The sequence below is a fragment of the Sporosarcina sp. YIM B06819 genome (genome assembly GCF_033485175.1).
Classification (GTDB): Bacteria; Bacillota; Bacilli; order Bacillales_A; family Planococcaceae; genus Sporosarcina.
Genome location: NZ_JAWLIQ010000006.1, coordinates 114,619 through 229,961, shown reverse-complemented (window position 1 = coordinate 229,961; position 115,343 = coordinate 114,619). Strand labels below are relative to the sequence as shown.

Genomic DNA, 115,343 nt, shown 5'->3' with positions numbered 1-115,343 from the left:
TCTCCGAGCTGGTCCATTCATACAGGAACTGCAACAAGTAACTACACTTTTATTTGGGGAATGTGTGGAGAAAATATTACTTACAGTGATATGGATCTCGTGAAAATGGAAGATTTACGCTAATTTAAACAGAACCGAAGTTAGCAAAGCTCGATGATGCTGAAACGGTTTGTTCACTTACATTAGTGTAATTAGAGAGGGAGATAATCAAAAATGACTACAAATCTACTTTCATTTTCGCTGGATTATTTCAGCCTTGAGGGGAAAACAGCTATTGTAACAGGAGCTAATAAAGGTTTAGGACAAGCATATGCGGTTGCCCTGGCCAAGGCGGGTGCCGATATTTTTGTAGTTTCCAGAAGTGGGGATTGCGAGGAAACTAAACAATTAATTGCGGAAACGGGTCGTAGGGTAGAAAGCTTTCAAGCGGATTTAGGTAATCGCGAGGAAGCAAAACAAGTAGTTGCTAAATGCGCTGAGGTGTATGGCAACATTGACGTTTTGGTCAACAATGCGGGTACAATCCTGCGCTCTCCGTTAGTAGAGTATAAGGAAGAAGACTGGGATACGGTCATGGAGGTTAATCTCAATTCGCTCTATCTAGTAAGCCAGGAAGCCGCCAAAGTAATGGTTAGACAAGGATCAGGAAAAATTATTAATATTGCCTCCATGCTGTCGTTCCAGGGTGGCAAGTTTGTTCCAGCGTACACGGCCAGTAAGCATGCTGTTGCCGGTCTGACAAAGGCATTTGCTAATGAATTAGCCGAACATAATATCCAAATTAATGCGATTGCTCCAGGGTATATCTCCACCGACAATACAGCGCAAATTCGCGCGGATGAAAAGCGTAACGCTGAAATACTATCGCGTATTCCGGCCGGACGCTGGGCAGATCCGTCTGATTTGATGGGGACGGTCGTATTTTTGGCAAGCAAAGCTTCAGACTATATGAACGGTCATATACTAGCAGTTGACGGAGGTTGGCTCGCTAGATAGCTAAAATAATTAATGGAGGGGACTGACCGGAATAACTGGAAAGCCCCCTCTTTTTATACTCTAAAAAAAAGTTAAATTATAGAGGTGAAGTCAAATGAAAAAGCCAAATATTTTATTAATCACGAGTGATCAGCAGCATTTTGATACAATAGGTGCTTTTAATTCGGAAGTTTCGACCCCTAATCTTGATCGTCTGGCGAAAGAAGGAACAACTTTTCAGCGCGCCTATTGTCCCAATCCGACGTGCACTCCGACAAGATCATCTATTATTACTGGTATGTACCCTAGTCAGCATGGCGCATGGACGTTAGGGACGAAGCTTAGCGAAGATAAAGGAACAGTTGGTGATGTATTCACGGATAATCATTACCGAACAGCCTTAGTCGGAAAAGCTCATTTTCAACCAACGATTTCAACAGAGGAATACCCGTCACTGGAATCGCTGCCACTGCTTCAGGATATCGAATTCTGGAAATCTTTCAATCAGCCATTCTACGGATTTGAAACAGTTGAATTACTGCGTAATCATACCAATGAATATTTAGTTGGGCAGCATTATGTAGCATGGCTCGAGGAAAAAGGATTCAGCGATTGGCAACAATATTATATGGCTCCAACTGGAACGATGGATCCCACTATTAAGTATCGCTGGGATATCCCGGAGGAGTATCATTACAATACATTTATCGCCGAAAAGACGAATGAATTACTAGAACAATATCAAGCGCAGGAAGAGAACTTCTTCCTTTGGGCAAGCTTTCCGGACCCTCACCCACCTTATTTAACACCTGAACCGTGGGCTTCCATGTATGATCCAGATCAATTGACCATTCCGGAAATGGTGCCGGGGGAGCATTTGCAAAATCCGCCGCATTTTCAAAAAACGCAGGAAATAAATCCTGACTTTTCCGAACTGATGGAAACGGGCTTTGCGATTCATGGCTATCATTCACATCTTTTACCCGAGGATGATCGGAAAAAACTGGTCGCCAATTATTATGGGATGATTAGTTTCATGGACAAGTATATTGGTCAAATTCTAGACAAACTTGAAGAGCTGGGATTAGCCGACAATACGCTTGTTGTGTTTACGACTGACCATGGTCATTTCTTCGGTCAGCACGGTCTGCAATATAAAGGTGGATTTCATTATGAAGATCTAATAAAACTTCCTTTTATCGTTCGGTATCCCGGTCATGTTCCAGCCCAGAAACAATCGCAAGCCATGCAATCACTCATTGATTTGGCTCCAACTTTTCTTTCATTTGCCGGCATCCCGATACCCGCTGTGATGTCTGGAGAAAATCAACAAGAGGTCTGGTGTGGTAACCAAGCAAATGTAAGGGATCATATCCTTTGTGAATTTCGACACGAACCTACCACGATTCATCAAAAAACCTATGTGGACGCGCGGTACAAAATAACGGTCTACTACCAGCAGACATATGGAGAATTGTTTGATTTACAAGAGGACCCGAAGGAGTTGAGTAATCTTTGGGATCAGCCTGATTATCAAGCGCTTAAAGCGGAATTGCTGTTAAAATATGCATGGGCGGAGCTACATAAGGAGCAGTTGCCAATGCCAAGAACTTCAAATGCGTAAAAAAGCATTCATATTTTACGAATAGACAACAACACCGACTAATCCAGAAAGTATAATCACGTAGGCGGGGTTCCAGCGCAATTTCAATAGGGCGAATAATGATAATACAAAAATGAGTAATAAGCTTACTGTTTTCCATGAAATGACTTGGCTTACCAAGTTATTTGACAAGGCAAAACGGATAGCAGCATAGATGACTAAACTAGTGACAATGGGTCTTATCCCATAAAATATAGATTGTACAACTTGATAATGATGCAATTTGATAAAGAACGCCCCTACAACGATGACGAGTACGATGGCTGGTAGTAAAATTCCGAGAGCAGATAGTATTGCTCCGATTACGCCAGCTGTCGAATAGCCAACAAGAACGGCACTATTCATAGCGATTGGACCAGGGGACATCCCGGCAATGGCGATGGCGTCGATAAATTGTTGTGTCGTCATCCACCCATTTTGGGAAACTTCAGCTTCAATTACAGGAATCATAGCATAGCCACCACCAAATGATACGAAGCCGATGACCATGAACGTGCTAAACAACTCCCATAGGACCATAAGTTTCACCTCGTTTTCTAGTTAAAGTTTCACTGCCTGCACTTCAAGATTGATTGGTCAATTATAGGGAAGTACTGTTCATTTTTCATGTATCTTATATACCTGCTCCCATGTAGTATTCAAACTCATTTACATCCGTCTTTTCTATTATCCTGTCCTTTTCAATTTTGTAGCCTAATTTCATTTTAATAAAGATCGTTATCATTCCCGACAAAGCACCTGCTACTATGACAACGACAGGATGAATAAAGAATAGGGATAGAATCCCTACAATCATGATGATAAATGTTGATTTGTCAATAATGGCAGTTTTGGCAATTTTAATTGCCGCATAAGTGATAATCGCCACAATGGAGACTCTAATCGATATGAAAGCGGCTTCTACCTTTGGATTATCCTGTACGAAAACATATAAAACACCTAGGACTAGAACAATTAAAAAAGTAGGCAACGCAACGCCTATCATTGCCGCAATGGCTCCCTTTACGCCTCCTATGCGCTGACCGATAAAAGTGGCAGAGTTAATCGCAACGGCTCCGGGGACGGATTGGGATAAAGCGAACACATCGGTAATATCTTCACTTTTTAACCATTTTCTTTTCTCAACTACTTCTTTTTCGATTAAAGGCATCATCGCAAATCCGCCGCCAAATGTGATCGGGCTAATTTTAAAAAAAGTCCAAAATAGTTGAAACAGAACTTTCCATTCACTCATTGTTTTTCCCTCTTTCAGTTTGTTCTAACGTCTAACTCCTACGTTAGCAAATAAATGATGAAAGGTAAAATGCAACAAAAGTATCGGGTATTACAAAATAGTATAGTTTTTTAACGCTCACCTACCTATTACAATCATGTATAATTGAAATGTGTGAAAATTCACGGAGGTTGTTTTCTTGAACATAGAAAATCTCAAGATATTTTGTTTAGTAGTGGATGAGGGAAGTATAAGCCAGGTAGCGAGGTTAAGCTTCGTTTCCCAGCCTGCTATCACAAGAAAAATTCATCAGTTAGAAGACTTTTACGGGACTTTGTTATTTGACCGTGCGGAAGGGAAATTGAAAGTTACCGAAACCGGCAGAATTTTATATCGCTTTGCAAAAGCAATTGTAAATGACTTCAACCATTCAATAGAAGTCATTCAGCAAGTAACAGGCGAGTCCAATATACACCTCACTGTAGGTGCATCATTGACCATTGGCGAGTATTTATTGCCAAGCTTGTTAGGGAGATTTAAAAAACGAAAACCTGAAATGAAAGTGACATTAACCATTAATAATACGCCTCGTGTTTTGGAAGACTTATCAAACGATGTGATTGATTTAGCCTTGGTTGAAGGAATGGTTGAAAACAAAGATTTTATTGTAGAGAAATTTGCTGAGGACGAATTAATACTTGTTTGTCCGTTTGACCATCCATGGAAAAACAGGAAAGAAATTAATATTGAAGAATTGGAAAATGAGAGGATGATCTGGCGTGAATCCATTTCAGGGACACGTCTTATCGTAGAAAATGCATTAAGGGAATATGAAGTCTTGGAGAAAATCGAAAGCTATATGGAGATTGGCAGTACGCAAGCCATAAAAAGCGCTGTTGAGGCAGGCCTTGGCATCAGCATACTACCAAAACTAACTGTGGCTAGGGAATTGGAGCAAGGTTTTTTACGGGAAGTAAGCATTTCTGGCATAAATATTACTAGAAATCTATGGATTGTTAAAAAGAACAGAAGGTTTCATAATGCTGGAGTGTCTTCTTTTGTGGAATTTATCCAATAGGGAATGAAGGATGTACTAGCACTTTAAGTGCATAAATGGAGGGAAAAAGGTGAGTCACGTACAACAGAAAACTTGCTGTGGAGTAAGTAGACAAGACGCGATACAAGAAGAGTTACTAAATAATAATGAATTCATTACAAGTAAAAGAGCCGTAAAATCAGTAGATAAAATGGTTTACATTCAAGGAAATGAATTTTCGATGGGTGCAAATGATAAGGATGGATTCCCTGCTGATGGTGAAGGCCCCATTCGAAAAGTAATAGTAGATTCATTTTATATGGATCTTACTACTGTAACAAATAAGGATTTCTCGCTGTTTATTGAAGCAACAGGATATAAGACAGATGCGGAAAAGTATGGATGGTCATTCGTTTTCTATCAGCTATTATCCAAACAAATGTCTAAGAAAGTGCAACAAAGGGCTCAAGCGACGCCATGGTGGTGTGTAGTGGAAGGTGCTTATTGGAGGCAGCCAGAGGGATCTGATTCAGATATTGCAGATAGGATGAATCACCCTGTTGTTCATGTTTCATGGAACGATGCCGAGGCATATTGCCAATGGGCTAATAAACGTCTTCCTACAGAAGCAGAATGGGAATTTGCGGCAAGGGGTGGTTTACACCAAAAAAGATATTCCTGGGGTGATGAGCTTACACCAGGGGGTGTTCATTACTGTAATATTTGGCAAGGAAATTTCCCTTATACAAATGATGAGGAAGATGGCTATCTAGGGACCGCGCCAGCCCAATCCTTTCCGGAAAATGGCTATGGTTTGTACAATATGACTGGAAACGTGTGGGAATGGTGCTCAGATTGGTTTACAAAAAGTATCCATAAACGGGGCGGCAGAGAAAATCCTAAAGGTCCAAATGAAGGTTCCAATCGGGTGATGCGTGGGGGTTCCTATTTATGTCACGATTCGTATTGTAATCGCTACCGAGTTGCGGCGCGGACATCAAACACGCCTGATAGTTCATCAGGAAACATTGGATTTCGTTGTGTAACAGATATTTAGAACATACTATATTCAAGTTTTCGGTAATCATATGGTGGTTGTGCATTGAGAAAAGGTCAGCTGAGGTCGCTCTTTTTTGCAAGTAGTGAAATTGCCGACAAGAAAACTACTTTATAAAAAATGAAAGAGGTTTCTACTTATGGGCACTTTAACAATTAAAGAACTTCAATCACACGATGAAATTATGGAAGCATTTCCCGTAATGAAGCAGTTGCGGACTCATCTGGATGAAAGTACTTATCTTGAATTAGTAAACGCTGCGCAAGAGAATGATAGATATAAAATGTTCGCTTTACTAGATGGTAACGAAATTGTTGCAGTTACTGGTTTTAAACCGATGATAACACTTTCTAGTGGTAGATTTGTTTGGATTTGTGACTTGGTGACGGATACGACTATACGTTCAAAAGGATACGGTGAAAAACTACTTACATATGTTCATGAATGGGCTAAAGAAAATAATTATGAAAGTGTTTCTTTATCTTCAGGATTACAGCGTACAGATGCGCACCGTTTTTATGAGGATAAAATGAGGTATGCTAAAGCTAGTTATGTGTTTAAGACAACTTTAAAATGAATAATATATTCCACTGACGTGGGTTAGAGTCCAATCCACTGGGAGATAAAATTCGATAGGAGTTGAAAAAATGGAAACTATGAAAGCATTCGCGATAACTACAAAAAGCCAGTCGAATGAATTATCATTACTAGATATTCCTGTCCCTGCAATCGAAAAAAATGAGGTCCTTGTCCGCGTAAAAGCTATCGGAGTGGGCATACATGACCGTTGGTTCACGCCAGCTGACCCTGTACTACCATATGTAATAGGTATTGAAGCGGCGGGCGAAATTGTGAAAATAGGGGAATCTGTCACTGACTTTGCGATTGGTGATCGTGTGATGTTTATTAGCGGTATGCAGTTAAAAGGGGGGACGTGGGCGGAGTTCGCTTCAGTTAATGAAGATGCGCTAATTAATATACCGGATAATCTTCAATTTGTTGATGCGGCTGCCATACCGGTAGCGGGAACAGCGGCGCTAGAAGGAATGAAGGCACTCAAGGCTACACCAGGGGATACAGTATTTATAGCGGGGGCTTCGGGTGCGATTGGAACGTTGGCGATTCAGTTAGCTGTTGCGCGAGGTTATCGTGTGGTAAGTTCTGCCTCGGCCCAAAATCATGCGTATATGCTGACGCTTGGGGCAGAGTGCGTAGTTGATTATCGTGATGCGGATTGGGCCAATCAAGTGAAGCAATGGATGCCGAGGGGTGTTGATGCTGCACTGGCTATTCAGCCTGGAACGGGCGTCACAAGTATGGGCATTGTAAAAGATGGTGGGAAAGTAGTGACCATTTCGGGCGATCAATTTTTGGCAGAAAGACAGATTATTGTCGAGCAAATTACGAATCACCCAGAAACGAAAAAGGAATTGTCCCAATTGGCATCAGAAGCAGCGTCGGGCCAACTGCGCATAGTAGTTGAACATGTCTATCCTTTTGAACAAGGAGTAGAAGCGCTGAAGAAAGTTGAATCTAGGCATGTACGGGGGAAAATTGTATTGTCTATGTAATGAATTTGGCCGTCTCCTCTTAACGATGAGAACGGTCATTTTGTATCGCTTGCCCACTTTGATTGGTATAGACAACTATACCGGCTGGGTATATAGTAAAAATAAAGTCTTCTATTAAAATAAAGGGGGCAAAATTACGGGTAAGAAGCTATTGATTTCAAACTTTAAAATTAATCAGATGAAGCGATTTCTGCGGCGTATTTAGAGGATTCACTACAAGTTGAAATCATTGTAGACGGCATTCATAGTCATCCAAAATCAGTAGAATTGACGTATCGTCAAAAAAGGGCGGTCGTATTATACTAGTTACAGATGCAATGCGTGCCAAAGGATTACCGCCTGGGATGTATGATCTGGGTGGCTAAGACGTTGAAGTGACGCATAAGGATCAGATCTTACAATCATCTACGAGGACTGGAATGTACAGTTGAAGGTTTGTAGGGGTAATCTCACATATTTAAAGGAGGAACTAAAATGAAGGTATTAGTATTTGATAATTATGAGGCGGCAAGCGAACATGCAGCACAATTGGTGGAAGCGCAAATTCTTGAAAACAATCAATCGGTACTTGGATTAGCAACAGGTTCAACACCAATTGGCTTATATAAAAACTTAATTGAAGGCGTTAAAGCACGAGGCATTTCCTATAAAAATGTAAGCACTATTAACTTGGATGAATATATCGGTTTACCGAGGGAACATTCAGAAAGTTATCATACATTTATGGCTGAGAATCTATTTAACCACATCGATATTTCAATTGATAATACGTATATTCCGGATGGCATGAGTCCATCACCAGAAGAGGAATGTGTACGTTATGAAGAAAACATGGATCGAGTAGGACCTATTGATCTACAAATATTAGGGATTGGCTCGAATGGCCATATCGCTTTCAATGAACCAGGAACAGATCCGGATAGCTTAACGCATGTCGTTGAACTTGTTGCATCTACCCGTGAAGATAACGCTCGTTTCTTCCCTTCGATTGACGATGTGCCAACGCATGCCATTACCACTGGCATCAAATCCATCTTAAGAAGCAAGAAAATCATTTTAATTGCATCCGGAAAAGGGAAAGCGGAAGCAGTGAAACAATTGTTGAGTAAGGAAATCAGTCAAGATTTCCCGGCATCTTACTTATGGAATCATAACGATGTGACGCTTATTGTCGATCAAGATGCATATGCGTTGGTACAAACAGAGGGGCAGTGAGTGCTCTGCTGGATAAACAGTATCCAGTTCCGATGTATGTCCAAATCGAAGAACATCTTAAACGCCGTATTGTGAGGGATTTGCAGTAGGTATGGCAATCCCTTCAGAACGTGAATAAACGAAAATTTTACGAATAATCTATGCCCTCGTCGTTCCGGCGAGTGGCTTTTTTTATTTTTTAATCATTCTAACGACAATCAATGTCAAAATGGAAATTGCCATGATATAGTATGAATGATGAAAGGTGTGAGCGTAGTGCGTAGGAAATACGGTAGGATTCGGAAAACGGACAAAGTAATTGTCTTCCCAGGTACATATGAAAAACTTGTTGAACAAGGGTTCGTTGCCGTTGAGCAGTCGAATTTTGACAAGGCAGTCGAAGTGTTTGATCAGGCTATTCTTTATGAGCCTGATTATCCGGAATTTCTAGGCCCTTACGCTGTCGCCCTATATGAAACAAAAGAATTTAAGCGGGCAAAAGATATTGCGGCAAGGCTTCTGCATAGCGGGACCGCGGATTACATTGATACAATGGAATTGTATTTAACTATCAGTATTCAATTGCAAGAATACGAGGAAGTTGAAATGACGATTGATGCCTTGATTGGCGAAGGGATTGTCCCGCAGGAAATGCTGCAAAAGTTTAATTATTTACGAGAATTGAATGGACGTCTATCCAATCGTTACGTTGTTGAAGAGCAGACTGCACCCGTGAAGCCCTTCACTTTGGAGGAATTCGATGCGATGGATACGATGCAGCAGCAGTATGCCCTCGCTTCTCTCGAGGGGATGGATTTGTCAGGGATGATTCCACAACTGGTAGAAATTGCGGAGCGAGACGATGTAGCACCGCTTGTGATTTCATTTGTGTTAGCCCTACTACTGCAAGCAGGCTATTCTAAGGAAATAACTGTGCGGAAATTTGGTTGGCAGCAGACAATTATACCTTCTACTATGACGCTACCAGGTCGCGATGATTTAACTGTTGAGGTGTTAGGGGAGATAGACCGGCTGTTACTCAAAGATCCGTCTCGATTAGAAATGGCGCATGGTCTTATTGAAAAATTCGCCATTACTGCATTTCCATTTGGGTGGAATCAATATTCCGCACAAGAAGTGGCGGCTGCTTATGTCAACTACATAGAAAGCCTATTTTCAGGAGAACAATTGCCTGAAACAGAATTGAACAGATTGATTCGGCAAATTGACAGTGACCAGGACCATTAAATCAGTTGAAAGATGCAAAGACTATGATATACTGTAATGGTTGTCAATGAGTATACAAGTACGAAAACATATTGGCCAAAATGATTCGGAGGTATTTAATTATGTCAGTTAAATGGGAAAAAAATGAAGGTAATACAGGAACACTAACAGTAGAAGTTCCTGCTGAAGTAGTAACAGCTGGTATTGACAAAGCGTTTAAGAAAGTTGTTAAACAAGTCCAAGCACCAGGATTCCGTAAAGGTAAAATGCCACGTCCGATGTTTGAAAAAATGTATGGCGTAGAAGCTCTATACAATGATGCACTTGATTTCATCCTTCCTGAAGCTTACGGGAAAGCAATCGAAGAAGCAGGCGTTGAACCAATTGACCGTCCTGAAATTGATATCGAACAAATGGAAAAAGGCCAAGCACTTATTTTTAAAGCAGTTGTTACACTTAAACCTGAAGTGAAACTTGGAGACTATAAAGGTCTTGAAGTAACACGTCAAGAAACAGCAGTAACAGACGAAGAGATCGAAGAGCAATTGAAAGATAGCCAAAAAGCATTCGCTGAGTTGGTTATCAAAGAAGACGGCGCGGTTGAAAACGGCGACACTGTGAAGCTTGATTTTGAAGGTTTTGCGAACGGCGAAGCATTTGAAGGCGGCAAAGCTGAGCAGTATGAGCTTGAAATTGGTTCTAACTCATTCATCCCAGGCTTTGAAGAGCAAATGGTAGGTATGAAGATTGGTGAAGAAAAAGACGTTGAATTGACGTTCCCAGAAGAATACCACGCAGCAGAGCTTGCTGGCCAACCAGCAATATTCAAAGTAAAAGTTCATGAAATTAAAACTAAAGAAATTCCTGCACTTGACGATGAATTGGCAAAAGAAATCGACGAAGAAGTCGAAAGCCTTGAAGCGTTGCGCGCGAAATTGAAAGAAAAAACAGTAGCTGAAAAGAAATCTGCTTCTGAAACAGCACTTCGCGACGATCTTGTTGAAGCGGCTGCAAGAAACGCAGAAATCGACATTCCTGAAGTGATGATCGCATCTGAAACAGATCGTATGATGGATGAGTTCGCACAACGCCTTCAAATGCAAGGTATGAACTTAGAGCTTTACTTCCAATTCTCAGGCCAAAACGAAGAAGCACTTCGCGGACAAATGAAAGACGACGCACTAAACCGCGTACGCGTTTCTTTGGTACTTGAAGCAATCGGTAAAGCGGAAGCAATCGAAGTAACAGAAGAAGACATCAACGTTGAACTTGGTAAAATGTCTGAGCAATTCGGTATGGAAATCGAGCAAATCAAGAAGACACTTGGTGGAACTAAAGTTCTTGAAAACGATCTTCGTTTCAACAAAACAGTTGAATTTCTTGTTGAAAACGCAAAAATTACTGAATAATACTGTAGAATAAGGACAAGGTACGGAAGACCGTACCTTGTTTTTCGTAGAAAAAACAAAACGAATTATTTTTTACATAGTGCAGCAAATTCTAATTAGTTGATTATAATCGGGGAATCTTGTAAGATTGTCACTTGAATAGGGGTGAGCATAATGTTCAAATTTAACGATGAAAAAGATAACTTCAACTGTTCTTTTTGCGGGAAATCCCAGGAGCAGGTTCGAAAGCTAGTCGCTGGTCAAGGCGTCTATATTTGTGATGAATGTGTTGAACTTTGTGCAGAAATCGTTGAAGAGGAAGTCGGTCTCGAAGAAGGTTTCGAATTGAAAGACGTTCCAAAACCGAAAGAAATACAAAGTATCCTCAATGATTACCTAATTGGACAGGATCGCGCGAAAAAATCTCTGGCAGTCGCTGTCTATAACCATTATAAGCGTGTGAATTCAAACAGTAAGATTGACGATGTTGAGTTATCGAAGTCCAATATCGTTCTAATTGGTCCTACTGGAAGCGGGAAAACGTTACTCGCTCAAACACTTGCAAGAATCCTTGACGTACCATTTGCCATTGCGGATGCTACATCATTGACGGAAGCAGGATATGTCGGTGAAGACGTTGAAAACATTCTGTTGAAACTAATTCAAGCGGCTGATTACGATGTGGAACGTGCAGAAAAAGGCATTATCTATATCGACGAAATCGATAAAGTAGCTCGGAAATCCGAAAATGCATCGATTACGCGCGATGTATCTGGGGAAGGTGTCCAACAGGCACTGCTTAAAATTCTTGAAGGAACTGTTGCGAGCGTGCCACCACAAGGCGGACGCAAGCATCCACATCAAGAATTTATCCAAATCGATACGACGAATATCCTCTTTATCGTAGGGGGAGCTTTCGACGGTATTGAAGATATTATCAAACGACGTATCGGGCAAAAAGTAATTGGTTTTGGAACAGAGAAGAAAGTTCTAAAAGAAGACCAATCTTTGCTTGCAAAATTGATTCCTGAAGATCTTCAACGCTTCGGTTTGATTCCAGAGTTTATTGGCCGTTTACCGGTTATTGCGACATTGGAGCAGCTGAGTGAAGAGACGCTTCGCCAAATCTTAACGATTCCCAAAAATGCAATTGTTAAGCAATATCAGAAGATGTTTGAACTTGACGATGTAGCCCTTCGATTTGAAGATGATGCATTAATCGAAATTGCAAAAGAAGCGATTGAACGGAAAACCGGTGCACGTGGCTTGCGTTCAATTATCGAAAACATTATGTTAGATGTTATGTACGAACTGCCTTCACTCGATGAAGTGACAGAATGTGTCATTACAAAAGGATCCGTCACTGGAGAATCAACACCTATCCTGTTAAGGGAAGATGGTTCTACTGTCGACTTGGATCACGTGAAAAATTCGGCGTAACGCCTGAAGGATGAGCTGACTCCGACGACGCGCGTGCATATGCGCTCGTCGGCGTCAGCTTTTTTTTTCCAATGAATAGTGCAATGAAAACAGCTATACATAATTCATGGAGGTGACTTCCACATGACGACGAATAAGAGGGAAAACATACCGGTACTTCCATTACGAGGGCTACTTGTCTATCCATCGTTGATTTTGCATATTGATGTGGGTAGAGAACGCTCTGTATTTGCAATTGAACATGCAATTGCCCAAGATAATCTTATTTTCCTCGCCACACAGCGAGATATGAGTATTGAAAATCCAGAGGCGGAAGATCTGTACGAAATCGGCACACTTGCATTGGTGAAATCATTGACGCAGCTACCCAATGGCACGTATCGTGTGCTCATTGAAGGGGTTGAACGTGCGGAATGGTCGAACTACGAAGAAGCAGATCTTTATCCAGTCGTTGAAGTGACGAGTTACCCGGATAATGAAGAGAAAGATGCAGAATCGGAAGCTCTGATGAGAACGTTACTTACATATTTCAAGAAATACTCGAAAATTTCGAAGAAAGTAACGAAAGAGACGTATGATTCTGTCGCTGCGATTGCGGAGCCGGGAAGACTTGCGGATATGGTTGCAACTAATTTGCCCCTTAAACTGATAGCGAAGCAGGAAGTACTTGAAACGATTGATGTCAAGGAACGTTTGGAATGGCTGATAACAAGGCTTTACAATGAACAAGAAGTACTGAATCTTGAAAGTAAAATTAATGAGCGTGTCAAGGAAGCGATGGAGAGAACGCAAAAAGAATTTTATCTACGTGAGCAGATGAAAGCTATTCAAACTGAACTTGGTGATAAAGACGGCAAAGGTCTTGAGGTTGCGGAGTTAACTGAACGGATTGAGGAAGCCGATATGCCAGAAGGGGTCAAGGAAGCGGCGTTACGTGAGCTTGACAGGTATGAAAAGATTCCATCAGCTGCGGCTGAAAGTGGTATTATCCGAAATTATATCGATTGGCTAGTTTCTTTGCCTTGGTCTGATGCATCAAAAGATCAGCTGGATATTAAACGTTCAGAAGAGATATTAAACCGTGATCATGATGGTTTGGAGTCAGTTAAAGAGCGGATACTGGAATATTTAGCGGTTCGTCAATTGACGAATTCGTTGCGTGGACCGATATTATGTTTGGGTGGTCCGCCGGGTGTCGGGAAAACGTCCCTTGCTCGTTCAATCGCGGAATCACTCGGCAGGAAATTCGTGCGTATCTCGCTTGGCGGCGTGCGCGATGAGTCTGAAATACGCGGTCATAGACGAACTTATGTAGGTGCTATGCCAGGTCGAATTATTCAAGGAATGAAAAAAGCGGGGACAATTAATCCTGTGTTCCTTCTTGATGAAATCGATAAGATGTCGAATGACTTCCGTGGGGATCCATCGTCTGCGATGCTTGAAGTACTTGACCCTGAACAAAATAATTCGTTTAGCGATCATTACATCGAAGAGCCGTATAGTTTATCGAATGTGTTATTCATTGCGACAGCTAATGATTTGAGTGCGATTCCAGGACCACTGCGAGATCGGATGGAAATTATTTCGATTGCGGGTTATACGGAAATCGAAAAATGTTCGATTGCGAAAAATCACTTGTTTCCAAAGCAGTTGAAAGAGCATGGCTTAACGAAGTCGCAAGTTCGTATTAGTGACTCGGCGATCCTAGATATTGTTAGATACTATACGCGTGAAGCGGGTGTGCGTGGTCTGGAACGTGAAATTGCTGGCATTTGCCGCAAAGCCGCGAAACAAATTGTGACGGGCGATAAGAAGAGTGTTACGGTGAGTCCGAAAACACTTGAGTCGTTAATCGGCAAAAAGAAGGTTCGCTACGGTCAGGCGGAAACGGTGAATCAAATCGGTGTGGCAACAGGACTTGCCTATACGCAAGTAGGTGGCGATACGTTGCAAATCGAAGTTTCTTTATCCCCAGGGAAAGGAAAACTAATCCTGACGGGGAAACTTGGCGATGTGATGAAAGAGTCCGCGCAGACGGCATTGTCGTATGTCCGTTCGAAAACAATGGAATTTGGGATTGACCCGAACTTCCATGAATCGTATGATATTCATATCCATGTGCCGGAGGGTGCGATTCCAAAAGACGGTCCATCGGCAGGTGTAACAATTGCCACTGCACTTGTTTCTGCCTTGACGAAGCGACCTGTGCGTCGTGAGGTTGGTATGACTGGTGAAATTACGCTACGTGGTAGAGTGTTACCAATTGGCGGAGTGAAAGAAAAAACATTAAGTGCTCATCGTGCTGGCTTGACGACAATTATCTTGCCAAGTGATAATGAGCGCGACATCGAAGATATTCCAGAAAGTGTTCGGAAAGAGTTGACCTTTAAACTCGTTTCAAACGCAGAAGAAGTCCTCGAAATTGCATTGGAGGCGTCTTCAAAATGAAAGTCCATAACGTAGAAATGATTATGAGTGCCGTGAGGCCAGAACAATATCCATCTGAAGGATACCCAGAATTTGCGCTTGCAGGACGATCGAATGTTGGGAAATCATCATTTATCAATAAGATGATTGGCAGAAAAAGTTTAGCCCGCACATCTTCGAAGCCTGGTAAGACGCAAACACTGAACTTTTATAAAATCGAAGAGCAATTGTTTTTCGTCGATGTTCCGGGATACGGCTATGCGAAAGTATCGAAGTCGTCCCGTGAAACATGGGGGAAATTTATTCAACAATATATGACAGAACGCGAGCATCTTCGTGCTGTCATTCAAATTGTCGATTTGCGTCATCCACCAAGTGCGGATGATTGCGCAATGTACGATTTTCTTGTGAATTATAATATCCCTGCGATTGTCATTGCGACAAAAGCCGATAAGATTCCAAAAGGCAAATGGGATAAGCATCTGAAAATCGTGCGAGATAAACTTGAGATGCGCAGCTTCGACAAATTAATCCTGTTTTCATCTGAAAAAGGGATTGGTATGGAAGAAGCCTGGCGGGAAATTGAAAGTAGAATGTGATCCATAAGGGAAATCCGGAAGATGATAATTCATCTCCGGATTTTTTGTGCATGTATGTATGTTGCTAAGATTGATGCGAGCGTTGTTAAGTTTGCTGGAAATGTTGTTAAGTTATCGGATTACGTTGTTTACTCGCTTGCCGATTGTATAAACCGAGTGATGTGTGCAAAAATATTGCAATCCTATTGGATAACTACTATTATTAGATTGTAATTATTATAAATAAAGTTAAACAATCAGCTTATAGTCATATGTTAGTCACAAATTATTGCTAAGAAATTATTGTCGTATGTTATACTAGAAGCGTGAAATAGAACGTGAAAGGTGTGGGCACCTGGTGTATACAATCGTGGTTGGTGTTAATCACCGGACGGCGCCTGTTGAAATACGAGAGAAATTGTCTTTCGTTGAAACGGAGTTGCCGCAAGCGATGCAAACATTGCAACAGCAAAAAAGCATATTAGAAAATATCATTATTTCGACATGTAACCGGACTGAAATTTACGCCGTTGTCGATCAATTGCATACAGGACGTTATTATGTAAAAAACTTTTTGGCTAAGTGGTTTGATTTACCATTGGAGTCTTTTTCGTCGCATTTAATTATCAAAGAAAATGACGGGGCGATTGAGCATTTGTTACGTGTGTCAGCAGGTATTGATTCCATGGTGCTTGGCGAAACGCAAATACTTGGTCAAGTGCGCGACAGTTTCCTTGAGGGTCAAGAAATTGGGACAACGGGAACTGTTTTCAATGAGCTCTTTAAACAAGCTGTTACGTTTGCGAAAAAAGCGCATACGGAAACGGCCATTGGTGAAAATGCGGTATCTGTGTCGTACGCTGCAGTGGAACTTGGTAAAAAAATATTCGGTTCATTGAACGATAAACATATAGCCATTCTTGGCGCGGGGAAAATGGGCGAGTTAGCCGTGAAAAACTTGCACGGCAGTGGTGTGGGAAAAGTGACGGTCATTAACCGCACACTATCGAAAGCGGAAGAACTGGCAGGGAAATTTGGTGGCGAAGCCAAATCGATGAAGGAATTGCAATGTGCACTTCTGGAAGCGGATGTCCTTATTAGTTCAACAGGTGCAACGGGTTTCGTTATCGACTATGAGCTCATGCAGTTTGCAGAGCGGTTACGTAAAGGGAAACCAATCTTCATGGTAGACATTGCGGTGCCACGTGATTTAGATCCGCGTATCGGTGATTTACCAAACGTTTTCCTATATGATATCGATGATTTGCAAGGCATTGTCGAAGCGAATCTTGCGGAACGAAAACATGCTGCTGAAGAAATTGGTCTGATGATTGAGCAGGAAATTGTCGTATTTAACGAATGGCTAGCAACACTTGGCGTTGTTCCCGTTATTTCAGCACTTCGTCAAAAAGCAAATCGTATTCAATCCGAAACGATGGCCAGCATTGAGAATAAAATGCCGAATCTGACGGACCGTGAAAAGAAATTATTGAGTAAACACACAAAATCGATTGTCAATCAATTATTGAAAGATCCAATATTACAGGCAAAAGAATTAGTGATGGACAAAAATGCGGCTGAAAAACTTGAGCTATTCCAGCAAATTTTTGGGATTGATGAAGAAGTCGTTAAAGAAAAAGAACTACTTGCGAAACAAGCGAAAGAGCGGTTGACAAATAAAGTACAAAGAACCGCGACAGTACAACCAGACGTCCAATTTTAAGGGTTGGCCTGTGGGAGTGTTTTGCATCTATCGCATTACAATAGGTGTTTAAAATACTCCCCTTTTATCTGCATCCAGATAAAGCCTACGGCGGATGTCACGGATTTTAGGGGAGCTTAAGAAGGCAGTCTAAGTGCGCGACGTCCGAAAGAGTGCCTTAATTTCCGCAAAGAACGCAGAAATACGGAAAATCGAACACTTCGCAGTTCGATTCGCAACGCCTGCATGACCTACAAGGAAGGATGCAGTTCAATCCTTCCCCTCTGTAGGCCTCAAGCTCGAAAAAATCCGGACGCAATCACACCGGGGCGTGATTGATTTAGAAAGGCAGAGAAGGCATCATGGTCGATATGACGATGGCGAGGCTGCATGAAGTAATAGTTGTCTTATACGCAGTGAGCCTCGTCTTTTATTTTATAGATTATTTGAATAAAGATAAGATTGCACACCGGAGTGCTTTTTGGATTTTGTCTGTGGTTTACGTTTTGCAAACGATTTTTTTGGTAGCGTTTATGATTGAAACAAAGCGATTTCCGATTTTATCCCTATTTGAGGGGATTTACTTTTATGCATGGTTGCTGATTACACTGTCAATTGTTTTGCATTTGTTTTACAAAATCGATCATGTTGTCTTTTTCTTAAATGTTATCGGCTTTTGTTTCATGACGATACATACATTCGCACCTATGCAAATCGCGCAGTCGCCAATCGGGGATACGCTTGTTTCGGAGCTGTTATTCATCCATATTACGTTTGCCATTTTGTCATATACGGCATTTTCAATGTCCTTTGTCTTTGCCATTCTCTATCTTCTCGTCTATAAAATTCTGAAGAAAAAGAAATGGTCGAAGCAATTTAATCGACTGCCGTCGCTTCATCAATCAATGACAGGCATGAAGGCTTCTGTCTACACAGGCATTCCTTTATTGTTAGTAAGCCTTATTTTAGGCATGCAGTGGGCACAGGTCGCGCTAGATGAATGGTCATTTTTTGATATGAAAATTGTCGGCTCATTTTTCCTTCTTGCCATTTATGGCTCTGTATTATTTTTGCAACGGAGTGGTAAGCTGACAGGAAACGATTTTGCATGGGCGAATATCTTCGCATTTCTTTTTGTTATTATTAATTTTTTCCTAGCAAGTAAGTTATCTGCGTTCCATTTTTGGATCTAACTGAATATAACCGAACCCAGGCTATATTCAGTTAGATCCTCCGGAGGATGCCACAGATTTTTTTTGCGTATTTGATTAAGATGAAGCGGAAAGAGTCGTCACTATGAAAGGTTGGATTGAAAGTATATGAGAAAAATTATCGTAGGTTCAAGAAGAAGTAAATTAGCATTGACGCAAACAAACTGGTTTATTGATCAACTGATAGCGGCGAGAGTGCCGTTTGAGTTTGAAGTGAAGGAAATTGTGACAAAAGGGGACCAAATTCTTGATGTTATGCTGTCCAAAGTAGGCGGTAAAGGGCTTTTCGTCAAAGAAATTGAGCAAGCACTTTATAATAAAGAAATTGATTTTGCTGTCCACAGTATGAAAGATATGCCGGCTGTCCTTCCTGAAGGCCTTGTCATCGGCTGTATTCCTCCACGTGAAGATGCGCGTGATGCCTTTATATCTAACGGTCATGTGAAGTTTATGGACTTGCCAGTAGGGGCTGTTGTGGGGACGTCGAGTTTACGCCGTAGTTCACAGTTACTACTTCTGCGTCCTGATCTTGAAATCAAATGGATTCGTGGCAATATCGATACTCGCTTGCAAAAGTTGCATGATGGTGAATACGATGCGATTCTCCTTGCCGCTGCGGGGATGAAACGTCTTGGCTGGAGTGAAGATGTCGCAACGGAATTGATGTCTGTGGAAGATTGTATTCCAGCAGTCGGTCAAGGTGCGCTAGCTATTGAATGTCGTGCAGATGATGCGGAATTGCTTGCGGAACTGGCGAAAATTTCCGATGATAAAACATGGAAAGAAGTTGAAGCAGAGCGCACATTCTTGTCGGAAATGGACGGTTCGTGCCAAGTGCCGATTGCGGGCTTTGCGGAATATGACGGTGAAAATCTTGAATTGACAGGCTACATCGCTTCTCCTGATGCAACTCAAATTTTCAAGCAGTCTTTCGTAGGTGCTGATCCTATCGAAGCGGGTAAGGAAGTTGCCAAGATTTTACGCGCACAAGGGGCTTCTGCAGTGATTGAGAAAGTGAAGGCGGAAATGGATGCGTAACGGTCAACCACTGCTAGGGGAGACGGTCATTTTTACAGGAACACCGAAGTCGCAAGATGTTTTTAAGCGAGTCGAGCAGTACGGCGGTGTGCCGGTTTCATTACCATTAATTCAAGTGGCAGAGGTACTGGAATCGACGGATGAACTACGTTTAAATGCTTGTCCAACGTACGACTGGCTCATTTTCACGAGTCAAAGCGCGGTGGCTGCATTTGGAGCAAAGTTAGCGCGTCACAATTTTTCAGCAGCATCCATTGCGTCAAAAATTGCAGCAGTCGGTACTCGAACGGCTGAGGCGCTAGAAAAGCTTGGCTTCACTGTTGATTTTATCCCCACTGTGTTTAGCGCAGATGTCTTTGTTAAGGAATTTAAACCGACTGAACTAGCTATTCGCCGTGTCTTATTCCTGCGTGGTTCCATTGCCGGCGCGACAATTAAAGAAGAATTGCCTTTTGAAGTGGATGAATGGACGGTTTATGCAACGGAACGGGTCTATGATTCAATTGGCTCACTTGTTAATTTATTGCAAAACAGCAAGCAATTGTCGGTCTTGTTCGCAAGTCCTTCGGCGGTGAATGTATTTGCGGAGGAAGTTGTCCCGCAGGTAGGTTGGGATGGGTATACGATAGCGGCGATTGGTCATGTAACGGAGCAAGCGCTTGTTGAACGAGGGGCTCCGGTGCATGTTAGGCCTGATACATATACATTGATGGATCTCGTCGAGAAATTGGCGGGACGGAAGGAAGGGTAATCATGGAAAACTTACAATTCAAACGTAACAGGCGTTTACGCAATTCGGCTACATTACGTGCCATGGTGAGAGAAACGGTCTTGCAGAAAGAAGATTTCATTTATCCGCTATTTGTTGTGGAAGGGGAAAATCAAAAAAATCCAGTGTCTTCGATGCCAGGGGTTTTTCAATTTTCGTTGGATCAACTAGCCATTGAAATCGATGAAGTTGTTGCACTCGGGATTCCTGCGGTTATTTTGTTCGGTGTTCCAGTAGACAAGGATGCGACGGGTACGGGCGCTTATCATGACCATGGTATCGTCCAACAGGCGACTCGTTTTGTCAAAGAACGTCATCCAGAATTGATTGTCATTGCGGATACTTGTCTTTGTGAATACACAGACCACGGACATTGTGGGGTTGTGGAAGGTGACAAAGTGCTGAATGACCCATCACTGGATTTATTGGCACGAACAGCAGTTAGCCAGGCGCAAGCAGGTGCGGATATTATTGCGCCGTCCAATATGATGGATGGCTTTGTCGTCGCGATTCGTCAAGCATTGGATGCCGCTGGATTTATAGATATTCCAATTATGTCTTATGCTGTGAAGTACGCTTCTGCTTATTATGGGCCGTTCCGTGAAGCGGCAGGATCTGCACCGCAGTTCGGCGATCGCAAAACGTATCAAATGGACCCGGCGAACCGTCTGGAAGCCATGCGCGAAGCGGAGTCTGATGTAGCAGAAGGTGCGGATTTCTTAATCGTCAAACCGGCACTGTCGTATTTGGATATCATTCGTGATGTAAAAAATAATTTTGTGTTACCGATTGTGGCTTATAATGTGAGTGGTGAGTATGCCATGGTGAAGGCAGCTGCTCAAAATGATTGGATTGACGAAAAGAAAGTCGTTCTTGAAACGTTGACAAGTATGAAGCGTGCAGGTGCGGATCTGATTCTGACGTACCATGCCAAAGACGCGGCACGCTGGCTGGGGGAGAACTAAATGGGAAGAAATTATGAGTTGTCGAAACAAGCATTTACAGAAGCGGTGGATTTATTGCCAGGCGGCGTGAACTCACCTGTTCGTGCGTTCAAATCGGTCAATATGGACCCGATTTTCATGGCAAGTGGCAAAGGCGCGATGATTACAGATATTGATGGCAATGAATACATTGACTACGTACTATCATGGGGGCCCCTAATTTTAGGACATACAGATCCAGATGTTGTTGCCGGCATCCAGCGTGTCGCGGAAACGGGCACAAGCTTTGGTGCACCAACGTTAGCGGAGAATGAACTAGCGAAGCTCGTGATTGACCGTGTGCCGTCGATTGAAATGGTACGTATGGTGTCATCGGGAACAGAAGCGACAATGAGCGCACTACGTTTAGCGCGTGGCTTTACCGGTCGCGATAAAATCTTGAAGTTCGAAGGTTGTTACCATGGACACGGCGACTCATTGCTCATTAAAGCAGGCTCTGGCGTTGCAACGCTTGGTTTACCAGATAGCCCAGGTGTACCGGAATCGGTTGCGAAAAACACCATTACAGTGGCTTATAATGATCTGGAGAGCGTCAAAGCTGTTTTTGATGAATTCGGTGATGACTTAGCAGCGATTATTGTGGAACCGGTGGCTGGTAATATGGGAGTTGTCCCACCAGAACCAGGTTTCCTAGAGGGTCTGCGTGAACTAACGGAGCAAAATGGCACGCTTCTTATTTTCGATGAAGTGATGACGGGCTTCCGCGTAGGATACAATTGTGCACAAGGCCATTTTGGTGTAACACCTGATTTGACATGTCTTGGCAAAGTAATTGGTGGTGGACTGCCTGTTGGTGCATACGGTGGGAAGCGCGAAATTATGGAAAATATCGCACCTGCGGGAACGGTTTATCAAGCAGGAACATTGTCGGGGAATCCACTGGCAATGACAGCGGGTATTGAAACATTGAAAAAGTTAACCCCTGCATCGTACGATTATTTCATGAAATTGGGCGATCAGCTTGAAGCTGGTTTCCGTGCAGCAGCAGAGAAGTACGATATTCCGCATACTGTGAACCGCGCGGGCTCAATGATTGGCTTCTTCTTTACGAATGATAAAGTAACGGATTATGATAAAGCGAAAACATCTGATCTTGGCATGTTTGCAGAGTATTATCGTTTGATGGCAGAAGAGGGTATCTTCTTACCACCATCCCAATTCGAAGGGATGTTCTTGTCAACTGCGCATACCGAAGAGCATATTGCTAAAACGGTGGAAGCGTTCCATACGGTGTTTGCAAAATTAAATAGTTGAACCACTATCCCTCGATTGTTACTGGTCGGGGGATATTTGTGATTTCGGGTTCAGCTTGGGCATCCTTGTATAATTTCTGCAAAGGACGCAGAAATTATACAAACCAGACTCTTCGTTGTCCGGTTTGCAATTAGAAATTCGGAGTTGCAATTAAAAGTGCGAAGTTGCAATTAGAATTAGAAAGTTGCAATTAAAAGTGCGAAGTTGCAATTAGAATCGGAAAGATGCAATTTCGGGTTCAGCTTTGGCATTTATTGTTTAATTTCCGTCCTTCTATCCCCCCCATTCCATGCATACAATTATTTGTGTAGGAATAGAGGAGGGAACGATAATGGAGAAGAAGCAGTGGACGATGCAAGAGGATTTTATTTTCCCGGTAGAAGCGGGTTTACCAGTTGGGGCAGCATTTTTGCAAGTGACGCCGGGGTATACGGAAGAGCGGACGGAGGATGCGGTTCGGTTAACAGGTATTTATCATATCGCGGCAAATGTCGTGTTTGATGAAGGACAGAGGGCTGAAGAACTTTTTGATTCAGCAATCTTTATTGACGATGTTGATATACAAGGGGAAGCTGGCTATTTTGAATATGCAGTGCCACTCCATATTGTTTTGCCGCCGGAAGTAGTTACTCCGCTCGAGGTTGTTACGACTGCCGCATCCATCGAATTAGACGGACAAGGCTCTTTTAGTGTTGTTTGGGATGTCGAGTGCTCGTACGCAGAGGGCGTTGCGCAACTGGACGAATATGACACTGTCGTGTTGGCAGAAGAGCTAGAGTATGTAGAAGAAGTGGATGATTCGTTAATGACGGCTATGGTAGATGGCGTCGAAATCGAGGATGCTGAAGCTGTTGTCGCAGTGGTTACCCCGATTGCAACACAAGCCAGCACTTCAAGCAACGAGATGGACGAAGCGCTGGCATTCATTGCAGGGCTGGAAGATGGGATTTCCACAACGACTTTCCGTTCAAATGATGTTTTTGTGAAAAATGAAAGCTAATCCGCAAAGTAAGCATAATAGTAGGAAATCGCCAGTCGTTGGGACGATTAACAGACGAATCAGTTGAAAAACACAGATTGGGATAATGATTCCTTTGCAATAAAAACGACACTTCCGTAGCCAAGGCGGCAGTAAATAGGGATTATAACCTTTTCTCATCACACAATCCTTTCATCTTTTATTCAGCAGTCATTTCTCACCTCTTTAGGGGAGAAATGACCGCAGTTTTATATCCTGTTTAGGAAGCGTTTAGACGCCGGCTGAACAAAGATGAAGCCTCCGGCGGATGTCACAGATTTTGTAGGGAGTTAAGAAGGCAACCTTAGTTCGCCGCATCCTGCGGCAATTGTTGCATGACCAGCATCGTGCTGGCCTCAAGCTCGATTCAAAATCTGGACGCAATTACGCCGAGGCGTAATTGATAATTTACTTGACGTGCAACTTACTATTCCGCTACAATATAAGCAACTATATATTGATGCAATGAACGGGATAGTAAGTGAATTTGATTGCTCCAGAGAGGGTGCCGGTGGTGAGAGGCCCTGTAATCGATTGACCGAATGTCACCCGTGAGCAGTTTCTGGGAACAGGTCGTTTTCGTTAGAAAATCGACGATCAGTAGCAGAAACCGGTTTGAAGCCGTTATCGAAGTGTGAGGTGCACAAGTTCTTTGGTGTGCACGAATAAAGGTGGTACCGCGAACAGCTCCTTCGTCCTTTAAGACGAATGGAGTTTTTTTGTTGTCCAAAAACAAAGGAGGAAATACTATGTCAAATGAAAACTTGTCGATGCCGACAAAATATGATCCACAGTCAATCGAATCAGGCCGTTATGAATGGTGGCTAAAAGGGAAATTTTTTGAAGCGCAACCCGAAAGCGATAAAAAACCGTATACAATCGTAATTCCACCGCCGAACGTAACAGGAAAACTTCACCTCGGCCATGCATGGGATACAACGCTACAAGATATCCTAACACGCATGAAGCGTATGCAAGGGTATGACGCATTATGGCTGCCGGGAATGGACCATGCAGGGATTGCCACGCAGGCACGTGTTGAAGCAAAATTGCGTGAAGAAGGTGTTACACGCTATGATCTAGGCCGTGAAAAATTTGTTGAAGAAACATGGAAATGGAAAGAAGAATATGCTGGCCATATCCGCGCACAATGGGGCAAATTGGGTCTAGGCCTTGATTATTCACGTGAACGTTTCACATTGGATGAAGGACTGTCAAAAGCTGTTCAGGAAGTATTCGTCAAACTGTACGAAAAAGACCTGATTTACCGTGGCGAATATATTATCAACTGGGACCCGGCGACGAAAACGGCTATTTCTGACATCGAAGTAATCCACAAAGATGTGCAGGGTGCCTTCTATCATATGCGCTATCCACTAACAGATGGCACGGGCAATATCGAAATTGCGACGACACGCCCAGAAACGATGTTAGGTGATACGGCGGTTGCGGTACACCCTGAAGATGAGCGCTACAAGCATTTAATCGGCAAAACAGTTCGACTACCAATCGTCGGCCGTGAAATTCCGATTGTTGGAGACGATTATGTCGACATGGAATTCGGAAGTGGGGCAGTGAAAATTACACCTGCGCATGACCCGAACGACTTTGAAATCGGTAACCGCCATAACCTAGCGCGTGTTTTGGTTATGAACGAAGACGGTTCTATGAACAAGTTAGCGGGTAAATACGAAGGAATGGACCGTTTCGAATGCCGTAAAGCAATTGTTAAAGACCTACAAGATATGGGTGTTTTATTCGAAATCGAAGATCATTTGCACTCCGTGGGTCACTCAGAGCGAAGTGGTGCTGTTGTTGAGCCGTATTTGTCGACACAATGGTTTGTCAGAATGCAGACGCTGTCCGATGAAGCGGTTAAACTGCAACAAACAGAAGGTAAAGTCAATTTCGTCCCTGAGCGTTTCGAGCACACGTATTTGCAATGGATGGAAAACGTGCATGACTGGTGTATTTCTCGCCAACTTTGGTGGGGCCATCGTATTCCAGCTTGGTATCATAACGAAACGGGCGAAGTACATGTCGGACACGAAGCGCCGGCGGACGTCGAAAACTGGACACAGGACAATGACGTACTCGATACATGGTTCTCCTCTGCGCTATGGCCATTCTCAACATTGGGCTGGCCGGATGTAGATAACGAGGAATTCAAACGCTACTACCCAACAGATGCGCTCGTTACGGGCTATGACATCATTTTCTTCTGGGTATCCCGGATGATTTTCCAAGGCATCGAATTTACAGAACAACGCCCATTTAAAGATGTCTTGATTCACGGCTTGGTACGTGCGGAAGATGGTCGCAAAATGTCCAAATCGCTTGGCAATGGTATTGACCCAATGGATGTCATTGACAAATACGGTGCGGATGCACTGCGTTATTTCTTATCAACGGGTTCATCACCAGGGCAGGATCTTCGCTACTCAACAGAAAAGGTAGAATCCATTTGGAACTTTGCCAATAAAATCTGGAATGCTTCTCGTTTCGCTTTGATGAATATGGATGGCATGACATATGAAGAGATTGATTTGTCAGGTGAAAAATCTGCTGCGGATGCATGGATTTTAACGCGTTTGAATGAAACCATTGATCAAGTAACGAAATTAGCGGAGCGCTACGAGTTCGGCGAAGTCGGCCGTGCCTTGTATAACTTCATCTGGGATGATTTCTGTGACTGGTATATTGAAATGGCGAAGCTGCCGTTGTATGGGGAAGATGAAACAGCGAAGAAAATGACACGCTCTGTTCTCGCTTATGTTCTCGACAATACAATGCGTTTATTACACCCATTCATGCCGTTCATCACAGAAGAAATCTGGCAGAACTTGCCGCATGAAGGGGAGTCTATTACAGTAGCAGCATGGCCAGTTGCCAATGCAGCACTGACAGACGAATCACGTGCAACAGATATGAAATTATTGATGGACATTATTCGTGCCGTGCGCAATATCCGTGCCGAAGTGAATACACCGATGAGTAAAAAAGTCCCGTTGTATATTGCGGCGAAAGATGACGCAACCGTTGCTGTACTAGAAGCTAACCGTGGCTACATCGAACGCTTCTGTAACCCGGAGACACTAACACTCGGCAATGGCATCGCAGCACCTGGCAAATCGATGTCAGCAGTCGTCACAGGGGCAGAATTATTCTTGCCACTTGAAGGACTATTGAATATCGATGAAGAACTTGCCCGTTTAACAAAAGAGTTAGCAAAATGGCAAGGAGAAGTCAAACGCGTCCAAGGCAAACTAGCCAACGAACGCTTCATGTCCAAAGCACCTGAAGCTGTCGTAGCTGAAGAACGTGCGAAAGAAAAGGACTATCTTGAAAAATACGCCGCAGTTGAGCGTCGTATGCAAGAATTGAAGGAAATTTGATACAAATAGAAAAAGACCCAATCATGGAAATAACGATTGGGTCTTTTTTATCCCGAAAACTGAATAATTATTATATTATTTTGATTATTAATGGGGGTTTGTGGTAGTATAGAATTATATGAGTCTATAAAAATTCGGTAATATGCTTTCTATATAGGATTAAAGGATTAGGGATAAATACTTTACCACTATGAATTTCAAGCGATTATTCAACAATCCAATAGCATGAATGAAAAGGATGATAGGGATGGAGAGAATTAAAATGGTGAGGTGTAAGGGGGAACGTGGGTTGACACTCGTTGAGGTGTTGGCGGCGTTGGTCATATTAGGTATCGTTTTTATTGGATTCATGACTGTTTTCCCACAAATGACATTGTTTAATGCGAAAACGGGAGAAAAGTTGGAGACGATGAATCTTGCGAAGAGGGAATTAATAGATCTAAAAAATACCCCATCAATGCTTGAAAGCTATGCTATTAATAAAGGGGATAAATATGAAAGACATCATAAGGTAAATGGTGACTACGAAATTGAGATAGATTGTTATAAAGCAGACAATAAGTATTGCAGTGATTCACATCAACTAAAAGTTTTGCATAAAATTCACATTAAAGTGATGAAACAAAAAAAAATGATAAGTGAAACTTTTGGTTATGTAGAATTTAAATAGAGGAGGAGGCAAATGGGAAAAAAAGAATATGGTATGACACTCGTAGAAGTGCTAGTTACCCTCATACTCCTTATGCTAATGACTGGCATTATTTGGACAACTATTTTAATCACTTCCAGATTTAATATAGCTGAGACGTCAACTTTACGTTTGCAACAAGAAGCAAATTATATTATTACCACTTTGCAACAAGTCCATCGTCAATGTTTTACATATAGTCTATTCATTACGAACTCTGAAATTAAAATTAAAAATTGTGTGAACGATCAAGGGGAAGAACAAAATACCTATAATGGCGTGATTAGTAAAGGTTTTACTTATCAACCTTTGATAGACGATGAGTTGATTCGATCCACCGAAAGGAATGTTGACCTTACATCTTTTAAAGTTACAGTTCCCGTAAGTAATAGATATATAGAGGTACCAACTGTAATTTCCCGATATAAAACGGAGAAAGGAGATAGACAGAATGGAGAAACAAAGTGAAAAGGGTTATGTGCTATTAATTGTGCTATTTGCTATCACATTCATCATGATTATTACTACTGTTTTTATGAGGGGGGCTCTCAGTAACGCTAAACAGGAGAGAACAGTAGATAAAAATAATTTAATTGTTGTTGCTGCGGAAGCAGGATTGGATTATTACACGTGGCAATTTAAAAAAGTTTATGACAGTGTACAATTGGAAGCTAAAGTTACACAGAAAATTGAAGAGGCAGTTCAAAATAAGGAGAATCCAATTGATTACAATCGCATACAAGGGGATATTATTGAGGACTTAAAACTCGATTTAGAAAACTTGATTAGTCAATTCAATTTAGATTCTATTGATTTGTTCAGCGATTACAGTCATAAGCTTACACAAGCTGAATTTCAAGAGAAAACGCTATCAAATAAAGATGTAGAATTAAGACTTGTGGGAGCTGTGGAAGGCCAACATGGAAGTGAAAATAAATTGATGAAGTTTGAATTGGCTTTTACTATACCTAGTATTCAAGCTGGAGAAGAGGGAAATAATCAAGGTGGAATAACAGATGGTGGCAATTCAAATGGCTTACCAATTCCTCTAATCCCTAAGGGACCGGAAAGACCGAGAGAACCAATACGAATCACAGGTATTAATAAACCAAGCAATCGCTGTGCTGACACAAAAGACGTTAGGGAAGTAGAGTGCTATTTAAACTCAGTAAGTAAAGATATGTTTACCATTTCCCGGTCGAAACTTTATGTAGAAGATAGTGTTAATTCTTGGGGTGCTATTGAAATCAATGGACCATCATTTATTAATATACAAAATAACTTAACCCCTGCGTCTATGAAAATGAATAATAGTGAACTAGTTGTTAATTCTCTGAGTTCTTACGGTTTAATAGAAATACATGATTCTAAGATTCAAATCAAAAATAATATGGGTAGTTCCAACCCTCCTCGTTTAATAATGACCAATGTCCAACTGGAGATTGTGAATAGTATGAAAACAAATAAAGCGTTGTTGCAAAACTCAAAAATAAAAATAGGAGGAGCATATGAAATTGGAGGAGGACTACTTGAGATAATAAAATCTGATGTAAATGTACTAAATGGAGATCTAGAGGCAAAAAACGGTTCTATGCTAAATGAAGTGAATCTGGCAGTAAGTGGATCTTATAAAAATTCGAGTAATATTTGGGATGTCAAAAAAGCTGAAATTTTGATTGGGAAAAATGTTGAGGCGAATAATGGATCTAATTTAACGGATGTTGTTTTAAAAATAATAGGGAACTATAATACTCCCGTTGTATTTAAATCTTTAGACAGTCAAATTGCAATAGGCGGTAATGTGACGGGTCATAATAGCTCAGATTTAACTAATGTAATTCTAAGCATTGGAGGAAACTACAATACTCCAGTTAATTTCGTAGCAAGGAATAATACTAATATTTTTGTGGGGGGGAATCTTGAAGCTGGTAATGGTTCCGCTTTAAATGATACAATTTTAAGTGTAAAAGGGAATTATAATACGCCTGTAAAATTTGAATTGCAAAATTCTAAAGTGAATGTTGGTGCAACAGTCACCGCCTTAAATAGTGGAAAATTTAGAAACTCAATTCTAAAGGCAATCACACTGAATGCTACAAACTTAGAGTTGGATGAACAAACTGCGGTGTATACAGATACTGTCACTTCAGATACCTTGAAACTCAAAAATTCAAAGTTGTGTGCAAAAGATGTGGAAATAAGATCTATTCAATCCGATAATAGCCCCATCTATTACCTAAACAATACGAACAATAATAGTGCAAATGTTATTAAACTATCTGCAGATGAATTTGAGAAAAAATGTAGTATATCCATAGGTGACGAACAACAGACTCCGCAAATACCAGGTAATATAAATTGGCAGGATCCCATCCTTGAAAAAGTATTTTACAATTAATAATTTCGGGTGCCAGTGGTCAAACAATTTTAGCAAGCCTCCAATTGAGTCAATCAGTCGGGGCTTTTTCAACTTGAAGAAACGCATACTGAAGAAAGCTATTCAAATTATCGTTACCAATTTTACAATGTCAACGCAACCAATAGTGCAGCCGTGTCTTAGCGATTAATTTACTAAGAAACGGCTGCACTATTATATGGTACTCTTTGAATAATTGTAATATTTAGAGAGTAGATGGATATGAGGAAATTGGAATTTTAAAAGTTCTTAATCGGAAATGTGGATATTATCAGCAAAGAAAAGGCTGTAAATTCACGTGTTTCTTAATTTGAGGTGTCAGTCACTCAAACTATCACGACAAACGTGTTAATTCAAACAAAAGAGTAAAAGGAGCCCAAGTCATTTACTGTGACGGGCTTAATTTCAGGTGCCTGTCACCGTGTGTTCTTTTTCTGGTTGTCCCTTGCAAAACGCTGTGTTGTACGGTCACCCAAACTTAAAAAGGATGTGTAAGTAGATGCAAAACACCAATCAATCACATAATAATAGCAGCGCTTTGTTTAAAAAGCTAGTCCATGTGTATCGTGACGAAGAGATAATCAGGATTGAAAGTGGGAGGAGTAAAAAATCTTCTCGAAGTGTTTCAGCGAGCTGCGGAGTTACCCTTCAGAAATTTTTCGCTAAACAGTTAAACATACCTGGGTTGATTATTGAAAGAAGTAAAAAAGGTGGTTTGTTTGCCTTTTCAATACATGGAAAAGTGTTTGCAACGCTGAAGTACATGACGGATATAGGTTATAGAAGGGGTGACTCGTTTTACGAGGTGATTGATGATGTTGTGAAGATGAGCAAGGAGCTATTTGATGTGGATGCTGATCAAGTTTTTATTGTTGTTTCATCTTTAAAGAATAGTACAAAGAAATCTTATGTGGAAACACTTCTTGAGCAAAAGGTTGCATCCAATCCAGACTTTCTGAGTAATCGCGGGCTTGTCCAGCAATTTATTGAAAAGTATTTGATTGGGATTAGTCATTTTTTAAATGGCCGTAACAATGTTTTATTTATGGCGGCAGAGATTCATCCAAATATTTTAGCGAATGATTTGTTGAATAAAGAAATGCCCCCATCGACTATTTATGAAATGATTGATAATTATGGGTGGTTGAGTTCGATAGATGAGTTGTTAGAAAGATTGAAGGTGCTTTCGAAGAATGCTTGTCTGAAGTAAACCGGAAATTTCGGGTGCCAGTCACTCATTCAATGTAAAAGCGATTATTGAATCGATTGCTGGTTGATAATAGTTGATTCATTATCGAACACAAATAACGAGCCATTCTTCGATTTTATGGGGAATGGCTCGTTATTTTTATGTTTCTTTTCCTGGGAATATCCGGGTCGCTTGTGTGACTAGTACCGGGGATTATTTATTGCTACTTAGCTCTTTGATAATGCGTTCCACTATTGCAGAATCTAAGGATGTAGCTTCTACAATTTGCTCTGCCGTTAGGGATAATTTGAATAGTCGCTTGACAGTTTCTTCTTTCTCTAACAGTTTACCTTTTTCAAGACCCTGTTCAAGACCTTGTTCAAGACCCTGTTCAAGTCCCTGTTCAAGCCCTTTTTCAAGACCTTCTTCAAGTCCCTTTTGGCGACCTTCTTTATCAGCCAAATACCTAGCGTCGTCTAGTTTGGCTTCTTCATCCAGGATATACTTCAATCGGGCCTCGTAGGCATATATTTCTTCCTTGGACCGGCTAAGATCTTGCCAGACCCCGAATGCATCCTGCAACTTTTCATCCTTCATCGCAAGCTCCTCCAATTCCTGAAAAATTTCGTTGTACACTTTCTTATTTCTGCCGTCCACCATCCCGAGCAATAGCAGCCATCTGGCGAGAATATCATTCCACGGGTTCAACTTTTTTGCATGCCACTGTTTAATAAATTTATTCATTTCAATGAAGTGGATTTCCAACACGTCATCCATTCTGAATTTTTCTTCCTGTTCATACAAGTGGAAAATGTTGTGAAATGCATCTGTTTGATCAAATAGATTGAAATTACAAATATTAATAGTTATTGTCGGCAATAATTTATTGTAGCCCATGCCTTTTTGTAACTGTGAATTATATACACGAGACCAATAGAATAATGTTCGTTTAACCATATCATATTGATTGGTCAATTGAACTTCTACGTTTATGAATTCGTTGTCTTGTGTTTTGACTAAAATATCTAATCTCGACTGCTTATCGTCTTGATATTCTCCGCCGATTTCTAAGTTGTCAAATGCGATTTCTTTAATGGCCTGACGACCTGAACGCTTCAGAATGGCATTCAAAAAAACGACTGTAATATCTTTGTTTTTCTCACTACCAAATAACTGTTTGAAGGCATAATCTACCTTTAGGTCGACGAATTTCTCCAGTGGAATTCTTCTTAATGCCGGCTCACTCATCGGATGTCACGTCATCTTGTATAGTTGAAGTATACCATGATTTAGATGTGCTTTCGTTTTTCTTAGCCATTATAAATCAATCCCTTCTTTCCTTTTTTACACCATATCTCAGTCGGAAATAAAAGAAAACTGTCATAAATGAATACACATTTCGATAACGCCATTTTGAAAAATCAATAACACCTCAAATTTGAAATTTGCCCCTTAAATACGAACCAAATTTCAGATTTGAAGTTGAGGGGTGGGGAAAAAATATTTTTTTCTCTCAAATTGTATGGGTGACTGGTATCAAAATGTGTATCGCTTGACTAGAATTTTTGTTCTGTAATGGGTTATTTGCTATACTCCGTGGTGTTGGACGCTATGTCTCATCCCTATTTACAATTTATAAAGCCACTCCACCGGCACATCATACTCCAAAAAAGCATTGCTAAACAAAGCTTTCTCAATGAGCTCCCTTAATACGCCTGAATAATAACCAGGCAGATTCCTCACCGTTTTCTGTTTCGTAGCCTGAACAGCAATATGAAGTGCTTGTAGCGCTAATTGTTCAAATAGCTCATCTTTATCCGCATGGATGCTGAAGGATAGCATCCTAGATGATTGCTGGCGATAGACGCTGAAAATTTTGCGTGCTATTGCCATTTCTCCGATTGTTGAAGAAAGAAGAGACTTCATTCTCCCGAAAAGTGTTGTTGATAACTGTTCCGTAGGAGACGTTGTATGAAGATCTTTAGTAGTTATTATAGATTTAGAAAATAATGCTTCGGCTTCTGAATTCACCGGCTGTGGCTCGATAGGTACAGGCTTTTCGGCGTCTTCTCGGCTGTTCATTTCCCCCTGCTCATTGAAAGGTTTGATGACGTAAATGTTGGCGCCTAGACCGCTCATTACTGGACGAATGTAATGGATACGCTTGATGATATTTTTATCTTCCAACTTGCGAATGGTGCGACGGATTGTGGCGTTGGATTTGTCTAAGGCCTTTTCCATCGTTTCGTGTTTCAAGTGGGCGGCGCCGTATTTCACGGAATAACGGCGGATCATATCGAGAACAGCCCGGTCAGTGCTGTTCAAAGTGTTCCGATTTGCCGAGAGGTGGAGATCCACTGCCTCATCCATATCATCCTTGTTTGTGAAGTGTGCGTAGTTTGCTAGGTAAGTCGTCATTGTGTTGTCCCCCTTTTAAACGTTATATAGAGAGGGGAGACGGAAAAGGATACAGATGTGTGAAAAAAGTTTTTGGTTTTTGCGATTGTTAGAAGAATTGCTTATGGATGTTATTATTATAGTAACTGATTTGGATAAGGAAGCCATTGAGATGTTACAAGAGTTGAATAGATGAAGTTGCCCGAGGCAGAATTCCCGATGTGAGTGTGATTTCGCTTCGGGTATTTTATTTGTATTTGGATAGGCAGAAAAGCTGGCAAGATTTATTGGCATCCCGAAATGATCTACCTACAATAAAACAAAAATGGAGCTGTCCAAAAAGTCAGTTTGCACTAACTTTTTAGCCAGCCCCATCTTTATAGATCATCGAAAGACTACTTTCCATCCTCAAAAAATCCCACTTGAAACTTATCGATCAATTGCCGGAGGTTATCGATCATTTCGAAGTCATTATCGATCAATTGCCCAGGGATATCGATCATTTCCGCAAAGTTATCGATCAATTTGGAGGAGTTATCGTCATTTTGTGACCTTCGACTCATCGAATTGACCACGTTCGCTACAAACCACTTTTTGCTAGCGATGGCTGTTTAATAAATCTTTCTAATGTCTTACAAGAAAGCCTTTCCTTGATAGCCCCCATCAATTTCCCTGCCACCGAAAAATCATGTGTCGTATACAGCGACCGCGCACCTACGGGGTCTTCGATTTCGTTGAACAGCCATCTGCCGTCGGGTAGTAAGATGAAATCGATGCCGATGTAGTCACTGTTCAGTGCCTTGGCAATGCGTTTAGCTTCTTGTTCTTGCCAGCTGGCAAGTGAATATTTTTCGACAGAGCCACCGAGTGTATAGTTTGATTTGAATGAGCCGTTGCCTGTTCGTTTGACAGCTCCAATAACTTCTTCGCCAATCATGAAAACGCGGATATCACGCGCTCCGGATTCGATGTACGGTTGGACAATGATGGTATGGTCGTGGAACTGTGTGAAGAAAGCTTCCACTTGCGCCGCGGATGTACAAAGGGTAACTTCTTGACCGCCATGCCCGTCCACCGTTTTCAAGACACAGGGATATGTATCAATCTGATTGATATGCTGCACTTTTTTTGTCGGCACTGCCGCAACACCGAGTAGGGTAGCGAGTTCAAATGATTTCAGTTTGTCATTGGCAATACGGTTGACTTCAGCACGGTTACACAATCGAAAACCTTCTCGCTCAAATTTTGTGGCAAGCGCAGGATTGCGATCTCGAAAAAGGATGAAATCTACATCTGCATCGGGTTGTTCATCTCCAACAATTAGGCGAAGGTCAATGTTAATCTGTTCCGCTTCTTTCATTAAATCATCGATAAACAACCGGTTGCGGACCGACTCGTTTTCCGAGTAGTAAATAGCACCTTTCATCCGAGTTTCCTCAAAATGTAAGCCATCATCGCATCCGCTACATTGACGCCAGTGACGTTGTAGATATTGCGGATATGTGCGGCTGCATTCACTTCGCAGACGAGTGGTTCTTCGTTTTCTCCAAATAGTAAATCGACCCCTGCAAACTCAGCGCTGACGGCTTCAGCGGCACGTATCGCCAATGCTTGTTGCGCCACGGTTAGTTCAACTTCAGATGCAACACCACCATTGGTAATGTTAGCCCGGAAATCCGTCTCGGAATAGCGATACATCGCCGCAACAATTTCACCGCCAACGATATTGACCCGAATATCACGTCCTCGACTTGTGGCAATAAACTTCTGGAACACATAGTCAACGCCACGCAACTCATCCGTCTTGTCATAAAACTGTTGTTCCGTTTCAATTAAATACACTTTCATGCCGAATGAACCATGACCTTCCTTGATGATCATGGGCAATCCAAGGCGCTCTAACACGCGTTCATAGTATCCAGAGTCACGAATGGTAAAAGCGGGGTAGACTTTCGGTGCAATGATTGTTTCCGGCATTGGAACACCAGAGGCGGCTAATTGTAAATATTGTTTCGCTTTGTTATCGCAAGTTTCAATGACGTCAGGGTCATTGAAGACAGCAATCCCGGCATTTTTCAAAAACTGTGCAAGTAAAATATCTTTATCTAAAAAAACAACGAAATGAGGACGCTGTTCAATCACTTTATCTAAATCTATTAGTACTTCGAAATTTTTCTTAAGTTTGGCTTGAACACCTGCGCGTTCTGCAGCTTCCTTTAATAATTGTGCCTGATCTTTAAACTTATCGCTTGTTAAGCTTCCATTATAAATTACCCAACAATTTAACATTGTGAACCTCCAGCCATGATATACTTTTCCTATGTAGATTCTATCATATGGAGGGGTACCTGTGATTCCAAAAATGGATGAATATAAAAAACGATGGGAAATCGACAGTGATGACGCTGTAAAACCGGGGCTAAAGGCAATACAACAAGCACTCGTAAAGATGGGGAATCCAGAAAAGGGTTTGCCGATTATTCATGTGGCGGGGAGCAATGGGAAGGGTTCGACGATTGCATTCATGGAAGGGATTCTTCGGCAACATGGTTTGTCAACGGCTGTTTTTTCCTCGCCGGCTTTACTTGATATCCATGATCAAATTCGTCTGAATGGACAACCAATCTTGCAAGAGGACTTAGATAACGCATTTAAGTTGATGAAAGAAGCGGGTTTAAGCGGCATGCTGACGGACTTCGAATTGCTGACAGTCGCAGCGTTGGTGTCGTTTAGACAGTTCGCGCCTGATTATGTCCTGCTTGAAACAGGGATGGGTGGAAAGTTGGACAGTACAAATGTCGTCACGCCACTTGTGTCGGTCATTACCTCGATTGCACTTGACCATACTGCCTTTCTTGGGGAAACGTTGGAAGAGGTTACAGAGCACAAAGCAGGGATTATTAAGAGTGGGATACCTGTTGTCTTAGGCTCAATTCCTGAAGAGGCGTCAGCAGTCGCCCAACGTGTTGCAGCTGCCAACAATAGTGAACGATTTACATACGACGAACATTTCACGATAGATTGTCAGGATGTGTTCAAAGGACGAAGCACTTTCCAGTTGAAGGGTAGGAAGATGAAAGGACCTCATCAAGGTATCAATGCGGCTGTTGCTATTGAAGGACTTCTTGTGGCGGGCGTTGAACTGAAGGAAGAGCAAGTAGCTACGGCCGTCGCAACGACACAGCTGTCATTTCGCTTTCAAGAAATCTCAGCGGGGGTATTTGTGGACGGTGCGCATAATCCGGCTGCAGCAAAAATGTTAAAAGAAACCATTCAAGAGGAGTTCCCAGGAGAGAAAGTGGATTTCGTGATAGGGATGTTAAAGGGCAAAGACATTGTGAAAACATTGGACGAACTTATACCCGTGGCTGCAAGCTTTACGTTCGTAACCTTCCCGCATCCCCTAGCTGAAACTGCGGATAGGTTGATGGAATATTGCAATTCCGGAGAGAAAAAGATGACAAATTACTCCAATGATACTATACTACTATTAAGAGATGTGAAAATAAGGAAAGTAGTAACCGGTTCTCTCTATATGATAACTGGACTTATGAACTACTGCGGTAAACTGGCGAATTAAAGCAATTTATCGTGACAGATGGATTGAGGTTTGTTAAGTTGTATATAGATTCCATCTTTTCTGATTCATTAGTCTTATTTAGTTAGGGGTGAGATAGTAAATGACAGCTATAGATAGGTCCACAATGAAGTATTTCCTATTGTGGTTATTGATCGTTCCACCAGGTATGTATGTTGTTTTTATCAATTATCCTCCTGTGCAAGTGGTCTGGTCTAATGTAGCCATCTTTATGATTCTCAGTTTTCTAACTATCTATTTCCCTTTCATCAGGAAAGGAACACCTGTATTTCTTGTGATGTGGCTAACTATACCAGCTTTTTTAATGTATGGTTTGTTTATAGAAATAATAGTGATGCAATTCGCCATTCTAGCAACTTTGTTTTCTTCTTCCGGCCCATTAACATTGCAAAAACGTTTTTTCTTTAACTCGACGCTCTTTTTTATCTTATCGGTTTTAGCATCATTTGCTTATTATGGGGTTGGTGGGGAACTTGGGTCAACTAAATTTTGGTTGATGTTTGTGAGCGTCTTGTCCTACCAGCTTGTTCATTCGATTGTTAATGATATTGTGTTACGGATCTATGTGCGTTATAAGAGAATAAGGTCACTGTATACCGCGAATGAAATTCTAGCAGACTATGCAATTGTATTGGTCATTATTCCGTTAGCATTATCACTCTATTATATGATTTATATAATCGGGTCAGGGGCGTTTCTATTGCTAGTCGTTCCATTTTTCTTTATCACGTTTATTGTTCGGCTTTATAATAATTCGGAGAAGATTAATAGGTACTTGAAACGAGCGGGGGATATCGGGCAAGAACTTTCCGCGATGATGACGGAACAAGAAGTGATTGATGCGTTTGTCAGTAAAGTATCGAACCTTTTCGAAGTCGATTTTGCTTATCTTTTTGATCATCAGGATGGTTGGTTAGAACTTATCAGCTCCTATGAGTATGGCAAGCCTAAAAACATTGAAATGGAGCGATTAGCTTCAGGGCAAGGGTTAGCAGGGCTCGTTCTTCAAAAAAATGAGCCAATGATCTATTCGGCAAGAGAAGAGTGGCTTATGACAATCCAAGGCTATACACCTAGCGAATTACAAAGTGTGCTATGTATACCCATTATGCGAAACCAAAAAATTGAAGGGGTCTTGTTGCTTGGCTCCAATAAGAAATCGGCTTTTGAAGTCTATCATCTCGAAATTTTAGATTTGCTTTGTTCGTACTTCACCATCTCTGTGGAAAAAGCACGCTATATGCAAGAGGCAGTTATGAAAAATGAGCGCTGTGCATTAACTGGCCTTTATAACTATAGGTATCTTGAAGAACGACTTGCTTATCAAATGGAGCAGTTTAACAGTGGCGTCTACGACAATTTGTCTGTGGTAATGCTCGATATTGATTATTTTAAAAAAGTAAATGACACGTATGGTCATCAAAGTGGCAATGACATTCTCTATATGCTGGCAAGGAAACTGGAAGCTGCACTCCCAGAGGAAGGGACCGTAGGGCGTTATGGCGGGGAGGAGTTTGTCTACATTTTGCCTGGGATGACCAAGGAAGCTGCCTATGATTTTGCTGAAAACCTGCGAACTGAAATTGGGGGATATGATTTTCTAATTGCTCCAGACCTTGATAAAGATAAATATTCGAAAACGATTCATATTACATGCTGTATGGGGATTTCGTCGGCCCCCGATGATACGGACGAGGCGATGACCTTGTTGCGCAATGCAGATCGGTCGTTGTATATCGGTGCAAAACAGGCTGGGCGAAATCGTGTAGCCACATATGTGAAATGAGAAAATAGAAAGGAGGGGGAAGGCATACAGTTTTCAGAAAAAACACGAATACTATTGTTATTAACCTGGATAGTCATTGTCCCTCCCTGTTTCTATTTCGCTTTTGACCACATGCCACCGGGGGACATCGATTGGCTACTCATCTCCCTTTACTTTATTATCCTTGTCATTACAATGCTGATGCCCATGCGTCTTTCAAATGTAACGATTTCGTTGGAACGTTGGATTACATTTACAGTCTTTTTTCAATTCGGCGTATTTGCCGAATTAGTATTTATGCAAATAGCTATGATTATTTTGTTGTTTAGTGGAAAAACCTCTACGCCGACATTGCAACGTTTTTTAATTAATTCATCTATGTTTGCATTAGTATCGATTAGCAGTGCCTTAGTGTTTCATGGTGTTGGCGGAGAGATTGGGATAACGGATTTTTCTTCTTTTATACTGTTTGGCATTATTTACGCAATCACTTATATGGTAATAAATAGCCTGCTATTAAAGTTGTTTTTCGCAATGTTGTCACGTAGATACGCTATAAAAAGTAGGGCTACAGTATGGGATTATGTCACAACAATGCTTGTCTTTCCGTTTACTATTACGCTATATTATTTGAATTTATATGTGGGCATTGAGTCCATTTTGTTATGTGGCATTCCTTTTCTATTTATTTTACGCATTAGTAGAATTTACCACCGGTCAGATAATCTGAACGACAAACTAGCTTCTGCCAGTGTGATTGGTCGTGAACTTGCAGATCGTCTAGTCTTTGAAGATGTGATTCGAACCTTCATTGTGAAATTGCGAAATGTGGTGTCCTATGAGAATGCCTATGTGTTAGATGTACGGACGGGAGCACATCTTATTATGCTTATGGGGTATGAAAATAATCAGGCAACCAAAAATGTGAAAGCAATGGTTTTTCAATCGAAGATATTGCTAGATAATGGACTTGATATGGAAACTACTAGGATATTTAATACGAAAAAAGATGTTGGTATTTTAAGAGGTTTCGAGTTTTCGCCAACGGTTAAAAGTGTGATGACTGCACCTATTAAGCGTAATAAGAAGACAGAAGGCTTCCTTATTCTTACCTCAAATCATAAAAATATGTTTCATGCGCTCGACATGAAAATTGTCGATATGCTAACGGGTTATTTTGCAGTTTCATTACTGAAGGCCCGATTGTATGAAAAAACGGTTGAGCAAAGCGAGCGCTGCGGACTTACTAAATTGCATAATTTTCGCTATCTTGATGAAAAATTGGATGAAGAGATTATCCGTTACCATACGGGTGAAATTAGTTCGCTGTCCGCCATTATTTTGGATATCGATTATTTTAAATCGATTAATGACACATATGGACACCAAAGCGGCAACGACCTGTTATGTGCGCTAGCGACGGTTCTTAGGACATATGTGGATCCTGGCGTTACACTTGCTAGATACGGTGGAGAAGAGTTTGTGTTCATCGTCCCGAACAAAGGGAAAAAGGAAACGATTGAGCTTGCAGAGGAAATCCGGAAAGAAATAGCGACGACTGTGTTCCGCATCATTCCGGATTTGTCAGAAGATCGCAGTCCTATGGATGTTCGCATGACCCTCAGTATCGGCGTCGCAACTGTACCAGAAGACGCAGAGGATGCCAAATTACTGTTACGTAATGCAGACCGGGCTCTTTATATTGGCGGTAAGCAGGCGGGCAGGAATCGTGTAGGTGTGTTTTCTAGGGAAGAGATTATGACAGTATGAAATGAGAGGCAGTAAATAGTGTAAGGTTACCGCAGCACACAAGGCTGTGGTGATTTTTTGTAATTACAGGTTTGAATATTGTGAAACTGGTGAAAACAGTTGTGAAGTTGTAAAATAATACTGGCTAAAAGGCTGTTGAATTATGTCGAAAAGTTGTTTTTTGTATGTTTTTTTATGGTCATGTCGTTTTTTAGGACAAAAGGACTAAAATATATTGAAAATTAGTAAAATGTAAAATAAATCTAGCAAAACTAGTTGCTTATTCCTACTTTTACGGTATAATTCTAAACTAATAGAATCTTTTCGGAAAACACTTGGGGCAAAAGGGAATTGAAACAAGTGTAAAATTGCTTAGATAGATGAAGGTGAAGGGAGTTAAATTCAATATGACAATGAAATACTATTATCCAATCATTACATGGGGTGTTCTAATTGTTTTTCTGTTGTATCAAGTCATTGTTCCACCTTCAATCGTATCTGCCAAAGGTGATTTGTTAACTGGATCAATAGCGGGAATTGATGTTGGGGACAAAAAAATATCTGATATCGAGGCGCTATTGGCCACAGAAGTAACGAAATGGAAAGAAAATGACCTTATCGTTCAAGGAACAACTGCAAAGATTGTTATTCCAAGTAACTACATCCAATTCGACATTAAAAACACTGCGCAGCAGTATATCAGCGCATCTGCCAAACCATGGTATAATTTTTTAAGTGACGATAAAAAAGTTCAATTACCACTAAACGTATCTGTGGATGAAAAAATATATGAAGCGCTGAAGGAAGCTCCGTATTTTTTTGTAGATGAAACAATTGAAGCAATCGTCAACCATGCGAGCTATTTGCAATCAGGACCTGTTGAAGCACAGGAAGTTGTCTTGACGAAAGATTTACTAAGTCGAGTCTCTTTTGAATCGCAAGAAGTTGTCGTCAATACAAATGGTTTGTCAGCAATCATTGAAGCAGTAAATGATACGACGCTCTTAAATGGAGAGTCGTTTTCATTCTTGGAGAAATTGATGGAGGCAGGCAATTTATATAATGAAGAAACTGCAAATTTCATCGCCTCTACTTTATATAGCGCAGTGCTGAAATCAGAAATGGAAATTCAAGAGCGTCATTCGCAACATCGTCTTTCAGGCTATTTAGTACCTGGAATTGAAGTGAAAGTAGATGCGAAAAGGAAGCAGGATTTCGCGTTTGTCAACAACACGAACCGTCCAGTCATCATTACTGCATTTGTAAAAGAAAATCGGTTAGTCATTGAACTCTATTCGTTTGAATCGGGTGCTAAGGTTACGTATGATGTGTTGAAATTGGAAGTTGTCCAACCGAGAACCATTTATCGATTGACTGCTACTTTACCGGCGGGCCAAGAGAAAGTGTTAGAAGAAGGAAAGAATGGCTTACGTGTGCAAGTGAATAGGCAGCTACCAGGTGGAGAGCTTGAAGTGATTAGTCGCGATTTCTACCCACCTATCGATACGGTAATTTTAGTGTCATCGTTGACACCGCCAGTATCTATGATTGAACCGGGTGAGATAACGCCGACAGAACCACAACCACAGGTTGACACGTCGACAAACCCACCAAGTAGTCAAACGACTTCAAATAAAGATGATTCAACTGCCGGAGAAGAATCTGCCTTGACGGATGAAAACGGTAAGCCGATCCCAGAGGGTGCTACGTATGATAAAGGCGGTAATTTGATAACGTCTGACCCACAATAATTAGGAACGGGGTGATACCGTGGTGAAAATGCAAAAGCGTAAAAGGCTTGGGGATTTATTAATGGAAGCGGGTGTCATCAGTCAAGATCAGTTGGACGAGGCCCTTGCGCAGAAGAGTCGCGCGGACAAGCTAGGGGACTATTTAATAAGTGCCCAGAAAATTACCGAGCAACAGCTCATTGAAGTGCTGGAGCTGCAACTAGGTATTCCGCATATCCATTTGAACCAATACGCAATTGAACCGGAACTGATTCAGCTTGTGCCAAAAGAATTAGCTAAGCGTGCGAATTTGATGCCGGTACGAAAAGACCGTAATAAGCTACTTGTAGCGATGGCAGACCCGATGGATTATTTTGCGATTGAAGAATTGCGCATGACAACGGGCTATCAAATTGAGACGAGTATCGCAGCTAAAGATGATATCTATCGAACGATTACCAAGTATTATGATTTGCAAGAATCGATGGATGATGCACTGGATGATCTGACGCCGACGGATTTGGAGACTGAAAATCAAATAACGGACGAAGATTCTCCGATTGTTCGACTGGTTAATCAAATTATTGCCAATGGCGTTGCACAACGGGCGAGTGACGTCCACTTTGACCCGCAAGAATCGGAGTTAAAGATTCGATATCGTGTCGATGGGGTATTACGGGAAGAACGTTCATTACCGAAAAACATGCAAAATATTATCATTGCGCGTGTCAAAATCATGGGCAACTTGAATATTACGGAAAATCGTATTCCGCAAGATGGGCGCATCAAGTCGATTGTCAACTTCAGACCAATTGATATTCGACTGTCGACGTTACCGACGATTTACGGAGAAAAAATTGTGATGCGGATTCTCGATTTAAGTCGAGCGGTAAACGACTTAGATGGACTCGGGTTTACGCACAGCAATCTACTATTATTCCAAACGATGCTAGATAAACCAAACGGCATTATTTTAATAACGGGTCCAACGGGTTCAGGGAAATCCTCGACACTGTATGCGGGCTTGAATCACTTAAATAATGAGGAAGTCAATATCATTACCGTTGAAGACCCAGTTGAGTATCAGTTACAAGGGGTCAACCAAATTCAAGTGCGTGATGAAGTCGGCTTGACGTTCGCAGCGGGTTTACGCTCCATTCTCAGGCAAGACCCGGATATTATTATGGTCGGGGAAATTCGAGATATGGAAACGGCACAGATTGCCATTCGTTCATCATTAACCGGGCATTTAGTGCTTAGTACATTGCATACGAATAATGCGATTGACTCGATCTCGAGGCTTACCGATATGGGCGTTGAATCGTATTTACTGTCCTCCTCATTGATTGGGGTCATGGCACAGCGACTGGTGCGACGTATTTGCCGAGATTGTGCTGAATCACGTGAGCCATATGAGCATGAGACGAAGATGTTTACGCAATACGCTTTGAAGATTTCAGCAATCACGACGGGAAGAGGCTGTCCATCGTGTAACCAGACGGGCTATCGCGGCCGCTTAGCGATTCATGAAATCCTGCCGATTGATGATACGATCAAAGCGCAAATTATGAGCCACAGTAGTCCGACAGAAATTCGTGAATATGCAAGAAGTCAGGGCTTTAAGACGTTGTTAGAAGACGGGCTAGGAAAAGTTGTCGATGGACTGACAACGATGGAAGAAGTGCTACGCGTAGCGACCTCTGATTAGGATGTGAAGGAATGTCGACTATCATTGTACAACTGTTAACCAAAGCATATGAAGAACAAGCATCCGATTTGCATCTGTCATTCGGGATTCCTGCCGTTTTTCGGGTCGACGGGCAGTTGCGTCAACTCGGGGATCGCGTCTACACATCATCAGAATTGCAGCAGATGGTGGAGCATATTTTGCCTAGCAATAAAAAAGAAGATTTCGAGACTAAAGGGGAAGCCGATTTCAACTTTGCACTAGAAGGGTACTGTCGCTTTCGTATCAATGCCTATCACCAACGTGGACAAGTGTCAATTGCAGCTCGTCTAATCTCTTCCGAAATACCGACCATCGAGCAATTAGGGATGCCGAATGTTTTGATCGAATTAGCCAAAAAACCGCAAGGACTCATTTTAGTGACGGGCCCGACAGGCTCAGGGAAATCGACGACGCTGGCCGCGATGATTGACTATGTCAATGAAAACTATGCCAAGCATATTATTACGCTGGAAGACCCGATTGAATATTTGCATCCACATAAGAAATCAGTCGTCAATCAACGTGAAATCGGCATGGATACGCAAAGCTTCGCCAATGGCTTACGAGCAGCATTGCGACAAGATCCCGAAATCATTCTTGTTGGAGAGATGCGTGACTTAGAAACGATTTCTACAGCCATCACGGCGGCTGAAACGGGTCACCTCGTACTAGCCACCTTGCATACGAGCAGTGCGGCAACAACGATTGACCGAATTATTGACGTCTTTCCACCTCATCAGCAAAGTCAAATTCGCATTCAGTTGGCAAACGTGTTACAAGGCATCGTGTCGCAGCGGTTGTTCGTGAGAAAAAATGGGCGAGGGCGTGTGGCGGCAACGGAAATACTGGTCCAAACACCATCCATTTCCAACCTAATACGCTCAGAGAAAGTGCATCAGATTCAAAACGTCATGCAAACAAGCCGCAAACTAGGCATGCACACATTGGAAACGTCCATCCAGCAGTTAATGGCTAGCGGGTTATTGCATTATGACGATGCCAAACCTTTTTTGAATGAAGGTGACTTTATATGACGGTCTTTAAATACAGTGGACGCACCTCGACAGGGTCGATGAAAAAAGGGATTGTCGATGCTGAAAATCAAAATGCCGCTGTTGCTAAGTTGCGTAAGCAAGGCATTAATCCGCGCGAAATAGCTGAATCCAATAGCATTTTCCATAAAGAGCTTGCGCTTGGCGGCAAAGTGAAAAACGAAGATTTTGTTGTCTATTGTCGCCAGTTTGCGACGCTCATTCGAGCAGGGGTTTCCCTTGTGGAATCAACCAAAATATTGGCAGAACAAACGACGAGTAAGACATTGAAAAAAGCGTTATTTGCAGTCGAAGAAGATATCCGTACAGGAACAACTTTTTCAGGAGCTGCGGCAAAAAGTAGTAAGGTGTTTCCACCAATGTTTGTCAATATGATCCGCGCAGGTGAAGCGACGGGGAATTTGGATGAAACGCTAGAACGACTCGCCAGCTATTACGAGAAACAGCATAATTTGAAAAAGAAAATCCAATCGACAATGATGTATCCCGCTGTGCTATTTGTCATGACGATTGTCGTTGTCGTCTTTCTCATGTTGACGATAGTGCCGACATTTGTGGGCATGTTCGCCGATTTCGATGCGGAACTACCAGCTATTACCGTATTCGTCATGGCACTTAGTGATTTTATTAGAGGGTTTTGGTGGTTATTGCTCATTATCGTGGTAGGGGTAGTCGTTACTTTTAACTATTTGTTTAAGCACAATAAGCAATTCCATTATCAAGTGCATTACTTTTTGTTACGTATGCCGATATTTGGCAAGCTCTTGCAAAAAGCAGCCATTGCACGTATGTCGCGTACATTATCATCATTGTTTAGTAGTTCTGTTCCTATTTTACAAGCATTGTCGATTGTTGAAAAAGTGGTTGGCAATCCTGTCATGGGGAAAGTGGTCTTGGAGTCGCGAGCCAGCTTGGAAAAAGGAAGTTCATTATCGGCTCCACTACAAAAAAGCTGGCTGTTCCCACCACTTGTCACGCAAATGACGCAGATTGGGGAACAAACAGGATCACTTGATTACATGCTGGAGAAAATTGCAGACTTTTACGAAGATGATGTCGACAGAACAGTCGATACGCTGAAAGGCTTGATTGAACCGTTGATGATTGTCTTTTTGGCAGCAGTAGTTGGAACGATTGTGTTAGCGATTATGGTACCGATGTTTAGTTTGTACGAGCAAGTCTAGTTCTAACGGGTGCCAGTCACTCACACAATTCGACTGCAGGATGCAGGTGTGCAGCCTTTGCCGCAGGACGCGGCGACCTTTGGCTGCCATCCATTATTAGTTGTGTGAGTGACTGGCACCCTGGAAAGGAGTCAGAAAGAACAAATGCAAGTCGCAGTGCTATTAAATCAAAACAGGAGGAATTATTATGTTGAAAAAATTCAAGCAACAAATGAAGAATGAGAAAGGTTTAACGCTTGTTGAGTTATTGGCAGTGATAGTTATTTTGGGTATTATTTCAGCGATTGCGGTTCCGGCGATTGGGAATATTATTACGAATTCTAAAGTAAATGCGCTTAAAGCGGATGGACAGAACGCGCTGGCAGCAGCAAACATTTATTTTACTGACACTGGAGCTACTACAGTGTCATTGACTCAATTGAAAGCTGGTTATTTAGATGATGAGGGCGGATTTAAAGGCGATGCGACTTTTAAAGTTGATAAAATAGATGGTGGGAATCAATTAACTGGGGTTGCTAAAAATGGTACTACAGTTTCAGTTAAGTTCATTAAAGCTACTAATGCTGAAATTACAGCCGCTGGTACAGATGCTATTGCAACTGGAAGCGTTCAAATTACTAGGTAATTGTTATTAATACTATCCCAAATTATATAGTGCTGACCGTATAGGTTTATTGGGATGTTTAATAAATATTATTCATTCTACAGCAGCCCAACCGCTGCTGTAGTCTCTCTTTTCATTCACCATCCAACGTAATGACTCATCATTGCGCTGAATGGTAAATGAAATAACCGTTTTGTAGGAAAGGAGCCCAGCACATGTTTGGTAGTAAAAAGAATCGAGTTGTGTCTCTGGAATTGAATGATTTTTTGATTCGTGTCTTTATCGTCAAGGATGGAGATGTAGCGAATGCTACTATTTATGAATATCCATTGCCGGCCGGCTTGGTCGTAGATGAAACCATTCAAGATGAATTGGCTTTTTTTGAGTTGTTGAAAGAGTTAGCGAAAGATTGGCGTATTGCGAAGCATGATGTACGATTCTTTGCGCAGGATCATTCTGTTATGATGCGGGCATTTGAACATCCGAAAGATATTCAGTCCAATAAATTAAAAGGCTATGTGGAAATGGAATTGGGACGCACGCTCCATTTACCGTTTGACGAACCACTTATAGATGTCTATGATCCTAAAGCGGATGATGGGGAAGCGATTATTTTCGCGGCTCCTTCCGAAGAAGCATTTAAATTGATGCAATTATTTGTAGATGTACACCTGCATCCGACGGTATTGGATGTGCGGACATTGTCCAATATTCGCTTTTTGGATCATGCTTCTTTCTTTTCGTCAGGCAAGACGTACTTAATTGCAGATTGGTCGATTGATGCAGTGTCTGTTTGCATTTATTCCAAAGGCAATGTTGATTTCTTGCGCTATCAACCGACGGAAACGTCATCCCGTAATTGGCGCTATGAATCTGATGGCAAAGAACGCAATGTCTTTTTATTTGACGGCCTTATGGAAGAATATCAGCAGTCGTTAGCGAACCAAGTGTCGGAGATTGAACGTATTTTGAATTTCTATCGTTTTTCTTTACATAAAGGGGAGAAATCTGTTGACGAGCTTGTCATGATGGGTGATCATCCTGAAATGGATTTCATCGCCGCGCAAATGCGGTCGGCTATTGATGAGACGCCAATTGCCATTATTGACGATGTATTTGTCAAAAAAAAATATCCGCAATTTGAGGCCAAGCATGCGGCACTGATTGGGCTAGCATTGAAAGGGGATGCTTAAATGGTTCCTGAAATTAACCTATTGCCGCAAATGGAGCGGAAATCTGGCGGCAGTAAATGGGGGTCCCTACTTGTGGTTATAGCTTTTATAGCTATTGTCGGGGGATTAGCTTTTCAATATTTTTCGTTGACGGACAGTGTCAAGATTTTGCAGGCGGATCAGCAAGCCTTGTTGGCAGATAAAACAACGATTGAAGCAAGAATTGCGGAGTTAGAGCAGCCTGAACAAATGGATTTGGCTACAATGGTTGGGGTGTTAGAAAAAGTCACCTATCCGGTTTCGCCATTGCTAGCAGAACTCAATGTCTATCGGGGCGATCATGTTTATATACGTGAGTTTATATTAACGGATAATGAAATCGAGTTTGTTATGGACTTTGAAACGATGCCTGAAGCAGCGACTTATTTGGGTGATTTGGTGGGCAGTGCGTATTTTGCAGATATTAAAGTGGACGAGATTGAAACGTTTGATCCAGTAGAGAGTGAGGAAACGCTTGAGTCATTTGACGTTATCAGTCGTTTAGCGAATCGCTTTATAGTGACCATTGATCCGACTTATTTACGTACGGGAGGTATTGTCCAATGAAGCAGTCTTTAAATGAAAGTAAGTCATTGGCGGTTCTCCTAGGAATTGTCGTTGTATTATTGTTAGGTGCATTTTATTATTATTTTATTTATCCGAAAGTGGAAACGAAAAAACAGACGGAGCAAGCGATTAGTCAGTTGCAAACCGACATTACGACTTTGGAGCAGCATGTTGCTGTACTGAGTGCGGAGGATACAGGGGGTGCGGGTGATTTTGAACTTCGTAAAAAGCTCCCTGCCCAGCGTCAATTGGATAACTTATTGCGCTCGATTCATGAGGTAGAAGTGATGAGTGATTCTCAAATTTTAAAGATGACATTTAATAATTATGATGAAGCAGTAGCGCAAGCGGAAAATTTCAAGTCGAAGGAAGAAACGGCTACAGCCACTGAACAAACAGAGACTAGTACAACTAAAGAGGTGGCGGAGGGAGAGAAACCCGTTACGCCTATTAATATTGAAACATTGCCAACGGAGTTAAAACTGATGTCGTTGGAGCTAGAAATGCAAGTTTTGGATGAGGAGCATTTGATGTTGTTTCTACAAGAGCTAGAAGCAATCGAACGTATAGTACGTATCGATGGTGTTACTATTAATCAAGTACCAGGTGAAGTGGAATTGACACAAGATGATCCTGATAAACAAATACCCGTAACAGTTCAATTAACGACGTTTTACGCAGAGGATGTGGCCGACTAAATGGAAATGGTTTTAGTAGTATTATTTTTCATCTACGGCATCGTCTTCGGCTCATTTTTCAATGTTGTTGGCTTGCGGATACCAAAAAAACAATCGATTGTATCTCCGCCTTCCCAATGCACAACATGTGACCGGAAACTTGGGGCTCTTGACCTGGTGCCGGTTTTTTCCTACTTGTTTTTACAAAGGAAGTGCCGAGGGTGTGGCTCGAAAATTAGCCCCATCTATCCGTTTATGGAATTTATCACGGGCGTGCTGTTTGCATTGTCTTTTTATAAGCTAGGGCTTAGTGGGGAGCTTGTCATTGCGTTACTATTCATGTCGCTGCTCGTTATTATTACGGTGTCGGACATTGCTTATATGCTCATTCCGAATAAGGTGTTGCTGCCGTTCGCTGTCGTGTTGTTCGGGGCTCGGTTGTTCATCCCCCTAGAGCCGTGGTGGAATAGCTTACTTGGAGCGCTCGTTGGCTTTGGTGTGCTATATGTCATTGCGGTCGTGTCGAAAGGTGGCATGGGCGGTGGGGATATCAAATTGTTTTTTGTCATTGGGCTTGTGCTCGGCACGGTGCATACATTGTTGACGCTGTTTATAGCGGCGCTGATTGGGACGATTGTGGGAACAATTTTGTTAAAACGGGCAGGAAAAGGACGAAAAACGCCGATTCCGTTTGGTCCGCCGATTGCAGTGGCTGCGGTCATCGCTTATTTCTGGGGCGCTGATTTTGTCGCATGGTATGGCAATCTATTCTATTAAGTCGATAAATTTTGTAGAACAAGACGACATACGTCTTGTTCTTTTTCATGTCCAGTCTGCTACGCTTGTAGTAAAAGCGAAAGCCGCTAGGCGCTGAAGCTAGATAAAACGGGGTGGTCTGTAATGAAATTCGGAAAACGATATTCGAAAATGACTGTTGTGATGGCGATGCTTCATGGCGTTGTGATTGGTGTTGCAGCTGTTGTAGTAATTGGTCTCGTCCTTTTTATTGGAAAAGGGAAGGTTGAACCTAGTGCAAGTGGCAAGGAAGTGCCGACGGCTGGTCCGGCGGCAGTTGAAACACCTGTGGAGACGCCACCTACCGATAAGGAGCAATCATTGAAGTTATTTGCGAAGCAGCATGGTGTGTTTTCGTCAGCGGAAGCGGCTGCTTTATTTATTGCAGAAGATCCATCACTGGCGAAAGCCGAGGTCATTCATGCAGGCGGTAATTATTTCGTATGGTCAGCAGTTGGCTTGAAGGAAGGGGAAATTGAAACGAGCGAGTACGAAGGGACTTTTCGTAAATCTTTCTCGGTCAATATAGCGACTTGTGGGGCGATTGGGGCAGGGAAATTACATGAAGTGCTAGCCGCAACAGAAATGGGGCAAATTAAAAATTTGGTGGCCCAGCAAAAGGGTGCAAAAGACGAAGGGGAAATGAAAGACTTTTATAAGAATATTACCACCATTACAGCGTTTACAACAGATTTACGGGTCATTCGTTTGAAGCTACTTTCCCATTATTCATCAACAAACAACTGTGTCAAATTCGGATTTTAAGTGCGAAAAACAGGCCAAATCTCATTTTTGTGTTTTTGATACAATTTCCACAAATCCTGTTTTCCAGTATGATGGAGGAAAGGAGGAATGTATGATGAATTTCAACACGGCTAGACCAGTTATTTTAGCTTCAGCTTCACCGCGTCGCAAGGAAATATTAAGCTTACTTGGCTTTCCGTTCACAGTTTTACCAAGTCATATTTCGGAAGATATTGAGATGACGACGGGTGATTTCGGGGCTTATGCAAGAGAGTTAGCTTCAAGAAAAACGGCGGCTATTGCCAAAGAGTATGGTGATCACATTGTGATTGGAGCCGATACGATTGTTGTGCACGAAGGACGGCATTATCCGAAACCGGCTAGTCAAGAGCAAGCCAAAACATTTTTACAACAGCTTTCTGGCAAGACACATATTGTGATAACGGGCGTTGGGGTTGCTATGGGTGGGACTTTACGTGTTTTCTCGGTTGAAACAGCTGTCACATTTCGTGAGCTAGACGATGTATTAATAGATGCCTATGTAGCTTCTGGCGACCCGATGGACAAGGCAGGCGGTTACGGCATTCAAACGGCTGGGGCATTGCTCGTCGAAAAAATTGACGGTGATTATTTCAATGTTATGGGCTTGCCAATCGCCAAGTTAACGGAGCACTTACGAAGGCTTGCGCTCATTTCTTTGAAGGACGGTGATCCTTTCATTGACTATTGACCTTCAGCCTAAAATGATGATTCGGGATGTACATATTGCGGACAGGCCACGTGAGCGACTCATCAACCAAGGTGCGAGCAGTTTATCCAACCAAGAGCTCATTGCTATATTGTTGCGGACAGGTACAAAGGATGAATCAGTGCTGGTGCTTGCCAATCGTATCCTTTCTTCGTTCGATAAAATTCAAGATTTGAAGGATGCAACGATTGAAGAGATGATGTCCGTCAAAGGAGTCGGCAAGGCCAAGGCGGTTCAGTTGCTTGCGGCGGCGGAGATTGGTAAACGATTATATCGCAAGCATTCAGATGGACGCTATACCATTCGTTCGCCTGAAGATGCAGCTGCTTATTTGATGACGGATATGTCTTCTCTAAGTCAGGAACATTTCGTGGTGCTTTTTCTCAATGTCAAAAACGAAGTGCTGCATAAGCAGACGATTTTTATTGGGAGCTTAAACTCTAGCATCGTTCATCCGCGGGAAATTTTCCGCGAAGCCGTCAAACGTTCAGCAGCCTCGATAGTTTGCGCACATAATCACCCCAGTGGCAATCCCTCGCCGTCTCCGGAGGACATTGAAGTGACGAAACGTTTGATAGAAGCGGGGTCAATTATGGGCATTGAGACTCTCGATCATCTCATCATCGGCGATCATCAATTCATCAGTTTGAAAGAGAAGGGCTATATGGGATGAGTTTTTTATTGTATTCTTTGCGTGTTCGGAAAAAAGTGGAAGCTACATTAAACCTCGACTAATTCGATTGACACTGTAATTTTGTTCTCCAATCCGTTATACTAGGGTGTATGATTTCATGAAGGCCGTAATTGAGCGGTTAAGGAGAAAGGAAGAACAGTCTTGTTTGGATTTGGATCAAAGGATGTCGGGATTGACCTCGGCACAGCAAATACATTAGTTTTCATTAAAGGTAAGGGGATTGTCCTTCGGGAACCCTCAGTAGTAGCAAAAAATATACACACAGGTGAAATTGTAGCAGTCGGTAGTGCTGCTAAAAATATGATTGGTCGTACGCCAGGTTCGATTGTTGCGACTCGCCCCATGAAAGATGGCGTCATCGCTGATTTTGAAATTACAACAGCAATGATTGAGCATTACATGAAGGAAGCAATGAAAACAGCAGGCGGTTCATTTAAAAAGCCGAATGTGATGATTTGTGTTCCTTACGGGATTACTTCTGTTGAACAGCGCGCGGTAACGGACGCTGCACGTCAAGCAGGGGCTAAGGATGCCTTTACAATTGAAGAACCGTTTGCAGCTGCAATTGGTGCAAATCTACCAGTTTGGGAACCTACAGGAAGTATGGTCGTCGATATAGGTGGCGGAACGACAGAAGTTGCCGTTATTTCACTTGGAGGTATTGTAACGAGTGAATCGATTCGTGTCGGTGGTGACACGATGGATAACGCGATTATTAGTTTTATCCGCAAGACATACAACTTGACGATTGGTGAACGGACGGCTGAAGCTATTAAAATCGAGATTGGCTCTGCGAAAGTTACTGGGAATCTTGAAAAGGTAGAAAAGATGGAGATTCGTGGGCGTGACCTATTGACAGGTTTGCCGAAAACACTCGAAATTTCTTCTGGTGAAATTGCTGGCGCATTGCGTGAATCGATCATGCAAATCATTGATGGTGTCAAGAAAACGCTTGAAACGACACCGCCTGAACTATCTTCAGATGTTATGGAGCGCGGAATTGTTTTAACAGGTGGGGGCGCATTGCTTCAGAACCTTGATAAAATTATTTCTGATGAAACGAATATGCCTGTATTCATTGCGGAAGATCCACTTGATTGTGTAGCAATCGGTACGGGTAAAGCATTGGATAACTTTGATTTAATTAAAAAGATGCAATCAAGATAAATGAGGGAGGATACAGGCAATGCCGCGATTTTTTTCAAATAAACGATTGATTTTACTGCTCGTCGGCGTAATTGTCCTCGTAGCACTAATTTCATTCTCCCTCAAAGACCGGCAGAACGCCTCGCTCCCAGAACAAATTGTGAAAGACGTCGTCGGCTTCGGGCAATCACTTTTCTCGAAGCCGGCGCATTATATTACAGGTGTCATCGGGAATATTGATGGGATTTTGAATACATATGAAGAAAATAAGCAATTAAAAATGAGATTGAGTGAGTACGCCTCCAACCAAGCCGAATTGGCGGATATTCGGGCGGAAAATGATCGTCTGCTTGCCATTATCGATAAGGAAGATGATTTGAGGGCGTACGCGCCGATTCATGCAACCGTTATTTCTCGCAATCCCGATCAGTGGGAAGAGAAAATTATTATTGATAGAGGCGAAGTGCACGGTATCGAGAAGAATATGGCGGTCATTACGGCAGATGGCTTAATTGGCAAAGTCGTGCTAGTTAACAAGTTTACTGCTACGGTGGAACTATTATCGACAGAAAATCGTAATTTCCGAGTGGCTGCGGTTATTCCTGGGGAAGATCCTGCGTTTGGGCTTATAGAAGGATATGACCGCCAGCGTAGCGAATTAATTATGAAGCGCATTGATTCTAGTTTTGCTATTGAAGTGGGTCAGCAAGTCATTTCATCAGGTCTTGGGGGAATATTCCCGAAAGGGCTTCTCATTGGTGAAGTGACGGAAATATCGACAGATGATTATGGCTTAACAAAGTTGGCTTATATCCGTCCGGCAGCGGAATTTACAATGCTGGATCATGTGATGATTGCGAAAAGAACATCGGTTATCGTGGATGGAACAGATGGCGACAACACTGCGGATACTGAGGGGGAGGGGGGATCATGATTCGATTCGTCGTCCCTCTCGTTGCCGTCTTGTTGTTTTTCATGGAGCCTGTTTTTAGCCTCTTTTCCCCCATTGATATTGGGGACATGAGGTATACACTTGTCCCTCGATTTGTTATTGTGTATCTTATCTTTATAGCAGTCTATTATAGTCGTCAGCGCGCAATCATTTACGGAATTGCACTTGGACTCTTGTATGATATGTTCCATATTGATATTATTGGATTATATGCATTTCTTTTTCCTTTAATTTGTTTTATCGCAGCGTTAATTATACGCCAAGTTCATCGGAATGTGGTTACGGTGATGTTTTTGGCATTATTCCTCATTGCCGTACTTGAATTATTGTCTTACTTTTTTGCAAGCCTTGTATCATTAACCTCGATTGGATTAGATGAATTCATTACCGGCAGGCTCGTCCCAACGATGATTGCCAATTCTGTTTTTGTTGGAATGTTTGGTCTGATATTTAAAAGCCTCATTGATAAAAAGGGAATGCAATGATATGGCGTGATTGATTAGAAAGAGAGCGTGGGGTGACGCAACAAATGACGAAACAGCAATATGTAGCAATCAAAGGGACGAAAGATGGGCTCGTCCTTCGTCTCGATGACAAATGCGCCTATTCGGATATGATTGCGGAGCTTGGTAGAAAAGTAGAAGAAAATAGCTTGGAGGGCCTTGCGGAAGTGCAAGTCCATACAGGTAGCCGCTATTGTAATGAAGATGAATTAAAGGAAATTATGAGCATTATTCATAAATCTCCTCATTTACGTGTTTCAAAGATTCAGAGTGATGTCATCACGATGGAAGAATGTAACCGGAAAATACTTGAGAAACAATCTGAAACTTTTGTTGGCATCGTCCGGTCAGGGCAGGTTGTGAAGGCGGATGGTGATCTCGTAGTCATCGGCGATGTTAATCCGAATGGTCGTGTTGTTGCAGCCGGTAGTATATTCGTTCTTGGGCGTCTCAAAGGGATTGCTCATGCGGGTGCGAATGGCAATGTTGAGTCAGTCATTGCTGCCTCGTGGCTTGAAGCGACGCATCTCATTATTGCGGACAAAATGGAGACGATGACGGATGAATTGACTGTTTTGTCGGAACGCCCAGAAATGGAATGTGCTTATTTGCATCCGAACGGGTCTATCGCCATTAACCGTCTTCAGGAACTTCGGGTACTCCGACCTGCGCTGTCATCATTTAAAGGAGGTAGCTAAGTGTGGGAGAAGCAATTGTAATAACATCTGGTAAAGGTGGTGTCGGCAAGACGACGACCTCCGCAAATTTAGGAACTGCTTTGGCGCTTCAAGGGAAGAAAGTATGTCTCATTGATACTGATATTGGACTTCGGAATCTGGATGTCATTCTCGGACTTGAAAACCGTATCATTTACGATCTTGTGGATGTGGTTGAAGGTCGCTGTAAGGTGCAGCAAGCCTTGGTGAAAGATAAACGTTTTGAAGAAGGTCTTTTTTTATTACCAGCTGCCCAGACAACCGATAAAAATGCGGTCAATCCGGAGCAGATGAAACTATTGATTACAGAACTAAAACGAGATTATGATTATATCTTGATTGATTGTCCCGCGGGCATCGAACAAGGTTTTAAAAATGCAGTTGCAGGAGCGGACCGCGCGATTGTCGTCACGACCCCGGAAATTTCGGCCGTTCGAGATGCAGATCGCATTATTGGGCTGCTCGAACAGGAAGACATTGAACCGCCGAAACTAATTATTAACCGTATTAAACGTCAGTTGATGTCGTCAGGTGACGCGCTCGACGTCAACGATATTACAACTCATTTGTCGATTGATTTACTAGGCATTGTACTGGATGATGAAAATGTCATTTCTTCTTCGAATAAAGGAGAACCGATTGTCATGGATCCATCCAACCCGGCTGCCATCGGCTATCGCAACATTGCTCGTCGCATTCTTGGCGAATCCGTGCCACTGATGTCATTGGACACAGGAAAGCCCGGATTTTTCGGCAAAATTAAATCGATATTTGCAAAATAACCCTGATGCATTCATTGCGTCGGGTTTTTTGTTGTTTTTGGGGGTGTGGAATGCGGAATTGCAATTAGAATGGCGAAGTTGCAATTAGAATCTCAGAGTTGCAATTACGGGTGACGCTTAGGTATTTATTGTTTAATTTCTGCAAATGGCGCAGAAATTAAACAAACCGGACTCTTCGTTGTCCGGTTTGCAATTACGGGTGATGCTCAGGCATTTCCATCTGCGAATAAGCATTTGTTTTCCCTGTCGGTCATATACTGAAAAAAACGGGTGGTGTGGCCGGGTGAGGTGGAGGACGAAGTGGTTGGTGGCGATTGTGTTGACACTTGGGGTGTTTACTGTGGCGAAGCTAGAGGAGGCGGAGGTGATCCGGCAGCCTGTCACGCAGTATGTCACGTCGGGGCAGGATTTTGTGGCGGTGAAGAAATGGGTGGCGTCGATAGTGAAGGATTCAGAGGCAGATAAAGTGGCGGTGATGGCGGGGAAAGAACAAAATGATCCTTTTTCGATGTATGAATCGATGCAGCCCTATAAAAATGGTGTGCTAGTCTCTTATACAAATCCTTTATCGATTGAAGCACAAGGGAGCGGGCTAATTGTTTTTACGGGATTCACTCGGGAATCTGGTAAGACGATAACCGTGTTATATGACAATGGCGATGAAGTGACGTATGGTTTTGTCGGTGAAACTTTTAATCTCCCGTATACAGCTGTCAGAAAAGGGGACACGCTGGCGCTTATGGAGGATGAGACTATGTATCTGCTGGTCAGACGCGGCGGGGTGAAATTGGATGTATCCCTCTTGCCGGCCTATCTTTCGGGGGACACCCCGCCGGATGTGGATGAATGAAGTTTAGGCTCCATCCAGTCCTTCTACCAATATTTTTGTTTCTGATTGTGACGGGGGAAATAGCGATGTATGCGCTTATTTTCGTATCGTTACTCATTCATGAAGCAGGTCACCTGATTGCGGCATATTGTACGGGGATGCGTGTTCGTTCGTGTATCATTATGCCGTATGGCGGTGAATTAGTAATTAGCAACCGACAACTAGAACCAAAAAAAAATCGTATCATCGTCGCGCTAAGTGGTCCCTTGGCGACGGGGATATTATTAGTAGTCGCGTTGTTTATACCGTTCCCAGGTGATGATCACGTCGTTCGTATTCAAATTGCATTACTTCTCCTGAATTTGCTACCGATCCTTCCGCTTGACGGTGGACAGGCGATTTGTGCGTTACTGGAGACAGATGGCTCCGAGTATCGCACGCGCGCACTTTTTTTAGTCCATTCAATTTTTTGTATTTCCGTCGCCATTATTTTATTATCATACAGTATACCGAAAACCATTCCTTATATTTTCCTTGCATTATTTCTCCTCATCCAAAATATTTCCGCCTTTCGATTTAGAAAATATGAAAGAGCATACGCAGAAATTAAATTAAAACGGTTGACGTAATTTTTTTTATATGGTAATATTCAAATGTTATTGTTTGTAGCACCCGTGCTACTGCAACCGCACTGATAAGGTACAAGTATCCATTTTGGAACACCTTGGAAGGCGAGTCTGAGTTTATAGAGGAGGTGCAAGTATGTACGCAATCATTGAAACTGGTGGTAAACAAATCAAAGTTGAACAAGGCCAGGAAATCTACATCGAAAAAGTAGCTGGTGAAGCTGACGAAATCGTCACTTTTGACAAAGTTCTATTCGTAGGTGGAGAAAACGTGAAAGTTGGCGCTCCATTCGTGGAAGGTGCTTCTGTAACGGGTAAAGTTGTTAAACAAGGTCGTGCTAAAAAGATCACTGTTTACAAATACAAGCCGAAAAAGAACTACCACAAAAAACAAGGTCATCGTCAGCCATACACGAAAATCGTCATCGACGGTATTAACGCGTAAGCCGGCATGATTAAGATCATCATCAATGAACAATCTTCAGGCCACATCCATTCATTTGAGATGAAAGGTCACGCTGATTTTGCGGAACATGGAAAAGACCTTGTCTGTGCAGGAGCATCTGCAGTATCTTTTGGTGCTGTCAATGCCATCATTGCACTCACAGGAAAAAACCCTGATATCCATCAAGGAACTGACGGCGGTTATTTGAAAGTCATTATTCCGGAAAACGACGAAAAAGATTACGATATACAGCTAATTCTAAAAGCGATGATTGTATCATTACAGACGATTGAACAAGACTATGGGCAACATATAAAACTCATCTTCAACAAGTAGGAGGTGGCATACATGCTACGTTTGGATCTCCAGTTTTTTGCATCGAAAAAAGGGGTAGGTTCTACTCGGAATGGTCGTGACTCTCACTCGAAACGTCTTGGCGCAAAACGCGCTGATGGACAATTCGTGTCAGGCGGATCAATCCTTTATCGTCAGCGCGGAACGAAAATTCACCCAGGTGAAAACGTCGGTCGCGGTGGTGACGATACACTTTTCGCAAAAGTTGACGGCGTCGTTCGTTTTGAGCGTTTTGGCCGTGACAAAAAGAAAGTTAGCGTTTACCCTGAAGTTCAGGAAGCGTAAACATATGAGAGGAAGGACTGCATATGATGTGCAGTCCTTTTTCTTTTTTTATTTTCTAAAGTCTTATAATATCACCGATAGTTGGCGAAACAGGATAGAAAAATGGTATACTATAAAGATGAAAATGTTGGCGGTGAATGACAATGGGAAACGATAAGCTAACCCTGATACAGGCGCTAAAATTTGCAAGACATGATTTTTTGAACGAACTTCAGCTAATTTTACTGTATATCGATCTTGGTAAACTACCAGAAGCTAAACAAAAAATTTTGGAGACAACGGATGCGATGCGTCAAACAGCAATGCTAGAAAGACTCGGATTACCGGCTGTTGAAGCGTGGCTCGTGACGTTTGATTGGGTGTATAGCGTGTTTCATAAAACAATCACGTCTACAATTACGACTGGCATCCGGCAAGTGGATGATGCAGTAGTTGTGGCCTATTTGGAACAGGTATTTCAAACCGCGGAAAAATTAGTGGACCCAACTTCTGATTATGAAGCGCAGATTGCTGTCAATGCTACGTCGACGAATTGGTCGATTACCATCATTGTCAATGGTGTGATGGATAACATGTTGGCTGCCCCACAAGTGACGGGGAACTTCATCGTAGAAGAAACAATTTCACAACATCAATGGATGTTCACAATAAGTGGGCAATAGGAGGAAAATACATGTTTGTCGATCACGTAAAGATTTTTGTGAAAAGTGGTGACGGTGGAGACGGGATGGTTGCGTTTCGTCGCGAAAAGTATATCGCATACGGCGGTCCAGCTGGTGGTGACGGAGGTAAAGGTGCTGACATCGTTTTCATCGTGGATGAAGGGCTACGTACACTGATGGATTTCCGTTACCAACGCCATTTTAAAGCACCGCGAGGAGAGCATGGCGGTAGTAAGGGGATGCACGGTAAAAGTGCAGAGGATATGATTGTTAAAGTTCCACCTGGCACGGTTGTGACAGATGTGGAAACGGGTACAATTCTTGCTGACCTCGTAGAGCATGGCCAGTCGGCTGTTATTGCGAAAGGGGGGCGCGGAGGTCGTGGAAATAGTCGATTTGCGACGCCACAAAATCCAGCACCTGAACTGTCTGAAAAAGGGGAACCAGGTGTTGATCGAGAAATTAGCTTAGAATTGAAAGTACTTGCGGATGCAGGTCTCGTTGGCTTCCCGAGCGTAGGGAAATCCACATTATTATCAGTTGTTTCTGCAGCAAAACCTAAAATTGCCGATTATCATTTTACAACATTGGTGCCGAATTTAGGGATGGTGGAAACAGAAGACCATCGCGGTTTTGCATTAGCAGATCTTCCTGGGTTGATTGAGGGAGCGCATGCTGGGGTTGGTCTTGGGCATCAGTTTTTACGTCATATCGAACGGACACGCGTCATTATTCATGTTATCGATATGTCTGGACTTGAAGGACGCGATCCATATGAAGATTTCGTAACGATTAATGAGGAATTGGCACAATATAATTTACGGTTGACAGAACGTCCGCAAATCATTGTCGCCAATAAAATGGACATGCCTGATGCGGCAGATAATCTCAAAGCCTTCAAGGAAAAGCTGGGCGATGAAGATGCACAAATTTTCCCGATTTCTGCGATTACACGCAAAGGGCTTGATGAGCTGTTGTTTGCAGTTGCCGATCTGCTTGAAGTCACGCCAGAATTCCCAATGCATGAAATTAAGGACGAGGAAGAGCATTCTGTGCTTTACAAACACGAATCAGATGCAGACTTTGAAGTCACACGAGATGATGACGGAGCATACGTCTTGTCTGGTTACACAATTGAGCGTCTGTTTAGAATGACGGACTTCAACTTCGATCAATCTGTCCGTAAATTCGCAAGACAAATGCGTGGGATGGGTGTCGATGATGCACTTCGAGCGCGTGGCGCGAAAGACGGCGATACAGTACGTCTCCTTGAATTTGAATTTGAATTCCTTGAATAATCGAAGTTTTATCTAAATTCAGCAGAACCCCTCCACTTTCAAAGGGGAGAAATAAAGTACCATTTCTCCTTAGTGGCGGGATGAATGCAAAAATCTTTTCATTCAGCGTGAAACAGGGGGGATATTTTTATGAAGCAATTGGGGGAAGGTCATTTTTATCTTGTGCGGGAAGACGTACTGACGGAATCCATGCAAAAAATGCTGGAAGCGAAAAGGCTGTTGGCCAGCGGAGAAGAATCGACGATACAAGATGCTACAAGAAGGGTTGGCCTATCCCGGAGTGCATTTTATAAATATCGTGACACTGTGTTTCCTTTCGAATCAATCGCACGCGAACGTATCCTTACGATCTTCATCCAACTTGAAGATCGTAAGGGCTCACTTGCGACGTTATTGCATATTATTTCGGGGGCCAAATGTAACGTCTTAACGATACACCAAACGATACCTGTCCAAGCGCGTGCCAATATTACGTTGTCGCTCGATGTGACAGAAATGGAAATCAAAATGGAAGAATTTCTGCAACGACTAAAAGTGCCCGATTTTGTAGATTCGGTTATATTAATTAGTTCAGGTGCGCTGTGAAAGGAGAATATTGTATGATGGACGAAAAATTCACGCCGACGGTTGCTTATTTGGGACCTGAAGCGTCATTTACACATGTAGCAGCGGGCGCTCTTTTTGGAGGGACATCGGGATTAGTGTCGCATCCAACGATACCCGATTGCATCGAGGCTGTAGCAGCGGGTCACGTTGCTTATGCCATCGTGCCACTCGAAAATGCCTTAGAAGGATCCGTGCCACTGACAATTGATTACTTGTTCCACGGTAGTGAGTTATTCATCAACGCAGAAATCTCCATTCCCATTGAACAACATCTGATGGTCAATCATAAGCAAGTTCCTTATATCGATGACATCAAATCGATTAATTCTCATCCGCATGCGCTTGCCCAATGCCACAAATATTTGCAGTATAATTTCCGTCGTGTCCCACTCATACAAACGACTTCAACGGCGGCGGCTGCCAAATATATTTCAGAGAATCCAGATGAACAAATCGCGGCAATCGGCAACAGGCTAGCGGCAGAAAAATATGGTTTACATATTGCAGAAGAAAATATTCATGATTTCCATTTCAATCATACGCGCTTTGTTGTTGTATCTTTGCGGAGAGAATGTTTGGAAAATGAAGGACATTCTGCGAAATTGAAAACGACGTTCATGGTGAAACTGCCAGAAGATGATCGTCCGGGTGTATTACATCAAGTATTATCGGTTTTCGCATGGCGTAAGCTCAATTTAAGTAAAATTGAATCAAGACCGCTAAAAACAGGGCTCGGCAATTACTTTTTCATTATAGATGTGTTGGAAGCCGAAGATCACCCGATGATGCAAGGTGCGATAGAAGAACTCACTGCACTCAATTGTTCAGTCCGCTCCTTTGGTTCCTATTTTACATACACTCAATTACCGTCACGTCATTGAAAAATGATGCAGGCGGTTTTTCTGTTTTGAATGATGTGTGGATGGATTTGTACGCAAAAACAGCTACACGCGCGCAAAGTCGCTGTCCGCGCATAAACTACTCCCCCGCGCGCAAAGATACTAAATCCAAATAATTAATCTCACCCGAAGTTCTGAATAAAACGCCCTGCCCAGCATATACATAGCAAGAGGGGACATCACATAAAATATGTGCGTCACAAAGACGGGCGTCCGTTCATACGATGGATTGACGGAAGGGGGAATTTTTTAAGTGGAAGTCCATATTGTTGTAAAAGGGGATACGCTGTGGAAGATCGCGCGTCAATATGGTATCCCGTTTGAAGAGTTGAAAAGGGTCAATGCACATCTTGCGAATCCTGATTATATCGTGCCCGGGATGAAAATATTTCTACCGAACAAAGCACATGGAGGGAAGCAAGAGCACATCAAGCATCCCGAACATGGAAAGGTTCCGGTGAAACCGACTCATCCAACTGCACCGCCAACACACCAAAAACCGACGCAACCAATGCATCAGAAACCAGTACCTTCAGTCCCAACACACCCAGCGCAGCCGACACATACAAAACCAGTACCTTCAGTCCCAACGCAACCAGCGAAGCCGACACATCCGAAACCAGCGCCACCAGTCTCAACACATCCAGCGAAACCAACACATCCAGCAAAGCCGACACTTCCAAAACCAGTGCCACCAATCTCAACACAGCCATCGAAGCCGACACATCCAACACCAAGACCGCCAGTGCCAACACCGATACCACCAGCGCCAATGCCAACACCGCCAGTACAGGTGCAGCCACCACTGCCGTTACCAACGCCGTCTTTACCAGCTCCACCACCTGTACCGATGCCTATGCCGATGCCGCCAGCACAAATGTTACCGATGCAGCTATGTATGCATCCAATGATACCGTGTGGCTGGATGCCGATTTTCGATGCAGATTGTCATCCGTTTATGCACTCTGGGCAAATCCAAGCGATGCCGTGCCCACCGGCTGCTGAGCAACCGGCACCGATGCCGTTGCCAACACCATCGTTACCATCCACACAATTCCCAATGTACGAAGAAGAAGAATGCGAAGAATCACCAATCTTCTCTAGCCAAGGACCTGCCACAATGCCGCAACAAGTTCCTATGGTAGAAGGTTGGAAACTGATGGAATCACCTGATAATCTGTGCGAAGAATCCCCGGAATGGAATCTACAGCCGTCACCGTGGTGTCCGCCGGAGCAAGGCTATATTCCGCAAGCCCTATCGCCAGCAATGCAACAAGGCTTTCCCATGATGCCATTCCCAGCCTATCAGCAGGGCTGTGGATGTGGTTGTGATGGACATAACAGCCAACATCATCAGCATCCAATGATGATGCCGCTATTCATCGGTCATCCATGTAATTGTCAGCCAACCATGCAGCCAATGCCTTACCAAATGATGCCTACACCTTATCAGGGCTCCAATTGGTACGGATCGTATTGATAGGCGTATGGCACAGGAGGGGAAATTAGAAAAAATAAAAGAAAATGTATGGAAGCTGGAGAAGGACGGTAATCGTTTTTCCGTGAAACGCTATCAATCTAGCTCCACTGCGATGAAAGTAAAGCATGTTCATGACGAGCTCCATTCGGCGTCGTTTTTGCATATCGTACCAGTTATGTATGAAGAAGACCGATTGCTGTTTATTCAACCATGGTTGGACGGTGCAAAAGCAGTCAATTTCAAAAAAAGGGCAGATCGGACGGATTCGCTTGCGGCCCTCCATGCCCTTCATGCGACACAGGCACAAATCGACTGGCACGCCTCACCTTACTTACATCCTTATCCTCTCACTATGAAGTGGGAGGATCGGATTGTTCGTTTTCGTGAAATTAGCGGTGCGTGCGAGGCGTATATCGGCAAAGGCCAGGTCGACGAAATTTTGTTTTATGCATTGAATGCGATTAGTATTGTCAAAAGAACCTATCAGAACCCTTTGAATGGTACGCTACTTCACGGAGATGTCGTGCATCATAATATTCTCCGCGATGCAACGGGTGTCATTCGCTTTATCGACTTCGATCTAGCTTGCACGGGGCCTGCTGGTACCGAAATTGCGTTGTGGATTCACCGTGTGCTACCGCAAATAGATTATGATATTGATTTTTTGTTTGATGAACAGCCTTCCTTGAAAAAGTTGGACTCGGCATCCAAGACTTTGCTATTGTTTCCGAATGAACTTTTACGTGAATGGCTCCACTTTTTCACGCTATCGCCAGCAGCTAGGGAAAGGCAGGCGAAGCAACTAATCCCTTTTACAGAGTCCGCGCTCTCACATTGGCCGAAATTATGGTATGATGTGGAACGGATAAACATATAGGGGGTAGTCAGTGTGGCAGGCCATTCCAAATGGAAGAATATACAAAACCGTAAAGGTGCACAAGATGCAAAAAGAGGAAAGATTTTTCAAAAGATGTCCAAGGAAATCTTTGTAGCGGCAAAATCGGGCGGACCGGATGTTGCATTGAATGCGGCACTTCGTCTAGCGATTGACAAGGCAAAAGGTGCGAACGTCCCCAATGACGTTATTAAACGGGCGATTGACAAGGCAACGGGTGCTAGTGCCGATGAGAACTACGAAGAAGTGATCTATGAAGGTTACGGCCCTGGTGGAGTCGCTGTACTTGTTTATTGTCTAACAGAAAATCGTAATCGAACAGCTCCAAATATACGTGTCGCATTTAACAAAAATGGCGGCAGTATTGGAGAAAGTGGTTCGGTTGGTTATATGTTTGACCGCAAAGGACGTCTTTTCATTGAACGAACGGAAAGTACCGATGAAGATACGGTGATGATGGCCGCGCTTGAAGCGGGTGCGGATGAGTTTGAATCGACAGATGAAGGTTTTGAAATTGTCACACAGCCTTCTGACTTTTTAACGGTGAAAGAAGCACTGGAAGCGAAAGGTATTGTCTTTATTTCAGCAGAAATCGAGATGATTCCGTCAATGTATACGGAGCTTTCAGCCGATAATGAAGAGTTATTTGACAAGATGATTGACGCATTGGAAGATGATGATGATGTGCAGGACATCTACCACAATGCGGCAGAGTGATAGTTGAATAGGATCCATACGAATACTCATCCACGATGCAAGAGTGGATGGGTATTTAATTTGGTCAATGAAAAATAAGATACATTTTACAGCGGGAAATAGTGTACAATTCTAAGGGCAACTAAAAACTATTGATTGGGTAATAACCGTCGTTGAAAGGAAGTTTAGCTTGATTGAAACATTATTGTTGAATGTATTGTTTTTACTAATGCCAGTTTTACTGGCTGTTATGTTTTTTGAAAATCAGCTAACAAAAACTAATAAATATTTACTTATTTTCCTTTCTTCTGTTACGCTCGTGTTTTGTATGGCCTTCCCGTTTAACTTGGAAATGGGCGCTATATTTGATTTAAGATATATTCCATTTATAATCGTGGCCCTTTTTGGAGGCTATAGAACGGTTTTCCCCCTTTATCTTGTTCTCAATTGTTACCGATTTTTCATCGGAGGAGAAGGGATTTACCAATCGCTTGTTTTCTCGACGATTATTCTTATTGTCGTGCCGTATTTGAATAGATGGTTTATGGGGAAAAGTGCAAAAGGTAGAGTTCTGTATGCAGTAGTGGTTACTTTTCTCGTGATGGCATGTTACTTTTTCACGTTAAGTTTTAAATACTCTAATTTAACGGGTGAGTTTTTGCCATTAACTGTTTATGCGTTAGTTATTCACATCATTGTAACTTCGGTTATTATGTCTTTAATAGAGAAGGTTATCGCTAATGTGAAAACCCGTGAACTGTATTTGCGTTCGGAAAGATTGAGGGATATTAGTGATTTGTCAGCAAGCATTGCTCATGAAATTCGTAATCCACTAACTGTTACCAATGGATTTTTACAACTGTTACAAGGCTCAAAAACGATTACTGCTGAAGAGAAGAGTTATATTGAGTTTTCGTTAAAAGAGTTAGAGCGAGCTGAATTGATTGTCAGTGATTTCTTGACATTCTCCAAACCGCAATCGGCCAATATGGTATATGCTAATTTTAAAGATGAAATCACGTATGTCGAAAATATTATGAGACCTTATGCGAATTTGAATCAGGTGGATATCCAAGTCCGTTTTACAAATTCATTGATGAAAAGATATGATAAGAATCAAATGCAGCAGTGTTTCATCAATCTATTTAAAAATGGGATTGAAGCGATGGCAGACAATGGTGGCGCGCTGTCGATTGATGTTGCGGAGCACAAGAAGAATATTATGATCAAAATTTCTGATTGCGGAGTCGGTATGACTAGGGAAGAAATTGTACAGCTTGGAAAACCCTATTACTCTACTAAAAAAGAGGGGACAGGCCTGGGGATGTTAATGGTTTACAGCACGATTGGTAATGTAAAAGGGAAGATTGATGTGAAAAGTGTGGTCGGAAAAGGAACAACTTTTCTGATTACCATCCCTGTTTAACTTTCTTAAAGGTAGAAAGTGCGTTCGTATGGTATAATCAGTTTTGACCATATAGGGGGCAGATAATATGTACGACTACATAAAAGGGCAGATTACACGTGTGACGCCTGAATATATTACGTTGGAACAAGGCGGGATTGGTTGGCTCATTATGACGCCGAATCCGTATGCGTTTCATAAGACAGATGAGATTCAACAAGTGTTTACGTATTTGCATGTCCGTGAAGATATTCAGTTGCTACTTGGCTTTAAATCATTGGAGCAGCGTGAATTGTTTAAGAAGCTAATTACCGTTTCGGGTATTGGTCCGAAAGGGGCTTTGGCGATTTTGGCTAGTGGTATTCCTTCTCAAGTCATTGGGGCGATTGAACGGGAAGATGAGACATTTTTGGTTCAATTTCCGGGTGTCGGGAAAAAGACGGCGCGCCAAATGATTCTCGATTTGAAAGGCAAGCTATTTGATTTGTTCAGCGAAATCGAACTGCCGGACGATGACGTAACGCTACTGACGATGGCGGAAAACGGTGCGCTGGATGAAGCAGTTTTAGCATTAGAGGCACTTGGCTATTCTCAGCGTGAATTGACAAAAGTGAAACCGAAGTTGGAGAAGGAAGAATTAGATACAGAAGGTTATATGAAATTAGCTTTGCGGTTATTGTTGAAACAATAGTAATTATTGCTGAAGCTGGAAAGGGGGGGCGGACGATGGAAGAACGGGTTATTTCTGGAGAAGCATCCAATTTTGACGAGCGTTTCGAGCAGTCGCTAAGACCACAGTTTCTCAGTCAGTATATCGGGCAGGAAAAGGTGAAGGACAATCTAGGGATTTTCATCGAGGCGGCAAGAGGGCGCAGTGAGAGCTTGGATCATGTGTTGTTATACGGACCACCTGGACTTGGGAAGACGACACTTGCTAGCGTCATTGCCAATGAAATGGATGTCAATATCCGTATGACGAGTGGCCCAGCTATTGAACGTCCTGGTGATTTGGCGGCGGTTGTTTCTTCGCTTGAGCCTGGCGATGTGTTATTTATCGATGAAATTCACAGGCTGAATCGGGCGATCGAAGAAGTACTATATCCGGCAATGGAAGATTTTTGTCTCGATATTGTTGTAGGAAAAGGTCCTTCAGCACGGTCGATTCGTCTGGACTTGCCACCGTTTACATTAATTGGGGCGACGACGCGTGCTGGGGCTTTGTCTGCGCCTTTACGCGATCGGTTTGGTGTACCACTGCGTCTTGAATTTTATGAAGTAGAGCCGCTGAAGGAAATTGTTGTGCGCAGTGCAGGTCTTTTTGAAGTAGCGATTGATGAACAAGCTGCTATAGAAATTGCCCGTCGTTCAAGGGGGACCCCACGTATTGCCAACCGGTTGTTGCGCCGTGTGCGTGATTTTGCGCAAGTGAGAGGCAATGGTAATATTACTGTTACAACAGCGCAGCAAGCTCTTGAAATGCTACAAGTGGACTCGCATGGTCTGGATCATATCGATCACAAGTTGATCACCGGAATGATTGAGCGCTTTCGTGGTGGACCTGTCGGTATTGATACGATTTCGGCAAGTATTGGTGAGGAATCTGTGACGATTGAGGATGTCTATGAACCGTATTTGTTGCAGATTGGTTTTATTCAACGAACTCCACGCGGACGTGTGGCGACGCGATTGGCATATGAGCATTTTGGTTATGTCGTTCCAGAAGGATATGACCAATAATTGGACCAACAAGGAAGGATGTAGTTCAATCCTTCCCCCCCTGTTGGCCAAAGCCTCCGGCGGATGTCACAAATTTTAATGGGAGTCAATTGGGGCAGTCTAAGTTCGCGACGACTGCATACCTGCATCCTGCGGGCACAATTCGAAATTTGGACACAATTACGCCAAGGTGTAATTGATTTTTAAATAAAGGGAGATAATATAGAAGATGGATGTCAATGATTTTGATTTTGATTTACCGGAACGGCTAATTGCACAAACGCCGCTAGTAGACCGCACGGCGAGCCGACTAATGGTGCTTGATAAAGTAACGGGACACGTACAACACCGTCATTTTCCTGACTTGTTGGAGGAGCTTGAGGCAGGCGATATAGTCGTATTAAATGATACGCGCGTTTTGCCAGCACGTCTGATGGGTGTCAAAGAGGAGACAGGTGCTACAATTGAAGTGCTATTATTGAAAGAAATAGTTGCTAATGAGTGGGAGACGCTCGTCAAACCGGCAAAGCGTGTGAAACTGGGAACGATTGTGACTTTTGGAGATGGTCGATTAAAAGCAGAGTGTACAGGGATACAGGCGCAAGGCGGACGGACGTTCAAATTCATCTATGATGGGATTTTCTATGAAATTTTAGATGCACTTGGGCAAATGCCGTTACCACCGTATATTACGGAAACGTTGGATGATCAGGCGCGTTATCAGACCGTGTTTGCGAAAGAGCGTGGTTCGGCAGCGGCACCGACCGCAGGACTGCATTTTACAGACGACATTTTGGACAGCATGCGCGCGAAGGGGGTTCACATTGCTTTTATCACGTTGCATGTGGGCCTGGGAACGTTTCGCCCGGTGAGTGCGGATACAATTGAAAATCATACGATGCATGCAGAGTATTACCAAGTTACGCAAGAAACTGCGGATGCGATTAACAAGGCGAAAGAACAAGGTGGTCGCGTTATTGCGGTAGGGACGACATCTTCACGGACATTGGAAACCATTGCTTCAGCGAATGATGGTAAAATTATTGAGACAAGTGGATGGACTTCGATTTTCATCTACCCAGGTTATACATTTAGCATTGTCGACGGACTTTTGACCAATTTCCATTTGCCAAAATCAACGCTTATTATGCTGATTTCGGCATTATCAACGCGAGAACATATTCTTGCGGCATATCAACAGGCGGTCGAGAAACAGTATCGCTTCTTCAGTTTTGGAGATGCAATGTTCATCAAACCGTCACAAAGGAAGGAATCAAATTAATGGCAGCAATTACTTATGAACATATTAAAACTTGTAAACAAACGGGGGCGCGTCTTGGCGTCGTCCATACACCACACGGCTCATTTGAAACGCCTGCGTTCATGCCAGTGGGTACACAGGCAACCGTCAAGACGATGTCACCAGAAGAATTAAAAGACATTGGTGCGGGCATTATTTTAAGTAACACGTATCACCTATGGCTACGCCCAGGGCATGACATTGTGAAAGAAGCGGGCGGCTTGCATAAATTCATGAATTGGGACAGACCTATTTTGACCGATTCAGGTGGTTTCCAAGTGTTTTCATTGAGCAAATTCCGTAAGATTGAAGAGGAAGGCGTGCATTTTAGACATCATTTGAATGGTAGCAAGCTATTCCTTAGTCCTGAAAAAGCGATGGAAATTCAAAATGCACTCGGTCCGGATATTATGATGGCGTTCGATGAATGTCCACCATTCCCGGCAACGTATGAGTATATGAAGGCAAGTGTGGAACGAACATCGAGATGGGCGGCGCGTTGTTTAGCGGCACACGCTCGTCCTGAAGAGCAAGCGTTATTCGGCATTGTTCAAGGTGGCGAGTTTGAGGAATTGCGTAAGCAAAGTGCGAGGGATCTTGTTGCACTTGATTTCCCGGGGTATGCGATTGGTGGATTATCTGTTGGGGAGCCGAAGGATATAATGAACCGCGTCCTAGAGTATACGACACCATTGTTGCCAGCAGATAAACCGCGTTACTTAATGGGAGTCGGTTCTCCTGACTCACTAATTGATGGTGCCATTCGCGGAATCGATATGTTTGACTGCGTATTACCAACGCGTATTGCACGTAACGGTACGTTGATGACGAGTGAAGGGCGTTTAGTTGTCCGCAATGCGAAATATAAAAATGATTTCGGTCCACTTGATAAAAACTGTGATTGTTATGCTTGCAAAAATTATAGCAGGGCTTACATTCATCATTTAATCCGCACGGAGGAGACGTTTGGTATCCGTTTGACAACGCATCATAACCTGCATTTCTTGCTCAATTTAATGGAGCAAGTCAGGGATGCGATTCGCAATGATCGTCTCGGAGATTTCCGCGAAGAGTTTTTTGAAAGCTATGGATTCAACAAACCGAATGCAAAAAACTTTTAAATCTTGTATAATGAATCGAGGTTGAAAGGGGGATGAAATAAATGGAAGGTTTAGCTGGATTATTGCCGTTCGTGGCGATGTTCGCAGTTATGTGGTTTTTGTTAATCAGGCCGGCGCAAAAGAGACAGAAAGCGACGAAGCAGATGCAAAGCGACTTAAAACGCGGCGATAAAGTCATTACAATTGGTGGAATTCACGGAACAATCGATGCTGTCGATGACTCATCGGTATTCCTTAACGTTTCTGAAGGCACGACACTGCAATTCGATAGACAAGCAGTTGGACGTGTAGTCGATTCAAAAACGGCTCTTTAAGTAATAGAAGAGGCGATTGGCTAGATGGGGAATTTCCCGCCTAGCTAATCGCCTTTTTCTATGTCTATCGTGTATACAAGCCGGAGTGTAAAGGGCATCCTTCATGGAAAAGGGAGGATGTTTATGCACGACTTACTCATCATTAGTTATCGAACTGTATTATTATATATCCTCATCGTCGTTATTTTACGAATCATGGGGAAACGGGAAGTTGGCGAACTAAGTGTCATCGACGTTGTTGTTTTCGTCATTATGGCAGAGGTAGCTGCGTTTGCACTGGATTCTCCCGATCAGGAACTGTTGCAATCCATCATTCCAATGGTTATTTTATTATTGATTCAATTGTTATCTTCTTTTTTCTCATTGAAAAGCAAAAAGTTTAGGGATATTGTAGACGGTGATCCAACCATTATTATTCGGCATGGCCAAATATTGGAACATGAAATGCGCAAACAGCGCTATAATCTCGATGATTTATTCCAACAGCTACGTGAGCAGCAAATTGGCTCTGTGCATGAAGTGTCTTTCGCCTATTTAGAAACGTCCGGCAACTTATCAGTATTCAAGCATGATGATGTTCAACCCGTTCTTGCGCTGATTTCAGACGGTGTTATCCAACATAAGCATCTAGCGATAATAGGTCGAACAGAAGAGTGGCTTGTAAAGGAACTGAAAAATCAAGGCGTCAATGATGTGGAGCAAATTTTTTATGGCTCATTTGAAAATGGTGAGTTGAAATATCAGCTGAAAGAAAAGTTTCAGTGAATTTTTACCAACTTTTTAAACAGGAGGAAATCACTGGCCTTCACTTGCCCTGTTAGAATAAGAATAATTAATAGGAATGCAGTTGTGATGGTGCATTCCATTAGTAAGCCAAAATCACCAATGGGGATGAAAATCGGACGCATGATGGCGGTCATAATGAAGGATGCGTAAGGCATGGCGAACATGGTGAAGCCAGTTGCTGTTGCTTTGTTTTTACGCAATGTCGCAATATGCAGGAATGATGTGATGAGTACGCCGAAACCGATGGCTAGAACGGCACCTGTTACTTGTAGACCGGGTTGCGAAGCGAGGATGAACATGACACCGAGTTTCGCAATCCCGCCGTATACCGAATTCATCATCCCTGCTTTGGCTTCGCCTGTCGCTTGTAAAATCGAATAGAGCGGACTCTGGATGTAGTAAAAGAAAAAAATCGGTGCGAGTAACGTCATAAACGATGCGCCTTCCGTTACATGAAACAATTTTTCTGCTAACGCCTGTCCGTGGACATAGAAAACGGCCGCTGCAAAGGCCCCTGTCAATGCCGATAAGCGGAGGGATAGGTGAATCCGTTCTCGTAATTTTGCTTTATTTGTCGAAGCCGCTGCACCACTAACAGCAGGTACAAGGACGACGGACAAGGCATAAGGAATAAAGGATGGAAACAACAGCAACGGAATGAGTACGCCGGATATGATACCGTAAAGGGAAGTGGCGGCGACAGCAGTAACCCCTGACATAGCTAAGGCCCTCAGAAAGATAATCGGCTCCAAGAACCATGTGAATGTTCCAAATAATCGGCTACCAGAAGAAGGAAGTGCGATGGCGAGCAATGGCTCCATTGGGTAGCGCTTCACCTGCTGTTCTTTCGGTACACGCCTTTTACGTTGTTGATATTTGAATAATAAGTAGAGCAAAGAAAATAGCTCCGCAAGCAACGTGATGCCCATCGCATAGGCGGCATTCATCGCGGTATTACCGTTCATCAATAGGGAAGGCAATAACCATGTAATCAGTATAATTCGGACAAATTGTTCGATGATTTGAGACCAAGCTGTTTCTTCAATGCGTGCAATGCCTTGAAAATAGCCGCGTATTAATCCGCCGATTGCAGCAACGGGGACAATTGCAATCCCTACGTACAGAGTTGTCGAGGAGGCCGCGTTACCGAGCAATGTTTCCGATAAATAAGGCACGAACAAGATGGAGGCGGGGATGAATACCGCGCTTGTTAAGATGGTGATGAAGGTTGCGGTTTTCATAACGGCAGGTAGCTGGACGGATTGCCCTTTGGCATCGAGCTCAGCAATAACTTTGGCGATGGCGATTGGGACCCCGAGCTGAACGAGCGACAGGAAAAAAATGAAAGCGGGATATGCGGTCATATAAATACCGACAGCTTCTTCACCAGCAATCCGCATGAATTGAATCCGAAAGACGAATCCTAAAAGTTTGGACAAGAAGACAGCGACCATTAGAACAACTGTCCCGCGGATAAATGAAGACAATTTAAACAACTCCTTCCTAATTCCGGTCATTTCATATACACTAAACGTATGCAGATATACACGCACTTACGACTGTTGATGAAAGGAATGGGATAATGGCACAACAATTTGAAAAACTGTACGTCCATATGTTGCCCGCGATTGACAGCAAAAAGAACGAATTTCATTTGTATGGTTATCCTACGGTAACGAGTGAAGCGATTTGGACCTATTGTGTTCAAAAAAAATGGCGCAAAAAAGATATTCTTTTGATGCGGATGCATGAAATGGCGCATGACATTTTACATGTGTCATCTGCTGAGTTTATGACATACACGCAAATTGAAGAACAACGAAGTTCGAATTGGTTTTCTGATATCAACAGTGAAGAATTGCGAATGTTACTAACATCTGTAAAATGAAAATATGATATACTTACACACGACCATTTGACACATGGGTGGTCGTGTTTCATAATGTACATACCGTGTTTAATGTCTTATGTTGTTCTCGGAGTACGTGCATCAGAAAGGCGTACGTCTCCACATAAAGAGGGGGAAATAGAATTATGAAAAGAAGAGGACGGATCGTTGCGTTCCTATTACTGCTCGTCATATTTGCTGGGACGATTGGAACGACTACCCATCCGATATTGAAGGATGTCAAATTAGGTCTCGATTTACAAGGGGGCTTTGAAGTTCTTTATGAAGTTCAAGAATTAAAAGGCGGTACAAAAATAACGGAATCAGTCGTTGCTGATACAGCAGAAGCACTTGGGAACCGAATTGACGTGCTTGGTGTTAGTGAACCAAGCATTCAAATTGAATCCAATAATCGGATTCGTGTGCAACTTGCGGGTGTGGAAGACCAAGACAAAGCCCGTGAACTGTTATCGACGCAGGCTGACCTAACGTTTAGGGATGTCGACGACAATCTCCTGCTAAGCGGAGATGATTTGAAAGAAGGAAAAGCGAAGGCTAACTTTGGTGAACGAAATAACCCCGTCGTGACACTTGAAATGAAAGATCCGAACAAATTCGGTGAAGTAACGACGGAGATTAAAGCGAAACCACCTGGTCAAAATCTACTCGTTATCTGGCTCGATTTTGTTGAAGGCGAAGATTCTTATGCGGCAGAAATATTGAAGCCGGAAAAAGATCGGAAAATTGTTTCGGCTCCACAAGTAACCCAAACAATTGCTTCATCCAATGTCGAGATTAACGGTTCATTTACACCAATCGAAACAAAAACATTGGCAGGTATTTTGAATGCGGGTGCACTACCTGTCCACTTGGAAGAAGTCTATTCAACTTCAGTCGGAGCGCAGTTTGGTGACGAAGCATTGAACAAAACGATATTTGCAGGAATTATTGGTATTTCGCTTATTTTCGTCTTCATGCTTGTCTATTACCGTCTGCCAGGACTTGTAGCAGTCATTACATTGTCTGTGTATATTTACATCATTTTACTTGTCTTTACGCTTATCAATGGTGTGTTGACACTTCCAGGTATTGCGGCCTTAATGCTTGGGGTTGGGATGGCAGTCGATGCCAATATCTTGACGTATGAACGGATTCGAGAGGAATTACGGGTTGGTAAATCGGTTCAGACTTCATTCACAGCGGGGGCAAAATCTGCTTTCACGGCTATTCTTGATGCCAATATTACGACAATCCTTGCGGCTGTAGTGTTGTTTGTATTCGGGACAAGCTCGGTTAAAGGTTTTGCAACCGTACTGATTATCAGTATTTTGGCGAGCTTCTTGACAGCAGTTTGGGGATCACGTTTACTACTTGGACTACTTGTGAACAGTGGTTTATTAGATGGTAAGCCAGGACTATTCGGTATTTCAAAAAACAGAATTCATCCTGCAGAAGAAAAAGTTGAAACGTTAGACCTGACAACGAAATTCGACCGTTTGGATTTTGTGGGAACGCGTAGGAAATTTTACGTCATTTCAGCTGTTTTGCTGACAACAGGTATTATTATGTTAGGTGTCTTCAAATTGAATCTAGGGATTGACTTTGCGGGTGGTACGCGGGTTGAAGTAGTGGCTAACCATTCTATTACTAAAGAAAAAGTCTCGGCTTCCCTAGACAAAATCGGATATCCATCTGATGATATTGTGATTTCAGGAGACGCAAAAAACATTGGTGTTGTCCGTTACAAAGATGAATTTAAACAAGAGGAAGTTAAACAGCTAAAAGCTGATTTGGCAGCAGAATTTGGTGCTGAACCGAACGTTTCAACGGTATCTAACACAGTTGGTAAAGAACTTGCGAAAAACGCCATGTATGCACTGCTGTATGCTGCTTTAGGAATTGTGATTTACGTTGCCTTCCGTTTTGAATGGCGCATGGGTGTTGCCTCTATTATCGGGCTACTGCATGATGCATTTTTCATGGTTGCCGTATTTAGTATTTTGCGGCTTGAAGTCGATGTTACATTCATCGCAGCGGTCTTAACGATTGTCGGGTATTCCATCAATGATACGATTGTGACATTTGACCGGATACGGGAAAATATTAGCCATCGTAAGCAGATTGCGACAGAAGAAGAATTAGCAGATATCGTAAACAAATCATTGCGTCAGACGCTTGGACGTTCTGTCAATACGGTGTTAACTGTTGTTATTGTTGTAGCGGCATTGATGCTGTTAGGTGCAGAATCGATTCGACCATTCTCGATTGCGCTTCTTATCGGATTGCTTGCGGGAACATATTCTTCAATCTTCATTTCAGCTCAAATTTGGTTTGATCTGAAAAAACGTGAATTGAAAGAAAAAGGTCCTATTAAAGCGGATGAACAGAAAAAACAATGGGGTTCAGACGAGCCTGTCGTATAAGGGTTTCACAACTTCATGGAACAGGGTATACATTAGAGTATATTCTGTTCCATTTTTTAATTTGAATCAGCAAAAGTTCCTGCTGATTCAAATTAAGCCTCCGGCGGATGTCACAAATTTTGAAAGGAGTTATGGAAGGCAGTCTAAGTTCGCGACATCCTGTCGCAACGACTGCATGACCTACATCCTGTAGGCCCCAAGCGCAATTCAAAATTTGGACTCAATTACGCCGAGACGTAATTGATAAAAGGATAATAAAGGAGGAATTGCCATGAAGTTTCAGTGGAATTTGCTGTACGGATTACTTTTTTCTATTATTATCGCTCTTTTTGCTATCTTCAATATCGAGTCTGTACAAGTGAATTATATTTTTGGTAAAACAGATTTGCCGCTCGTTATGGTAATTTTATGTTCGGCTCTATTGGGCGCAATGGTGAGTGTTTTTGTGGCGATGTTCCGCACGGTTCAGTCCAATCATCGTGTGAAAGAATTGCAGAAAGAAATCACACTGAAAGAGCAAACAATTGCTGCGCAACAAAATGAAATAGCAGAGCTGCAAAAAAAACCAAAGCCTATTGCGCCAAAGTCTATTGCAAATGTAGAACAAAAGGACGTCGCAGGATCGCTAGAGGACTAATGCAAAAGAGCACCTTTCTGGAACTATATTCAGCAAGGTGCTTTTATCTTTATTCAGCGGTTGTTCAAATGCTGAATTAGGAGGAATACAGTTCAATTCCTCCCTGATAAAGCCTCCGACGAATGTCACAGATTTTGAATCGATGAAGCTCGATTCAAAATCTGGACGCAATTACGCCAAGGCGTAATTGATATGTTCGTAACCAGCAACTTTTCTTTCAGATGCTCTGCGCATCCGTTATAATGAACGTGAGGATGTGAAAGATTTTGATTGAATCAATGAAAAGATGGACAGTGCAACGGCCGGATGAGCAAGTTGTTAACATATTGACGGCGGAGCTCGGTCTGTCATCTGTTCAGGCAAAAATATTGGCTGGAAGAGGGCTAACGAATCCAGACGAAGTAAAAGCTTTTTTACATATGGATGCATCAGCTATGCATGACCCTTACTTACTTTATGACATGGATAAAGCTGTCGAGCTGATTACAAAAGCCATCGCCGCTAATAAAAAAATCGCGGTCTATGGAGATTATGATGCAGACGGCGTGACAAGTGTCACGGTGTTGATGACGGCGCTTGAGCGAATGGGGGCAGATGTCTTGTTTGCCATTCCTAATCGCTTTACACACGGCTATGGACCCAATAAGGAACTATTTCTTGAGTTGTATGAACAGGGTGTGTCACTCATTGTGACGGTCGATAACGGCATTTCAGGGATTGACGAAATTGCTTATGCTAAGACGCTTGGACTAGGCGTCATTGTGACAGACCACCACGAAATCGGCAGTGTACTGCCACCAGCAGATGCCATTATCCACCCGCGTCACCCAGATGGGGCTTACCCTTTCGGCGACCTTGCAGGTGTCGGTGTGGCGTTTAAGCTTGCCTGTGGGTTACTAGGTGAAGTCCCGCAAGATTTAATCGAACTCGTAGCTATCGGTACTGTAGCGGATCTTGTGTCGTTACGCGGAGAAAATCGTTATTTTGTCAAAGAAGGCATTAAGCACATGCGTGTATCAAAGCGCCCAGCGATACAAGCGCTTGCACGCATCGCAGGTACGGAGCAAGCAATGCTATCAGAGGAGTCAATCGGTTTCATGATTGGACCTCGACTGAATGCCGCTGGACGCTTAGGTGATGCCTCCCCAGCGGTTGATCTACTTAAAACGGAAGATGTGGTACTGGCGTCGTCATTGGCGAAAGATCTTGATACGTCGAATAAAGAAAGGCAAGCAATTGTCGCGGATATTAGTCAGGAAGCGGAAGATTTCATTGCTAAAACGTATGGTGATCACATTCCTTATGTGTTTGTCATTGCTGCAGAGGGCTGGAATGCAGGAGTTGTCGGTATCGTTGCTTCGCGCATTACCGAGAAATACTACCGTCCGACGATTATTTTGTCGATTGATGTAGAAAAAGGTATTGCTAAAGGATCTGCTAGAAGTATTGCAGGTTTTGATATGTTTGCGGAGTTATCGAAGAACAAAGATATCCTGCCTCATTTTGGTGGTCATCAAATGGCAGCGGGGATGTCTCTTGCGATTGCAAATGTAGATACGCTACGTGACAATCTCAATTCCCAAGGTGCGCAAGTCTTGACGGATGAAATGCTATCTCCGAAGCTTACAATCGATGTACCGTTGTCGATTGACGAGATTGATGTGGGTGTGCTGGAGTCATTGGAACTATTGCGACCATTTGGTATGGATTTTCAAAAGCCGTTGTACTTACTGGAAGATTTATCGGCAGCGACGGTCCGCAAAATTGGCGCAGCGAAAAATCATATGAAATTGGAATTGGCAGCCGGCGAACACTCCCTGGATGCGATTGGTTTCAGTCTAGGGCATATCGCAGACCAACTAACGCCTGGCGTCAAATTGTCGGTTGTTGGCGACTTGCAAGTCAATGAATGGAATGGCAATAAAAAGCCGCAGTTATTAATTGGCGATATTCGGTCTGATGATTGGCAGTTATTTGACTTGCGAGGTATTCGTGAAGCGACGAGATGGCTACCGACCATTCCAGTGGACCGCACATTATTTGTGGCTTTTCATGGGCAAACCGTGACGCATTTCCAATCTTCTTTGAGAGGTATTGCGATTCATCTTGTCGGACAAAGTAAGATAGCGGAGGCGGATCATCTTGTATTGCTAGATATACCTGACGATGCCATGCATCTTGAAGAACTTGTTGTAGCGCTGAATCCGAAGCGAGTGTATGCCCATTTCCATGCGAATGATTCCAAGTATTTTGATGGCCTGCCGGGTCGTGATCAGTTTGGCTGGTATTATAGTTTTCTGAAAAAACGTGGGGAATTCGACATGGCGAAAAATGGAGACCAGCTGACTGCCCACAAAGCGTGGAAAAAGGATACGGTTTATTTCATGTCACAGGTGTTTTCTGAGCTAGGATTTGTTAAGATAGAAAATGGTCTTGTTTCCGTTGTGGAGACAGTTGGTAAACGAGATCTTTCTGAGGCACCGTCTTATCAACAACGTGAGCGTCAGATGGAGCTTGAAAAAATATTGCTTTATGCGCCATATATGGAATTGAAACGATGGTTTGATACTGTGAAGGATCGTACTGTCGACGGGGAGGAATAATGATGGATTTAAAAGAATACGTAACGATTGTCCCGAATTATCCGAAGGAAGGCATTAGCTTTAAGGATATTTCAACAATCATGGATAATGGACAAGCTTATAAATTTGCGACAGATGAAATTGTCAAGTTTGCTAAAGAAGTGGGGACGGATATTATCGTCGGTCCTGAAGCACGCGGCTTTATCATCGGCTGTCCGGTTGCTTATGCGTTGGAAGTGGGCTTTGCTCCAGTTCGCAAACCAGGTAAGTTACCACGGGAAACAATTGAAGTTGAATATGATCTTGAGTATGGTAAGGACACATTGACGATCCACAAAGACGCTATCAAGCCGGGTCAACGTGTGCTCATAGTCGATGACCTTTTAGCAACGGGTGGAACGGTCGGTGCGACGGTTGAGCTTGTTGAAAAACTAGGCGGCGTTGTGGCAGGTTGTGCATTTATCATTGAGCTGTCTTATTTAGATGGCCGTGAAAAATTGCAAGGTTATGACTTACGATCATTGATTACTTACTAAAAAAATGTCTTCCGCACAATGAGCGGAAGACATTTTTATATCTAAGTACTTTACATAAGCATGCTTTTATACATACAATAGGAATACTAACATTTTTGCGGATAAGGTCGAAAGGAGAAAGATTATGGCGAAAAATCGTGACATGACGGCAGAAGAAATATTTTCATTTGTCGCCTCCTATATGAATGAAGAACACGTTGAATTCGTCAAAAAAGCATATGAGGCTGCGAAGTCTGCACATGTGGGACAGTATAGGAGTTCAGGTGAGGCATATATTCTTCATCCTGTCCAAGTTGCGGGGATTCTAGCCGAATTGCAAATGGACCCTTCGACGGTTGCTGCGGGATTCCTTCATGACGTTGTGGAAGATACGGACGTTAGCAGGGAAGATATCATCCGAGATTTCGGCGAAGAAGTTGCGATGCTCGTTGATGGTGTGACGAAACTTGAAAAATTGAAGTATAAGTCAAAAGAAGAAAAACAAGCGGAAAATCATCGCAAGATGTTTGTTGCAATGGCCCAGGATATCCGTGTTATTTTGATTAAACTAGCGGATCGACTCCACAATATGCGAACACTTAAGCATGTGCCAGAAGAAAAGCAGCGCCGAGTTGCAGCTGAAACTTTGGAAATATTCGCACCGCTTGCACATCGCCTCGGTATATCTGCTATCAAATGGGAACTAGAAGATATCGCATTGCGTTATTTGAACCCACAGCAATATTACCGAATTGTCAATATGATGAAGCGCAAACGTGTGGAACGCGAAAATTATTTAGAAAATGTGATGGAACAGATTAAGGGTGAAATCGGAGAGATGGAAATCAGTGCTGATCTTTCAGGGCGACCAAAGCATCTGTACTCGATTTACCGCAAGATGGTTATTCAGAAAAAAGAATTTAATGAAATTTATGATCTGTTAGCCGTTAGAATTATCGTTTCCAGTATTAAAGATTGCTATGCGGTACTCGGCATTATTCACACGTTATGGAAGCCAATGCCTGGACGATTTAAGGATTACATCGCGATGCCGAAACAAAATCTTTACCAGTCGTTACATACAACGGTTGTGGGTCCAGCGGGCGATCCGCTCGAAGTGCAGATTCGGACGGAAGAAATGCATAAAATTGCAGAGTTTGGGGTTGCCGCGCACTGGGCGTATAAAGAAGGAAAAACGCTGACAGTGCATCCAAGCGATATTGATTCGAAATTGACATGGTTTAGAGAAATTCTTGAAATTCAAAATGAGTCTTCTAATGCGGAAGAATTTATGGAGTCTTTGAAGTTCGATTTATTTTCAGACATGGTCTACGTTTTTACACCAGACGGCGATGTGATGGAGCTGCCAGCAGGTTCGGTACCGATTGACTTTGCTTATCGTGTCCATTCTGAAGTAGGAAATCGTACAATCGGCGCAAAAGTCAATGGCAAGATGGTGCCGCTGGATACGGAGTTATTTACGGGGAATATCATTGAGATCTTGACGTCGAAGCAATCATTCGGGCCTAGTCGTGATTGGTTGAAGATTGCTAATACCTCCCAAGCTAAAAATAAAATTCGGCAGTATTTCAAAAAACAACTGCGGGAAGAAAACATCATAAAAGGCCGGGAAATGATTGAAAAAGAAATAAAATCACAAGGATATGATGTAAAAGAAACCCTTACACAAGAGGGGATTAAGCGAGTTATTGAAAAGTTTAGCTTTACTTCGGAAGAAGATATGTACGCTGCTGTCGGGTTTAATGGTATAACCGCCCAGCAAGTCGTCAATCGTATGGCTGAGAAACTGCGTAAAGAACGCGAACAACAAGATACGATTGACAAAATTGTTAAGGATATGAAGGCTACACCGCATGATAAAATGACTGAATCGGGTGTTATCGTAAAAGGCATTGATAATCTGCTTATTCGATTATCGAAGTGCTGTAATCCTATACCTGGCGATGAAATTGTCGGATTTATCACGAAAGGGCGCGGGGTTTCTGTCCATCGAATGGATTGCCCAAATATCACGGCTGATGATGAAGAGAATGATCGGATCATTGATGTGGAATGGGCGCTGGGGCCAGCTAATTCTAAGAAGGAATTCCAGGTGGATATTGAAGTGTCTGCATTTGACCGACAAGGTTTGTTGAATGAAGTGATGATGGTAGTTGCAGATACGAAGACGCCGATGGTTGCGGTGAGCGGTAAAGCAGATCGCGACAAAATTGCACGTATCAATATGACGATTAAAATTACAGATATTGCACATTTGCATAAAATTGTCGATCGGATTAAACAAATTCGTGATATTTACTCTGTGCAACGCATTATCAACTAGGGGATGTAACGGATGAAGGTTGTGTTACAAAGATCGGGTCCGGCAACTGTTCGTGTTGACGGACAAGTGACGGGCTCGATTGATAAGGGCTATGTGTTACTTGTGGGGATTACGCATGGGGACACGAAAGAAGATGCAGCCTATATTGCAAAGAAAATTGCGGGTCTTCGTTTATGGGAAGATGCTGAAGGGAAGATGAACCATTCCATAATGGAAGTGGGTGGAGCTATTTTGTCAGTGTCCCAGTTTACATTGTACGGAGACGTGAAAAAAGGACGTCGACCAAGCTTTATCGAAGCGGCGAGGCCTGAACAGGCAAAACCGCTTTGGGAAGCGTTTAACCTTAAGCTAGAACAAGAGGGACTGCATGTTGAGACAGGTATTTTCGGCGCCATGATGGATGTCGAGCTTGTCAATGATGGCCCTGTGACAATCATAATAGATTCGAAATGAGAGATGAAAAGGACCTTCCGCATTTATGGAAGGTCCTTTTCTGTACTTCATTCAATAGAATCGAAATAGTCGAGTAGCCCATTATAAATACCATGTGTTGCCTGCTCGCGGAACATGTCCGTCGTGACGGTCCGCTCTTCCGTTGCATTGGATAGAAAACCAAGTTCTATTAAAATCGCGTTCTGACGATTTTCGCGTAGGACAAGGAAATCACCTGGCTGTGCCCCGCGGTCACGTAGATTGACGGAAGAAGCCAGACCCCCATTCACTGCAGAAGCTAGCGCTTTTTGTCGAGGATGTGTGTAATAGGTTGTGAAGCCTGCCACACTAGGATCAGGATTCGCGTCGTAATGGATACTAACGAATGCATCTGCACCCACCTGGCTGCTGATAGCTACTCGTTTTCTTAACGATACATAGGTATCTGCTTCACGCGTCATAACGACCTCGGCACCTGCTGCTGTCAATTTAGCCGCAAGGAGTTCAGAAGTGAGTAATGTGATGTTTTTTTCATCGGTTCCTCGTGTGCCAGTTGTTCCGCGGTCGTTGCCGCCATGTCCTGCGTCAATGACAATTGTTAGCCCTTTTAAGGTGCCAGGAACGCGTGATTTTTTTTCTTTATCGACAAGTTCCGCTGTCACTGGTTCATCACCCGTTGACACGACCCATTTGGCGATAAACGCGGATTCGCCTGTGGGCAAAGCAATTTTATACCAGTCACGATCTTCCTTGATGATTGAAAACTTTTGTCCTGCATTTGCCAGCATAATACTTTCTGAAGAAGTCGTTGCCTCTGCACGGATATTCGTACCATTGGACAAAATTGTCACTGTCCCGGTCTCTGGTTGTCCAGCAGTCTTTGTCCCATTCGATGACAGTGTTCCGTGGAATGAGTAGACCCAGCCTTGTTTATTGTTATCGATCGTAATTTGCACCCAATTGCCGTTGGTTTTATTGACGGTATACGTCTCGCCACGTGAGATAAGTCCTACTCGTTTGGAAGACAGATCGGCTTTCTTGCGAACATTGAGTGCACCAACAGCAACCGTAAATAATTCAGCTGATGCTGGTTGTTCAACGGGCTCAGTTATTGAAGTCGGGATGGTTTGTTCGACCAATTTTGTAATATAATCCGAATGTACCCATCCTGTGATGCCGTTATACGTGATGGCAGCCCATTCGCCGTCTTGTCTCGTCATCAATGCTTCGTCACCTGCGGACATTCGGCCTAACACGGCAGAGCCGATGGCGGGACTCGATCTAATATTCAATTGGTCGACGCGTGACACAATGGTCGTAGCGCTTGCAGTTGACTGATCCAAGGAAGTCGTTAGCCAAGCAGCTATCCAACCCGAGTTGTTGCCATCCCTAATTTCTAACCAGTCTCCTGACGTTGATAGTACGACCACTTGAGTTCCTTTTTTCAGTGAGCCTGTAACATCGTAGGTTAGCCCAGGACCGGATCGAATATGGAGTGATGCCGTATCCACGACGACGGATTGCGTATTGGCGTATGTAGTTGGCGTACTATGAAATGTAGTGAAGAGAAGTATGCCTACAATGATCCATTTGCTTACTTTCGACAAAATATCAACCTCCTTGTATTCCATTGTAGGAGGTTTCTGGACAAAAAACTACAATTAATCGAAAAAGGTTGACACACTGTTGGGGAATCATTAATATGATGTTAAGTAAAGATACAATAAGTGCTGATGACATGGAAAGTAATTGTATAACGGACTGACAAGAGAGAGGCGGACGTGGCTGCAATCCACCTCACAGACGTGTATAATGAAAAACACCATCGAGGCTCTGTGCTGAACGATTATGATTCAGTAGGTGCAGACGGAACCGGCCGTTATCCGGGTTTTGAGTGGACGCGAGATAGATGCGTCAATTTGGGTGGAACCGCGGAAGCTATAAAGGCTCTCGTCCCTTGCATAGGCAAGGGATGGGAGTCTTTTTTTGTATTTTTAACTTGCTTCAGCAGAAGCCCGCTACCGAAGCAAGTTAAAAGCCTCCGGCGGATGTCACAGATTTTGAAAAGATCAGGAAGGCAACCTAAGTTCGCCGCGTCCTGCGGCAACGGTTGCATACCCGCATCCTGCGGGCACGCAAGCGCAATTCAAAATCTAGACGCAATTACGCCGAGGCGTAATTGATATTTAGTGACTAACACCTAATTGGGAAGGGGAATGGACATGAATTTTAAAGTGCCAAGAGGAACGCAGGACATTTTGCCGTCTGAAACATGGAAATGGCAGCAAGCCGAACGAATTATTAACGAAGTATGTGATGTTTATCGTTATAAAGAAATCCGCACACCGATTTTTGAGCAAACGGAATTATTCCAACGTCTTGTAGGAGAGACGACGGATGTTGTTCAAAAAGAGATGTACACTTTTACGGATAAGGGCGATCGTTCAATGACGCTACGGCCGGAAGGGACAGCGCCTGTCGTCCGCTCCTTCGTGGAGAATAAGATGTTCGGGTATGCCGATCAGCCAGTTAAACTATTCTACACAGGCCCAATGTTCCGTTATGAACGTCAACAAGCTGGGCGTTATCGTCAGTTTGTACAGTTTGGCGCGGAAGCGATTGGTAGTGCAGACCCAGCGATTGACGCAGAAGTCATTGCGCTCGCACTGGATGTCTATAAGCGTGTTGGATTGACGAAGTTGAAACTAGTCATTAACTCTCTTGGCGATACGGAGTGTAGAGTCTCACACCGTGAGGCGCTTATTGCGCACTTTAATCCGCATATAGGAGAATTTTGTGGGGATTGCCAGTCAAGATTGGAAAAAAACCCATTACGCATCCTAGATTGTAAAGTCGATAGTGGTAATCCTTTGATTCAATCAGCACCTTCTTTGGCTGATTATTTGAACGAAGCATCTGCACACTATTTCGAGGATGTTAAAAGCTATTTAGACGATGCAGGAATTGCTTACGAAGTCGATGCTAATCTTGTACGTGGTCTCGATTACTATAACCACACAGCTTTTGAAATTATGAGTACATCCGAAGGCTTTGGAGCCATTACAACGCTTTGCGGCGGCGGGAGATACAATGGGCTGGCTGAAGAAATCGGTGGACCTTCAGCACCTGGTATTGGCTTTGCCATGAGTATTGAGCGTTTATTGCTCGCTATGGCAGCTGAAGGTGTGTCGTTTAAGGCGGAGCCGGCATTGGACGTCTACATTGTCACACTCGGCGACAGCGCACGTCGCCCGGGCTTCAAGCTATTAGGTGAACTACGAGCAGCGGGTATCCGTTCAGATATGGATTACATGGACCGGAAAATGAAAGCGCAAATGAAATCAGCAGATCGTTTGACTGCGAAAACAGTCATTATCATCGGAGAAGATGAAGTGACAGAAGGTGTCGTCCAACTGAAAAATATGGTGGATGGCACGCAAGAAAAAGTACCATTTACGGAACTTGTCGCAAAAATTAACGCAACATTGATAGGCTAAGAAAGGCGGATGAAGACAATGCAACGAACGCATTATTGTGGGGATTTAACAGAACAAGCAATTGGAGAAACGGTAACACTGAAAGGGTGGGTGCAAAAAAGACGTGACCTAGGCGGCGTTATTTTCGTCGATGTACGCGATCGTTCAGGCATCGTTCAAGCAGTTTTTAACCCGGATATTTCAGCGGAAGCTTTGGCGACTGCTGACAAACTACGTAACGAATATGTAGTTGAAATTACAGGTAAAGTCATTGAGCGTCAAGAAGGTCAAAAGAATCCGAAAGTGAAAACAGGTTCAATCGAAGTTCAGGTGGATGAAGTAACAATTGTTAACGAAGCGAAAAACCCACCATTCATGATAGAAGATGAAACAGATGTTAATGAAGAAATTAGACTGAAATACAGATATCTGGACTTACGTCGTCCGAAACTAGCAAATGTCTTCAAAATGCGTTCAGACATTACGAAAACAGTGCGTAATTTCTTGGATAGCGAAGGATTCCTAGAAGTGGAAACACCAATTTTGACGAAATCGACACCAGAAGGCGCACGTGACTATCTCGTACCAAGCCGAGTGCATGAAGGTGAGTTTTACGCTTTGCCACAATCACCTCAATTATTCAAACAGATGCTAATGGTATCCGGTTTCGACCGCTATTACCAAATTGCTCGCTGTTTCCGTGATGAAGACCTTCGTGCGGACCGTCAGCCGGAATTCACGCAAATCGATATGGAAATGAGTTTCATGTCGATGGAAGAAATTATGTCATTGAATGAAAAATTGATGCAAAAAGTTATGAAAGATGTCAAAGGCATCGACGTTGAAATTCCATTCAAACGTCTACCTTACGACGAAGCTATGGCGCGTTTCGGTTCAGATAAGCCAGATACACGCTTTGATATGGAATTGATAGATGTATCAGAAGTTATGAAAGAATCCTCTTTCAAAGTATTTGCTGGAGCAGTTGAATCCGGCCAACAAGTGAAACTAATCAATGCTAAAGGTTTGGCAGATCAATATTCACGCAAAGATATTGACGCGTTGACAGAGTTTGCAGCACTTTATGGTGCCAAAGGACTTGCATGGTTGAAAGTGGACGAAGAAGGCTTCAAAGGACCGATTGCGAAGTTCTTCGAAGGCGAAGAGGGTGCAGCGTTGAAAGCGACGGCGAATGCTGAGGCAGGCGACTTGTTGCTGTTCGTAGCAGATAAGAAGAACGTTGTAGCCGATGCACTTGGCGCACTTCGTTCTAAGTTTGGTAAAGACCATAACTTAATCGACGAATCAAAATTCAATTTCTTGTGGGTCACAGAATGGCCGCTATTTGAATATGACGAAAAAGCAGGCCGCTATTCTGCAGCGCATCACCCATTCACAATGCCAGCCGATGTAGAAGAATTGGTGTCAAGCCCTGAAACAGTTAAAGCACTTGCGTATGACCTTGTGTTGAATGGTTATGAACTGGGCGGTGGATCACTGCGTATTTACGAACGTGACGTTCAGGAGAAAATGTTCAAAGCTCTTGGCTTTACGCAAGAACAAGCCCAAGAACAATTCGGCTTCTTGCTTGACGCATTCGATTACGGAACGCCTCCACATGGTGGATTGGCATTCGGTCTTGACCGTATTGTTATGCTGCTTGCGGGTTCAACAAACCTACGCGATACAATTGCATTCCCGAAAACAGCAAGTGCAAGTTGCTTGCTAACAGCAGCACCTGACCGCGTTGACGATAGCCAACTTGCAGAACTGGGCATCCTTGTCATGGCGAAGAAGAAGTAATAAACAACAGTCCCAATCAATTATGCCGCGGCGCAACTGATTGGGATGTTGGTTGAAATTACTTCTTATAAAGTTATTGAATTGCCTGTCAACGTGTGGTAAGATATCTGTAATACGAATCCTGGAGTGTTCGTTATTTGCCAATCAGTTTTGACCGAACATTCTATCGTCGGGAGCCCGCATTTTGATTAGGATGACACGCCTTCTTCGGGGGACGTCAAAATAATCAAATAGGACACCCACCTGCTGAAATTGCAGGTTCAAAACGATACTACAAAGACGGCACATTCGGGATTTGTTCTACCTTACTTATAACCCTCTCTGGCGCTTTGCGGAGAGGTTTTTTATTTGCGAAAATCGTAGTAATTAACGAAAGGCGGAATTAGTTTGTTGCACCAGTTTTCACGTAATGAATTAGCAATAGGTACAGAAGGTGTACAACGTATGCGTGACATGACTGTCGCGATACTCGGTGTTGGAGGAGTGGGCTCATTCGCGGCAGAGGCATGCGCGAGGAGTGGCATTGGCCGCATCATTCTTGTCGATAAAGACACTGTAGATATTACGAATATTAATCGGCAGAGTGTTGCGTACTTATCGACGATTGGTCGCTCGAAAGCAGAAATTATGCAAGAACGCATTGCTGATATTAATAAAGACTGTGAAGTGATTTCACTGCATATGTTTTATACAGAAGAAACAGCAGAGAAGTTTTTCAGTTATAAACCGAATTACGTCATTGACGCATCAGATACAATCGCCTACAAAATTCACCTCATTAAAGAGTGTCTCGCTCGCGACGTGAAAATCATTTCAAGCATGGGTGCGGCAAACAAAATGGATCCGACTCGTTTTCAAATCGCGGATATTTCAAAAACGCATACGGATCCAATTGCTAAAGTCATTCGCCTGAGACTTCGTAAAGAAGGTATCCACAAAGGCGTTCCAGTCGTCTTTTCCGATGAAAGCCCGATTGTTGTCAGAGAAGACGTCGTTGGCACAGTCGGCAAGCCAGAAGCACAAATCCGTAAAGCTAAAATGCCTCCAGCTTCAAACGCATTCGTGCCATCTGTCTCTGGACTCATTTGCGCCAGTTGGGTCATCAATGATATCGTCGCGGATATTCCGATTCGACGTGTCAAGGACAAGCTGTAAGCAAAAATCTCCCAATGTGCATAACGCATTGGGAGATTTTTTGAATAGGTCAACTACTTAGTAGGCTTCTTTCTTTTGATGATAAAATAAATGCTAACTCCAATAAGCGCTAACAGAATAATCACTGGTAAGTTTCCAATGAAAAATACAATCAAACCAGACCCAGCAGCTAGCATGAAATTCGTGCTGGTCGCCAACTGTTTTTTTGTTTTATCCCAAGTATCTAAATTATTTTTGTCGAGTGCGGGAACGATGACACGATCTTCATACATGGAAATTTCAATCGTTGAATAAGACGTTTGATTTTCTAGGTAGTTCATCTTGCCAACAATCACTTCAATTTCTTCTTGAACTATCGCTAAATCAGCAGAGATTTTCAGTAAGTCCTCGGTCTTTTGTGCCTGACCCATAAACTCCAACAGGCGAGCCTCGACTGCACGTTTAGAGGTTACTCTGGATTTCAAGTCTACATATTGCTCCGTCACATCCTGGCCTGTCACATTGCGTTCTAGGATAGTCGCTTCTTCTTCTGCATCCTTCAAAAAAGCTTGGAAATGCTTCTCTGGAATACGGATGATCATCGTTCCGCTAACAGCCTCAGTGTCTTGCCCATAGACAGTGGATTCAACAATATAGCCTCCATAGTCATTGACCTTTTTTTCGATTTTCAGCTGTGCTTGTTCAAATTCTTTCACTTTCACTTGCAATTGTGCATGGTGGATAATCATTCGATTCGTGGTGGTTTCTACTTGCGCTTGTTCTGATGGTGCTTCCTCAGCGTCACGGTCCATCATGTTATCCATGGCTATCTCATTTGAGCCTGCCATCGATTTTTCAGATTTAGCCTCGTCTTTTGAGCTGCTTGCACTGCATGCTGCTACTAGCATTGACAGTATGACTAGTAGTAGGATGGAAAATAACTTTTTATTCATAATACTCCCCCTTGTTAACAAGTTAGACGAGAGAGCGAGGAAAAAGTTACAGATTGTGGAGATTACTACCGTTAAAAAAGAAGCCTCATACATATCCGGTTTTGAGGACATTTTTGTAAGAGGCATGTGAAACTACAGTGATTTAGCTAGCTTATATTCTTGCATTAAATTATCCATAATCGTTTGTACAGAAAATATTTCTTTAATCTCATGAACCCTTGAACCCGCAAAGACTAAGCCATTGTCAACATCGCCGTCTACAGAGTGTTTTAACGAGTCGAGTGTACAAAATCGAAACGAACACTGTTTTAAGCAATTGTAGCACTTTTTAATCTTAACTTTTTTATCGCCATAAATTAATTCTGTAAATGGATTACGAATAGCGCGTCCTTCTAAACCGACTGTTGTTTTGACAAGAACGGTATCTCCCTCATTGCAATCTACATACATTTGTTTAAAGGCGGGATGCGCATCGCATTCGTTGCTGGCGACAAATCGTGTCCCCATTTGAACACCGGAAGCTCCCAATTGGATAGCTTTTGCGATATCCTCGCCACGAAGAATGCCGCCTGCTGCTATGACAGGAATACCGACTGATTCAGCTACTTCTGGCAGCACATCGAATAACGGTCTGTCTGTCCCGAGATGTCCGCCAGCTTCACGTCCTTCCACGACGACAGCGGCAGCACCAAGTCTTTCGGATAATTTTGCTAGCTTGGCAGATGATACAATCGAGATGACAGGAACGTTATATTCTTTACCCCAACTGTACATATCACGTGAAATACCAGCTCCAGAAATGATGAAATCCACTTTCTCTTCCATTGCCGCTTTGATATTTTCTGCAAAATCCGTCATGGCAAACAAAACATTTACGCCGATATAGCCTTTGCCGTTGGTCAGTTCTCTTGCCCTTCGAATATGACTTCGCAGTGTCTCAACTGAAATGCCAGTGCCGGAAATCGTACCGATCCCTCCAGCATTTGCGACAGCGGCAGCGAGTCCACTGAGTGAAACTCTGACACCCATGCCACCTTGCATAACAGGGATTTTAGGTGTCATATGTCCGATAATCATTTTTGGAATATCCATACAATAAATTCCTCCTATTTGGTTGTGGAAACTTGTGTATCAATATGAAAGTACTCATGAAAAATGAAGCCAGTACACTTTAAATGCTAGCGGTGGAGACAAATGTGGAAAAAAATAAGGTGAGCGTAGTGTGCTAATCATTTTTAATACAATAGCATTAGTAGGGGAAGAGTTATGTGATTTAAATCACAATGAGCAGTGAATAGGGCAAATTATAGGAGCTATCCAACGAAAATCCCCCTCCATCTGTTTCTTTGATGGAGGGGGAATGCTTTAGTAATCCCATTTCGACATTTGAAATTCCGCGCTTCCTTCTGAGGCGAAAAAACGAATGCCATCACTGTTTTTGCGTGGGAAAATTCGACTTGTAAATACTTCTATGCCGTCATTGATAAAAATCTCTACTGAAGAGACGTCTACAAAAAGTTGAATTTTAATGCTAGTTGTTTCAAGTGTACATTGTCGTATTGTTCCATAATCCACACCAACATCTTGACCTGAGTAAGTACGATCAAGCACGACCTTTTTGTCAGTCGTGTCATAGTATACCGTCGTTTTTTCCTGTTCACTTGTTCGGAACTCAATACCGACTGTTTTTGCGTCAATCGAGTTAATTTCACAAATCATTTCATAAGAAGTGCCTGTAAAACCCTCATATACTTTGGTTTCATTCGCAATCGTATCTTTTACTATGTGTACTTGTTGGCGAAGTGCCGCAAGCTCTTTCACCGGCTGTTGCAGTAAATACCCATCTTGAATGGATAATTCTCTTGGCAACGTTAAGCAATGTGCCCAGCCATTCGAATCTGTTGGATAAGTAATTTCCGGTAATCCCATCCAGCCGACCAAAATACGGCGGCCTGAAGAGTCTACAGTCGTTTGAGGTGCGTAAAAATCAAAGCCGCGATCCAGTTCTTGAAAATCACCATGCCGTAACTTATTTTGCTGCATATCCAATTTTTCACCGATAACATAGCCAGATTGATAAATGTTTTGATAATGATCACCACTCGCAGCTAATCCTTGTGGCGAAAAAATGACAACTCCTTGGTCTTCTAATTCAAAGTAATCGGGGCATTCCCACATGAAGCCAAAGGGATCCATCTCGGTTTCAATTTCACCTGTAAATGTCCAATCCAGTAAATTTGTCGAGCTATAGAGCACGATACATCCTGTTTGATTCAATCTTTGTGCGCCAATGATGGCATAATATCGATCGTCTTGTTTCCAAACTTTTGGATCCCGGAAATGGTCAGTGTATCCTAGTGGTACGGAAGGAATTACAGGTTTGTCGAGCTTAGTAATCTGATAGTTGTCATCCATAATAGCAACGCATTGATAAGGATGGCGTACCCAGTTGGCGTCACGCGTATTGCCTGTGTATAGTAAATATAATTTGCCTTGATGTTCAATGGCGCTTCCAGAGTAGGCTCCGTGGCTGTCAAATTCATTATCTGGTGTTAATCCAACGCCGAGATCATCCCAATGCACAAGATCTTTCGACTTTAGATGGTACCAATATTTCAAGCCATGGACAGGTCCAAGTGGAAACCATTGATAAAACAAATGATATTCTCCGTTAAAATAAGAAAAGCCATTGGGGTCATTGAGTAGTCCCGTATTCGGCTGTATATGAAACGTTTGGCGCCACTCGCACTGATCCACTGTTGACTGAAGTTCAGCCAATTCTGTAGAACTGATCTCGGTTAATGGTCGGTAACGTTGTTTTCTTGTCCATTCCACAATTATTCACTCCTTAAAAAAATAGGGGAGAATCATTTGATGATTCTCCTAGTAAATAGTTACTGCTTATTTTTTTCTCTTTGTGCCAATAAAAACGTGATAGCGAATGCGACGACGAATGTAATGCCCATCCCAATAATATAAGGAATAATCGATGAAGATTTAATCGAAATAATGCCTGGCAGGCCAGCCGCACCGAGTGCGATTGCTTTTACTTTATAAAGGGTAGCAAAGGCAGATCCTACGCCTGCTCCGATGATTGCCGCAATAAAAGGATATCTTAACCGTAAGTTGACGCCGAACATGGCTGGCTCTGTAATCCCTAAAAGTGCAGAAATACCTGCAGCTGAAGCGGTTCCTTTTAATTTTTTATCTTTCGTTATGAAGAACACGGCTAGTGTGGCAGCCCCTTGCGCGATGTTTGACATCGTTGCAATGGCAAAGATAAATGAGCCACCCGTCTTTGCGATATCCGCCAATAACTGTGTTTCTACCGCGATAAAACTATGATGCATGCCAGTAATGACAATCGGCGCATATAGTAATCCGAATACGGCACCGCCAAGAAAACCAGTCGTGTCATACAAGAAAATAATACCATTTGTCAATGCGTCACCGGCAGCACGCGTAAAAGGTCCTACAGCTGTAAATGTTAAAACGCCAGTAATAAAGATGGCCAATAACGGTGTTAAAAGATTGTCCAACGCAGTAGGAATCACTTTGCGACAGGCATTTTCAATCTTCGCTAAAATAAAGGAAGACACTAGTACGGGGAGTACGGTCCCTTGATAACCTACTTTTTCTATCGTAAAGCCAAAAATATTCCACACAGGTACATCATTTGCTAATATAGCGGCCCCATAACCATACCCATTGAGCAAGTCAGGGTGGACCATGATCATACCAAGTGCTGCCCCAAGATACGGATTTCCTCCAAATCGCTTTGTAGCCGAAAATCCAATTAAAATGGGTAGAAAGACAAATGCAGCATTGGCAAATGTATTGATTAAAGCTGCTAAGTCAGTCATCCCCGGATTTGCTTCTACCAGCGATTGTCCTTTAATGAATAAATCCTGCGCCGTCAATAAATTATTAATCCCCATAAGTAAACCGCCTGCAACAATCGCTGGAATAATGGGGACGAATATGTCGGACAGCAATTTAACAAACCGTTGAAGAACATTCAATTTCTTAGTACTAGCTTGCTTGACATCTGCTGTAGACATATCCGCAAGCCCCGTTAATTTAGCAAACTCTCTATAGACTTCATTGACAGTTCCGGGCCCAATGATGATTTGATACTGACCACCTGTAGAAAAGGTTCCTTTGACAACATCCATTTCATCCAATGTTACTTGGTTTACTAGTTCTTCGTCCTGTAAGACTAAACGTAACCGTGTGGCGCAGTGTGCAGCGGCGGTAATATTTTCTTTACCTCCTAATGCAGCGACAAGTTCTTGCGCAATTTGTTTATAATCCATTTTACTCCTCCTCTAATTATCAGTTTTTTGGAACCGGTTCCAAAAATGATTAAAAAATTTTAAGTATGATGCAAAGAACCGGTTTTATGAATGCTGAAAACAAGCGTGGAACCGGTTCCGTTTTAGTTTAAGTTATGAGTAGGATAACTGTCAACACTTTCTTTTTCAATTAACTGATAATCTGAGAAGGAGAGTCTATCTATCTGCTCGCCGTTGACTAATTGGATGATTCGCCCGGCAGCTTGTTGTCCTGCTCCTTTATAATCATATTTAATTGTTGTTAAACTGGGGTGTATAATATCCGCGACTTCATAGCCACCGAATCCTGTGATGGATAAGTCATGTGGAACACGTAAACCTTTTAGATGGGCGGCCTTCACTGTGCCCATTGCGATATTATCTGTTGCACAGACAATAATAGAAGGAGCAAATTTATCGATGATAATCGAAGCTTGGGCAATGGCTTCGGTCATGTCGAAGCTTGTGAGGTAATGGTTGACTTCGCACTGTTTATTTTCCGAGAAAGCTTGTATAAGACCTTGTTTTCTCCTGACGCCGACAGCAATATCTTGCTCTGTGACACCCAAAATCGCAATCTTTCGATGTCCTTTTGCTAAAATATAGTTACCTAGCTCATAAGCGGATTCATAATCTTGGTGAATTAAGCTATGAACGTCTGGATGTTCTTGCCCAACTAACAAGACGGGAATGTCAATCTTGTTGAATGCCTGCAAGTGGCTGTCTGTAATTTGTGCGGCTAAGAGAATGATTCCTGCAACTTTTTGTTTAGCTAATGTATAGATGTTTTCAATTTCACGTGTTAGGTTTTGACTCGAATTAGAAATTAACATTTGATAATTATGTTCCCTTAGTTGTTCATCAATCCCAATTAATGTACGCGACGTAGCGTAGGAATCAAGGCGTGGCACAATCACGCCAATAATATTCGTTTTCTTTGCTTTTAAACTCTGCGCAAAGGCATTCGGCGTATAGTCTGTATCACGAATAATTTGTTCGATTTTCAGCCCCGTCTCTTGGCTAACAGAACCACCATTCAGGTAGCGAGAAACGGTACTTTTAGCTACTCCTGCCAGTTGAGCGATATCAGCAATGGTTGTTGTCATCGTTACATCTCCCCATTTAATTCTGTGAGTACTAGTATACACGACAATGGACTGAAAATAACGCTTCAGTTGTTAAGGGGGATGGGGAGAAAAAATTTTTCTAGCCGGAAATGAAACGTAGTGACTGGTTCAGGCGTCTCTTATTAAGAAGATAGATAATGTTTTGCTTTAGATTTCATCCGCAGTACAGTAAAATGAGTGTATGTTTGGAAGAAAGGAAGTCTCAATGTGAAAAATGTTTGGAAGATAGCCGTTGTCGGTTTGCTTGCTGTTGTCTTATCAGCATGTGGCAATGCAGCAGCGCAAGGGAATTTGACGGCTCAAGAAGTTTTTGAAAAAGCGAAGGATGCGTCGACAAAATTAGAGAGTGTCCATAGTACAATTTCTTTTGAAGATTTTTGGCGGACAACTGTACCAGAGGATAAAAAGACGATGAAATATGATTTTCAATCAGATGCCACTTTACATCCGGTAACATTCAAACAGCGGTTAATTATCAAACCAAGCCTTGAAAAAGCGTGGGGAGCAAGCGTGTATAAAACGAATGACCGTATTTTCATTGAAGAAGACTCGAAAAAAGAGTTGGATGAATTACCTTCAGGCGCACTGTCAGAGTTATTTGGTGCCATGATGGATCATGTGAATCCAACTGTAAATCTATCATTCTTTGAACCCTTTGCAGATGATTTTGAGTTGGAACCGATTGATTACGGCTATAATTTAAGGCTGTCCATGTCGCGAGAACAATATCAAGAATTTCAAAAACTTGTGTTTGGAGTAGATGACATTAGTGGGGAATACGCATTTATTAATAAATTCGATATTGTCATCGGTATTGATATCAACACATTCTACACAACGGATTTCAAAATGACGCTGGATACAACAACGTATTCAACAACAGAAGTTAACGGTAATTCACATCGTGTCAAACAGACGATATCAGCTGTTTACAGTAAGTATGATCATGTAGAGCCTATCAAGCTTCCGGCTAAAGTGCTAGATGTAGCGGCTCAATGAATTAGACAACCTTATGGAAAAGGGCTGTCCAGAAAGTCAGTTATCACTGACTCTTTGGATGGCCCTATTTTCATTAATTATCCAAAAACTATTTTTGATTCCTCGACAAGCACTGCTAGAAACTTATCGATCAATTGCCGGGGGTTATCGATCAATTCGGAGTCGTTATCGATCATTTTCGCTGAGTTATCGATCAATTGGGCAGAGTTATCGTCATTTCAGGACCTTAGACTCACCTCTTGAACCCGTCTGCACCTTAAAAGAATAACCTCCCGCTGTTTGAAGGGAGGTTATTTCCTACTTCTGCTTACGAAAATCCTTTAACTTCTCATAAATAGCAGCCAACTTCTTTTCCTCACCTGCACCAACAGGCTTATAAAACTCAGTCCCAACCAGCTTGTCGGGTAAGTATTGTTGATTGACCCAGCCACCAAATGAACCGAGTGGTGTGTCGTGTGGGTATTTGTAGCCGACGTGTCCGAGCTCGGCTGCGCCTGCATAATGGGCGTCACGTAAATGGAGGGGAATATCTCCGGTTTTACCTTCATTGATCGCTTTTACGGCGGCATCGAATGCTTTATAAGCAGAATTCGATTTGGAAGCTAGACACATTTCAATGACAGCGTTGGCAAGTGGGATGCGTGCTTCAGGCATACCCAATCGTACTGCGGCTTCTGTTGCTGCGAGGACATGCGGACCTACTTCAGGGGAAGCTAGTCCGATATCTTCGTACGCCATCACAAGTAATCTTCTAGATACCGCTACTAAATCACCAATCTCCAAAAGATTAGCTAGATAATACATGGCGGCATTGACGTCGCTACCACGCACGGATTTTTGCAACGCAGATAATAGATTGTAAAAATGCGACCCTTTTTTATCGCCGAATAAACCAATCCGACCGAGCAAGTTTTCGATCAGCCAGTCCTCGACGATGGTTTTCCCGTCCGTTTCGTCACTGGCAGAAATGACTGATTCGAGCACGGTTAACGCTTTGCGTGCATCTCCATTAACACCCTCCGCAATTAACGCAATCTGGTCATCCGTGATGCTAATTGTCATTTTGCCGAGACCACGCTCTTCATCCGTCAGGGCATTGTGAAGGACCTCCAACAAATCTTCTGGTTCCAACCTTGATAACTGCCGAATTTCGCCACATCTTGAACGAATGGCGGGATTGACATCGTGGTAGGGATTTTCTGTCGTTGCCCCGATTAACACAATCGCTCCACTTTCAACATGGGGTAGTAGTGTGTCCTGTTGTAATTTATTAAACCGGTGAATTTCATCGAGAAATAATAATACTTTTCCTGTGATCCGTGACTCTGCCACAACGCTCTCTACATCTTTTTTGCCAGAAACCGTCGCGTTCATTGCGATGAAAGGCAGATCACTGGTGCCGGCAATTGCATGTGCCAGCGATGTTTTGCCGATTCCGGGTTCTCCGTACAATAGCATGGAAGGAACATGTCCGTTTTTTATCATTCGGTAAAGAGCTGTCTTGTCTCCGATAATATCTTTCTGCCCTGCAATCTCGTCAATATTTCTAGGACGCATACGATACGCCAATGGTTCATTATGCATGTGGTCACTCCTCGTACAACAGTTCTTCCAGTATACAACATTAGATGAAAGGAAGTCATTTCAAGCTAGCTGATAACCATTTATGATATACTATTTTGAAGCAAACTGTAAGAAAAGGACGGGGTTTATTAGTGAAAATTTCAACAAAAGGACGCTACGGATTGACAATCGTTGTGGAGCTTGGTCGCAAGTATGGAGAAGGTCCTGTACCGCTACGAAAAATTGCCGAAGAACAGGAGTTGTCTGAAGCTTATCTTGAACAACTAATTCCTCCGCTTCGCAATAGCGGTATCGTGAAAAGCGTCCGCGGTGCATATGGCGGGTATATGCTTGCTAAGTTGCCAACGGAAATTACGGCTGGCGATGTGATCCGCATACTTGAAGGGCCGATTCAGCTTGTTGAAGGGCTTGAGGGGACGGATGTTCCACAACACGAACTTTGGCATCGAATTGGGGATGCTGTCCGCGGTGTGCTCGATACGACAACGATTCAAGACTTAATAGATTCTGGCCAAACGGCTGAACGTGATAGTTATATGTTCTATATTTAAAGGAGTCTTCTGATATTATGACAACAATTTACTTAGACCATGCGGCGACGACGCCAGTCCATCCGGCCGTCAGCGCAACGCATTATAAACTACAGCAAACTATTTTTGGTAACTCTTCTAGCATTCATAGCAATGGTAGAGAAGCTAGAAAATGGTTGGATAACGCAAGAAAAACGTTAGCTCAGTCCATTCACGCAGAGCCTGCAGAAATAGTTTTCACATCGGGTGGTACAGAAGCGGATAACAACGCGATTTTTGGTACGGCTATAGCGATGAAAGACAAAGGAAACCATATTATTACGACAACGATCGAACACCATGCTGTCTTAAATCCATGTAAACAACTGGAATTGCTTGGCTACGACGTTACGTACTTAGAAGTGGATACCAATGGGCAAATTAGTGTCGAACAAGTGAAAAACGCATTGACGGATCAAACGATTTTGGTATCTGTTATGTACGGTAATAATGAGGTTGGCACCATTCAACCGATTCGTGAAATCGGCGAATTAGTGAAAGACCATCAAGCGAAATTCCATACAGATGCTGTCCAAGCGTATGGTCTCGTTCCGCTGGATGTGGATGAACTCGGTGTCGATTTATTATCCGTATCAGCCCATAAATTGAACGGACCTAAAGGAATTGGCTTCCTCTATCAGCGCAAAGGAACCGATACGACACCTTTATTATTCGGTGGAGAGCAGGAACGGAAACGACGAGCGGGCACAGAAAACATTCCTGCCATTGTCGCTTTTTCAGAGGCGGTAACCATTGCAGGACAAGCGATGGACCAAAATGTGGCGAATTATAAGCGATACGCTGACATTTTAACGACTGTATTAGATGACCAAGGTGTTTCTTACGAAGTGAACGTCCATGACCGTGTAGAAAAACTTCCACACGTCCTCAATATTAGCTTCCCAGGAACTGATATTGAATCACTTCTCGTCAATCTCGATATTGCAGGCGTTGCTGTATCGAGTGGCTCAGCATGTACAGCAGGTTCGCTTGATCCATCGCATGTACTAACTGCCATGTTTGGAGAGGGCTCACCGAAGCTACGAAATTCAGTGCGCTTCAGCTTTGGTCTTGGTCTTGATGAAGACAGCGTGAAAAAAGCAGCAGAAACAACAGCGGAAATTGTGAAAAGACTAGTGAAATGAACTTACAAAGGATGAAAAACATATGAGAACAGCAAAAGCACCCGCGGATACGCGCGTCGTCGTCGGCATGTCAGGCGGCGTCGACTCATCCGTTGCGGCACTTCTATTAAAAGAGCAAGGCTATGATGTCATCGGCATTTTCATGAAAAACTGGGATGATACGGACGAATTTGGGGTCTGTACAGCAACAGAAGATTATGAAGATGTCATTAGTGTATGTAACGAAATTGGTATTCCGTACTACGCAGTTAATTTTGAAAAACAATATTGGGATAAAGTTTTTACTTATTTCCTTGAAGAATATAAAGCAGGGCGTACACCAAACCCGGACGTTATGTGTAATAAAGAAATTAAATTCAAAGCATTCTTGGAACACGCAATGAGTTTAGGTGCAGATTATTTGGCAACGGGCCACTATGCACAAGTCGTTGAAGTAGAAGGCGGCGTGTCCATGCTACGTGGAAAAGATGAAAACAAAGATCAAACGTATTTCCTCAATCAGCTGACGCAGGAACAATTGCAAAAAGTCATGTTCCCGATTGGACATTTGGATAAAAGCTTAGTGCGTGAAAAAGCGGTTGAAGCGGGACTGACGACTGCGGCGAAAAAAGATTCTACGGGTATTTGTTTTATTGGCGAACGCAATTTCAAGGAATTCCTCGGGCAGTATTTGCCAGCACAGCCTGGCGTTATGAAGACGATGGATGGCGAAGTGGTCGGTCGTCATGACGGACTTATGTATTATACAATCGGTCAGCGCCACGGTTTGGGTATTGGTGGAGCAGGTGACCCATGGTTTGTTTTTGGTAAAGATTTGGCGACGAATGTGCTACTGGTTGGCCAAAATTTCCATAACGAAGCGCTGTTTTCGGATAGCTTGACGGCTATTGATGTTAGTTTTTCAACAGTGCGTGAGTTGCCAACGACATTTACTTGTACGGCAAAATTCCGTTATCGTCAGCCAGATACAAGCGTGACAGTTGAGCTGACAGGCGATGGTACAGCTACTGTTACATTTGCACAACCCGTACGTGCTATCACACCAGGTCAGGCGGTCGTCTTCTATGATGGGGCCGAGTGTCTTGGCGGCGGAACAATCGATACGGTTATTAAAAATGGACGACAACTTGAATACGTTGGATAAGGGGAATTTGAAGATGAATTACAATGAAATCGGTATTACTGCACTACAAGATGGAGAATATGAGAAAGCGGTAGAATCGTTTGTCAAAGCGGTTGAAGCCGATCCGGAAAATGCTGTTGGTTACATTAACTTAGGCAATGTCTTTGCTTCACTCGGGGATGCTGAAAAAGCCGAGCCGTTTTTCCAAAAAGCCATCACATTCGATGCGGAAGCGGGTACAGCTTTTTACGGTCTTGCCAATCTTTATTACAATAAAGAGCGTTACGAAGAAGCGGCTAAATTATACGAAACAGCGATCCGTCATGGCGTTGAAGAAGCAGACGCTTTTTTCATGCTCGGTAAAAGCCTTGAACGTTCGGGCAATGAAAAACTAGCGTTGCCTTACTTGCAGCGGGCAGCTGAATTGGCGCCTGATGATTTAGAAATTCGCTTATCTTATGGAATAGTACTGGCGAATATGGAACTCTTTACAGAAGCGGGAGCTGAATTCCGTTTCATTATCGAACAAGACGAAGAAAATGCTGATGCTCATTATAATTTAGGCTTCTTGTATGCTGTGTCAACAGAACAGAAGGCTGATGCACTTGCACATCTCGAAAAGGCATTTACAATTGATCCAGAGCATGTACAAGCGCGTTATATTTATGACATGATTCAACTGGGTGAAAACGACAAGTAAGGGGTGGCGGTGATGGAAGGACACATGGAGGCAACAAAGAAAGATGAAATTTTTTTGATTGGGCGACCGGTTGTGACTATCTTCCATAATCCCGACAACCTTTTTACCATTGTCAAATTGAAAGTGCGCGACACGAACAGCGGCTATGAGGACAAGGAAATTATCGTCAAAGGGAGCTTTCCACAGCTAACAGCTGAAGAGGATTATAAATTTACGGGTAGACTTGTCAATCATCCAACGTACGGTGCGCAATTTGATGTGCAGACGTTTGCCAAGGAAATGCCGGCGACGGAAACGGGACTGATTCATTATTTGTCGGGTGATTTATTTCCTGGTATTGGGATGAAAACAGCGCAAACGATTGTCAAAAAACTTGGTAAAGACGTTATTAAGAAAATTTTAGATAATCCATCTGTCTTAGATGTGGTTCCGAGACTATCAGATGAAAAGAAAGAGACACTCGTCTCTGTTCTTGCACAAAATATGGGCCTTGAGCGAACGATTATCCAGTTAAATGAATGGGGATTCGGTCCGCAAATCGCCATGCGTATTTATCAAACGTATCGAGAAGAAGCCATTTCACAGCTGACTGAAAATCCCTATCGATTGATTGAAGAGATTGAAGGCGTTGGCTTCCAGCGTGCCGATGAATTAGGGAAGAATCTTGGCATCACGGGGAATCATCCCTCAAGGATAAAAGCTGCGATTCTCCATTCGATGAATCAGGCGGTGCAATCAGCAGGACATGTTTTCCTAGAAGCTGAAGCGGTTTTACCGGAGGTCAAGCGTCTCCTTGAGATGAGTCAGTCTATTGAAATTCCATTTGATGCTATTTCCCGGGCAATTATTGAATTGGTTGAGGAAGGGAAGCTAGCGGCGGAAGGGCGTAGACTCTACATACCGTCGTTGTATTTTTCTGAAATCGGCATTGCGTCAAAGATTGAGCGAATTATGCAAAATGATACAACAGACCAATTTCCGGTGTCTGAAATAAGAAAAGCGGTTGGAGAAGTGGAAGAACGGCTCGGTGTCAACTATGCAGAAACCCAGGTAGCAGCGATTGAGACTGCACTTCATTCATCCGCGATGATCTTAACGGGTGGTCCGGGGACGGGGAAAACGACTGTTATTCGTGGTCTCGTTGAGGTCTATGCGGAACTGCATGGCTTGTCGCTCGATCCGAAGGAATACGCTAAAAAGCAAGAGCCGTTTCCGATTGTCTTAGCGGCGCCAACAGGACGTGCGGCGAAGCGGATGTCCGAATCGACGGGCTTGCCTGCCATGACGATTCACCGCTTGCTTGGATTTAACGGACTGGAAAAGGAAGAAGAGACGGAGCGGGAAGTGAAGGGTCGTCTGATTATTATCGATGAAATGTCGATGGTGGACACCTGGCTCGCCCATCAGCTACTGAAAGCACTAGCGGATGATGTCCAATTATTATTCGTGGGTGACCAAGACCAGTTACCGCCAGTCGGACCAGGTCAAGTGCTCAGGGATATGCTGGAGTCAAGCAAAGTACCCGTCGTTGAACTGACTGAAATTTATCGACAAAGCGCGGGTTCAACGATTATTGAAATGGCTCATATGATTAAACGCTCCGAATGGTCCGCAGATATTACGCAAAAGACATCCGATCGATCGTTTATTAAAGCGGGCGCTGACCGTATTTTAGAAGTGGTCGAACAAGTTGTGAAAAATGCCATAGCCAAAGGACATCATATCAAAGACATTCAAGTGCTAGCGCCGATGTATAAGGGTCCGGCTGGTATTGATGGCTTGAATAAGATGATTCAGGAAATGGTTAATCCACCAGGACCCCAGCGCAAAGAAGTTGTGTTTGGTGAAGTTGTTTACCGCATTGGTGATAAAGTGCTGCAGCTTGTCAATCAACCCGAAAGTAACGTTTTCAACGGGGATATGGGGGAGGTCATCTCCATTATCAAAGCAAAAGAGACGATTGATAAAAAAGAGTTGCTTGTCGTGTCGTATGATGGCATTGAAGTGACGTATGAGCGCAATGATTTGAACCAAATTACATTGGCGTATTGCTGCTCAATTCATAAGTCTCAAGGGAGCGAATTTCCGATTGTAATTATGCCCGTCGTTCGTAGTCAACGTAAAATGTTGCGGCGTAATTTACTGTATACAGGGATTACGCGAGCGAAAAATTTTCTGATTCTATGTGGGGAGCCGGAGGAGTTTAGAGCGGGTATTAATCGAACGGATGAACTTGAGAGACAGACGACGTTGAAAGAGCGCTTGAATGGCGATGTTGTTGTGCCAGAAAGTGAAGTCGTTTCCGAGCAACAATCCGAAGTGCAAGCGCCAGAAGAGGCCACGCAACCAAAAGTGTATGAGTTGACGGTGGATACATTCATTACAATCGACCCAATGATTGGCATGAAAGGTGTTACACCTTACGACTTTCTTGAAGTTGCCGATTGACAATCATCCTGAACTTTTCTATAATCAATCCATTCATCATATGAAATACGTTGACGGAGAAAGTACACATAGCTACTCGTTCAGAAAGAAGCCCCTTGGCTGAAAGGGCTTTCGAGGGTGCATGTCGAAAAGCTACTCCTGAGTGCAGCTCATCCCTGCCGTCCGCCGCGTTAAGGCAACCAGAGATGCCGAATGCAAGTCATTCGGTAATTAGGGTGGTACCGCGAGACTAACATCTTCGTCCCTTGTTTTAGGGGCGGGGATTTTTTGTGTTTCGCCCACAGGATGTGGCGTACTTAGGATGCATGACCTTACAGGAAGTCGCGCACTTAAGCCGCCTTCCATGCATTTTCACAAAATAAGGAGGAATCATTCATGAAAAACTTAACAACGTCACAAATTCGTACGCTATTCCTAGAATACTTCAAAGAACACGGACACAGTATCGAGCCATCCGCACCGCTTGTGCCAATTGATGATGCATCCCTACTATGGATTAACAGTGGTGTCGCAACACTGAAAAAATATTTTGATGGACGTGTTGTGCCGGAAAATCCACGTATCGTAAATGCACAAAAATCAATCCGTACGAATGATATTGAAAACGTAGGGAAAACAGCGCGTCACCATACATTCTTTGAAATGTTAGGGAACTTCTCAATCGGCGATTACTTCAAAGAACAAGCCATCCTTCATGCATGGGAATTCCTCACGGATGATAAATGGATTGGCTTTGATCCAGAACTATTGTCGATTACGATTCATCCAGAAGATGAAGAGGCGTATGCAATTTGGCGTGATCAAGTCGGCATTCCAGAGCATCGTATTATTCGTTTAGAAGGTAACTTCTGGGATATCGGTGAAGGTCCAAGTGGTCCGAACTCAGAAATTTTCTATGACCGTGGACCATCATATGGAGATGATTTCTCGGATCCTGAATTATATCCAGGTGGAGAAAACGAACGCTACCTTGAAATTTGGAACTTGGTATTCTCAGAATTCAACCATAATCCAGACAATACGTACACTCCACTACCAAAAAAGAATATCGATACAGGTATGGGACTTGAGCGTATGGCATCTGTCATTCAAAACGTTCCGACGAACTTCGATATCGATATTTTCCAGCCGATCATTCGGGCAACAGAACAAGTTTCTGGTGAGAAATACGGTGTCGATGACGAGAAAGATACAGCTTTCAAAGTCATTGCAGACCATATTCGTACAGTTGCTTTTGCTATCGGAGACGGAGCATTGCCATCCAATGAAGGACGTGGCTATGTACTAAGAAGATTATTGCGTAGAGCCGTGCGTTTTGCTAAACAATTAGGCATTCACAAACCGTTCATGTATGACCTTGTACCAGTCGTTGGGGAAGTGATGAAAGACTTCTATCCGGAAGTGGATGTTAAACAAGCTTTCATCATGAAAGTTATTAAAAACGAAGAAGAGCGCTTCCATGAAACATTGAATGAAGGATTGGCGATTTTGACAGGAGTTATCGACAAAGCTAAATCATCTGGCACAGCTGTGATTGCAGGAGCGGATGCATTCCGTCTATATGACACATACGGCTTCCCGTTTGAACTAACGGAAGAATTTGCAGAAGAAGCAAGCGTCACAGTTGACCGTGCTGGCTTCGACGCAGAAATGGACAATCAGCGTAAGCGTGCACGTGCAGCTCGTCAAGACGTCGATTCTATGCATGTTCAGTCGGGCGTACTAGGAGAAATTCATGACGAAAGTGAATTCATCGGTTATGATACGCTGGAGTGTCAATCAACAGTCGTTTCTTTATTGCAACAGGGCGCTTTGATAGACAGTGCATCAGAAGGGGATGAAATTCAGTTCATCTTAGATCGAACACCGTTCTACGCAGAAAGCGGTGGACAAGTGGCGGATAAAGGGACAATCACTGGCGATACATTCATTGCGGATGTCAAGGATGTTCAGAAAGCACCAAATGGTCAAAACTTGCATACTGCAATTATCCGTTCGGGTGAACTGCTAACAGGTGCGACAATTCAAGCTGAAGTTAATAAAGAGGCGCGAAAACTGACAATCCGAAACCATACTGCAACGCATCTACTCCATAAAGCATTGAAAGAAGTGCTTGGTGAACACGTCAATCAGGCAGGTTCGTATGTAGGACCAGATCGATTACGTTTTGACTTCTCGCATTTCGGTCAAGTGACGAAAGAAGAACTTGAAACAATTGAACAAATTGTCAACGAGAAAATATGGCAAGATATCACAGTGGATATTGCGCAAAAACCAATCGCAGAAGCGAAGGAAATGGGCGCAATGGCACTCTTCGGTGAAAAATACGGAGATGTTGTCCGCGTTGTATCAGTAGGCGATTATTCATTAGAGCTTTGCGGAGGCTGTCATGTTGCATCAACGTCTGTCATCGGTTTATTCAAGCTAGTATCTGAAGGTGGAATCGGAGCAGGTACACGTCGTATTGAAGCATTAACAGGGCAACAGGCTTACCGTTCATTCAAAGAAGAGGAAGCGACGCTTGTCAGTGCGGCAAGTCTGTTGAAATCAAATCCAAAAGACCTTGTCACGAAAATTGGCACTGTACTAGCGGATATGAAAGAGCTTCAGCGTGACAATGAATCACTTTCTGCTAAACTAGGGAACAGTCAGTTAGCAGATGTACTAGCGGCGGCGCAACAAATCGGTGATGTGTCGGTTATTGCAACACGTGTCGATGTGAAAGATAATAATGGACTCCGTCAGATGATGGATGAAATGAAACAGAAGTTATCAAACGCGGTCATCGTTCTTGGAGCGGCAGCAGATGGCAAAGTAATGCTTGTTGCGGGTGTGACAGATGATTTAAAATCAGGGAACTATCATGCTGGTCAAATCGTCAATCATGTAGCCACACAATGCGATGGTAAAGGTGGAGGCCGACCAGATATGGCGATGGCTGGAGCAAAAGACGCATCAAAACTTGATGAAGCGCTACAATCCGTGTATGATTATGTCAAATCTGTTTAATGTGCTTCTGCGCGATTGATGAAGTAATACAAATCGGGTATAATGAACATCAGCAAGCTACCTGGTTCGTAAAACGGATGATCTGAAAGCGGGGTGTCGATCATGAATTCATACGACAAGACGATGAAATTCAATTTTCCCGAAGAGTCGATGGAGCAAGAAGTGAAGCAGGTTATGCTCCATGTGCATAAGGCACTTGATGATAAGGGCTATAACCCAATCAACCAGATTGTTGGTTATCTTCTATCGGGCGATCCTGCATATATACCACGTCATGAGGAAGCACGTAATTTAATTCGGAAATTGGAACGAGACGAGATTCTTGAAGAACTTGTGAAGTTTTATATCCGTGAAAACGGAGGCAAACCGAATTGAGGACAATGGGATTGGATGTTGGGACCAAAACGGTCGGCGTTGCGATCAGTGATGCTCTTGGGTGGACAGCCCAAGGCATTGAAACGATAAAGATCGATGAAAGTGCCGGCCAGTTTGGCATGGAAAGAATTCAAGAACTCGTAAAGGAATACGATGTTAGTGGATTTGTAGTTGGCTACCCCAAAAATATGAATAACACAGTTGGACCGAGAGGGGAAGCATCTGAAAATTATGCGGAACTTTTGACAGATACATTCGGTTTCCCAGCAACATTGTGGGATGAACGGCTGACGACGATGGCAGCAGAGCGTGTGTTAATAGACGCAGATGTGAGTCGTAAAAAAAGGAAGTCTGTTATTGATAAGATGGCAGCAGTCATGATACTTCAAGGGTATCTTGATTCAAAAAATTGATGAGGTGATCGGAATGGAACACGGACAAGAAACAATGACGATTGTAGATGAGAATGGTATTGAGCACGTATGTGAGGTTATTTTCACATTCGATTCAGAGGAATTTGGTAAATCTTACGTACTTTATCACGTATTAGGCGAAGACGATACGGATGACGATGAAGAAGTTGAAATTCACGCATCTGCTTTCGTACCTTCTGAAGATAATGTAGATGGCGAATTATTGCCAATCGAAGATGACGCTGAGTGGGAAATGATTGAAGAAATGTTAAACACGTTCCTTGCTGAAGAGGACGAAGACGAAGAGTAATCCATAAGTGCACGGACGGGACGGTGCAGGCCGTTCCGTTTTTTGCATTGCTGTAACTGGTAAGGAGCTTTGATGGATGCTTCAATCGAAAGAGGTGGATAGCGCATGGAAAATGGTTCGAAAAAGGATATTATGTTCGAACGAATGCGTGAAAAGAAGAAAGAAGTGAAAATCATTAGGCGAATTGTTGTGATCATAACACTAGTTGTTTTGATTGTTGGACTTATCGGCGGTCGTTCAGTCTATAAGTATATAACAGGTGCATTGCAGCCAATTGATCCGAATTCTGAGGAAGTCATTGAAGTCGAAATTCCGATTGGTTCAGGTCTGGACACGATTTCTGCCCGATTGGCTGAAAAAGGAATTATAAAGGATGCCCGCATCTTTAAGTATTATGCAAAATTCAATAATGAATCGCAATTTCAGGCAGGTACATACGGTTTGACGAAGGCGATGACATTGGACGAATTAATCGAAAGTCTAAAAACAGGACGAGTGTATAGGGAACCCGTATTTACGATGACGGTCCCGGAAGGTTTAACCTTGCAGCAAATTGCCGCAGTTGTTGAAAAGCGCGCAGGAATTCCAGCAAAAGAATTTTTGGACTATGTTAATGATGAAGCGACGATTAATATGCTGATGGGGAAATATTCAACTATTATTACAGAGGATATTCGAGCAGAACATATTAAATATCCGTTAGAAGGTTATTTATTCCCTGCAACTTATCCTTTCTATGAGGAAAAGCCTACGGTTGCGACAGTTGTGGATACAATGGTTCAAGCGACAGCAACAAATGTTACACCATTTTTAGATTATCTCCAAAGCAAAGAAAAATCGGTGCACTGGTTACTAACGTTTGCTTCCTTATTAGAAGAAGAGGCGACAGCACAATCGGACAGGGAAACCATTGCGAGTGTATTTTATAATCGCATGAAGATTGATATGCCGTTGCAAACAGATCCGACTGTCCTTTACGCGTTAGGGAAACATAAGGACCGGGTTCTCTATGCTGATTTGGAAGTGCAAGACCCCTACAATACGTATGTCAATAAAGGATTACCACCAGGACCAATTGCTGGAGCAGGGAAATCGTCGCTCGCAGCCGTAATTGACCCAGCTACGACGGATTATCTTTATTTCCTGGCGGATAAGCAAGGTGTCAATCATTTCACTGATTCGTACGATCAACACTTGAAAAACCGTGACCTGTATTTGTCCGGAGACTGAGAGGAACAGAATGACTAAGTATGCGGCATATATAGCCAATTTTAACAAAGAGCAAAGTCCGTTTGTCGTTGAAATGGAACAGTATGCAGCAGCGCATCATGTGCCGATTATGGATAGAGGCGGTATGGAGCTGTTTATCAGCCTGTTACGCCTTCAACAGCCGCAACGTATTCTTGAAATTGGCAGTGCAATTGGCTATTCTGCTATTCGAATAGCCGAGGCATTGCCGGATGCTGCAGTCGTGACGATTGAACGAGATACTGCTAGATATGCGAAAGCTGTCGATTATATTACCCGCAGTGGACTTTCAGAGCGAATCACCATCTTTGAAGCAGATGCCTTGTTGACAGAGCAGGCTGAAATTTTTAATCAAACCTACGATGCCTTGTTCATCGATGCTGCTAAAGGACAATATCAACGTTTCTTTGAAAAATACTCACCGACCGTTACTCAAGGCGGCGTTATTTACTGCGACAATATGTTCATGCATGGTGTCATACTATATGATGAACAAGAAATTCCAAGACGCAATCGTACGATGATACGTAATTTGAAAGAATTCACAAAGTGGATTATGGCCAATCCGGAGTATGAGACATCCTTGCTACCCGTGGGGGATGGGCTATTAATTGCAGTGAAGAAATAATGATAGGCTAAGGAGAAGTTAAATATGCAATCCAGAAAACCTCTCGTCATCGGTATCGCCGGTGGTTCGGGATCCGGTAAGACAAGCGTTACCCACTCAATCTATGAGGTGTTTAAAGAGCATTCTGTCGTCGTTATTGAGCAGGATTATTATTACAAAGATCAGTCTCACTTGGCGTTTGAGGAGCGACTTGAAACGAATTATGATCATCCGCTGGCGTTTGACACAGATTTATTGATCAGTCATGTAGAGAGCCTTCTAACTCGCAAACCGGTGGAGAAACCAGTGTACAATTATTCATTACATACACGGTCTGATGAGACAGTACACATTGAACCACAGGACGTTATTATCCTGGAAGGGATTTTAGTGCTGGAAGACGTCCGCTTACGTGAGTTGATGGACATAAAGTTATTTGTTGATACAGATGCGGATTTACGCATCATTCGCCGCATGATGCGGGATATTAAAGAACGAGGTCGTACAATCGAATCAGTCATTGACCAATATTTATCAGTCGTTCGTCCGATGCATAACCAGTTCATTGAACCAACGAAGAGATATGCTGATATTATCATTCCGGAAGGTGGTCATAACGAAGTCGCGATAGACCTAATGGTTACAAAAATAAAAACAATTCTTGAATCTGGAACGAAACTGTAATATGATGATGACAGAATTCTATACAGATGAACACTATGTCGCATACCTATCGCGGGAGTGGCATAGTATTTTTATGAAGAGGAATATGAGGAGTGTTGTAAAATGATTAGTGAGAAGAAGTTTCCAATGACTGTAACAGGTAAACAAAAATTAGAAGAAGAGCTTGAGTTTTTAAAAACAGTTAAGCGTAAGGAAATCGTTGAACGCATAAAAATTGCACGCAGTTATGGCGACCTTTCGGAAAACTCGGAATACGATTCTGCAAAAGAAGATCAAGGTTTCCTTGAAGGTAAAATTTCAACGCTTGAGTCTATGATCCGTAATTCTGTGATTATTACTGAAGACGAGATGAATACCGATGAAGTGCGACTTGGGAAAACGGTTACATTTAAAGAATTGCCGGATGGCGATGAAGAATCGTATACGATTGTTGGTTCTGCCGAAGCTAATCCAATCGAAGGTCTTATTTCAAATGACTCACCGATCGCTAAAGGCTTAATTGGCCGCCGCAAAGACGAAGAAGTGAAAATTATAACGCCTGGCGGAGAAATGCTAGTTGTCATTCTTGAAATAAAATGAGTTGTTAAAAACCGCCTTCTATTTTAGAAGGTGGTTTTTAAGCATTTCTTACGCAACAAATCATCTTAAGAATCGTCTACTACATTGTAAATGGCCAACAAAATGGAGATGGAGGATGATGACATATGACTGAAAGAGGACCTGACTTTTCAAGGGCAAGACGTAACAAAAATCGCAAACGTTCAAGTACTATTTTGAATATCATGATTGGGGTCGTTGTCGTACTCATTATCATTGTGGCTTCGACGATTTTCCTTGGAAATGATGACGATGGAAATGTGGCGACGGAAGAATTGTTTGCAACAGACGGTACTGACAAATCTTCAGAGGATATCGAAAGTGAAGTAATTGAGGATGAAGCTACTATTGAAGAGGACAAGGATGAAGCAGAGGAAGATGAATCTTTATCCTCAGGAAGTGAGAAACCTGCTGAAACAGAAGAAACACCATCTGAGCCAGAAGTTGAAATAAAGGAAGAAGATAAAAGTGTTGGTTCAGTTACTTTTGTCACGTCGGATGATGATATCGTTGCCGAGACTATAATAAGTGCAGCATGGCAACCAATCGGTACAACTCAATCAGGCGAACACGCATCGCAGTATGATCGGGAATCGGTTGACTGGGCTGAAAAACAGCAAGCACTTGCGTATGCAACTGGGCTTTCACAAAATGCAATGATCTTTTGGAAAATCAAGAATGGCGGTGGACCGCAGAAGTCTGTAGGCATTGTTTCTTCGACTGATAAAGCAGAAAAATATCGTGTCTATTTAGAGTGGGTGGATGGCGAAGGCTGGAAACCTGTTAAGATGGATGTATTAAAGACGTTGGACTTTGAGTATTGACATGGTAACTAGTTTATTTATGAATCGAGTGGAGGAAGCAGCATGAGAATCGCAGTAATTGGGGCAATGGAAGAAGAAGTAGAATTGTTACGGGAAGAAATCGGTTCTGGGCAAGCAACGACAGTTGCGGGCTGTGAATTTATCGAAGGACAAATCAAAGAACATACGGTGATTCTTGTGAAAAGTGGCATTGGTAAAGTGAATGCTGCTATGGCAACAACGCTTCTTTTGAATAATTTTAAGCCAGATGTCGTATTGAATACAGGGTCAGCAGGTGGGTTTTTAGCGTCACTTGAAGTGGGGACGGTCGTTATTTCAGATGAAGTGCGCCATCATGATGTCAATGTGACAGCATTCGGCTATGAGCTTGGGCAAGTGCCTGGACAGCCTGCGGCATATCGTTCAGATGTCAAGCTGATTGACGTAGCCCGCGCTGCTGTCGAAGAGATTGGTGAACATGCACATGCGACAGGGTTAATTGCTTCTGGAGATACATTCATGAGCGATGCACAGCATGTTGATAAAGTGAAAGAGCAATTCCCGACAATGATTGCAGCGGAGATGGAAGCGGCAGCTGTTGCGCAAGTTTGTCATCAATTTGGTACACCTTTTGTAGTCATCCGTGCATTGTCAGATATCGCAGGAAAAGAATCATCGATTAGTTTTGATGAGTTCCTTCCTATCGCTGCTCGTCATTCAACGGATATTGTTTTAAAAGCTATCTCGAAACTTTAAGCATTTCGTGGTAAGATAAGTCTATGCGTAAATTATATTGATAGTTTTTCAAGGAGGGAATTCACATGTTGTTTCTAATGGCAGGTGTGTTTATCGCATCAACAATCATTGCAGTCGTCATTTCCCGCGAGGTTCGTGCTTGACTGAGTAAAAAAGAAGAGGCGCTTCCTATGTTGGGATCACTCCCGCATGGAAACGCCTTTTTGTTTTTTTTTACGGCGACTACAAAATGCCTTCCTTATTCATTGTACTCATGCTTAAATAGCTGATACAATTTAACGATTGCGCGTTTTTCAATGCGGGAGACGTAGCTTCTCGATATATCGAGTTGTTCTGCGATCTCTTTTTGCGTCATGGGTTGATCGTCGAGCAAACCGTAGCGCCTTTGAATGATTTCGAGTTCCCGACCATCGAGTTTTCCAAGATGGCGATATAATCGTTCTTTGCGTTCTTTGTGTTCAACTGTTTCGACTGGGGTTTCATCATCCGTTTGAAGCAAATCGGCAATTTGCAGTGATTGACCGTCTTTATCCATACCGATTGGGTCGAAGAGGGAAACGTCTTTTTGAACTTTTTTCTGTGTGCGCAAATACATCAGTATTTCATTTTCAATACAGCGGGCCGCATAAGTAGCCAGTTTCGTTTTGCGGTCAGGTGTAAAACTGTTGACGGCTTTCATGAGTCCGATGGTTCCAATCGAGATATAATCATCAAGTAATTCATGTTTTGGATGGAATTTTTTTACGATGTGAGCAACGAGGCGCATATTACGTTCAATTAGTTCATCTCTAGCGTCTTCGTCGCCTTCTGCAAGGCGCTGTAAGCAAGCCGCTTCTTCTTCCTTCGAAAGGGGTCGCTGGAAAGCCTGCCCTCGAATATAGCCGATCACTGCAGGAACTTCGAGCCATAGCTGAACAATTGCCATGACAAACCCGCTCATCGGGCCACCTCCTGTGTCGTTGTATGACAGCATATGCGGTCGGGTCCTGCCATATCACCGATTTTTTAGTCGGACAGGCGATACAGGATGTCCGCATTTTCACGTCTAGACTTCATGCGGTTGCCTTACACTTTTGTTCAACAATACATGTAAAGCCCGCGATTATGTTATAATCATTTCAGAAACAGTACTATATCGGAGTGGATAACGTGTATAACTATTTTTTGCCAGATGAATACGTCAAAAATGTTTTTCATATTCAACCAGAAAAACTGATGGAAAGAGGAGTCAAGGGCATTATTACGGATCTAGACAATACACTTGTCGAATGGGACCGGCCAGATGCGACCGCTGAAATCATTGAATGGCTGAAATCGATGAAAGACGTTGGTATACAAGTGATGATTGTTTCGAACAACAATATAAATCGTGTGAAAGCATTTTGTGAACCGCACGGCATTCCATTCATCTGTGATGCTCGTAAGCCGTTACGTAAGTCTTTCAAGAAGGCGTTAATCACGATGGCTATTGAGAAAGAGCAAGCGGTTTTCATTGGGGATCAGATGATGACTGATATTCTTGGCGGTAACAGAGCAGGATTGCACACGATACTCGTCGTGCCGGTTGCTAGCTCGGACGGATTCTTCACGAAGTTTAACAGAATGATGGAAAGACGAATTATGGCTAATCTCAAACGTAAAGGCATGTTGAAGTGGGAGGAATAAATTTGGAAGAAATTAAATGTATTGGTTGTGGAATTACGATTCAAACCGACAATCCGAAAATCGAAGGGTATGCACCCCCTGCATCGTTGGAAAAAGAAGATGTGATTTGCAAACGCTGTTTCCGACTGCGTAATTATAATGAATTAC

107 protein-coding genes, 1 other RNA gene, 1 pseudogene and 4 other annotated features (2 of these 113 only partly in view) are annotated in these 115,343 nt (G+C 42.8%); of the genes and pseudogenes, 94 read left to right on the top strand and 15 right to left on the bottom strand.

Features of this window, described 5'->3' with window-relative positions; all coding sequences use genetic code 11:
• The 3 genes from kduI to R2B72_RS05100 all read left to right on the top strand — a co-directional run.
• Window positions 1-123, top strand: partial view of a 5-dehydro-4-deoxy-D-glucuronate isomerase gene (gene kduI / locus R2B72_RS05110; RefSeq protein WP_318615269.1) — the end only. Its footprint begins 708 nt before the window's first position; the window shows 123 of its 831 coding nt (coding positions 709-831); its start codon lies off the left edge, out of view; it ends in the stop codon at window positions 121-123.
• Window positions 124-213: 90 nt separating this feature from the next.
• Complete coding sequence (gene kduD / locus R2B72_RS05105) at window positions 214-996, top strand: 2-dehydro-3-deoxy-D-gluconate 5-dehydrogenase KduD (RefSeq protein WP_318615241.1); 783 nt, start codon at window positions 214-216, stop codon at window positions 994-996.
• A gap of 94 nt (window positions 997-1,090) precedes the next feature.
• Window positions 1,091-2,599 carry a sulfatase gene (locus tag R2B72_RS05100; RefSeq protein WP_318615240.1) on the top strand — a complete coding sequence of 503 codons (1,509 nt, stop codon included), beginning with the start codon at window positions 1,091-1,093 and terminating at the stop codon, window positions 2,597-2,599.
• Window positions 2,600-2,614: 15 nt separating this feature from the next.
• Here R2B72_RS05100 and R2B72_RS05095 read toward each other — a convergent pair whose 3' ends face one another.
• Together R2B72_RS05095 and R2B72_RS05090 are read right to left on the bottom strand one after the other, a co-directional pair.
• Complete coding sequence (locus tag R2B72_RS05095) at window positions 2,615-3,157, bottom strand: chromate transporter (RefSeq protein ID WP_318615238.1); 543 nt, start codon at window positions 3,155-3,157, stop codon at window positions 2,615-2,617.
• A gap of 94 nt (window positions 3,158-3,251) precedes the next feature.
• Window positions 3,252-3,872 carry a chromate transporter gene (locus R2B72_RS05090; RefSeq protein WP_318615237.1) on the bottom strand — a complete coding sequence of 207 codons (621 nt, stop codon included), beginning with the start codon at window positions 3,870-3,872 and terminating at the stop codon, window positions 3,252-3,254.
• Window positions 3,873-4,050: 178 nt separating this feature from the next.
• On the opposite strand from R2B72_RS05090, the gene R2B72_RS05085 reads away from it, so the two are divergent.
• The 23 genes and pseudogenes from R2B72_RS05085 (at window position 4,051) to R2B72_RS04975 (ending at window position 31,474) form a co-directional block, all read left to right on the top strand.
• Complete coding sequence (locus R2B72_RS05085) at window positions 4,051-4,929, top strand: LysR substrate-binding domain-containing protein (RefSeq protein ID WP_318615235.1); 879 nt, start codon at window positions 4,051-4,053, stop codon at window positions 4,927-4,929.
• A 49-nt stretch (window positions 4,930-4,978) separates the two neighbouring features.
• Window positions 4,979-5,944: a formylglycine-generating enzyme family protein gene (locus R2B72_RS05080; RefSeq protein ID WP_318615233.1), complete on the top strand. Its 966-nt coding sequence runs from the start codon at window positions 4,979-4,981 to the stop codon at window positions 5,942-5,944.
• A 139-nt stretch (window positions 5,945-6,083) separates the two neighbouring features.
• Window positions 6,084-6,521, top strand: coding sequence for a GNAT family N-acetyltransferase (locus tag R2B72_RS05075; protein WP_318615232.1), 438 nt, complete (start codon window positions 6,084-6,086; stop codon window positions 6,519-6,521).
• A gap of 70 nt (window positions 6,522-6,591) precedes the next feature.
• The gene (locus R2B72_RS05070) at window positions 6,592-7,515 is read left to right on the top strand and encodes an NADP-dependent oxidoreductase (protein WP_318615231.1); all 924 of its coding nucleotides are present in this window, start codon (window positions 6,592-6,594) and stop codon (window positions 7,513-7,515) included.
• Between the two features lie 192 nt (window positions 7,516-7,707).
• Window positions 7,708-7,877: pseudogene (locus tag R2B72_RS05065) on the top strand (N-acetylglucosamine-6-phosphate deacetylase); the annotation flags it as partial.
• A gap of 112 nt (window positions 7,878-7,989) precedes the next feature.
• Window positions 7,990-8,730: a glucosamine-6-phosphate deaminase gene (nagB, locus tag R2B72_RS05060; RefSeq protein WP_318615230.1), complete on the top strand. Its 741-nt coding sequence runs from the start codon at window positions 7,990-7,992 to the stop codon at window positions 8,728-8,730.
• A gap of 255 nt (window positions 8,731-8,985) precedes the next feature.
• The gene (locus R2B72_RS05055) at window positions 8,986-9,957 is read left to right on the top strand and encodes a DUF3196 family protein (RefSeq protein WP_318615229.1); all 972 of its coding nucleotides are present in this window, start codon (window positions 8,986-8,988) and stop codon (window positions 9,955-9,957) included.
• A gap of 101 nt (window positions 9,958-10,058) precedes the next feature.
• Entirely contained in the window at window positions 10,059-11,345 is a 1,287-nt protein-coding gene (gene tig / locus R2B72_RS05050; protein WP_318615228.1) for a trigger factor, read from the top strand.
• A gap of 153 nt (window positions 11,346-11,498) precedes the next feature.
• On the top strand, window positions 11,499-12,764 hold the full coding sequence (clpX, locus tag R2B72_RS05045; RefSeq protein WP_318615226.1) for an ATP-dependent protease ATP-binding subunit ClpX: 1,266 nt from the start codon (window positions 11,499-11,501) through the stop codon (window positions 12,762-12,764).
• Between the two features lie 123 nt (window positions 12,765-12,887).
• On the top strand, window positions 12,888-15,212 hold the full coding sequence (gene lon / locus R2B72_RS05040) for an endopeptidase La (RefSeq protein ID WP_318615223.1): 2,325 nt from the start codon (window positions 12,888-12,890) through the stop codon (window positions 15,210-15,212).
• The gene (yihA, locus tag R2B72_RS05035) at window positions 15,209-15,790 is read left to right on the top strand and encodes a ribosome biogenesis GTP-binding protein YihA/YsxC (RefSeq protein ID WP_318615221.1); all 582 of its coding nucleotides are present in this window, start codon (window positions 15,209-15,211) and stop codon (window positions 15,788-15,790) included. The genes lon and yihA overlap by 4 nt, the downstream gene beginning before the upstream one ends.
• 337 nt (window positions 15,791-16,127) lie before the next feature.
• The gene (gene hemA / locus R2B72_RS05030) at window positions 16,128-17,492 is read left to right on the top strand and encodes a glutamyl-tRNA reductase (protein WP_318615220.1); all 1,365 of its coding nucleotides are present in this window, start codon (window positions 16,128-16,130) and stop codon (window positions 17,490-17,492) included.
• Window positions 17,493-17,833: 341 nt separating this feature from the next.
• Window positions 17,834-18,664 carry a cytochrome c biogenesis protein gene (locus tag R2B72_RS05025; protein ID WP_318615219.1) on the top strand — a complete coding sequence of 277 codons (831 nt, stop codon included), beginning with the start codon at window positions 17,834-17,836 and terminating at the stop codon, window positions 18,662-18,664.
• A 126-nt stretch (window positions 18,665-18,790) separates the two neighbouring features.
• Entirely contained in the window at window positions 18,791-19,720 is a 930-nt protein-coding gene (gene hemC, locus R2B72_RS05020; protein ID WP_318615217.1) for a hydroxymethylbilane synthase, read from the top strand.
• Window positions 19,713-20,471 (top strand): uroporphyrinogen-III synthase, encoded by a 759-nt coding sequence (locus R2B72_RS05015; protein WP_318615216.1) that lies wholly within the window; start codon window positions 19,713-19,715, stop codon window positions 20,469-20,471. Before hemC ends, R2B72_RS05015 begins: the two co-directional genes overlap by 8 nt.
• Before the next feature lie 2 nt (window positions 20,472-20,473).
• Window positions 20,474-21,454, top strand: coding sequence for a porphobilinogen synthase (hemB, locus tag R2B72_RS05010; RefSeq protein WP_318615215.1), 981 nt, complete (start codon window positions 20,474-20,476; stop codon window positions 21,452-21,454).
• A complete protein-coding gene (gene hemL / locus R2B72_RS05005) occupies window positions 21,455-22,747 on the top strand; it encodes a glutamate-1-semialdehyde 2,1-aminomutase (RefSeq protein ID WP_318615213.1) in 1,293 nt (430 codons plus the stop codon).
• Window positions 22,748-23,078: 331 nt separating this feature from the next.
• Window positions 23,079-23,747 carry a hypothetical protein gene (locus R2B72_RS05000; RefSeq protein ID WP_318615212.1) on the top strand — a complete coding sequence of 223 codons (669 nt, stop codon included), beginning with the start codon at window positions 23,079-23,081 and terminating at the stop codon, window positions 23,745-23,747.
• 474 nt (window positions 23,748-24,221) lie between these two features.
• Window positions 24,222-24,468, top strand: a binding site (T-box leader).
• Between the two features lie 46 nt (window positions 24,469-24,514).
• Window positions 24,515-27,160, top strand: a complete 2,646-nt coding sequence (locus tag R2B72_RS04995; protein WP_318615210.1) for a valine--tRNA ligase — start codon at window positions 24,515-24,517, stop codon at window positions 27,158-27,160.
• Between the two features lie 247 nt (window positions 27,161-27,407).
• Entirely contained in the window at window positions 27,408-27,830 is a 423-nt protein-coding gene (locus tag R2B72_RS04990) for a type II secretion system protein (RefSeq protein ID WP_318615208.1), read from the top strand.
• 12 nt (window positions 27,831-27,842) lie between these two features.
• Window positions 27,843-28,316 (top strand): prepilin-type N-terminal cleavage/methylation domain-containing protein, encoded by a 474-nt coding sequence (locus tag R2B72_RS04985; protein ID WP_318615207.1) that lies wholly within the window; start codon window positions 27,843-27,845, stop codon window positions 28,314-28,316.
• Entirely contained in the window at window positions 28,300-30,246 is a 1,947-nt protein-coding gene (locus R2B72_RS04980) for a hypothetical protein (protein WP_318615206.1), read from the top strand. Before R2B72_RS04985 ends, R2B72_RS04980 begins: the two co-directional genes overlap by 17 nt.
• Window positions 30,247-30,763: 517 nt before the next feature.
• Window positions 30,764-31,474, top strand: a complete 711-nt coding sequence (locus R2B72_RS04975) for a hypothetical protein (protein WP_318615205.1) — start codon at window positions 30,764-30,766, stop codon at window positions 31,472-31,474.
• 192 nt (window positions 31,475-31,666) lie between these two features.
• Here R2B72_RS04975 and R2B72_RS04970 read toward each other — a convergent pair whose 3' ends face one another.
• From R2B72_RS04970 to R2B72_RS04955, 4 genes are all read right to left on the bottom strand, one after another.
• Complete coding sequence (locus R2B72_RS04970; RefSeq protein ID WP_318615204.1) at window positions 31,667-32,701, bottom strand: Rpn family recombination-promoting nuclease/putative transposase; 1,035 nt, start codon at window positions 32,699-32,701, stop codon at window positions 31,667-31,669.
• Between the two features lie 378 nt (window positions 32,702-33,079).
• On the bottom strand, window positions 33,080-33,871 hold the full coding sequence (locus tag R2B72_RS04965) for a hypothetical protein (protein WP_318615203.1): 792 nt from the start codon (window positions 33,869-33,871) through the stop codon (window positions 33,080-33,082).
• 559 nt (window positions 33,872-34,430) lie between these two features.
• The gene (locus tag R2B72_RS04960) at window positions 34,431-35,276 is read right to left on the bottom strand and encodes an ATP-grasp domain-containing protein (protein ID WP_318615202.1); all 846 of its coding nucleotides are present in this window, start codon (window positions 35,274-35,276) and stop codon (window positions 34,431-34,433) included.
• A complete protein-coding gene (locus tag R2B72_RS04955) occupies window positions 35,273-36,139 on the bottom strand; it encodes a RimK family alpha-L-glutamate ligase (protein WP_318615201.1) in 867 nt (288 codons plus the stop codon). Before R2B72_RS04955 ends, R2B72_RS04960 begins: the two co-directional genes overlap by 4 nt.
• A 61-nt stretch (window positions 36,140-36,200) precedes the next feature.
• Here R2B72_RS04955 and R2B72_RS04950 point away from each other — a divergent pair, with 61 nt between their 5' ends.
• The 39 genes from R2B72_RS04950 (at window position 36,201) to R2B72_RS04760 (ending at window position 72,492) form a co-directional block, all read left to right on the top strand.
• The gene (locus tag R2B72_RS04950) at window positions 36,201-37,430 is read left to right on the top strand and encodes a folylpolyglutamate synthase/dihydrofolate synthase family protein (protein WP_318615199.1); all 1,230 of its coding nucleotides are present in this window, start codon (window positions 36,201-36,203) and stop codon (window positions 37,428-37,430) included.
• Between the two features lie 100 nt (window positions 37,431-37,530).
• On the top strand, window positions 37,531-39,234 hold the full coding sequence (locus R2B72_RS04945; RefSeq protein WP_318615198.1) for a diguanylate cyclase: 1,704 nt from the start codon (window positions 37,531-37,533) through the stop codon (window positions 39,232-39,234).
• A 111-nt stretch (window positions 39,235-39,345) separates the two neighbouring features.
• Window positions 39,346-40,983: a GGDEF domain-containing protein gene (locus R2B72_RS04940; protein ID WP_318615197.1), complete on the top strand. Its 1,638-nt coding sequence runs from the start codon at window positions 39,346-39,348 to the stop codon at window positions 40,981-40,983.
• 386 nt (window positions 40,984-41,369) lie between these two features.
• The gene (locus R2B72_RS04935; protein ID WP_318615196.1) at window positions 41,370-42,713 is read left to right on the top strand and encodes a VanW family protein; all 1,344 of its coding nucleotides are present in this window, start codon (window positions 41,370-41,372) and stop codon (window positions 42,711-42,713) included.
• Between the two features lie 28 nt (window positions 42,714-42,741).
• A complete protein-coding gene (locus tag R2B72_RS04930; protein WP_318615268.1) occupies window positions 42,742-44,400 on the top strand; it encodes a GspE/PulE family protein in 1,659 nt (552 codons plus the stop codon).
• Window positions 44,401-44,411: 11 nt separating this feature from the next.
• Complete coding sequence (locus R2B72_RS04925) at window positions 44,412-45,455, top strand: type IV pilus twitching motility protein PilT (RefSeq protein WP_318615195.1); 1,044 nt, start codon at window positions 44,412-44,414, stop codon at window positions 45,453-45,455.
• The gene (locus tag R2B72_RS04920) at window positions 45,452-46,657 is read left to right on the top strand and encodes a type II secretion system F family protein (RefSeq protein ID WP_318615193.1); all 1,206 of its coding nucleotides are present in this window, start codon (window positions 45,452-45,454) and stop codon (window positions 46,655-46,657) included. The genes R2B72_RS04925 and R2B72_RS04920 overlap by 4 nt, the downstream gene beginning before the upstream one ends.
• A 187-nt stretch (window positions 46,658-46,844) precedes the next feature.
• Window positions 46,845-47,282, top strand: a complete 438-nt coding sequence (locus R2B72_RS04915) for a type II secretion system protein (protein WP_318615192.1) — start codon at window positions 46,845-46,847, stop codon at window positions 47,280-47,282.
• A gap of 194 nt (window positions 47,283-47,476) precedes the next feature.
• Window positions 47,477-48,454: a type IV pilus biogenesis protein PilM gene (pilM, locus tag R2B72_RS04910; protein WP_318615190.1), complete on the top strand. Its 978-nt coding sequence runs from the start codon at window positions 47,477-47,479 to the stop codon at window positions 48,452-48,454.
• Window positions 48,455-49,039, top strand: coding sequence for a hypothetical protein (locus R2B72_RS04905; RefSeq protein ID WP_318615189.1), 585 nt, complete (start codon window positions 48,455-48,457; stop codon window positions 49,037-49,039).
• Complete coding sequence (locus R2B72_RS04900) at window positions 49,036-49,737, top strand: hypothetical protein (RefSeq protein ID WP_318615188.1); 702 nt, start codon at window positions 49,036-49,038, stop codon at window positions 49,735-49,737. Before R2B72_RS04905 ends, R2B72_RS04900 begins: the two co-directional genes overlap by 4 nt.
• Entirely contained in the window at window positions 49,738-50,493 is a 756-nt protein-coding gene (locus R2B72_RS04895) for a prepilin peptidase (protein WP_318615187.1), read from the top strand. It abuts the gene before it with no gap.
• A gap of 123 nt (window positions 50,494-50,616) precedes the next feature.
• Entirely contained in the window at window positions 50,617-51,276 is a 660-nt protein-coding gene (locus tag R2B72_RS04890; protein ID WP_318615186.1) for a hypothetical protein, read from the top strand.
• Between the two features lie 94 nt (window positions 51,277-51,370).
• On the top strand, window positions 51,371-51,985 hold the full coding sequence (locus R2B72_RS04885; protein WP_412177797.1) for a Maf family protein: 615 nt from the start codon (window positions 51,371-51,373) through the stop codon (window positions 51,983-51,985).
• A 16-nt stretch (window positions 51,986-52,001) separates the two neighbouring features.
• On the top strand, window positions 52,002-52,676 hold the full coding sequence (radC, locus tag R2B72_RS04880; RefSeq protein ID WP_412177796.1) for a RadC family protein: 675 nt from the start codon (window positions 52,002-52,004) through the stop codon (window positions 52,674-52,676).
• A 162-nt stretch (window positions 52,677-52,838) separates the two neighbouring features.
• Entirely contained in the window at window positions 52,839-53,864 is a 1,026-nt protein-coding gene (locus tag R2B72_RS04875) for a rod shape-determining protein (RefSeq protein ID WP_318615183.1), read from the top strand.
• Window positions 53,865-53,883: 19 nt separating this feature from the next.
• Window positions 53,884-54,777 carry a rod shape-determining protein MreC gene (mreC, locus tag R2B72_RS04870; RefSeq protein WP_318615182.1) on the top strand — a complete coding sequence of 298 codons (894 nt, stop codon included), beginning with the start codon at window positions 53,884-53,886 and terminating at the stop codon, window positions 54,775-54,777.
• Window positions 54,774-55,280 carry a rod shape-determining protein MreD gene (gene mreD / locus R2B72_RS04865; protein ID WP_318615180.1) on the top strand — a complete coding sequence of 169 codons (507 nt, stop codon included), beginning with the start codon at window positions 54,774-54,776 and terminating at the stop codon, window positions 55,278-55,280. The genes mreC and mreD overlap by 4 nt, the downstream gene beginning before the upstream one ends.
• Before the next feature lie 44 nt (window positions 55,281-55,324).
• On the top strand, window positions 55,325-55,996 hold the full coding sequence (minC, locus tag R2B72_RS04860; RefSeq protein ID WP_318615178.1) for a septum site-determining protein MinC: 672 nt from the start codon (window positions 55,325-55,327) through the stop codon (window positions 55,994-55,996).
• Between the two features lie 2 nt (window positions 55,997-55,998).
• Window positions 55,999-56,796 (top strand): septum site-determining protein MinD, encoded by a 798-nt coding sequence (minD, locus tag R2B72_RS04855; RefSeq protein ID WP_318615177.1) that lies wholly within the window; start codon window positions 55,999-56,001, stop codon window positions 56,794-56,796.
• A 283-nt stretch (window positions 56,797-57,079) separates the two neighbouring features.
• Window positions 57,080-57,646 carry a hypothetical protein gene (locus tag R2B72_RS04850; protein ID WP_318615176.1) on the top strand — a complete coding sequence of 189 codons (567 nt, stop codon included), beginning with the start codon at window positions 57,080-57,082 and terminating at the stop codon, window positions 57,644-57,646.
• Window positions 57,643-58,254 carry a M50 family metallopeptidase gene (locus R2B72_RS04845; protein ID WP_318615175.1) on the top strand — a complete coding sequence of 204 codons (612 nt, stop codon included), beginning with the start codon at window positions 57,643-57,645 and terminating at the stop codon, window positions 58,252-58,254. Before R2B72_RS04850 ends, R2B72_RS04845 begins: the two co-directional genes overlap by 4 nt.
• Before the next feature lie 45 nt (window positions 58,255-58,299).
• Window positions 58,300-58,374: a sequence feature (ribosomal protein L21 leader region), on the top strand.
• 13 nt (window positions 58,375-58,387) lie between these two features.
• Complete coding sequence (rplU, locus tag R2B72_RS04840) at window positions 58,388-58,696, top strand: 50S ribosomal protein L21 (protein WP_318615174.1); 309 nt, start codon at window positions 58,388-58,390, stop codon at window positions 58,694-58,696.
• A 6-nt stretch (window positions 58,697-58,702) separates the two neighbouring features.
• Complete coding sequence (locus tag R2B72_RS04835) at window positions 58,703-59,032, top strand: ribosomal-processing cysteine protease Prp (protein ID WP_318615173.1); 330 nt, start codon at window positions 58,703-58,705, stop codon at window positions 59,030-59,032.
• A 12-nt stretch (window positions 59,033-59,044) separates the two neighbouring features.
• Entirely contained in the window at window positions 59,045-59,335 is a 291-nt protein-coding gene (gene rpmA / locus R2B72_RS04830; protein ID WP_179392075.1) for a 50S ribosomal protein L27, read from the top strand.
• Between the two features lie 143 nt (window positions 59,336-59,478).
• Window positions 59,479-59,997 carry a Spo0B domain-containing protein gene (locus tag R2B72_RS04825; RefSeq protein ID WP_318615172.1) on the top strand — a complete coding sequence of 173 codons (519 nt, stop codon included), beginning with the start codon at window positions 59,479-59,481 and terminating at the stop codon, window positions 59,995-59,997.
• 11 nt (window positions 59,998-60,008) lie between these two features.
• Window positions 60,009-61,295: a GTPase ObgE gene (gene obgE / locus R2B72_RS04820; protein ID WP_318615171.1), complete on the top strand. Its 1,287-nt coding sequence runs from the start codon at window positions 60,009-60,011 to the stop codon at window positions 61,293-61,295.
• A 129-nt stretch (window positions 61,296-61,424) separates the two neighbouring features.
• Window positions 61,425-61,880, top strand: coding sequence for an ACT domain-containing protein (locus R2B72_RS04815; RefSeq protein WP_318615170.1), 456 nt, complete (start codon window positions 61,425-61,427; stop codon window positions 61,878-61,880).
• 14 nt (window positions 61,881-61,894) lie between these two features.
• The gene (gene pheA, locus R2B72_RS04810) at window positions 61,895-62,782 is read left to right on the top strand and encodes a prephenate dehydratase (RefSeq protein WP_318615169.1); all 888 of its coding nucleotides are present in this window, start codon (window positions 61,895-61,897) and stop codon (window positions 62,780-62,782) included.
• 271 nt (window positions 62,783-63,053) lie between these two features.
• The gene (locus R2B72_RS04805) at window positions 63,054-64,280 is read left to right on the top strand and encodes a LysM peptidoglycan-binding domain-containing protein (protein ID WP_318615168.1); all 1,227 of its coding nucleotides are present in this window, start codon (window positions 63,054-63,056) and stop codon (window positions 64,278-64,280) included.
• A gap of 7 nt (window positions 64,281-64,287) precedes the next feature.
• Complete coding sequence (locus R2B72_RS04800) at window positions 64,288-65,157, top strand: aminoglycoside phosphotransferase family protein (RefSeq protein ID WP_318615167.1); 870 nt, start codon at window positions 64,288-64,290, stop codon at window positions 65,155-65,157.
• 12 nt (window positions 65,158-65,169) lie between these two features.
• Window positions 65,170-65,892, top strand: a complete 723-nt coding sequence (locus R2B72_RS04795; RefSeq protein WP_318615166.1) for a YebC/PmpR family DNA-binding transcriptional regulator — start codon at window positions 65,170-65,172, stop codon at window positions 65,890-65,892.
• Window positions 65,893-66,061: 169 nt separating this feature from the next.
• On the top strand, window positions 66,062-67,297 hold the full coding sequence (locus R2B72_RS04790; RefSeq protein ID WP_318615165.1) for an ATP-binding protein: 1,236 nt from the start codon (window positions 66,062-66,064) through the stop codon (window positions 67,295-67,297).
• Between the two features lie 67 nt (window positions 67,298-67,364).
• On the top strand, window positions 67,365-67,967 hold the full coding sequence (gene ruvA, locus R2B72_RS04785) for a Holliday junction branch migration protein RuvA (RefSeq protein WP_318615164.1): 603 nt from the start codon (window positions 67,365-67,367) through the stop codon (window positions 67,965-67,967).
• Window positions 67,968-68,002: 35 nt separating this feature from the next.
• Window positions 68,003-69,013, top strand: coding sequence for a Holliday junction branch migration DNA helicase RuvB (gene ruvB / locus R2B72_RS04780; protein ID WP_318615163.1), 1,011 nt, complete (start codon window positions 68,003-68,005; stop codon window positions 69,011-69,013).
• Between the two features lie 208 nt (window positions 69,014-69,221).
• A complete protein-coding gene (gene queA, locus R2B72_RS04775; RefSeq protein ID WP_318615162.1) occupies window positions 69,222-70,274 on the top strand; it encodes a tRNA preQ1(34) S-adenosylmethionine ribosyltransferase-isomerase QueA in 1,053 nt (350 codons plus the stop codon).
• A complete protein-coding gene (gene tgt / locus R2B72_RS04770) occupies window positions 70,274-71,413 on the top strand; it encodes a tRNA guanosine(34) transglycosylase Tgt (RefSeq protein WP_318615161.1) in 1,140 nt (379 codons plus the stop codon). The genes queA and tgt overlap by 1 nt, the downstream gene beginning before the upstream one ends.
• A 41-nt stretch (window positions 71,414-71,454) precedes the next feature.
• Window positions 71,455-71,727: a preprotein translocase subunit YajC gene (yajC, locus tag R2B72_RS04765; protein WP_318615160.1), complete on the top strand. Its 273-nt coding sequence runs from the start codon at window positions 71,455-71,457 to the stop codon at window positions 71,725-71,727.
• Between the two features lie 123 nt (window positions 71,728-71,850).
• Window positions 71,851-72,492, top strand: a complete 642-nt coding sequence (locus tag R2B72_RS04760; protein ID WP_318615159.1) for a DUF421 domain-containing protein — start codon at window positions 71,851-71,853, stop codon at window positions 72,490-72,492.
• On the opposite strand, the gene R2B72_RS04755 is transcribed toward R2B72_RS04760, so the two are convergent.
• Window positions 72,486-74,000 carry an oligosaccharide flippase family protein gene (locus tag R2B72_RS04755; RefSeq protein WP_318615158.1) on the bottom strand — a complete coding sequence of 505 codons (1,515 nt, stop codon included), beginning with the start codon at window positions 73,998-74,000 and terminating at the stop codon, window positions 72,486-72,488. The genes R2B72_RS04760 and R2B72_RS04755 overlap by 7 nt on opposite strands.
• A gap of 95 nt (window positions 74,001-74,095) precedes the next feature.
• Here R2B72_RS04755 and R2B72_RS04750 point away from each other — a divergent pair, with 95 nt between their 5' ends.
• The 7 genes from R2B72_RS04750 to dtd all read left to right on the top strand — a co-directional run bounded on the left by R2B72_RS04750 (window position 74,096) and on the right by dtd (window position 83,355).
• A complete protein-coding gene (locus R2B72_RS04750; protein ID WP_318615156.1) occupies window positions 74,096-74,401 on the top strand; it encodes a post-transcriptional regulator in 306 nt (101 codons plus the stop codon).
• A 146-nt stretch (window positions 74,402-74,547) separates the two neighbouring features.
• Window positions 74,548-76,824 carry a protein translocase subunit SecDF gene (gene secDF, locus R2B72_RS04745; protein WP_318615155.1) on the top strand — a complete coding sequence of 759 codons (2,277 nt, stop codon included), beginning with the start codon at window positions 74,548-74,550 and terminating at the stop codon, window positions 76,822-76,824.
• 271 nt (window positions 76,825-77,095) lie between these two features.
• Window positions 77,096-77,461 (top strand): lipopolysaccharide assembly LapA domain-containing protein, encoded by a 366-nt coding sequence (locus R2B72_RS04740; protein ID WP_318615154.1) that lies wholly within the window; start codon window positions 77,096-77,098, stop codon window positions 77,459-77,461.
• Window positions 77,462-77,727: 266 nt separating this feature from the next.
• Window positions 77,728-80,064 carry a single-stranded-DNA-specific exonuclease RecJ gene (gene recJ, locus R2B72_RS04735; protein WP_318615153.1) on the top strand — a complete coding sequence of 779 codons (2,337 nt, stop codon included), beginning with the start codon at window positions 77,728-77,730 and terminating at the stop codon, window positions 80,062-80,064.
• A gap of 2 nt (window positions 80,065-80,066) precedes the next feature.
• Window positions 80,067-80,579, top strand: coding sequence for an adenine phosphoribosyltransferase (locus R2B72_RS04730; RefSeq protein ID WP_318615152.1), 513 nt, complete (start codon window positions 80,067-80,069; stop codon window positions 80,577-80,579).
• Between the two features lie 124 nt (window positions 80,580-80,703).
• Window positions 80,704-82,902: a bifunctional (p)ppGpp synthetase/guanosine-3',5'-bis(diphosphate) 3'-pyrophosphohydrolase gene (locus tag R2B72_RS04725; RefSeq protein ID WP_318615151.1), complete on the top strand. Its 2,199-nt coding sequence runs from the start codon at window positions 80,704-80,706 to the stop codon at window positions 82,900-82,902.
• A 12-nt stretch (window positions 82,903-82,914) separates the two neighbouring features.
• Window positions 82,915-83,355, top strand: a complete 441-nt coding sequence (gene dtd, locus R2B72_RS04720; RefSeq protein ID WP_318615150.1) for a D-aminoacyl-tRNA deacylase — start codon at window positions 82,915-82,917, stop codon at window positions 83,353-83,355.
• Window positions 83,356-83,402: 47 nt separating this feature from the next.
• On the opposite strand, the gene R2B72_RS04715 is transcribed toward dtd, so the two are convergent.
• Entirely contained in the window at window positions 83,403-84,941 is a 1,539-nt protein-coding gene (locus tag R2B72_RS04715) for an N-acetylmuramoyl-L-alanine amidase (protein WP_318615149.1), read from the bottom strand.
• 117 nt (window positions 84,942-85,058) lie between these two features.
• Window positions 85,059-85,295: a binding site (T-box leader), on the top strand.
• A 261-nt stretch (window positions 85,296-85,556) separates the two neighbouring features.
• On the opposite strand from R2B72_RS04715, the gene hisS reads away from it, so the two are divergent.
• The 4 genes from hisS to R2B72_RS04695 all read left to right on the top strand — a co-directional run bounded on the left by hisS (window position 85,557) and on the right by R2B72_RS04695 (window position 89,768).
• Entirely contained in the window at window positions 85,557-86,831 is a 1,275-nt protein-coding gene (hisS, locus tag R2B72_RS04710; RefSeq protein ID WP_318615148.1) for a histidine--tRNA ligase, read from the top strand.
• Window positions 86,832-86,849: 18 nt separating this feature from the next.
• Entirely contained in the window at window positions 86,850-88,613 is a 1,764-nt protein-coding gene (aspS, locus tag R2B72_RS04705; protein WP_318615146.1) for an aspartate--tRNA ligase, read from the top strand.
• 115 nt (window positions 88,614-88,728) lie between these two features.
• Window positions 88,729-88,912, top strand: a non-coding RNA gene (gene ssrS, locus R2B72_RS04700) — 6S RNA.
• A gap of 88 nt (window positions 88,913-89,000) precedes the next feature.
• A complete protein-coding gene (locus R2B72_RS04695) occupies window positions 89,001-89,768 on the top strand; it encodes a tRNA threonylcarbamoyladenosine dehydratase (protein ID WP_318615145.1) in 768 nt (255 codons plus the stop codon).
• 53 nt (window positions 89,769-89,821) lie between these two features.
• Here R2B72_RS04695 and R2B72_RS04690 read toward each other — a convergent pair whose 3' ends face one another.
• The 5 genes from R2B72_RS04690 to R2B72_RS04670 all read right to left on the bottom strand — a co-directional run bounded on the left by R2B72_RS04690 (window position 89,822) and on the right by R2B72_RS04670 (window position 96,140).
• Window positions 89,822-90,700, bottom strand: coding sequence for a DUF4349 domain-containing protein (locus R2B72_RS04690; RefSeq protein ID WP_318615144.1), 879 nt, complete (start codon window positions 90,698-90,700; stop codon window positions 89,822-89,824).
• A 132-nt stretch (window positions 90,701-90,832) separates the two neighbouring features.
• Window positions 90,833-91,792, bottom strand: a complete 960-nt coding sequence (locus R2B72_RS04685) for a nitronate monooxygenase (RefSeq protein WP_318615143.1) — start codon at window positions 91,790-91,792, stop codon at window positions 90,833-90,835.
• Between the two features lie 273 nt (window positions 91,793-92,065).
• Window positions 92,066-93,535, bottom strand: a complete 1,470-nt coding sequence (locus tag R2B72_RS04680; protein WP_318615141.1) for a sucrose-6-phosphate hydrolase — start codon at window positions 93,533-93,535, stop codon at window positions 92,066-92,068.
• 59 nt (window positions 93,536-93,594) lie between these two features.
• The gene (locus R2B72_RS04675; protein ID WP_318615140.1) at window positions 93,595-95,016 is read right to left on the bottom strand and encodes a sucrose-specific PTS transporter subunit IIBC; all 1,422 of its coding nucleotides are present in this window, start codon (window positions 95,014-95,016) and stop codon (window positions 93,595-93,597) included.
• A gap of 122 nt (window positions 95,017-95,138) precedes the next feature.
• The gene (locus tag R2B72_RS04670; RefSeq protein ID WP_318615139.1) at window positions 95,139-96,140 is read right to left on the bottom strand and encodes a LacI family DNA-binding transcriptional regulator; all 1,002 of its coding nucleotides are present in this window, start codon (window positions 96,138-96,140) and stop codon (window positions 95,139-95,141) included.
• A gap of 228 nt (window positions 96,141-96,368) precedes the next feature.
• Here R2B72_RS04670 and R2B72_RS04665 point away from each other — a divergent pair, with 228 nt between their 5' ends.
• The gene (locus R2B72_RS04665; RefSeq protein ID WP_318615138.1) at window positions 96,369-97,160 is read left to right on the top strand and encodes a DUF6612 family protein; all 792 of its coding nucleotides are present in this window, start codon (window positions 96,369-96,371) and stop codon (window positions 97,158-97,160) included.
• Window positions 97,161-97,457: 297 nt separating this feature from the next.
• On the opposite strand, the gene R2B72_RS04660 is transcribed toward R2B72_RS04665, so the two are convergent.
• Window positions 97,458-98,744 carry a replication-associated recombination protein A gene (locus tag R2B72_RS04660; protein ID WP_318615137.1) on the bottom strand — a complete coding sequence of 429 codons (1,287 nt, stop codon included), beginning with the start codon at window positions 98,742-98,744 and terminating at the stop codon, window positions 97,458-97,460.
• A 131-nt stretch (window positions 98,745-98,875) separates the two neighbouring features.
• On the opposite strand from R2B72_RS04660, the gene cymR reads away from it, so the two are divergent.
• The 15 genes from cymR to mtnN all read left to right on the top strand — a co-directional run bounded on the left by cymR (window position 98,876) and on the right by mtnN (window position 113,531).
• Entirely contained in the window at window positions 98,876-99,295 is a 420-nt protein-coding gene (cymR, locus tag R2B72_RS04655) for a cysteine metabolism transcriptional regulator CymR (protein ID WP_318615136.1), read from the top strand.
• A 17-nt stretch (window positions 99,296-99,312) separates the two neighbouring features.
• Window positions 99,313-100,458, top strand: coding sequence for a cysteine desulfurase family protein (locus tag R2B72_RS04650; RefSeq protein ID WP_318615135.1), 1,146 nt, complete (start codon window positions 99,313-99,315; stop codon window positions 100,456-100,458).
• A gap of 22 nt (window positions 100,459-100,480) precedes the next feature.
• On the top strand, window positions 100,481-101,602 hold the full coding sequence (gene mnmA, locus R2B72_RS04645; protein ID WP_318615134.1) for a tRNA 2-thiouridine(34) synthase MnmA: 1,122 nt from the start codon (window positions 100,481-100,483) through the stop codon (window positions 101,600-101,602).
• Between the two features lie 13 nt (window positions 101,603-101,615).
• Window positions 101,616-102,281 (top strand): tetratricopeptide repeat protein, encoded by a 666-nt coding sequence (locus tag R2B72_RS04640; protein WP_318615133.1) that lies wholly within the window; start codon window positions 101,616-101,618, stop codon window positions 102,279-102,281.
• 12 nt (window positions 102,282-102,293) lie between these two features.
• The gene (locus tag R2B72_RS04635; RefSeq protein ID WP_318615131.1) at window positions 102,294-104,729 is read left to right on the top strand and encodes an ATP-dependent RecD-like DNA helicase; all 2,436 of its coding nucleotides are present in this window, start codon (window positions 102,294-102,296) and stop codon (window positions 104,727-104,729) included.
• A 41-nt stretch (window positions 104,730-104,770) separates the two neighbouring features.
• Window positions 104,771-104,978, top strand: a binding site (T-box leader).
• Between the two features lie 126 nt (window positions 104,979-105,104).
• Window positions 105,105-107,738 (top strand): alanine--tRNA ligase, encoded by a 2,634-nt coding sequence (alaS, locus tag R2B72_RS04630; RefSeq protein WP_318615130.1) that lies wholly within the window; start codon window positions 105,105-105,107, stop codon window positions 107,736-107,738.
• A 102-nt stretch (window positions 107,739-107,840) separates the two neighbouring features.
• Window positions 107,841-108,113 carry an IreB family regulatory phosphoprotein gene (locus R2B72_RS04625; RefSeq protein WP_318615129.1) on the top strand — a complete coding sequence of 91 codons (273 nt, stop codon included), beginning with the start codon at window positions 107,841-107,843 and terminating at the stop codon, window positions 108,111-108,113.
• A complete protein-coding gene (gene ruvX, locus R2B72_RS04620) occupies window positions 108,110-108,526 on the top strand; it encodes a Holliday junction resolvase RuvX (protein WP_318615128.1) in 417 nt (138 codons plus the stop codon). The genes R2B72_RS04625 and ruvX overlap by 4 nt, the downstream gene beginning before the upstream one ends.
• A 13-nt stretch (window positions 108,527-108,539) precedes the next feature.
• Window positions 108,540-108,836 (top strand): DUF1292 domain-containing protein, encoded by a 297-nt coding sequence (locus R2B72_RS04615; RefSeq protein WP_318615127.1) that lies wholly within the window; start codon window positions 108,540-108,542, stop codon window positions 108,834-108,836.
• Window positions 108,837-108,941: 105 nt separating this feature from the next.
• Window positions 108,942-110,066, top strand: a complete 1,125-nt coding sequence (gene mltG / locus R2B72_RS04610) for an endolytic transglycosylase MltG (RefSeq protein ID WP_318615126.1) — start codon at window positions 108,942-108,944, stop codon at window positions 110,064-110,066.
• 10 nt (window positions 110,067-110,076) lie between these two features.
• Window positions 110,077-110,712 carry an O-methyltransferase gene (locus R2B72_RS04605; RefSeq protein WP_318615125.1) on the top strand — a complete coding sequence of 212 codons (636 nt, stop codon included), beginning with the start codon at window positions 110,077-110,079 and terminating at the stop codon, window positions 110,710-110,712.
• A 24-nt stretch (window positions 110,713-110,736) separates the two neighbouring features.
• Complete coding sequence (udk, locus tag R2B72_RS04600; RefSeq protein WP_318615124.1) at window positions 110,737-111,375, top strand: uridine kinase; 639 nt, start codon at window positions 110,737-110,739, stop codon at window positions 111,373-111,375.
• A gap of 102 nt (window positions 111,376-111,477) precedes the next feature.
• On the top strand, window positions 111,478-111,954 hold the full coding sequence (greA, locus tag R2B72_RS04595; protein WP_318615123.1) for a transcription elongation factor GreA: 477 nt from the start codon (window positions 111,478-111,480) through the stop codon (window positions 111,952-111,954).
• A 125-nt stretch (window positions 111,955-112,079) separates the two neighbouring features.
• On the top strand, window positions 112,080-112,796 hold the full coding sequence (locus R2B72_RS04590) for a YrrS family protein (protein WP_318615121.1): 717 nt from the start codon (window positions 112,080-112,082) through the stop codon (window positions 112,794-112,796).
• A gap of 42 nt (window positions 112,797-112,838) precedes the next feature.
• Window positions 112,839-113,531: a 5'-methylthioadenosine/S-adenosylhomocysteine nucleosidase gene (gene mtnN, locus R2B72_RS04585; RefSeq protein ID WP_318615119.1), complete on the top strand. Its 693-nt coding sequence runs from the start codon at window positions 112,839-112,841 to the stop codon at window positions 113,529-113,531.
• 238 nt (window positions 113,532-113,769) lie between these two features.
• On the opposite strand, the gene sigK is transcribed toward mtnN, so the two are convergent.
• The gene (sigK, locus tag R2B72_RS04580; RefSeq protein ID WP_318615118.1) at window positions 113,770-114,471 is read right to left on the bottom strand and encodes an RNA polymerase sporulation sigma factor SigK; all 702 of its coding nucleotides are present in this window, start codon (window positions 114,469-114,471) and stop codon (window positions 113,770-113,772) included.
• A gap of 209 nt (window positions 114,472-114,680) precedes the next feature.
• Here sigK and R2B72_RS04575 point away from each other — a divergent pair, with 209 nt between their 5' ends.
• Window positions 114,681-115,196: a YqeG family HAD IIIA-type phosphatase gene (locus tag R2B72_RS04575; protein WP_318615116.1), complete on the top strand. Its 516-nt coding sequence runs from the start codon at window positions 114,681-114,683 to the stop codon at window positions 115,194-115,196.
• Between the two features lie 2 nt (window positions 115,197-115,198).
• Window positions 115,199-115,343, top strand: partial view of a ribosome biogenesis GTPase YqeH gene (yqeH, locus tag R2B72_RS04570; RefSeq protein ID WP_318615115.1) — the 5' end (the start) only. Its footprint extends 956 nt past the window's final position; the window shows 145 of its 1,101 coding nt (coding positions 1-145); the start codon lies at window positions 115,199-115,201; the stop codon falls past the right edge of the window.

Coding starts and splice junctions, on each gene's coding strand:
- kduD (WP_318615241.1), top strand. CDS start 214: ATGACTACAAATCTACTTTCATTTTCGCTGGATTATTTCAGCCTTGAG.
- R2B72_RS05100 (WP_318615240.1), top strand. CDS start 1,091: ATGAAAAAGCCAAATATTTTATTAATCACGAGTGATCAGCAGCATTTT.
- R2B72_RS05095 (WP_318615238.1), bottom strand. CDS start 3,157: ATGGTCCTATGGGAGTTGTTTAGCACGTTCATGGTCATCGGCTTCGTA.
- R2B72_RS05090 (WP_318615237.1), bottom strand. CDS start 3,872: ATGAGTGAATGGAAAGTTCTGTTTCAACTATTTTGGACTTTTTTTAAA.
- R2B72_RS05075 (WP_318615232.1), top strand. CDS start 6,084: ATGGGCACTTTAACAATTAAAGAACTTCAATCACACGATGAAATTATG.
- R2B72_RS05070 (WP_318615231.1), top strand. CDS start 6,592: ATGGAAACTATGAAAGCATTCGCGATAACTACAAAAAGCCAGTCGAAT.
- nagB (WP_318615230.1), top strand. CDS start 7,990: ATGAAGGTATTAGTATTTGATAATTATGAGGCGGCAAGCGAACATGCA.
- tig (WP_318615228.1), top strand. CDS start 10,059: ATGTCAGTTAAATGGGAAAAAAATGAAGGTAATACAGGAACACTAACA.
- clpX (WP_318615226.1), top strand. CDS start 11,499: ATGTTCAAATTTAACGATGAAAAAGATAACTTCAACTGTTCTTTTTGC.
- lon (WP_318615223.1), top strand. CDS start 12,888: ATGACGACGAATAAGAGGGAAAACATACCGGTACTTCCATTACGAGGG.
- yihA (WP_318615221.1), top strand. CDS start 15,209: ATGAAAGTCCATAACGTAGAAATGATTATGAGTGCCGTGAGGCCAGAA.
- R2B72_RS05025 (WP_318615219.1), top strand. CDS start 17,834: ATGGTCGATATGACGATGGCGAGGCTGCATGAAGTAATAGTTGTCTTA.
- hemC (WP_318615217.1), top strand. CDS start 18,791: ATGAGAAAAATTATCGTAGGTTCAAGAAGAAGTAAATTAGCATTGACG.
- R2B72_RS05015 (WP_318615216.1), top strand. CDS start 19,713: ATGCGTAACGGTCAACCACTGCTAGGGGAGACGGTCATTTTTACAGGA.
- hemB (WP_318615215.1), top strand. CDS start 20,474: ATGGAAAACTTACAATTCAAACGTAACAGGCGTTTACGCAATTCGGCT.
- hemL (WP_318615213.1), top strand. CDS start 21,455: ATGGGAAGAAATTATGAGTTGTCGAAACAAGCATTTACAGAAGCGGTG.
- R2B72_RS05000 (WP_318615212.1), top strand. CDS start 23,079: ATGGAGAAGAAGCAGTGGACGATGCAAGAGGATTTTATTTTCCCGGTA.
- R2B72_RS04995 (WP_318615210.1), top strand. CDS start 24,515: ATGTCAAATGAAAACTTGTCGATGCCGACAAAATATGATCCACAGTCA.
- R2B72_RS04990 (WP_318615208.1), top strand. CDS start 27,408: ATGGAGAGAATTAAAATGGTGAGGTGTAAGGGGGAACGTGGGTTGACA.
- R2B72_RS04985 (WP_318615207.1), top strand. CDS start 27,843: ATGGGAAAAAAAGAATATGGTATGACACTCGTAGAAGTGCTAGTTACC.
- R2B72_RS04980 (WP_318615206.1), top strand. CDS start 28,300: ATGGAGAAACAAAGTGAAAAGGGTTATGTGCTATTAATTGTGCTATTT.
- R2B72_RS04975 (WP_318615205.1), top strand. CDS start 30,764: ATGCAAAACACCAATCAATCACATAATAATAGCAGCGCTTTGTTTAAA.
- R2B72_RS04970 (WP_318615204.1), bottom strand. CDS start 32,701: ATGAGTGAGCCGGCATTAAGAAGAATTCCACTGGAGAAATTCGTCGAC.
- R2B72_RS04965 (WP_318615203.1), bottom strand. CDS start 33,871: ATGACGACTTACCTAGCAAACTACGCACACTTCACAAACAAGGATGAT.
- R2B72_RS04960 (WP_318615202.1), bottom strand. CDS start 35,276: ATGAAAGGTGCTATTTACTACTCGGAAAACGAGTCGGTCCGCAACCGG.
- R2B72_RS04955 (WP_318615201.1), bottom strand. CDS start 36,139: ATGTTAAATTGTTGGGTAATTTATAATGGAAGCTTAACAAGCGATAAG.
- R2B72_RS04945 (WP_318615198.1), top strand. CDS start 37,531: ATGACAGCTATAGATAGGTCCACAATGAAGTATTTCCTATTGTGGTTA.
- R2B72_RS04940 (WP_318615197.1), top strand. CDS start 39,346: ATGCCACCGGGGGACATCGATTGGCTACTCATCTCCCTTTACTTTATT.
- R2B72_RS04935 (WP_318615196.1), top strand. CDS start 41,370: ATGACAATGAAATACTATTATCCAATCATTACATGGGGTGTTCTAATT.
- R2B72_RS04930 (WP_318615268.1), top strand. CDS start 42,742: ATGCAAAAGCGTAAAAGGCTTGGGGATTTATTAATGGAAGCGGGTGTC.
- R2B72_RS04925 (WP_318615195.1), top strand. CDS start 44,412: ATGTCGACTATCATTGTACAACTGTTAACCAAAGCATATGAAGAACAA.
- R2B72_RS04920 (WP_318615193.1), top strand. CDS start 45,452: ATGACGGTCTTTAAATACAGTGGACGCACCTCGACAGGGTCGATGAAA.
- R2B72_RS04915 (WP_318615192.1), top strand. CDS start 46,845: ATGTTGAAAAAATTCAAGCAACAAATGAAGAATGAGAAAGGTTTAACG.
- pilM (WP_318615190.1), top strand. CDS start 47,477: ATGTTTGGTAGTAAAAAGAATCGAGTTGTGTCTCTGGAATTGAATGAT.
- R2B72_RS04905 (WP_318615189.1), top strand. CDS start 48,455: ATGGTTCCTGAAATTAACCTATTGCCGCAAATGGAGCGGAAATCTGGC.
- R2B72_RS04900 (WP_318615188.1), top strand. CDS start 49,036: ATGAAGCAGTCTTTAAATGAAAGTAAGTCATTGGCGGTTCTCCTAGGA.
- R2B72_RS04895 (WP_318615187.1), top strand. CDS start 49,738: ATGGAAATGGTTTTAGTAGTATTATTTTTCATCTACGGCATCGTCTTC.
- R2B72_RS04890 (WP_318615186.1), top strand. CDS start 50,617: ATGAAATTCGGAAAACGATATTCGAAAATGACTGTTGTGATGGCGATG.
- R2B72_RS04885 (WP_412177797.1), top strand. CDS start 51,371: ATGAATTTCAACACGGCTAGACCAGTTATTTTAGCTTCAGCTTCACCG.
- radC (WP_412177796.1), top strand. CDS start 52,002: ATGATTCGGGATGTACATATTGCGGACAGGCCACGTGAGCGACTCATC.
- mreC (WP_318615182.1), top strand. CDS start 53,884: ATGCCGCGATTTTTTTCAAATAAACGATTGATTTTACTGCTCGTCGGC.
- mreD (WP_318615180.1), top strand. CDS start 54,774: ATGATTCGATTCGTCGTCCCTCTCGTTGCCGTCTTGTTGTTTTTCATG.
- minC (WP_318615178.1), top strand. CDS start 55,325: ATGACGAAACAGCAATATGTAGCAATCAAAGGGACGAAAGATGGGCTC.
- R2B72_RS04845 (WP_318615175.1), top strand. CDS start 57,643: ATGAAGTTTAGGCTCCATCCAGTCCTTCTACCAATATTTTTGTTTCTG.
- rplU (WP_318615174.1), top strand. CDS start 58,388: ATGTACGCAATCATTGAAACTGGTGGTAAACAAATCAAAGTTGAACAA.
- R2B72_RS04835 (WP_318615173.1), top strand. CDS start 58,703: ATGATTAAGATCATCATCAATGAACAATCTTCAGGCCACATCCATTCA.
- rpmA (WP_179392075.1), top strand. CDS start 59,045: ATGCTACGTTTGGATCTCCAGTTTTTTGCATCGAAAAAAGGGGTAGGT.
- R2B72_RS04825 (WP_318615172.1), top strand. CDS start 59,479: ATGGGAAACGATAAGCTAACCCTGATACAGGCGCTAAAATTTGCAAGA.
- obgE (WP_318615171.1), top strand. CDS start 60,009: ATGTTTGTCGATCACGTAAAGATTTTTGTGAAAAGTGGTGACGGTGGA.
- R2B72_RS04815 (WP_318615170.1), top strand. CDS start 61,425: ATGAAGCAATTGGGGGAAGGTCATTTTTATCTTGTGCGGGAAGACGTA.
- pheA (WP_318615169.1), top strand. CDS start 61,895: ATGATGGACGAAAAATTCACGCCGACGGTTGCTTATTTGGGACCTGAA.
- R2B72_RS04800 (WP_318615167.1), top strand. CDS start 64,288: ATGGCACAGGAGGGGAAATTAGAAAAAATAAAAGAAAATGTATGGAAG.
- ruvA (WP_318615164.1), top strand. CDS start 67,365: ATGTACGACTACATAAAAGGGCAGATTACACGTGTGACGCCTGAATAT.
- ruvB (WP_318615163.1), top strand. CDS start 68,003: ATGGAAGAACGGGTTATTTCTGGAGAAGCATCCAATTTTGACGAGCGT.
- queA (WP_318615162.1), top strand. CDS start 69,222: ATGGATGTCAATGATTTTGATTTTGATTTACCGGAACGGCTAATTGCA.
- tgt (WP_318615161.1), top strand. CDS start 70,274: ATGGCAGCAATTACTTATGAACATATTAAAACTTGTAAACAAACGGGG.
- yajC (WP_318615160.1), top strand. CDS start 71,455: ATGGAAGGTTTAGCTGGATTATTGCCGTTCGTGGCGATGTTCGCAGTT.
- R2B72_RS04760 (WP_318615159.1), top strand. CDS start 71,851: ATGCACGACTTACTCATCATTAGTTATCGAACTGTATTATTATATATC.
- R2B72_RS04750 (WP_318615156.1), top strand. CDS start 74,096: ATGGCACAACAATTTGAAAAACTGTACGTCCATATGTTGCCCGCGATT.
- secDF (WP_318615155.1), top strand. CDS start 74,548: ATGAAAAGAAGAGGACGGATCGTTGCGTTCCTATTACTGCTCGTCATA.
- R2B72_RS04740 (WP_318615154.1), top strand. CDS start 77,096: ATGAAGTTTCAGTGGAATTTGCTGTACGGATTACTTTTTTCTATTATT.
- R2B72_RS04730 (WP_318615152.1), top strand. CDS start 80,067: ATGGATTTAAAAGAATACGTAACGATTGTCCCGAATTATCCGAAGGAA.
- R2B72_RS04725 (WP_318615151.1), top strand. CDS start 80,704: ATGGCGAAAAATCGTGACATGACGGCAGAAGAAATATTTTCATTTGTC.
- dtd (WP_318615150.1), top strand. CDS start 82,915: ATGAAGGTTGTGTTACAAAGATCGGGTCCGGCAACTGTTCGTGTTGAC.
- hisS (WP_318615148.1), top strand. CDS start 85,557: ATGAATTTTAAAGTGCCAAGAGGAACGCAGGACATTTTGCCGTCTGAA.
- aspS (WP_318615146.1), top strand. CDS start 86,850: ATGCAACGAACGCATTATTGTGGGGATTTAACAGAACAAGCAATTGGA.
- R2B72_RS04690 (WP_318615144.1), bottom strand. CDS start 90,700: ATGAATAAAAAGTTATTTTCCATCCTACTACTAGTCATACTGTCAATG.
- R2B72_RS04685 (WP_318615143.1), bottom strand. CDS start 91,792: ATGGATATTCCAAAAATGATTATCGGACATATGACACCTAAAATCCCT.
- R2B72_RS04675 (WP_318615140.1), bottom strand. CDS start 95,016: ATGGATTATAAACAAATTGCGCAAGAACTTGTCGCTGCATTAGGAGGT.
- R2B72_RS04670 (WP_318615139.1), bottom strand. CDS start 96,140: ATGACAACAACCATTGCTGATATCGCTCAACTGGCAGGAGTAGCTAAA.
- R2B72_RS04660 (WP_318615137.1), bottom strand. CDS start 98,744: ATGCATAATGAACCATTGGCGTATCGTATGCGTCCTAGAAATATTGAC.
- R2B72_RS04650 (WP_318615135.1), top strand. CDS start 99,313: ATGACAACAATTTACTTAGACCATGCGGCGACGACGCCAGTCCATCCG.
- mnmA (WP_318615134.1), top strand. CDS start 100,481: ATGAGAACAGCAAAAGCACCCGCGGATACGCGCGTCGTCGTCGGCATG.
- R2B72_RS04640 (WP_318615133.1), top strand. CDS start 101,616: ATGAATTACAATGAAATCGGTATTACTGCACTACAAGATGGAGAATAT.
- R2B72_RS04635 (WP_318615131.1), top strand. CDS start 102,294: ATGGAAGGACACATGGAGGCAACAAAGAAAGATGAAATTTTTTTGATT.
- alaS (WP_318615130.1), top strand. CDS start 105,105: ATGAAAAACTTAACAACGTCACAAATTCGTACGCTATTCCTAGAATAC.
- R2B72_RS04625 (WP_318615129.1), top strand. CDS start 107,841: ATGAATTCATACGACAAGACGATGAAATTCAATTTTCCCGAAGAGTCG.
- R2B72_RS04615 (WP_318615127.1), top strand. CDS start 108,540: ATGGAACACGGACAAGAAACAATGACGATTGTAGATGAGAATGGTATT.
- mltG (WP_318615126.1), top strand. CDS start 108,942: ATGGAAAATGGTTCGAAAAAGGATATTATGTTCGAACGAATGCGTGAA.
- R2B72_RS04605 (WP_318615125.1), top strand. CDS start 110,077: ATGACTAAGTATGCGGCATATATAGCCAATTTTAACAAAGAGCAAAGT.
- udk (WP_318615124.1), top strand. CDS start 110,737: ATGCAATCCAGAAAACCTCTCGTCATCGGTATCGCCGGTGGTTCGGGA.
- greA (WP_318615123.1), top strand. CDS start 111,478: ATGATTAGTGAGAAGAAGTTTCCAATGACTGTAACAGGTAAACAAAAA.
- R2B72_RS04590 (WP_318615121.1), top strand. CDS start 112,080: ATGACTGAAAGAGGACCTGACTTTTCAAGGGCAAGACGTAACAAAAAT.
- mtnN (WP_318615119.1), top strand. CDS start 112,839: ATGAGAATCGCAGTAATTGGGGCAATGGAAGAAGAAGTAGAATTGTTA.
- sigK (WP_318615118.1), bottom strand. CDS start 114,471: ATGAGCGGGTTTGTCATGGCAATTGTTCAGCTATGGCTCGAAGTTCCT.